Source organism: Actinoplanes auranticolor (assembly GCF_018332655.1).
GTDB lineage: Bacteria > Actinomycetota > Actinomycetes > Mycobacteriales > Micromonosporaceae > Actinoplanes > Actinoplanes auranticolor.
In genome coordinates this window covers 1-113,200 of sequence record NZ_BOQL01000006.1, presented here as the reverse complement: position 1 = coordinate 113,200, position 113,200 = coordinate 1, and the positions used below count along the sequence as shown (strand labels likewise).

Annotated in this window: 100 protein-coding genes, 1 tRNA gene and 1 pseudogene (1 of these 102 cut by a window edge); 47 read left to right on the top strand and 55 right to left on the bottom strand. The window is 73.2% G+C overall.

The genetic code is table 11. The features are described from left to right. Window positions 1–294, bottom strand: the beginning of a protein-coding gene (locus tag Aau02nite_RS03510; protein ID WP_212986837.1) for a S1C family serine protease. Its footprint begins 567 nt before the window's first position; the window shows 294 of its 861 coding nt (coding positions 1–294); the start codon lies at window positions 292–294; its stop codon lies off the left edge, out of view. Between the two features lie 131 nt (window positions 295–425). Here Aau02nite_RS03510 and Aau02nite_RS03505 point away from each other — a divergent pair, with 131 nt between their 5' ends. Beyond that, window positions 426–1,661: a low temperature requirement protein A gene (locus tag Aau02nite_RS03505; protein WP_212986836.1), complete on the top strand. Its 1,236-nt coding sequence runs from the start codon at window positions 426–428 to the stop codon at window positions 1,659–1,661. Window positions 1,662–1,665: 4 nt separating this feature from the next. Here the strand turns inward: Aau02nite_RS03505 and Aau02nite_RS03500 are convergent, their stop codons facing one another. Further along, window positions 1,666–2,031, bottom strand: coding sequence for a hypothetical protein (locus Aau02nite_RS03500; RefSeq protein ID WP_212986835.1), 366 nt, complete (start codon window positions 2,029–2,031; stop codon window positions 1,666–1,668). A gap of 136 nt (window positions 2,032–2,167) precedes the next feature. Between Aau02nite_RS03500 and Aau02nite_RS03495 the strand changes: the two genes are divergently transcribed. The 3 genes from Aau02nite_RS03495 to Aau02nite_RS03485 are packed head-to-tail and all read left to right on the top strand — an operon-like array spanning window position 2,168 to window position 5,803. Continuing rightward, a complete protein-coding gene (locus Aau02nite_RS03495; protein ID WP_212986834.1) occupies window positions 2,168–4,150 on the top strand; it encodes a sensor histidine kinase in 1,983 nt (660 codons plus the stop codon). Then, window positions 4,138–4,779: a response regulator transcription factor gene (locus tag Aau02nite_RS03490; protein WP_212986833.1), complete on the top strand. Its 642-nt coding sequence runs from the start codon at window positions 4,138–4,140 to the stop codon at window positions 4,777–4,779. Before Aau02nite_RS03495 ends, Aau02nite_RS03490 begins: the two co-directional genes overlap by 13 nt. A gap of 22 nt (window positions 4,780–4,801) precedes the next feature. After that, window positions 4,802–5,803 carry a nitronate monooxygenase gene (locus Aau02nite_RS03485; protein ID WP_212986832.1) on the top strand — a complete coding sequence of 334 codons (1,002 nt, stop codon included), beginning with the start codon at window positions 4,802–4,804 and terminating at the stop codon, window positions 5,801–5,803. Window positions 5,804–5,810: 7 nt separating this feature from the next. On the opposite strand, the gene Aau02nite_RS03480 is transcribed toward Aau02nite_RS03485, so the two are convergent. Next, window positions 5,811–6,410, bottom strand: a complete 600-nt coding sequence (locus Aau02nite_RS03480) for a mycothiol-dependent nitroreductase Rv2466c family protein (protein ID WP_281420951.1) — start codon at window positions 6,408–6,410, stop codon at window positions 5,811–5,813. A 100-nt stretch (window positions 6,411–6,510) separates the two neighbouring features. Between Aau02nite_RS03480 and pdxR the strand changes: the two genes are divergently transcribed. From pdxR to Aau02nite_RS46150, 6 genes are all read left to right on the top strand, one after another. Beyond that, on the top strand, window positions 6,511–7,932 hold the full coding sequence (gene pdxR, locus Aau02nite_RS03475; RefSeq protein ID WP_212986830.1) for a MocR-like pyridoxine biosynthesis transcription factor PdxR: 1,422 nt from the start codon (window positions 6,511–6,513) through the stop codon (window positions 7,930–7,932). Window positions 7,933–8,092: 160 nt separating this feature from the next. Further along, window positions 8,093–8,680 (top strand): helix-turn-helix domain-containing protein, encoded by a 588-nt coding sequence (locus Aau02nite_RS03470; protein ID WP_212986829.1) that lies wholly within the window; start codon window positions 8,093–8,095, stop codon window positions 8,678–8,680. Beyond that, window positions 8,677–9,939, top strand: coding sequence for an MFS transporter (locus tag Aau02nite_RS03465; RefSeq protein ID WP_212986828.1), 1,263 nt, complete (start codon window positions 8,677–8,679; stop codon window positions 9,937–9,939). The genes Aau02nite_RS03470 and Aau02nite_RS03465 overlap by 4 nt, the downstream gene beginning before the upstream one ends. Window positions 9,940–9,975: 36 nt before the next feature. Next, window positions 9,976–10,827: an SDR family NAD(P)-dependent oxidoreductase gene (locus Aau02nite_RS03460; RefSeq protein ID WP_212986827.1), complete on the top strand. Its 852-nt coding sequence runs from the start codon at window positions 9,976–9,978 to the stop codon at window positions 10,825–10,827. A gap of 9 nt (window positions 10,828–10,836) precedes the next feature. Beyond that, a complete protein-coding gene (locus Aau02nite_RS03455) occupies window positions 10,837–11,628 on the top strand; it encodes a hypothetical protein (protein ID WP_246594862.1) in 792 nt (263 codons plus the stop codon). Continuing rightward, entirely contained in the window at window positions 11,625–11,891 is a 267-nt protein-coding gene (locus Aau02nite_RS46150) for a hypothetical protein (RefSeq protein ID WP_246594861.1), read from the top strand. Before Aau02nite_RS03455 ends, Aau02nite_RS46150 begins: the two co-directional genes overlap by 4 nt. Here Aau02nite_RS46150 and Aau02nite_RS03450 read toward each other — a convergent pair. Beyond that, window positions 11,888–13,333 carry a pyridoxal phosphate-dependent decarboxylase family protein gene (locus Aau02nite_RS03450; protein ID WP_212986826.1) on the bottom strand — a complete coding sequence of 482 codons (1,446 nt, stop codon included), beginning with the start codon at window positions 13,331–13,333 and terminating at the stop codon, window positions 11,888–11,890. The two genes, Aau02nite_RS46150 and Aau02nite_RS03450, sit on opposite strands and share 4 nt — an antisense overlap. Window positions 13,334–13,537: 204 nt before the next feature. Between Aau02nite_RS03450 and Aau02nite_RS03445 the strand changes: the two genes are divergently transcribed. From Aau02nite_RS03445 to Aau02nite_RS03435, 3 genes are all read left to right on the top strand, one after another. Continuing rightward, window positions 13,538–15,016, top strand: coding sequence for a GGDEF domain-containing protein (locus Aau02nite_RS03445; protein ID WP_212986825.1), 1,479 nt, complete (start codon window positions 13,538–13,540; stop codon window positions 15,014–15,016). A 324-nt stretch (window positions 15,017–15,340) separates the two neighbouring features. Then, window positions 15,341–16,093 carry an SDR family oxidoreductase gene (locus tag Aau02nite_RS03440; protein ID WP_246594860.1) on the top strand — a complete coding sequence of 251 codons (753 nt, stop codon included), beginning with the start codon at window positions 15,341–15,343 and terminating at the stop codon, window positions 16,091–16,093. 99 nt (window positions 16,094–16,192) lie between these two features. Next, on the top strand, window positions 16,193–17,353 hold the full coding sequence (locus Aau02nite_RS03435; protein ID WP_212986824.1) for an alkaline phosphatase PhoX: 1,161 nt from the start codon (window positions 16,193–16,195) through the stop codon (window positions 17,351–17,353). Here the strand turns inward: Aau02nite_RS03435 and Aau02nite_RS03430 are convergent. After that, on the bottom strand, window positions 17,331–18,167 hold the full coding sequence (locus Aau02nite_RS03430; RefSeq protein WP_212986823.1) for an alpha/beta fold hydrolase: 837 nt from the start codon (window positions 18,165–18,167) through the stop codon (window positions 17,331–17,333). The genes Aau02nite_RS03435 and Aau02nite_RS03430 overlap by 23 nt on opposite strands. A 68-nt stretch (window positions 18,168–18,235) precedes the next feature. On the opposite strand from Aau02nite_RS03430, the gene Aau02nite_RS03425 reads away from it, so the two are divergent. Continuing rightward, the gene (locus Aau02nite_RS03425; RefSeq protein ID WP_212986822.1) at window positions 18,236–21,280 is read left to right on the top strand and encodes an AfsR/SARP family transcriptional regulator; all 3,045 of its coding nucleotides are present in this window, start codon (window positions 18,236–18,238) and stop codon (window positions 21,278–21,280) included. Here Aau02nite_RS03425 and Aau02nite_RS03420 read toward each other — a convergent pair whose 3' ends face one another. From Aau02nite_RS03420 to Aau02nite_RS03410, 3 genes are all read right to left on the bottom strand, one after another. Further along, window positions 21,281–21,832: a dihydrofolate reductase family protein gene (locus tag Aau02nite_RS03420; RefSeq protein WP_212986821.1), complete on the bottom strand. Its 552-nt coding sequence runs from the start codon at window positions 21,830–21,832 to the stop codon at window positions 21,281–21,283. A gap of 80 nt (window positions 21,833–21,912) precedes the next feature. After that, window positions 21,913–23,085, bottom strand: a complete 1,173-nt coding sequence (locus Aau02nite_RS03415; protein ID WP_212986820.1) for a cytochrome P450 — start codon at window positions 23,083–23,085, stop codon at window positions 21,913–21,915. A 37-nt stretch (window positions 23,086–23,122) separates the two neighbouring features. Further along, window positions 23,123–25,300, bottom strand: coding sequence for an MMPL family transporter (locus tag Aau02nite_RS03410; protein WP_212986819.1), 2,178 nt, complete (start codon window positions 25,298–25,300; stop codon window positions 23,123–23,125). 214 nt (window positions 25,301–25,514) lie between these two features. Between Aau02nite_RS03410 and Aau02nite_RS03405 the strand changes: the two genes are divergently transcribed. The 3 genes from Aau02nite_RS03405 (at window position 25,515) to Aau02nite_RS03395 (ending at window position 27,557) form a co-directional block, all read left to right on the top strand. Next, entirely contained in the window at window positions 25,515–26,624 is a 1,110-nt protein-coding gene (locus Aau02nite_RS03405; protein WP_212986818.1) for a sensor histidine kinase, read from the top strand. After that, window positions 26,621–27,283, top strand: a complete 663-nt coding sequence (locus tag Aau02nite_RS03400; protein ID WP_212986817.1) for a response regulator — start codon at window positions 26,621–26,623, stop codon at window positions 27,281–27,283. The genes Aau02nite_RS03405 and Aau02nite_RS03400 overlap by 4 nt, the downstream gene beginning before the upstream one ends. A 70-nt stretch (window positions 27,284–27,353) precedes the next feature. Beyond that, complete coding sequence (locus Aau02nite_RS03395; RefSeq protein ID WP_212986816.1) at window positions 27,354–27,557, top strand: hypothetical protein; 204 nt, start codon at window positions 27,354–27,356, stop codon at window positions 27,555–27,557. A gap of 96 nt (window positions 27,558–27,653) precedes the next feature. Here the strand turns inward: Aau02nite_RS03395 and Aau02nite_RS03390 are convergent. After that, window positions 27,654–28,670, bottom strand: a pseudogene (locus tag Aau02nite_RS03390) (YlbL family protein). A gap of 25 nt (window positions 28,671–28,695) precedes the next feature. Further along, window positions 28,696–30,051, bottom strand: a complete 1,356-nt coding sequence (locus tag Aau02nite_RS03385; protein ID WP_212986815.1) for an MFS transporter — start codon at window positions 30,049–30,051, stop codon at window positions 28,696–28,698. A 187-nt stretch (window positions 30,052–30,238) separates the two neighbouring features. Here Aau02nite_RS03385 and Aau02nite_RS03380 point away from each other — a divergent pair, with 187 nt between their 5' ends. After that, on the top strand, window positions 30,239–30,715 hold the full coding sequence (locus tag Aau02nite_RS03380; protein WP_212986814.1) for a sigma factor-like helix-turn-helix DNA-binding protein: 477 nt from the start codon (window positions 30,239–30,241) through the stop codon (window positions 30,713–30,715). Beyond that, on the top strand, window positions 30,712–31,401 hold the full coding sequence (locus Aau02nite_RS03375; protein WP_212986813.1) for a hypothetical protein: 690 nt from the start codon (window positions 30,712–30,714) through the stop codon (window positions 31,399–31,401). Before Aau02nite_RS03380 ends, Aau02nite_RS03375 begins: the two co-directional genes overlap by 4 nt. A gap of 4 nt (window positions 31,402–31,405) precedes the next feature. Here Aau02nite_RS03375 and Aau02nite_RS03370 read toward each other — a convergent pair whose 3' ends face one another. Genes Aau02nite_RS03370 through Aau02nite_RS03355 form a run of 4 tightly spaced genes read right to left on the bottom strand, consistent with a single transcriptional unit; the run spans window position 31,406 to window position 35,866 of the window. Then, window positions 31,406–32,539 carry an AI-2E family transporter gene (locus Aau02nite_RS03370; RefSeq protein ID WP_212986812.1) on the bottom strand — a complete coding sequence of 378 codons (1,134 nt, stop codon included), beginning with the start codon at window positions 32,537–32,539 and terminating at the stop codon, window positions 31,406–31,408. A gap of 56 nt (window positions 32,540–32,595) precedes the next feature. Next, complete coding sequence (locus Aau02nite_RS03365) at window positions 32,596–33,462, bottom strand: carbohydrate ABC transporter permease (protein WP_212986811.1); 867 nt, start codon at window positions 33,460–33,462, stop codon at window positions 32,596–32,598. Further along, complete coding sequence (locus Aau02nite_RS03360) at window positions 33,462–34,466, bottom strand: carbohydrate ABC transporter permease (protein ID WP_212986810.1); 1,005 nt, start codon at window positions 34,464–34,466, stop codon at window positions 33,462–33,464. The genes Aau02nite_RS03365 and Aau02nite_RS03360 overlap by 1 nt, the downstream gene beginning before the upstream one ends. Continuing rightward, a complete protein-coding gene (locus Aau02nite_RS03355) occupies window positions 34,466–35,866 on the bottom strand; it encodes an ABC transporter substrate-binding protein (protein WP_246594859.1) in 1,401 nt (466 codons plus the stop codon). Before Aau02nite_RS03355 ends, Aau02nite_RS03360 begins: the two co-directional genes overlap by 1 nt. A 195-nt stretch (window positions 35,867–36,061) precedes the next feature. Between Aau02nite_RS03355 and Aau02nite_RS03350 the strand changes: the two genes are divergently transcribed. Both Aau02nite_RS03350 and Aau02nite_RS03345 read left to right on the top strand, forming a co-directional pair. Next, complete coding sequence (locus tag Aau02nite_RS03350; RefSeq protein ID WP_246594858.1) at window positions 36,062–39,217, top strand: glycoside hydrolase; 3,156 nt, start codon at window positions 36,062–36,064, stop codon at window positions 39,215–39,217. 46 nt (window positions 39,218–39,263) lie between these two features. Beyond that, complete coding sequence (locus Aau02nite_RS03345; RefSeq protein WP_212986809.1) at window positions 39,264–40,394, top strand: hypothetical protein; 1,131 nt, start codon at window positions 39,264–39,266, stop codon at window positions 40,392–40,394. On the opposite strand, the gene Aau02nite_RS03340 is transcribed toward Aau02nite_RS03345, so the two are convergent. Together Aau02nite_RS03340 and Aau02nite_RS03335 are read right to left on the bottom strand one after the other, a co-directional pair. Continuing rightward, entirely contained in the window at window positions 40,348–41,643 is a 1,296-nt protein-coding gene (locus tag Aau02nite_RS03340) for an alpha/beta hydrolase (protein ID WP_212986808.1), read from the bottom strand. The two genes, Aau02nite_RS03345 and Aau02nite_RS03340, sit on opposite strands and share 47 nt — an antisense overlap. 88 nt (window positions 41,644–41,731) lie before the next feature. Next, the gene (locus Aau02nite_RS03335) at window positions 41,732–44,119 is read right to left on the bottom strand and encodes a PEP/pyruvate-binding domain-containing protein (protein ID WP_212986807.1); all 2,388 of its coding nucleotides are present in this window, start codon (window positions 44,117–44,119) and stop codon (window positions 41,732–41,734) included. Window positions 44,120–44,324: 205 nt separating this feature from the next. On the opposite strand from Aau02nite_RS03335, the gene Aau02nite_RS03330 reads away from it, so the two are divergent. After that, window positions 44,325–46,643 (top strand): glycoside hydrolase family 9 protein, encoded by a 2,319-nt coding sequence (locus tag Aau02nite_RS03330; protein ID WP_212986806.1) that lies wholly within the window; start codon window positions 44,325–44,327, stop codon window positions 46,641–46,643. Window positions 46,644–46,757: 114 nt separating this feature from the next. Beyond that, complete coding sequence (locus tag Aau02nite_RS03325; RefSeq protein WP_246594857.1) at window positions 46,758–49,178, top strand: glycoside hydrolase family 3 N-terminal domain-containing protein; 2,421 nt, start codon at window positions 46,758–46,760, stop codon at window positions 49,176–49,178. Window positions 49,179–49,242: 64 nt separating this feature from the next. Here Aau02nite_RS03325 and Aau02nite_RS03320 read toward each other — a convergent pair whose 3' ends face one another. From Aau02nite_RS03320 to pepN, 3 genes are all read right to left on the bottom strand, one after another. After that, a complete protein-coding gene (locus Aau02nite_RS03320; RefSeq protein WP_212986804.1) occupies window positions 49,243–49,572 on the bottom strand; it encodes a hypothetical protein in 330 nt (109 codons plus the stop codon). 17 nt (window positions 49,573–49,589) lie between these two features. Continuing rightward, window positions 49,590–50,915, bottom strand: coding sequence for an extracellular solute-binding protein (locus Aau02nite_RS03315; RefSeq protein ID WP_212986803.1), 1,326 nt, complete (start codon window positions 50,913–50,915; stop codon window positions 49,590–49,592). 212 nt (window positions 50,916–51,127) lie between these two features. Further along, complete coding sequence (gene pepN / locus Aau02nite_RS03310) at window positions 51,128–53,578, bottom strand: aminopeptidase N (protein ID WP_212986802.1); 2,451 nt, start codon at window positions 53,576–53,578, stop codon at window positions 51,128–51,130. Between the two features lie 86 nt (window positions 53,579–53,664). On the opposite strand from pepN, the gene Aau02nite_RS03305 reads away from it, so the two are divergent. Beyond that, window positions 53,665–54,159: a hypothetical protein gene (locus Aau02nite_RS03305; protein WP_212986801.1), complete on the top strand. Its 495-nt coding sequence runs from the start codon at window positions 53,665–53,667 to the stop codon at window positions 54,157–54,159. Here the strand turns inward: Aau02nite_RS03305 and Aau02nite_RS03300 are convergent. The 4 genes from Aau02nite_RS03300 to Aau02nite_RS03290 all read right to left on the bottom strand — a co-directional run bounded on the left by Aau02nite_RS03300 (window position 54,143) and on the right by Aau02nite_RS03290 (window position 57,209). Beyond that, window positions 54,143–55,570: an amino acid permease gene (locus Aau02nite_RS03300; RefSeq protein ID WP_212986800.1), complete on the bottom strand. Its 1,428-nt coding sequence runs from the start codon at window positions 55,568–55,570 to the stop codon at window positions 54,143–54,145. The two genes, Aau02nite_RS03305 and Aau02nite_RS03300, sit on opposite strands and share 17 nt — an antisense overlap. Before the next feature lie 101 nt (window positions 55,571–55,671). Further along, entirely contained in the window at window positions 55,672–56,097 is a 426-nt protein-coding gene (locus Aau02nite_RS03295) for a hypothetical protein (protein WP_246594856.1), read from the bottom strand. Further along, entirely contained in the window at window positions 56,073–56,417 is a 345-nt protein-coding gene (locus tag Aau02nite_RS46145) for a hypothetical protein (RefSeq protein WP_246594855.1), read from the bottom strand. The genes Aau02nite_RS03295 and Aau02nite_RS46145 overlap by 25 nt, the downstream gene beginning before the upstream one ends. A 21-nt stretch (window positions 56,418–56,438) precedes the next feature. Next, window positions 56,439–57,209: a siderophore-interacting protein gene (locus tag Aau02nite_RS03290; RefSeq protein ID WP_212986799.1), complete on the bottom strand. Its 771-nt coding sequence runs from the start codon at window positions 57,207–57,209 to the stop codon at window positions 56,439–56,441. A gap of 63 nt (window positions 57,210–57,272) precedes the next feature. On the opposite strand from Aau02nite_RS03290, the gene Aau02nite_RS03285 reads away from it, so the two are divergent. From Aau02nite_RS03285 to Aau02nite_RS03250, 8 genes are all read left to right on the top strand, one after another. After that, window positions 57,273–58,100, top strand: a complete 828-nt coding sequence (locus Aau02nite_RS03285) for an ABC transporter ATP-binding protein (protein WP_212986798.1) — start codon at window positions 57,273–57,275, stop codon at window positions 58,098–58,100. 28 nt (window positions 58,101–58,128) lie between these two features. Continuing rightward, window positions 58,129–59,136, top strand: a complete 1,008-nt coding sequence (locus Aau02nite_RS03280) for an ABC transporter substrate-binding protein (RefSeq protein ID WP_212986797.1) — start codon at window positions 58,129–58,131, stop codon at window positions 59,134–59,136. An 11-nt stretch (window positions 59,137–59,147) separates the two neighbouring features. After that, window positions 59,148–61,262 carry an iron ABC transporter permease gene (locus Aau02nite_RS03275; protein WP_212986796.1) on the top strand — a complete coding sequence of 705 codons (2,115 nt, stop codon included), beginning with the start codon at window positions 59,148–59,150 and terminating at the stop codon, window positions 61,260–61,262. A 129-nt stretch (window positions 61,263–61,391) separates the two neighbouring features. Beyond that, a complete protein-coding gene (locus tag Aau02nite_RS03270; RefSeq protein WP_212986795.1) occupies window positions 61,392–62,012 on the top strand; it encodes a hypothetical protein in 621 nt (206 codons plus the stop codon). Between the two features lie 91 nt (window positions 62,013–62,103). After that, entirely contained in the window at window positions 62,104–63,174 is a 1,071-nt protein-coding gene (locus Aau02nite_RS03265; protein WP_212986794.1) for a DUF3616 domain-containing protein, read from the top strand. A 69-nt stretch (window positions 63,175–63,243) separates the two neighbouring features. After that, window positions 63,244–64,713 (top strand): FAD-dependent monooxygenase, encoded by a 1,470-nt coding sequence (locus tag Aau02nite_RS03260; RefSeq protein ID WP_212986793.1) that lies wholly within the window; start codon window positions 63,244–63,246, stop codon window positions 64,711–64,713. Between the two features lie 64 nt (window positions 64,714–64,777). Then, a complete protein-coding gene (locus Aau02nite_RS03255) occupies window positions 64,778–66,661 on the top strand; it encodes an AMP-dependent synthetase/ligase (protein ID WP_281420950.1) in 1,884 nt (627 codons plus the stop codon). Window positions 66,662–66,846: 185 nt separating this feature from the next. Beyond that, the gene (locus Aau02nite_RS03250) at window positions 66,847–67,899 is read left to right on the top strand and encodes a glycoside hydrolase family 43 protein (RefSeq protein WP_212986792.1); all 1,053 of its coding nucleotides are present in this window, start codon (window positions 66,847–66,849) and stop codon (window positions 67,897–67,899) included. Window positions 67,900–67,946: 47 nt separating this feature from the next. On the opposite strand, the gene Aau02nite_RS03245 is transcribed toward Aau02nite_RS03250, so the two are convergent. Both Aau02nite_RS03245 and Aau02nite_RS03240 read right to left on the bottom strand, forming a co-directional pair. Next, window positions 67,947–68,390: an acyl-CoA thioesterase gene (locus Aau02nite_RS03245; RefSeq protein WP_212986791.1), complete on the bottom strand. Its 444-nt coding sequence runs from the start codon at window positions 68,388–68,390 to the stop codon at window positions 67,947–67,949. Then, on the bottom strand, window positions 68,387–69,022 hold the full coding sequence (locus Aau02nite_RS03240) for a TetR/AcrR family transcriptional regulator (RefSeq protein ID WP_212986790.1): 636 nt from the start codon (window positions 69,020–69,022) through the stop codon (window positions 68,387–68,389). The genes Aau02nite_RS03245 and Aau02nite_RS03240 overlap by 4 nt, the downstream gene beginning before the upstream one ends. Before the next feature lie 109 nt (window positions 69,023–69,131). On the opposite strand from Aau02nite_RS03240, the gene Aau02nite_RS03235 reads away from it, so the two are divergent. After that, a complete protein-coding gene (locus Aau02nite_RS03235; protein WP_246594854.1) occupies window positions 69,132–69,965 on the top strand; it encodes a helix-turn-helix transcriptional regulator in 834 nt (277 codons plus the stop codon). 7 nt (window positions 69,966–69,972) lie between these two features. On the opposite strand, the gene Aau02nite_RS03230 is transcribed toward Aau02nite_RS03235, so the two are convergent. From Aau02nite_RS03230 to Aau02nite_RS03215, 4 genes are all read right to left on the bottom strand, one after another. Then, on the bottom strand, window positions 69,973–70,251 hold the full coding sequence (locus tag Aau02nite_RS03230) for a hypothetical protein (RefSeq protein WP_212986789.1): 279 nt from the start codon (window positions 70,249–70,251) through the stop codon (window positions 69,973–69,975). Then, window positions 70,248–70,439, bottom strand: coding sequence for a hypothetical protein (locus Aau02nite_RS03225; RefSeq protein WP_212986788.1), 192 nt, complete (start codon window positions 70,437–70,439; stop codon window positions 70,248–70,250). The genes Aau02nite_RS03230 and Aau02nite_RS03225 overlap by 4 nt, the downstream gene beginning before the upstream one ends. A 114-nt stretch (window positions 70,440–70,553) precedes the next feature. Continuing rightward, window positions 70,554–72,146, bottom strand: coding sequence for a methyl-accepting chemotaxis protein (locus Aau02nite_RS03220; RefSeq protein WP_212986787.1), 1,593 nt, complete (start codon window positions 72,144–72,146; stop codon window positions 70,554–70,556). Window positions 72,147–72,316: 170 nt separating this feature from the next. Beyond that, a complete protein-coding gene (locus Aau02nite_RS03215; RefSeq protein ID WP_212986786.1) occupies window positions 72,317–74,161 on the bottom strand; it encodes a substrate-binding and GGDEF domain-containing protein in 1,845 nt (614 codons plus the stop codon). Window positions 74,162–74,371: 210 nt separating this feature from the next. On the opposite strand from Aau02nite_RS03215, the gene Aau02nite_RS03210 reads away from it, so the two are divergent. After that, complete coding sequence (locus Aau02nite_RS03210) at window positions 74,372–74,875, top strand: hypothetical protein (RefSeq protein WP_212986785.1); 504 nt, start codon at window positions 74,372–74,374, stop codon at window positions 74,873–74,875. A 296-nt stretch (window positions 74,876–75,171) separates the two neighbouring features. Here Aau02nite_RS03210 and Aau02nite_RS03205 read toward each other — a convergent pair whose 3' ends face one another. From Aau02nite_RS03205 to Aau02nite_RS03195, 3 genes are read right to left on the bottom strand one after another with little or no spacing between them, the layout of a single operon-like run. Next, window positions 75,172–76,275 carry a sugar kinase gene (locus Aau02nite_RS03205; protein WP_212986784.1) on the bottom strand — a complete coding sequence of 368 codons (1,104 nt, stop codon included), beginning with the start codon at window positions 76,273–76,275 and terminating at the stop codon, window positions 75,172–75,174. Between the two features lie 12 nt (window positions 76,276–76,287). Then, the gene (locus Aau02nite_RS03200; protein ID WP_212986783.1) at window positions 76,288–76,923 is read right to left on the bottom strand and encodes a bifunctional 4-hydroxy-2-oxoglutarate aldolase/2-dehydro-3-deoxy-phosphogluconate aldolase; all 636 of its coding nucleotides are present in this window, start codon (window positions 76,921–76,923) and stop codon (window positions 76,288–76,290) included. A gap of 5 nt (window positions 76,924–76,928) precedes the next feature. After that, window positions 76,929–78,395, bottom strand: coding sequence for a tagaturonate reductase (locus tag Aau02nite_RS03195; RefSeq protein ID WP_212986782.1), 1,467 nt, complete (start codon window positions 78,393–78,395; stop codon window positions 76,929–76,931). 121 nt (window positions 78,396–78,516) lie between these two features. Here Aau02nite_RS03195 and Aau02nite_RS03190 point away from each other — a divergent pair, with 121 nt between their 5' ends. Then, window positions 78,517–80,058, top strand: a complete 1,542-nt coding sequence (locus tag Aau02nite_RS03190) for a UxaA family hydrolase (protein WP_212986781.1) — start codon at window positions 78,517–78,519, stop codon at window positions 80,056–80,058. Between the two features lie 8 nt (window positions 80,059–80,066). Here the strand turns inward: Aau02nite_RS03190 and Aau02nite_RS03185 are convergent, their stop codons facing one another. The 3 genes from Aau02nite_RS03185 to Aau02nite_RS03175 form a co-directional block, all read right to left on the bottom strand. Continuing rightward, a complete protein-coding gene (locus Aau02nite_RS03185; protein ID WP_212986780.1) occupies window positions 80,067–81,071 on the bottom strand; it encodes a LacI family DNA-binding transcriptional regulator in 1,005 nt (334 codons plus the stop codon). Between the two features lie 68 nt (window positions 81,072–81,139). Next, window positions 81,140–82,591 carry a fibronectin type III domain-containing protein gene (locus Aau02nite_RS03180; protein ID WP_212986779.1) on the bottom strand — a complete coding sequence of 484 codons (1,452 nt, stop codon included), beginning with the start codon at window positions 82,589–82,591 and terminating at the stop codon, window positions 81,140–81,142. A 92-nt stretch (window positions 82,592–82,683) separates the two neighbouring features. Further along, the gene (locus Aau02nite_RS03175) at window positions 82,684–83,859 is read right to left on the bottom strand and encodes a monooxygenase (RefSeq protein WP_212986778.1); all 1,176 of its coding nucleotides are present in this window, start codon (window positions 83,857–83,859) and stop codon (window positions 82,684–82,686) included. 129 nt (window positions 83,860–83,988) lie between these two features. Here Aau02nite_RS03175 and Aau02nite_RS03170 point away from each other — a divergent pair, with 129 nt between their 5' ends. Continuing rightward, entirely contained in the window at window positions 83,989–84,930 is a 942-nt protein-coding gene (locus Aau02nite_RS03170) for a cellulose binding domain-containing protein (protein WP_212986777.1), read from the top strand. Window position 84,931: 1 nt separating this feature from the next. Here the strand turns inward: Aau02nite_RS03170 and Aau02nite_RS03165 are convergent, their stop codons facing one another. Continuing rightward, window positions 84,932–85,291: an MmcQ/YjbR family DNA-binding protein gene (locus tag Aau02nite_RS03165; protein WP_212986776.1), complete on the bottom strand. Its 360-nt coding sequence runs from the start codon at window positions 85,289–85,291 to the stop codon at window positions 84,932–84,934. Between the two features lie 235 nt (window positions 85,292–85,526). Between Aau02nite_RS03165 and Aau02nite_RS03160 the strand changes: the two genes are divergently transcribed. After that, window positions 85,527–87,191: a glucuronyl esterase domain-containing protein gene (locus Aau02nite_RS03160; protein ID WP_212986775.1), complete on the top strand. Its 1,665-nt coding sequence runs from the start codon at window positions 85,527–85,529 to the stop codon at window positions 87,189–87,191. 72 nt (window positions 87,192–87,263) lie between these two features. Here the strand turns inward: Aau02nite_RS03160 and Aau02nite_RS03155 are convergent. Beyond that, window positions 87,264–87,336, bottom strand: a tRNA-Gly gene (locus Aau02nite_RS03155). Window positions 87,337–87,462: 126 nt separating this feature from the next. On the opposite strand from Aau02nite_RS03155, the gene Aau02nite_RS03150 reads away from it, so the two are divergent. Continuing rightward, entirely contained in the window at window positions 87,463–88,218 is a 756-nt protein-coding gene (locus Aau02nite_RS03150) for a formylglycine-generating enzyme family protein (RefSeq protein WP_212986774.1), read from the top strand. A gap of 10 nt (window positions 88,219–88,228) precedes the next feature. Here Aau02nite_RS03150 and Aau02nite_RS03145 read toward each other — a convergent pair whose 3' ends face one another. Next, complete coding sequence (locus Aau02nite_RS03145; protein ID WP_246594852.1) at window positions 88,229–89,191, bottom strand: Bug family tripartite tricarboxylate transporter substrate binding protein; 963 nt, start codon at window positions 89,189–89,191, stop codon at window positions 88,229–88,231. A gap of 47 nt (window positions 89,192–89,238) precedes the next feature. Between Aau02nite_RS03145 and Aau02nite_RS03140 the strand changes: the two genes are divergently transcribed. Continuing rightward, window positions 89,239–90,801: a sensor histidine kinase gene (locus Aau02nite_RS03140; RefSeq protein ID WP_212986773.1), complete on the top strand. Its 1,563-nt coding sequence runs from the start codon at window positions 89,239–89,241 to the stop codon at window positions 90,799–90,801. After that, the gene (locus Aau02nite_RS03135; protein ID WP_212986772.1) at window positions 90,798–91,469 is read left to right on the top strand and encodes a response regulator; all 672 of its coding nucleotides are present in this window, start codon (window positions 90,798–90,800) and stop codon (window positions 91,467–91,469) included. Before Aau02nite_RS03140 ends, Aau02nite_RS03135 begins: the two co-directional genes overlap by 4 nt. On the opposite strand, the gene Aau02nite_RS03130 is transcribed toward Aau02nite_RS03135, so the two are convergent. Then, complete coding sequence (locus Aau02nite_RS03130; RefSeq protein WP_212986771.1) at window positions 91,470–92,177, bottom strand: lytic polysaccharide monooxygenase auxiliary activity family 9 protein; 708 nt, start codon at window positions 92,175–92,177, stop codon at window positions 91,470–91,472. Between the two features lie 176 nt (window positions 92,178–92,353). Further along, complete coding sequence (locus Aau02nite_RS03125) at window positions 92,354–93,355, bottom strand: LacI family DNA-binding transcriptional regulator (RefSeq protein WP_212986770.1); 1,002 nt, start codon at window positions 93,353–93,355, stop codon at window positions 92,354–92,356. 81 nt (window positions 93,356–93,436) lie between these two features. Between Aau02nite_RS03125 and Aau02nite_RS03120 the strand changes: the two genes are divergently transcribed. After that, on the top strand, window positions 93,437–94,462 hold the full coding sequence (locus Aau02nite_RS03120; protein ID WP_212986769.1) for a Gfo/Idh/MocA family oxidoreductase: 1,026 nt from the start codon (window positions 93,437–93,439) through the stop codon (window positions 94,460–94,462). Continuing rightward, entirely contained in the window at window positions 94,459–94,974 is a 516-nt protein-coding gene (locus Aau02nite_RS03115; RefSeq protein ID WP_212986768.1) for a hypothetical protein, read from the top strand. Before Aau02nite_RS03120 ends, Aau02nite_RS03115 begins: the two co-directional genes overlap by 4 nt. A 1-nt stretch (window position 94,975) precedes the next feature. Here Aau02nite_RS03115 and Aau02nite_RS03110 read toward each other — a convergent pair whose 3' ends face one another. From Aau02nite_RS03110 to Aau02nite_RS03085, 6 genes are all read right to left on the bottom strand, one after another. Next, window positions 94,976–95,788: an NAD(P)H-dependent oxidoreductase gene (locus Aau02nite_RS03110; RefSeq protein ID WP_212986767.1), complete on the bottom strand. Its 813-nt coding sequence runs from the start codon at window positions 95,786–95,788 to the stop codon at window positions 94,976–94,978. Further along, the gene (locus tag Aau02nite_RS03105; RefSeq protein ID WP_212986766.1) at window positions 95,785–96,330 is read right to left on the bottom strand and encodes a TetR/AcrR family transcriptional regulator; all 546 of its coding nucleotides are present in this window, start codon (window positions 96,328–96,330) and stop codon (window positions 95,785–95,787) included. The genes Aau02nite_RS03110 and Aau02nite_RS03105 overlap by 4 nt, the downstream gene beginning before the upstream one ends. Window positions 96,331–96,466: 136 nt before the next feature. After that, window positions 96,467–98,020 (bottom strand): tripartite tricarboxylate transporter permease, encoded by a 1,554-nt coding sequence (locus tag Aau02nite_RS03100; protein ID WP_212986765.1) that lies wholly within the window; start codon window positions 98,018–98,020, stop codon window positions 96,467–96,469. Next, window positions 98,017–98,502 (bottom strand): tripartite tricarboxylate transporter TctB family protein, encoded by a 486-nt coding sequence (locus Aau02nite_RS03095; protein ID WP_212986764.1) that lies wholly within the window; start codon window positions 98,500–98,502, stop codon window positions 98,017–98,019. The genes Aau02nite_RS03100 and Aau02nite_RS03095 overlap by 4 nt, the downstream gene beginning before the upstream one ends. Further along, window positions 98,503–99,537: a Bug family tripartite tricarboxylate transporter substrate binding protein gene (locus Aau02nite_RS03090; RefSeq protein WP_246594851.1), complete on the bottom strand. Its 1,035-nt coding sequence runs from the start codon at window positions 99,535–99,537 to the stop codon at window positions 98,503–98,505. A 136-nt stretch (window positions 99,538–99,673) separates the two neighbouring features. Further along, the gene (locus tag Aau02nite_RS03085) at window positions 99,674–100,462 is read right to left on the bottom strand and encodes an endonuclease/exonuclease/phosphatase family protein (RefSeq protein WP_212986763.1); all 789 of its coding nucleotides are present in this window, start codon (window positions 100,460–100,462) and stop codon (window positions 99,674–99,676) included. Between the two features lie 133 nt (window positions 100,463–100,595). On the opposite strand from Aau02nite_RS03085, the gene Aau02nite_RS03080 reads away from it, so the two are divergent. From Aau02nite_RS03080 to Aau02nite_RS03065, 4 genes are read left to right on the top strand one after another with little or no spacing between them, the layout of a single operon-like run. Beyond that, window positions 100,596–101,327, top strand: a complete 732-nt coding sequence (locus tag Aau02nite_RS03080) for a prolipoprotein diacylglyceryl transferase (protein ID WP_212986762.1) — start codon at window positions 100,596–100,598, stop codon at window positions 101,325–101,327. After that, window positions 101,324–101,653, top strand: a complete 330-nt coding sequence (locus Aau02nite_RS03075; protein WP_212986761.1) for a hypothetical protein — start codon at window positions 101,324–101,326, stop codon at window positions 101,651–101,653. The genes Aau02nite_RS03080 and Aau02nite_RS03075 overlap by 4 nt, the downstream gene beginning before the upstream one ends. Before the next feature lie 24 nt (window positions 101,654–101,677). After that, a complete protein-coding gene (locus Aau02nite_RS03070; protein WP_212986760.1) occupies window positions 101,678–103,228 on the top strand; it encodes a radical SAM protein in 1,551 nt (516 codons plus the stop codon). Continuing rightward, window positions 103,225–103,482: a hypothetical protein gene (locus Aau02nite_RS03065; RefSeq protein WP_212986759.1), complete on the top strand. Its 258-nt coding sequence runs from the start codon at window positions 103,225–103,227 to the stop codon at window positions 103,480–103,482. Before Aau02nite_RS03070 ends, Aau02nite_RS03065 begins: the two co-directional genes overlap by 4 nt. Before the next feature lie 39 nt (window positions 103,483–103,521). Here the strand turns inward: Aau02nite_RS03065 and Aau02nite_RS03060 are convergent, their stop codons facing one another. The 6 genes from Aau02nite_RS03060 to Aau02nite_RS03035 are packed head-to-tail and all read right to left on the bottom strand — an operon-like array spanning window position 103,522 to window position 109,629. Continuing rightward, window positions 103,522–104,688 (bottom strand): glycoside hydrolase family 16 protein, encoded by a 1,167-nt coding sequence (locus tag Aau02nite_RS03060; RefSeq protein ID WP_212986758.1) that lies wholly within the window; start codon window positions 104,686–104,688, stop codon window positions 103,522–103,524. Window positions 104,689–104,719: 31 nt separating this feature from the next. Continuing rightward, window positions 104,720–105,604, bottom strand: coding sequence for a carbohydrate ABC transporter permease (locus tag Aau02nite_RS03055; RefSeq protein ID WP_212986757.1), 885 nt, complete (start codon window positions 105,602–105,604; stop codon window positions 104,720–104,722). After that, window positions 105,601–106,509, bottom strand: coding sequence for a carbohydrate ABC transporter permease (locus Aau02nite_RS03050; protein ID WP_212986756.1), 909 nt, complete (start codon window positions 106,507–106,509; stop codon window positions 105,601–105,603). Before Aau02nite_RS03050 ends, Aau02nite_RS03055 begins: the two co-directional genes overlap by 4 nt. Next, on the bottom strand, window positions 106,509–107,933 hold the full coding sequence (ngcE, locus tag Aau02nite_RS03045; RefSeq protein WP_212986755.1) for an N-acetylglucosamine/diacetylchitobiose ABC transporter substrate-binding protein: 1,425 nt from the start codon (window positions 107,931–107,933) through the stop codon (window positions 106,509–106,511). Before ngcE ends, Aau02nite_RS03050 begins: the two co-directional genes overlap by 1 nt. A 17-nt stretch (window positions 107,934–107,950) precedes the next feature. Further along, the gene (locus Aau02nite_RS03040) at window positions 107,951–108,715 is read right to left on the bottom strand and encodes a sugar isomerase domain-containing protein (RefSeq protein WP_212986754.1); all 765 of its coding nucleotides are present in this window, start codon (window positions 108,713–108,715) and stop codon (window positions 107,951–107,953) included. After that, complete coding sequence (locus tag Aau02nite_RS03035) at window positions 108,712–109,629, bottom strand: MurR/RpiR family transcriptional regulator (protein ID WP_212986753.1); 918 nt, start codon at window positions 109,627–109,629, stop codon at window positions 108,712–108,714. The genes Aau02nite_RS03040 and Aau02nite_RS03035 overlap by 4 nt, the downstream gene beginning before the upstream one ends. Before the next feature lie 109 nt (window positions 109,630–109,738). Here Aau02nite_RS03035 and Aau02nite_RS03030 point away from each other — a divergent pair, with 109 nt between their 5' ends. Continuing rightward, complete coding sequence (locus Aau02nite_RS03030) at window positions 109,739–110,716, top strand: N-acetylglucosamine kinase (protein WP_212986752.1); 978 nt, start codon at window positions 109,739–109,741, stop codon at window positions 110,714–110,716. 159 nt (window positions 110,717–110,875) lie between these two features. Here Aau02nite_RS03030 and Aau02nite_RS03025 read toward each other — a convergent pair whose 3' ends face one another. Genes Aau02nite_RS03025 through Aau02nite_RS03015 form a run of 3 tightly spaced genes read right to left on the bottom strand, consistent with a single transcriptional unit; the run spans window position 110,876 to window position 113,109 of the window. Continuing rightward, window positions 110,876–111,595 carry a hypothetical protein gene (locus Aau02nite_RS03025; RefSeq protein ID WP_212986751.1) on the bottom strand — a complete coding sequence of 240 codons (720 nt, stop codon included), beginning with the start codon at window positions 111,593–111,595 and terminating at the stop codon, window positions 110,876–110,878. 9 nt (window positions 111,596–111,604) lie between these two features. Beyond that, a complete protein-coding gene (locus Aau02nite_RS03020; RefSeq protein WP_212986750.1) occupies window positions 111,605–112,315 on the bottom strand; it encodes a hypothetical protein in 711 nt (236 codons plus the stop codon). Further along, complete coding sequence (locus Aau02nite_RS03015; RefSeq protein ID WP_212986749.1) at window positions 112,312–113,109, bottom strand: hypothetical protein; 798 nt, start codon at window positions 113,107–113,109, stop codon at window positions 112,312–112,314. Before Aau02nite_RS03015 ends, Aau02nite_RS03020 begins: the two co-directional genes overlap by 4 nt. Window positions 113,110–113,200 lie beyond the last annotated feature (91 nt).

The window sequence follows — 113,200 nt, the reverse complement described above, 5'->3', positions numbered from 1 at the left end:
GACGCCGCGGGCGACGGTGGAGGAACCCCCGGTGGCCTGGATGAACACCACCGACGGCAGCAGCGTCTCGTAGACCTGCGGGATGCTCAGAGCGGTGGCCGAGGCCGAGGGCGCGGGCGGCGCGGCGACCGGGGCCGGGTCGCCGGCGGAACCCCAGCGGAAGAAGAGTGCGGCGGTGAGCGCCAGCGCTGCCGCGATCGCCGCCCACGGCAGCAACCGGCGGCTCCCGGACGGGCGCCAGGATCGCCCGCCGCTGCGTGGCGGTTCGCTGCCGGCCGTGAGGTCGATGACCATCACCCCAGGCTAGGCCGCCCACCGCAAAGATCCATGTGAGTCGCCCGAGCGTGCCGACCGTGCACATACGGGTATGACCGGGCAGGTCCGGGGGTAGTTCGAGCGCACGGCGACACGGCGCAGGAGGCCCAGTGACACACGCGGAGGACCAGCTCGACAGCGACGAGCGGCAGCGCCTCGACGGGGAGGAGGCTGAGCAGGTCGATCCTGTCCGGCCCCCCGACCTCAACCAGGAGTCGGACCGCTCGGCGACCCGCCTGGAGCTCTTCTTCGATCTGGCCTTCGTGCTGTTCGTGGCCCGCTGCGCCGACCTGCTGGCCAAGAACGAGACATGGTCCGGTGCCGCGGTGTTCGCCGCGGTGCTCACCATCGGCTGGTGGGCGTGGGCCAGCACCACCCTCTACGCCAACCGGTTCGACACCGACGACGCGGTGTTCCGGCTGATCACCCTCACCGCCATGGCGGGCGTGGTGGCGATGGCCGCCTCGGTCGACAAGCTCGACGAGCCCACCGGTCGCTGGTTCGTCATCGGCTACGTCATCATCCGCCTGGCGTTGATCGCCGGATACGTACGGGCCTGGCGGCACGTGCCCGAAGCCCGCTCGACGGCCCGGCTGTACCTGATGGGACACGGGCTCGGCGCGGCGATCTGGCTGGTCTCGCTGGCGGTGCCGGCCCCCGCGCGGTACGTGCTGTGGGGCGTCGGCGTGCTCGCGGACCTGGTGTGGCCGACCGCCGCGGCCCGGTTGAAGGACGCCGTCCCGCTGCACCTTCAGCACCTGCCGGAACGGTTCGGGCTCTTCGTGATCCTGGTGCTCGGCGAGTCCGTGGCCGGGGTGGTGACCGGTCTGCACGACGGCGAGTGGAAGCCGGCCGTGGTGGTCACGGCGGCGGCGGCGTTCGTGGTGGCGGTGGCGCTGTGGTGGATCTACTTCGACCTGTCCGGCGGTGCGGCGAAGCGACGGCTGGCCGCCGAGGGCGACCACGCGACCAAGCACGGCGTGCACGACTTCTACGTGTACGTGCACCTGCCGCTCGCGGTCTCCCTGGCGGCGGTGGCGGTCGGGCTCGAACACGCGGTGCTGCACGGGGCCGACGACCACCTCACCGCCGGCACGAGGTGGGTGCTGGGCATCGCCACCGCCGGCTACCTGTTCAGCGCGGCGGTGATGCAGGGCCAGCTGGGCCAGCGGATCCGCGGGGCCGTGATCTGGCCCGGTGCCGGCGTACCGCTGGCCCTGCTGATCGCTTTGCTCGATCTCTCCCCCGTCGTCACCGTCGGCCTGTTCGCGGCGCTCACCGTGGCGGGCGTGCTCACCGGTTTCCTGCTGCACCGTTCCGGTGAGGTCCGCACCGCCAAGGTGTGACGGGTCAGGTCGCCGGCACGGTCGCGGGACGTCGCAGTCGGGTGGCGAGCAGCGCCACCGCGGCCAGGGCCGCCACGACGCCGACCGCGGCGGCGGCCACCGCGACGCCGGGCACGTCGTCGACGAAGAAGGCCGGCAGCGCGGTCACGGCGGACAGCAGCCGGGTCACGATGATCGCGGTGATCGCGCCGCGGCTGCCCCGCCAGGCGGGATACAGAGCGACGACGGTGATCAGGCCGAGTGCGGCCCCGACGGCGGCGACCTCCACCGGCGGGGTCTCGCCGTTGCCGGCCAGCAGGGTGATGATCTCGCCCAGGCCGAGCAGGCCGGCGATGACGAGTCCGGTGATGAAGCCTTTCGAACGGTGCATGGTGTCCTCCGAGTGTGCGGAATGCGATGCCGGCAGTCTCCGGCCGGGCCGCGCCGCGCCGGATCCGTGCTGCCGCCGGTCGTATCTCCGTGCTGGCACGTATCCGTTGCCGCCCTCCCGGCCCTACGGTGAGGACATGCAGGTCAGACCGCTCATCGCGTACGGCATCGCCGGCGTCGCCGTCGTCGTGGCCGCGGCCGGCGCGGTGTTCGCCCACCTGAGCGGCGATCCCGGCGACCTGGCGTACCTCATCGTCGCGACGGTCCTCGGCCTGCTCTCGGTGGGCCTCGGTGTGGTGGTGGCGGTCCGCCGGCCGGACAACATCGTGGGTGCCCTGCTCGCCTGGGTGGGGCTGCTGCCGATCGGGGTCGCCGCCAGTGACGTCTACGTCGAGGCGGTGGCGCAGCGCCCGGACGTGGTCCCGGTCTCGGCGCTGCTCGTCGCGCTGCACGCCGGCGACTGGATGTTCCTCTACGTGCCGCCCGCCCTGCTCGCCCTGACCTTCCCGGACGGCCGGGTGCCCGGCCGCCGGTGGCGGTGGGTGGGGATCGGGCTGATCGCCGTACCCGTCGCCTTCACCGTGCTGGTGGCGTTCGACCCGGCGCCGTTCCCGGCGCCCTTCACCGGCCTGCCGCACGTGCTGCGCGCCGGCGGTCTCGAGCCGGTGCTGATGGTCGCGGCCCTGGCGTTGCTGCCGGTCTTCCTCGGTTTGCTGGTCGCCACCGCCGTGTCGGTGGTGACGCGCCACCGCCGCGAGACCGATCCGGTACGCCGGGCCCAGATCAAGTGGTTCGCGCTGGGAGCCCTGTTCATCCCGGCCACCCTGGTGCTGTGCTGGGTCAGCTACCTGTTCCTGGACGGCCCGGACCTGGTGCTGCTCGGGCTGGCGGCCACCTACGTCGCCATCCCGGCGGCCACGGCGATCGCGGTGCTGCGCCACGATCTCTACGACGTGGACCGGGCGTTGAGCGCCACCGTCACGTACGGCATCGTCACGACCGCGCTGATCGCCTTCTACACCGCCGCGACGTTCCTGGCCGGGGTCGCCCTGGGCCGGGAGTCGGCGGTGGCCGCGGCCGCGGCCACCGCCGTGTGCGCCGTCGCCCTCGCGCCACTGCGGTCCCGGCTGCAACGGCAGGTGGACCGGCGGCTCTACCCGGTGCGGCGGGCGGCGCTGACGGCGATCGAGGACCTGCGCCGGCGCACCCACGACGGCACGGCGCAGCCCGAGCAGCTCGAGGCCGAGCTGCGGGTCGCCCTGCGGGATCCGGACCTGCGCATCGGCTACCGGCTGCCGGGTACGCCCGGACTGGTCGACGCCCGCGGCGAACCCCTGCGGGGCTCCGGCACCCCGGTGGTGCTCGGCGGTACGGACATCGGCGAACTCATCCACCGGCGCGGCTCGCGGGAGCTGACCCGGGAGATCGCCACGGCCTGCGCCCTGCTGGTGGAGGTGGTCCGGCTCCGGATCGAGCTCTCCGGGGCACTGCGCGACGTCGAGTCCAGCCGGGCCCGCCTGCTCACGGTCTCGTACGAGGAGCGCCGCCGCCTCGAGCGGGACCTGCACGACGGCGCCCAGCAGCGGCTGGTGGCACTGGGCATGGCCCTGCGCGTGGGTCAGCGCCATCTGGACGACGGCGGCACCGACGTCACCGGCCTGCTCGACACCGCGGTGGCGGAGCTCGGCACCGCCGTCGCCGAGCTGCGCCGCATCGCCCACGGCCTGCGTCCCAGCAGCCTGGACGACGGCCTGGTCAACGCCCTGACCATGCTGGTCGGCCGGGTGCCCGTGCCGATCACCCTGGACGTGCAGCCGGAGCTGCGCAACGACACCCTGCCCGACGTCGTGGCGACCACCGCCTACTACGTGGCCAGCGAGGCGGTTGTCAACGCGATGCGGCACGCCCGCGCGGCCAGCATCGGCCTGCGGCTGACCCTGGAGGCGGACGCGCTGACCGTACGGGTGCACGACGACGGCCCGGGCGGCGCGATCCTGCGGGCCGGGGCCGGGCTGGCCGGGTTGTCCGACCGGGTGGCCGCCGCCGGTGGCGGTCTGCGGCTGACGAGCCCGCTGGGCAACGGCACTGTGGTGGAGGCGGTGCTGCCGTGCGGATCGTGATCGGCGAGGATTCCGCGCTGTTCCGGGAAGGGCTGGCCAGCCTGCTGATCGACAGCGGCCACGACGTCGTGGCCAAGGCCGCCGACGCGCCCTCGCTGGTGGCCGCCGTGGACGCCACCGAGCCGGACCTCGCGGTCATCGACATCCGGATGCCACCGGACCACACCGACGACGGCGCCCGGGCCGCCCGCACGGTCCGGGCCGGGCATCCGCGGACCGGGATCGTGCTGCTGTCCCAGCACGTCGAGACCCGGCACTCCGTCGAGCTGGTCAGCAGCGGCGGCTTCGGCTACCTGCTCAAGGACCGGGTGCTGGACGTGGACGACTTCCTGGACGCGCTGCGCCGGGTCGCGGCGGGCGGGTCGGCGCTGGATCCGGAGGTGGTGACCCGGCTGCTCGCCGGGCGCGGCGCCGGCGATCCGCTGGCCGCCCTCACGCCCCGCGAGCGTGAGGTGCTGGCCGCGATGGCGGAGGGACGCACCAACGTCGGCATCGCCCGCCGGCTGTGGCTCACCGAACGCACCGTGGAGACCCACATCGGTTCCATCATGGCCAAACTCGGTCTGGCCGCCGACGAGGAGAACCACCGCCGCGTCCAGGCGGTGCTGGTCTTCCTCAACCGCGCCTGAGCCGGCGTCCTACAGTGGCGGGATGCTGGACGGTTGCGAACGGTCCGTCGTCGTCGCGCCCATGGCCGGCGGGGTCTCCACGATCGCATTGGTGCGCGCCGCCGCCGCGGCCGGGACGGCGGGGTTCCTGCCCGCCGGCTACCTGACGCCGGAGGTCGTCGAGGCTCAGCTGCGGGAGCTGGGCGAGGACGGCCACCCGTACGGGCTCAACATCTTCGTGCCGTCGCGGACCGCCCCCGACTCCGCGGCGGTGGCGGCCTACCGCGCCCGGCTGGCGCCCGAGGCCGACCGGTACGGCGTCGAACTGCCCCCGCTGCGCCTGCACGACGACGACCACTTCGCGGCCAAGGTCGAGCTGGCCGTGGCGGCGGCACCGGCGTGGGTCAGCTTCACCTTCGGCATCCCGGACGCGGCCGTGGTCGAGGCGCTGCGCCGGGCGGGATCGACGGTGCTGATCACCGTGACCGACGCGGACGAAGCGAGAGCCGCCGTGGCGGCGGGCGCCGACGCGGTGGTGGCCCAGGGCGGCAATGCCGGTGGGCACTCCGCGACGACCCGTCCCGCGAGTTACCTCGGGGACCGGGGCACAGGGGATCTCGTCCGCGAGGTGCGGGCGGCGGTGTCCGTACCCGTGGTGGCAGCCGGCGGGGTCGGCAGCGCGGCCGACGTCGCCGGGTTGCTCGCCGCCGGGGCGACGGCCGTCCAGGTGGGCACGATGTTCCTGCTCGCCGCCGAGGCCGGGACCCGCGAGGCCCATCGAGCGGCGCTGGGCGGCGACGGCGCCTCGACCGTGGTGACCCGGGCGTTCACCGGGCAGCCGGCCCGGGGGCTGCGCAACCGGTTCACCGACACGTACTCCGCGGACGCGCCGATCGGCTATCCGGCCGTGCACCATCTGACCGCGCCGATCCGGGCCGCCGCGGCCCGGGCCGGCGACGGCGGGGCGCTCCACCTGTGGGCCGGGACGGCGTTCGGCCAGGCCCGGCCCGGGACCTGCCGGGAGATCCTCGACCGGCTGAGCTGACCGCGGCTCAGTCGAACGACAGCTCGCCGGTCCGGGTGCGCTTGAGCTCGAAGAAGTCCGGGAAGGAGGCCAGCGCCAGGGCGCCGTCGAAGATCCTGGCCGCCTGCTCGCCGCGCGGGATGCTGGACAGCACCGGGCCGAAGAACGCCACCCCGTCGATGTGCATGGTGGGTGTGCCGACGTCCTCGCCGACCGGGTCCATGCCCTCGTGGTGGCTCTTGCGCAGCGCCTCGTCGTAGTCGGTGCTGCGGGCGGTCGCGGCCAGGGTCGCCGGTAGTCCCACCTCGGCCAGGGCCTGCGGGACCACCGCGTCGAAGTCCTTCTGGTCGTGCTGGTGGATGCGGGTGCCCAGCGCGGTGTAGAGCTCACCCAGCACCTGCTCACCGTGCTGCTGGGCGGCGGCCGTCACCACCCGGGCCGGGCCCAGCGACCGGTCGACGAGCTCGCGGTACCACTCCGGGAGCTCGCGGTGCTCGTTGAGGACGTACAGGCTCATCGGCCGGAAGTGCAGCTCCAGCTCGCGCAGCCGCTGGACCTCGAGGATCCAGCGGGAGGTGATCCAGGCGAACGGGCAGGCCGCGTCGAAGTAGAAATCCACCCTGGTCAAGTCTGCTCCTTCGGTCATGTGCCGGCCGAGCCTACGACGGTAGAGTGGCACCACCCAAGGGCCGATCCGGCGTCCTCCGAGCAGACCAATCGCGGGTCCGATGAGCTTCCAGGTGCACCTGACCGGTTCAGGTGATCTTGTCGTCCAGGTCTACCGGCAGCTGCGGGAGGCCATCCTGGACGGCCGGCTGCGACCCGGCGAGCGGCTGCCGGCCACCCGCGAGCTGGCCCGCAGCGCGGCGGTGTCCCGCACCACCGTCTCGACGGCGTACGAGCGGCTGCTGGCGGAGGGTTTCGTCACGGCGCGGGTCGGCTCCGGCACCTTCGTCGACGGCACCGGCGCCCTCGACCGGCCCGCCGGCTCCGCTCCCGGCGGCCGCCTGCAGCCCCGCGGGATCTGGCCGGAGCTCGCCACGACCGCGCCGCAGCGCCCGGAGCCCCGGTACGACCTGCGGGTCGGCACCCCGGACCCGGCGCTGTTCCCGCTGCCGTCGTGGCGGCGCCTGCTCAACCGCGAGCTGCGCACCGGCACCCTGGCCGCGGGCAGCTACGCCGACCCGGCCGGTCATCCCGCGTTGCGCGCCGCGGTGGCCCGCCGGCTGGGCATCTCCCGGTCGGTGCGCACCGGGCCCGGCGACGTGCTGGTCACCGACGGCGCCCAGCAGGCGCTCGACCTCATCGCCCGGGTGCTGGTGGAGCCCGGTGACGTCGTGGCGGTGGAGGAGCCCGGCTATCCGCCCGCCCGCCGGTTGTTCCGGTCCCACGGCGCCACCGTGGTGGGTGTGCCGGTGGACGACGAGGGGCTGGTCGTCGACGCGCTGCCGCCCCGGGCGCGGATCGTCTACACGACCCCGTCGCACCAGTTCCCGCTGGGCGTGCCGATGTCGCACGCCCGGCGCCGGGAGCTGCTGTCCTGGGCGCAGCGGCACGGCAGCGCCGTCGTCGAGGACGACTACGACAGCGAGTTCCGCTTCGGGAAGAGGCCGCTGGAGCCGTTGCAGAGCCTCGACCGCGACGGCCACGTCGTCTACGTCGGCTCCTTCTCCAAGACCATGCTGCCGGCGCTGCGGCTGGGCTTCCTGGTCGCGCCGGTCACGCTGCTCCCGGCTCTGCGGCTGGCCCGGCAGGTGGCCGACCGGCACGGCGACACCAGTGCCGAGGCGGCCCTGGCCGCCTTCATCGAGGAGGGCCTGTTCGGCCGGCACCTGCGTAATGCCAGCAAGGTGTACGGCGCCCGCCGCGCCCTGCTGCTCTCCGCGCTGGACGGCGACCTGGGCCGGTGGCTGGCTCCGGTGGCCTCGGCGGCCGGCCTGCACCTGACGGCCCACCTGCGCCCGGACGCCGGGGTGGACGCCGCCACCGTGGTCACGCGGGCCGAGCGCAGGGGGGTCGGCGTGCAGAGCCTGGCGGACTTCTGCGCGGTGCCGCCGGTCCGCGACGGGCTGGTGATCGGGTACGGCAGCATCCCCACCGACCACCTCCCCGAAGCGCTGCGCCGGCTGGCCCGCTGCTTCACCGCGTGAGCCGGATCGGCCCGAACGGCCGGCGGGTCCCGGCGTCCTGATCGCGCGGGCCGGGCCGGCCACCGTTCCGGTGCCGCCGTGGGCAGCCTGGCACCGCCCTGTCGCCATCCTTGCAGAATAATCTCTGCATAAAACTCTCTGCATGGTCTACCGTGAGCCCATGACCGATCCTCAGCAGGACCGCCACGTCACCGATCCCGCCGACCTCAAGGCCGTCGCCCACCCGCTGCGGGTGCGCATGCTCGCGCTGCTGCGCCGGCACGGCCCCGCGACCGCCACCGAGCTGGCCCGCCGGCTCGACACCGAGACCGGCTCGACCAGCTACCACCTGCGCATCCTGGCCAAACACGGCTTCGTCGCCGAGGCCCCGGCCGACCCGCAGGAGCGCCGACATCCCCGCGAACGCCGCTGGGCGGCCGTGCACCGCACGACCGGCTGGAGCAACACCCAGCTCGCGGCCACCGACGCCGGCCGGGAAGCGGCCGCGATGATGCGCCGCCGGCAGGTCGAGGTCCTGATCGGCGACGTCGAACGCTTCGAGGCCGAGCAGGACCGGCTGACCCCGGCCTGGGTCGAGGCCGCGGGCATCGGCGACCTTCAGGTACGGCTGACCGAGACGTCCCTGAGCGAGCTGTGGGACCGCTTCTACGCCCACCTCGACGAGCTGCGCGCCCGTGACACCGACGACCCGGCCACCGCCGTGGTCTCCATCGTGGTGGCCGGGTTCCCCCGCGCCGCGGACCGATGACCGGCGTCGCGGCCGCGCGCCGCTACGCGTTGCTGAACGCCCTGCTCTGGTTGCCGGCCGGGCTCTACCTGGTCCCGCTGGTCCTGCTCATGCTCGACCGCGGCCTGACGGTGCCGGTGATCGCGGTCGTCGGCGTCGTCTACGGCCTCACCATCGCCGTGCTGGAGCTGCCCACCGGCGGGCTGGCCGACGTGCTCGGGCGCCGGCCGGTGCTGATCGCCTCGGCCGTCGCGGGCGCCGCCGGCCTGCTGCTGCTGGGCCTGGCCGCCACGGTCGCCCTGTTCGTGGCCTCCGCCGTGCTGCGCGGCGCCGCCCGGGCCCTGTCCACCGGCCCGCTCGAGGCGTGGTACGTCGACACCGTCCACGCCGATCAGGGACGCGACACCGACCTGACCGCCGGCCTGGCCCGCGGCGAGGTCGCCGCCTCGCTGTCGCTGGGTGCCGGCACTCTCGTCGGCGGGCTTCTGCCCCTGGTCGTGGGCGATGTCGGCCCGCTGCCGGCGCTGGCCGTGCCGGTGCTGATGGCAGCCGCGGTGGAGGTGCTGCGGGCGGTGCTCACGGCCGGGCTGCCCGAGCCGCCCCACCCGCGCCCGGCGATCGGTGCCGTGCTGCGCGGCGTGCCCGCCACCGTGGCCGCCGGGCTGCGGGTGGCCGGCCGCGACCGCGCGCTGACCCGGGTCATGCTGGCCGCGGGCGGAGCGGGTGTCGCGCTGGGCACGATCGAGCTGCTCACGCCGGCCTGGCTGGCCGGCCTCTCCACCGGCCCCCGGGCCGCCGCCACCTACGCGGTGGTCGCGGCGGCCGGCTTCGGCGCGGACGCGGTCGGCGGGATGCTCGCCGCGTGGACGGTACGCCGCTTCGCCTCGCACGCCCGGGCTGCGACGGCCGGCTGGACCGTGTCGGCGCTGGCTCTGGCCGGGCTGGCGGGCTGCGCGATGCTGTCCGGGACCGTGGCCATGGTGCTGGCCGGGATCGCGTACTGCCTGCTCTTCATCGGGCTCGGTGCCGCCTTCCCGGCGCAGGCCCACCTGCTGCACGAGCGGGTCGAGCCGGGCGAGCGCGCCACGGTGCTGTCCGTGCAGTCGCTGCTGATGCAGGCGGTGGGCGCGGTGGTCATCCCGGTGATCGGCTGGCAGGCCACCCGCAACGGCATCGAGGCCGGCTACGCCGTCAGCGCGGTGGTCCTGCTCGCCTCGGCCGGGCTCTTCCTGCGCCTGCGCAGCGGCACCCGGCCGGCTGTCCCCGAGCCCGTCGGATAGCGCGTTCTTGTCGTACCCCTGCGGCAGGATCCCGGCATGACTGATGAGCGCATCGCGTTGGTGACCGGGGCCAGCCGCGGGGTCGGCAAGGGCATCGCGCTGGCCCTCGGCGCGGCCGGCCACACCGTGTACGTCACCGGCCGGTCGACCGACGGCAGCATCACCTACCCCCGCGTCGGGGGCAGTGTCGAGCAGACCGCGCGGGAGGTCACGGCCGCCGGGGGCCGGGGCGTCCCGATGGTGTGCGACCACACCGACGACAGCCGGGTCGCGGCCGTGATCGACGCCATCCGGGACCGCAGCGGCGGCCTCGACCTGCTGGTCAACAACGTCTGGGCCGGCTACCGGCCGTACCACGAGGGCAGGCACACCGACATGGAGGGCGCGTTCTGGGAGCAGCCGCTGTCGGTCTGGGACGACATGTTCACCGGCGGCGTCCGCGCCCACTACGCCACCACCGTGCTGGCCGTGCCGGTGCTGCGCCCGGGCGCCCTGGTCGTCACGGTGTCCTTCTTCCCCGGCAGCTACCTCAGCGGCGAGGACCAGGTGGCGTACAGCGTGGCCAAGGCCGCGGACGACCGCATGATCGCGGTGATGGCCGAGCAGCTGCGGCCGCGGCAGGTCACCGCCGTGAGCCTCTATCCCGGCCTGGTCCGCACCGAGGGCGTCATGAACGCGGCCGAGTTCATGGACCTGTCCAACTCGGAGTCGCCGGAGTTCGTCGGGCGCGCGGTGGTGGCCCTGGCCGGCGATCCCGCGGTGGCCCGCCACACCGGGCGGTGCCTGGTGGCGGCCGAGCTCGCCGAGGAGTACGGCTTCACCGACCTGGACGGGAGCCGCCCGGCCAGCGCCCGCGACCACTTCCGGGAGCGCGCCGCCGGCAGTTGACACAGATCGATGGATGGACTGGTCTGGGCGTCCACCGGCAGCTACCCGCTCTACCGCTTCGAGGATGCCGGCGAGTACCAGTACCACGTGGAGGTCCCGCAGCGGCTGCCCGCGAAGCCGGTCAAGGTCAGCGCCACCTCCAGCCTCGGCGGCCAGTCCCGTGCGATCACGCCGACGGCCTGGCCGAACGCGACCCCGCCGCCGCGGCCGACGGGATACCAGAAGGACTTCATCGACGCGTACCTGACGCCCACGGACATCCGGGCGCGGATCCAGCGGCTGGGCCGGCAGTACGACGACCTGGTCGACGTGATCGACCTGCCGCGCCGCACCCAGGGCTACCGGCGCACGGCCGCGGCGTACCTCGGTGACCCGGCCGCGGCGGCGGTCGTGGTTGAGTCGGTCAAGTTCGGCGACCAGGCCATGAACGGCGTGCAGGTGCGCACGGTCGATCCCGGACGGGCGAACAGGCCGCTCGGGGCGACGTACCGGGACCGGGTGCTGACCGTGTCACTGGCCACCGACGCCGGCGGCAACGACTTCAACTTCCAGCGTAAGAACCTGGTCAACCACTGCACGGGCGCGGCCCGCGACCCCGCCCTGCGCAACTCGTGGGGTGTCGACATCAACCGCAACTACACGGTGGGCTCCTACTTCGACGGTTACGTGGGCGGCAGCCCGAACTGCCTGAGGCCGAGGGCCGGGTCACGCTCCCCCGCCCGTCGATCGACGAGTCGAAGTACTTCCTGGACAGCGCCCGCCGCATCGTCGGGGCCATCTCCGCCGAACGCGGCACGGTGACCTGGCCCGCGTACACCGGCCCGGTCGCCGACGTCCTGTACTCGGCGGCGGGCAACTCGGCCGACCAGCTCTACTACGAACTGGGCATCGTGGCCTGGAACTTCGAGGTCGGCAACGACATCTGGAACGAGGAGACCCGGCAGTGGGAGGGCGTGGGCTTCCAGCCCCCGTTCACCGAAGCCCACGCCGAATCCCAGGAGTACGCGGACGGCCTGCTGGAACTGGTCCGCATCGCCCGCGACAGCACCGCAGCCACGCGTTAGGGGGAAGTCACGTCCGGCCCGGTACGGGCGGCCAGCTCCCGGACCACGTCGACGAACAGGTCGATGTCGGCCGGGGTGGTGCGCCAGTTGACGATCGCCGGACGCAGCGCCACCCGGCCGCCGTAGACGGTGGTGCCGCAGAAGACCCGGCCGTCGGCGATCAGGGCCTCGCCGACGGCCCGGTTCCACCGGTCCAGGTCCGCCTCCGCCAGGCCGGGGCGGGCGACCCGGAAGCACACGATGCACAGGGGCACGTCGGCGAGGCGCTCCAGCTCGGGCGCCTCGTCGACCCGCCGGGCCAGGTGCTGGGCCAGGTCCAGGTGGCGCTCCACCATGGCGCGGTGGCCCTGCCGCCCGTACGCGGCCAGCGTCGCCCAGATCGGCAGCGACCGCGCCCGCCGCGACGACTCGGGACCGTAGAGGCCGTAGCCGCCGCCCGGGTCCTGCGGCCCGGGCAGGTACGCGGCCCCCGGCATCCCGAACGCGGTGCCGAGCCGCTGCGGTTCCCGGATCAGCGCGAACCCGCTCTCGTACGGCACGTTGAGCCACTTGTGCCCGTCGGCGGCGATGGAGTGGGCCCGGTCGATCCCCCGCATGAGGTGCTCGGTGCGCGGCGACAGGGCGGCGAACAGCCCGAACGCGCCGTCGACGTGCAGCCAGGCGCCGTACCGCTCGGCCAGGCCGGCCAGCGCGTCCACCGGGTCGAAGTCGCCGGCGTTGACCTCCCCGGCGTTGGCGATGAGCACCGCCGGGGCACCGCCGAGCCCGGCCAGTCGCTGCTCGATGCCGTCGAGGTCGGCCCGGCCCACGTCGTCCCGGGCGAAGACCTCGACCGTGTCCCGGCCGTGGCCGAGCATCTGCAGCGCCTTGCGGGCGGAGGCGTGCACGTAGCCGCCGGAGAGCACCGGCATCCGCGGCAGGCCGGAGAGCCCGTCGCGGACGGTGTCGGCGCCCTGCCGCTCACCCCACCACTGGGTGGCGCAGCCCAGCGAGGTGAAGTTGGCGAAGGTCGCGCTGCCGACCAGCGCGCCGCCCCAGCCGGCTCCGAGCCCGAACAGCTGCCGCAGCCAGTCCAGCACGACGGTCTCCACCTCGTGCGCGAAGGGCGACGACACCCGGGCGAACGCGTTCTGGTCGAGCAGGGCGGCGGTCCAGTCCGCGGCCAGCGCGGCCGGGGTGGTGCCGCCGGTGACGAAGTGGAAGAACCGCGGCCCGGACGACGCCGTGGCGGTGGCCGTGCCGATCTCGAGGAGCCGCTCGACGGCCGCGGCGGTGCCGTCGCCGTGCTCCGGCAGCGGACCGGCCAGGCCGGCGAGCAGCTTCGCGGCGGCGGGGTCGTGCACCGGCCGTGCGGCCAGGGAGTCCAGGTAGGGCCCGGCGGCCGCGGAGACCCGGGCGAGCGCCGCGGTCGCCGCGTCGCGGTCCAGCAGAGGATCAGCCATACCGGAAGCCTCACGCATCCCGACCGGCGGCGACAGCGATCGACGCGAAGCCGACCGTGATCGGCCGAAGGGGTGCCCGGAGTAAGACTCTTCGTCCGGATCCGCCCGCGCAGGGTATCGCTCACCCCGGGTGACATGTTCTGCTCAGATCCGCATGCGCGAGACCGATGGGGTTGGCGACACATCGAGAAGGAGGACCTGCCGATGCGCTGGCCGCGAGCCACAGCACCGGCGTGGCCCGTGCACGCCGCGACCGCGGCCGCCGTGGTGGGCGCCGGAGCGGCGTACGCCCTGGCCGGGCCGGAGTGGCGCCCGGCGGTGTACACCCTCGTCTCGGTGCTGCCGATCGTCACTCTCCTCGCGGCGCTGGCCAGCGGGCACCTGCCGGACCGCCGGCCGTGGCTGCTCGCCGTCGTCGGCCTGGGCCTGCTCTTCGCCGGTCAGCTGATCTTCCCCGGCTGGGTCAACGAACCGCACCTGGGCCGGGCGCAGGGCTCGGCGCTCGATCTGACCCAGTCCACCGCCCACATGTTCTTCCTGGTCGGCGTGGCCGCGGCAGTGCGCCGGCGGGCCAGCGCCGACCCGGGCGGCATCATCGACGCGACCCTGTTCGGGCTGTGCGCGGGCGGACCGCTGTGGGAGTGGGTCATCCAGCCGCACCTGCCCGCGGCGGCCCAGCCTTTCGGCCAGGTGCTGCTGCTGGCCGACCTGCTGGTGCTGTGCGGCGTCATCGGCTGTGTCGTGCGGATCGGCATGATGGCCCGGCCGGGCCGCGGCACCCTGGGATATCTGCTCGTCACCGGCGTCGTCACGCTGGCCGCCACGGCCACGGGCACGCTGGCCAGCGGCTCGGGCACCGTGTGGAGCACCGGGCTGATGATGGTGGCGTACCTGACGATCGCGGCGGCGCCGCTGCATCCGGACGCGCCGGCGATCACCCTGCCGGTGGGCGCCGGACCGGGTGCCGGGCGCCAGCGGCTGGGCTGGCTCGCGGCCGCGCTGAGCGCCAATCCGCTGATCGCGGCGGTGCAGGTGCTGCGCGGCACCGAGTCGGCGAGTCTGCTGCTGCCGGTCGGGACGCTGCTGGTCGTACCGCTGGTGCTGCTGCGCATCCGGCACCTGTCCGGCCAGCGTGACCGCGCCGAGCAGACGCTGGCGTACCACGCGACCCACGACGAGCTGACCGGCCTGTACAACCGCCGGCACATCGCGGCCGAGATCGACCGGGCGCTCGCCGAGGTGGACCGGGGCACCCTGGACGAGGTGACGATCCTGCTCTGCGACCTCGACGGCTTCAAACCCGTCAACGACCGGTACGGGCACCCGGCCGGCGACGCGGTCCTGCGAGCGGTGGCGTCCCGGCTGACCGCCGCGGTCCGCCGGGAGGACCTGGTCGGGCGCCTGGGCGGCGACGAGTTCCTGATCCTGTGCCGGGGTGCGCTGGGCCCGGAGTCGGCCGAGCTCACCGCCCGCATCACCGAGGCCGTCCGGGCGCCGTTCCCGCTGGCGGCCGGCGTGGTCTCGGTCGGCGTGACCACCGGCATGGCGCAGGCCGGGCCCGGCCGCACGGTCGACCGGGACGTGCTGATCGGGCTGGCCGACGCGGCCATGTACGCCGGCAAGGCCGCCCGCGGCCGCGACGCCCGGCCGCACCGCGACGACGCGGCCCCGGCCAGCCGCTGAACCGCCGGCCAGCCGATACCGCACCGGCCAGCCGCTGAGTCGCCGGCAGCAGCACGGCCGGCGCCGCGGCCAGGCCCGGAGCAGTCCGCTCTGGATCAGCTCGGCCAGGATCGATCCGGCCGGGACCAGCCCGGTCCGGACCGGGCCGGTTCCGGCCGGCCTGGTTCGGGTCGGGCCGCGCCGGATCGGGCCGGCCGGGATCCGGCGCGGCGCTCGGCGCTGAACAGCCGCGACACACCCCTGCTCGATCGGCCGTCGGCCCCGGTCACGGGCGCGGAACCGGCAGGCTGGAGACTGGGCCCAGGGCGAGGAGAGGTCGGGCGCGTGGGCGTGCGGAAGAACATCCTGATCACCGGGGCGAGTGCGGGGCTGGGCGAGCAGATGGCCCGCGACTTCGCCGCGCGGGGCCGCGATCTCGCGCTCTGCGCGCGCCGACTGGACCGGCTGCAGGCCCTGCGGGAGGAGCTGGTGGCCGCCCATCCCGGCATCACGGTCACGGTACGGCAGCTCGACGTCACCGAGCACGCCCGGGTGTTCGAGGTGTTCGACGCCGTCCGCGCCGAGTTCGGCACCCTGGACCGGGTGATCGTCAACGCCGGTGGCGGCAAGGGCCGGGCGATCGGCACCGGCGGCTTCGACACCAACCTGCACAGTGCGCAGACCAACTTCGTCGCCGCGCTGGCGCAGTGCGAGGCGGCCGTGCAGATCTTCCGCGACCAGGGGCACGGCCACCTCGTGGTGATCTCCTCGATGAGCGCGATGCGGGGCCTGCCCCGGGGCATGACCACCTACGCCGCCACCAAGGCCGGCGTGGCCGCGCTCGCCGAGGGCATCCGCGCCGACCTGCTGGGCACCGCGGTCAAGGTCACCACGGTCTTTCCCGGCTACATCGTCTCGGAGGCCAACCCCGCGGCGAAGCCCAAGCCGATGATGGTCTCCACCGAGCAGGGCGTCCGGGCCATGGTGCGGGCCATCGAACGCGAGCGCCCGCAGGCCAAGGTGCCGGCCTGGCCGTGGGTGCCGATGGGCTTCGTGATGCGCCACGCGCCGCTGCGGGCGGTCGCCCGGTTCAGCTGAGCCCAAGTCGCGGTCCAGAATCCACCGCGGGTTCACGCGACGCACCGTGACCGGCAACGCACCGCCCGCAGGCTGCCAGGAACCCATCGAGGAGGTTCCATGGATCGGCGAACGATGCTGCGAGCGACAGTGGTCGGTGCGGGGGCGGTGGCGCTGCCCTTCACCGCGTGGTCCGCGGCGTACGGCGCACCGGCACAGAACGCCACCGGGCCGTACGGACCGCTGCAGGCCGCCGACGCGCGCGGCATCCAGCTGCCGGCCGGCTTCACCAGTACGATCGTGGCCCGGTCCCGGCAGGTCGTCAGCGGCACGTCCTACGTCTGGCACGACGCCCCGGACGGCGGCGCGGTCATCGCCAACGGCACCGGCTGGGTCTACGTCTCCAATTCCGAGGTCAGCTCCTCCTCCGGCGGCGGCGCCTCACGGATCCTGTTCAACTCCGCCGGGGCGATCGTCGGCGCCTCGCGGATCCTGTCCGGCACCAACCAGAACTGCGCGGGCGGCAGGACGCCGTGGAACACCTGGCTATCCTGCGAGGAGGTGAGCCTGGGCCGGGTCTTCGAGACGTATCCCCTGGGCGGCACGGCCGTCTTCCGCCCGGCCCTGGGCCGGTTCAAGCACGAGGCCGCGGCGGCCGATCCGGTACGCCGGGTCGTCTACCTCACCGAGGACGAGAGCGACGGCAAGTTCTACCGCTTCGTCCCGGCGGCCTGGGGTGACTTGTCCGCCGGCACCCTGCAGGTCTTCCGGGCCGGCACCACTACCTCGGGCAGCTTCACCTGGGCGACCGTGCCGGACCCGGACGGCTCCCCCACCGCCACCCGCTACCAGGTGTCCGGGGCCAAGACCTTCAACGGCGGCGAGGGCTGCCACTACGCCGACGACACCGTCTGGTTCACCACCAAGGGCGACAACCGCGTCTGGCAGGTGAACCTCGCGTCCGGCACCTACGAGCTCGCGTACGACGACAACCTGGTCAGTCCCGGCACCGCGCCACTGTCCGGGGTGGACAACATCACCGGCACCACCGCCGGTGACCTGTACGTCGCCGAGGACGGCGGCAGCATGGACATCTGCCTGATCACCCCGGACGACAAGGTCTCCCCGTTCCTGCGGATCACCGGCCAGGGCGGCTCCGAGATCACCGGCCCGGCCTTCACCCCGGCCGGCGACCGCCTCTACTTCTCCTCCCAGCGCGGCACCAGCGGATCGTCGTCCGGCGGTATCACCTACTGCGTCACCGGGCCTTTCCGCCGCTGACCGAGGCAGGCCCGCGGTCGCGCGCCCGGTCAGGCAGCCGGGGCGCGGCCCGGGCCGGTACCCCCTCGTCGAGGAACTCGTCGATCATCGCGGCCAGCCACTCGGCGCGCTGCGGGACGCCGGTGTGGGTGGTGCCCGGCAGCACCGCCAGCCGGCAGGCCGGCAGTCCGGTCAGGTCGCCGGCGACGCCGCCGCCGAGCAGCCGGAACATCTCCACCGCGTGCTCCGGGCGCACGATGTCCGAGTCCCCCAGCACCAGCAGGACCGGGGCGGCCAGCGCCCGGATCTGCGCGGCGGTCCACCGGGGCAGGTTCGCGTCCAGCACCTTCATCTTGGTGACCAGGGTGGCGAAGCCCGCCGGGTCCGGCGCGGTCCGCAGGTACTCGTCGTGCAGCTCCGAGCCGTACAGGTGCTCGGGACGCAGGTCCTGGATGCCGTCCAGCAGGCCGGGATGCAGGCCGGCGTCGTCGAAGCTGACCGAGGCCAGGACCAGCCGGCCGACGCGCCCGGCGTGGTCGGTGCCCAGGCGCAGCGCCACCGCCGCGCCCATGCTCCAGCCGAAGACGTCGGCGGTGGCGATACCCAGCCGGTCGAGCAGCTCGACCACGTCGGCGGCGAAGTCCTCCACCGTGAACGGGCGGTCGATGTCCGGGGTCCGGCCGTGGGCCTGCAGCTCGACCGCGATGACCCGGCGGGTCCGGGCCAGCAGCGGCAGGATCGCGCCGAACGAGGTGCCGATACCGGAGAGCGCGCCGTGGATCAGCAGCACCGGACGGCCTTGCGCGCTGCCGTGTTCCTCGTGGTAGATGTCCATGCCCCCACGATGTCCGGCCGCCCTTACGGTTCCCTTCCGGTCCGCTGCGCGCTTGTAGGGTGTGCGCCATGCGATTCGGCATCCTCGGCCCGCTGGCGGTCACCACCGACACCGGTGAGCCGGTCGTCGTGCCCGGCGCCAAGGTGCGCGTCCTGCTGGCCGACCTGCTGGCCAACCGCAACCAGGTGGTGTCGGCCGACCGGCTGATCGACGACCTGTGGGCCACCGACGTGCCCGCGAACCCGCTCGGCGCCCTCCAGGTGCGCATCTCGCAGCTGCGCAAGGCGCTCAACGACGCCGAGCCCGGCGCCCGCGACCTGATCGAGTCCCGCTCCCCCGGGTACGTGCTGCGGACCACCGCGGTGGACGCGGACGACTTCGCCGAGCTGGCCGGCGCCGGCGACGTCGAGACGCTGACCTCCGCGCTGAAGCTGTGGCGCGGCGACGCCTACGCCGACATGGCCGACGAGGAGTTCGTCCGGGCCGAGGCGACCCGGCTGACCGAGCAGCGCCTCACCGTCCGGGAGCGGCTCGCCGACGCGCGGCTGGCCCGCGGCGAACACGATCTGGTCGCCGCCGAGCTGGCCGAGCTCATCGCCCGGCATCCGCTGCGCGAGAGCCTGCGGGCCCTGCACCTGCGGGCGCTGTACGCGGCCGGCCGCCAGACCGAGGCCCTGGACAGCTACGCCGACCTGCGCGAGCGCCTCGCCGACGAGCTGGGCCTGGACCCCGGCCCCGAGGTGGCCGCCCTGCACCGCAAGATCCTGGAGCAGGACTCCGCGCTGAGCCCGCCCCCGAAGGCCGCCATCATCCGCAACAGCCTGCCGGCCCGGCTCGACGAGCTGGTCGGGCGGGCGGAGGCGCTCGCCGAGCTGCGCACGCTCGTCCCGGGGCAGCGGCTGGTCACGCTGGTCGGGCCGGGCGGCGTCGGCAAGACCCGGCTGGCCACCGAGGCGGCCCGGGAGCAGGTGTTCCCCGACGGTGTGCACCTGGTCGAGCTGGCGCCGCTGCCGGCCGGTGACCCGGGCATCGCCGAGCGGGTGCTCAGCACGCTGGGCGTGCACGAGGCGGCCGGTGCCGGGGTCGCCCCGGACGACCGGCTGACCACCGCGCTCCGGGGGCGGGAGCTGCTGATCGTGCTGGACAACTGCGAGCACGTGATCGAGCCGGCCGCTGCCCTGGTCGCCCGGCTGCTGCGGGAGGCGCCCGGGGTCACGGTGCTGGCCACCAGCCGCGAGCCGCTCGGGCTCAGCGGGGAGGTGCTCTGGGAGGTGCCGCTGCTGGCCGTACCGGATGACGAGCGGGACCTCGACGCGGTCCGCCGGTCCGCCGCGGCCCGCCTCTTCACCGCGCGCGCCGCCGCCCAGCAGCGCAACTTCCGGCTCGACGAGCGCACCGCGCCCGCGGTCGCGCGGCTCTGCCGGCGCCTGGACGGGCTGCCGCTGGCCCTGGAGCTGGCCGCCACCCGGGTGCGCTCGCTCGGGGTGACCGGCGTGGTGGACCGGCTGGACGACCGGTTCCGGCTGCTCAGCACCGCCCAGCGCGACGTGCCCGACCGGCAGCGCACGCTGACCGCGGTGATCGGCTGGAGCTGGGACCTGCTCGACGCCGCGGATCAGCGGGTGCTGGCCTGGCTCGCGGTCTTCGCCGACGGCTGCCCGCCGGAGGCGGCCGAACAGGTCTGCGGGGCGGACCTGGATGCCATGGCCCGGCTGGTGGACCGGTCCCTGGTGGTGCCCGACGACAGCGGCGGGCAGCCGCGCTACCGCTTGCTCGAATCCATCGCGGCATTCGGCCTGGAGCGGCTGGCCGACCCCGCGGCGGTACGGGCCCAGCACGCGGCCTACTACACCGCGCTGGCCGAACGCGCCGACCGGCACCTGCGCGGCGCCGACCAGCAGCAGTGGCTGGCCCGGCTGGACGCGGAGACGGCCAACCTGCGCGTAGCCCTGGCCCACGGTGGCGGGTTGCGCCTGGCCAACGCGCTGACCTGGTACTGGATCCTGCGTGGCCGGCTCACCGAGGCCCGGCGGGGCCTGGCTCACGACGGCAGCGCGGCCGAGCAGGCCCGGGCGGCGGCCTGGCGGACCGGGTTCGCGCTGCTGCAGGGCGCCCCGGTCGTACCGGAGGAGATCCGCGCCGCGCTGGCCGCGCACCCCGGCGACCGGGCGGCGTGGTTCGTGGCGAACGCGGTGCTCGACCGCGGCGAGGTCACGCTGGCGGCGGAGCTGCTGCCCACGGAGTTCGAGGACCGCTGGACCGAGGCGGCCGTGCTCAGCACCCGGGCCAAGCTGGCCCACATCCACGGCGATCTGGCCGAGCTGGAGCGCACCGGGACCCGCAGCGACGCACTCTTCGCCGAGCTGGGCGACCGCTGGGGCCGGCTGCAGGCCAACGACTGGCTGGGCGGGCTGCTCGAGATGCGGGGCGACCACGAGGGGGCGGCGGCCCTGCACGAGCAGGGTCTCGGCTGGGCCGAGGAGCTGGCACTGTGGCCGGACGTGGGCGGCAAGCTGTCCTGGCTGGCCTGGCTGGCGGTGCAGACCCGCGACTATTCGCGGGCCCGGGAGCTGGGCGAACGCGCGTACCGGCTGGCGGCGGAGCAGGACGCGCCGGCCGCGATGGTCTTCGCCGGCATGAGCCTCGGCATGGCCGCCCGCCGCAGCGGCGACGTGGAGCCGGCGCTGCGCCACCTCGGCGCCATCGCCGAGCAGGGCCGGGCCGAGGCGCAGCCCGCCCTGTACCTGCCGATGATCCTGGTCGAGCTCGGCTACGCGGCCGAGCAGAGCGGTGATCCCGATGCCGGGCTGGCGCTGCACCTGGAGGCCTTCGCGGCCGCGCGGGCGATCGACGCGCCGCGCGACGCCGTCATGGCCCTGGAGGGGATGGCCTCGGCCGCGCCGGCGCCGGAGGTCGCCGCCCGGTTGCTCGGTGCCGCGGCCGCCGCGCGGGTGGCGTTGCAGGCCCCCGCGGCCCCGGCCGAACGCGACGAGACGGACCGGGTCACCGCCCGCGTCTCCACCGCGCTGGGCCCGGAACGCTTCGCGGCGCTGCTCGCCGAGGGCGGCCGGCTGGGCCCGGACGACGCCCGGGCCCTGCTGCCACCCCGCTGATCAGGCGGCCTTCGGCCGGTACGACGCGATGATCACGCCGCTCTTCATGACCTTGGTGTCGATCAGCTCGAAGGAGGTCTTGACGTCCTTCAGCGGCGTGCTCAGCGAGTCGCCGCCCTCCAGCACCGGGTGGATCCAGAAGCGCACCTCGTCGACCAGGCCGGCCGCGAGCAGCTGGGCGGTGACCGAGCCGTAGCCGTACTGCAGGATGTCCTTGCCGTCCTGGGCCTTGAGCGCGGTCACCGCCTCGATCAGATCGCCCTGCAGCACCTCGGTGTTGTTCCAGGTGGGGTCGGTCAGGGTGGTCGACGCGACGTACTTCTTGACGTTGTTGAAGTAGGCCGCACCGGTGTTCGGGTCGCTCTCGTCCATGGCCGGCCACGCCACCGACATGCCGTCGTAGGTGGCCCGGCCCATCAGCAACGCGTCGGCGTTGTCCGTCTGCGACCCGGCGAAGGCGCCGGCCTCGTCGTCGAAGTACGGCATGGTCCACATCGGGTTGTCGATGACGCCGTCGAGGGTGATGTAGGTCGAGTTGATGAGCTTGCGCATCGTGGATCTCCTTGATCGGGGCGTGCCGTGCTGACCACCGGATCATGTCCGGCCGCACTTACGGTTCTCTTCAGGTGCGGCTACGGCCGGGTGGTCAGCTGGACGGCGGTGTAGCCGCGCAGGACGAAAGTCGGGCGGTGGACCGGCTCGGCGGCCAGGGCCAGGCGGGGCGCGTGGTCCAGCAGCGCGGTCAGGGCCGTACGCAGCTCGAGCCGGGCCAGCGGCGCGCCGAGGCAGAAGTGCAGGCCCGCGCCGAAGCCGACGTGCGGATTGGGATCGCGGCCCACGTCGAACGAGTCCGGGTCGGCGAACGCGGCCGGGTCGCGGTTGGCCGCGCCGAGCAGGGCGGCCACCTCGGCGCCGGCCGGGATGGTGACTCCGGCCAGCTCGACGTCGGCAGCGGCGGTGCGGACGAACATGTGCAGCGGCGGGTCGTACCGGATCATCTCCTCGGCCGCGGTGGGGACGAGCCCGCGGTCGGCGCGCAGCCGCGCGTGCTGGGCGGGATGCCGCAGCAGGGCCACCACGCCGCCGCCGAGCGCGTTCACCGAGGCCTCGTAGCCGGCGTTGAGCAGCAGGATGGCCGAGGCCACCAGTTCGTCGGCGGAGAGCCGGTCGGTGCCGTCGCGGACCGCCACCAGCCGGCTGACGAGGTCGTCGCGCGGCTCGGCCCGGCGGCGCTCGGCCAGGTCGCGCAGGTAGTCGGCGAACTCCCGGCTCGCGGCCAGGGCGTCGGCCTCGGTCTGCGGAGTGCGGGTGACCTCGTACATCCGCACGATCGCGGCCGACCACGGGCGCAGCCGGTGCCAGTCGGCGGCGGGCACGCCCAGCAGCTCGGCGATCACCGTGACGGCCAGCGGCTCGGCCACCTCGGCCAGCAGGTCGAACTCCGGGCCGGTGGCGGCCAGCAGCGCGGCGGCCTCGGCCGCGACGGCGGGGCCCAGCCGTTCCACGTGCCCGCGGGTGAAGGCCCGGGCGACCAGCGACCGCAGCCGGGTGTGCACCGGCGGCTCGTTCTCCATCATCTGGTGGCGGTGCAGCAGGTTGAACGGCTCGTAGACCGCGGCGGGCTCGCGGTCGCGCCAGAACCGGCCGAGGCGGCGGTCGCGCAGCACCCCCTCGACGGCGGCGTGCCCGGCCGCCAGCCACCGGCCGGTCGGGGCGTGCCAGCTCACCGGCGCCCGTACCCGCAGCTCGGCCAGCTGCGGGTACGGGTCGCGCAGGAACCCGGGATCGGCGAAGTCGACGTCCACCCCCGCACGGTAACGGGGTCCGGCGCCGGCACCACGGTCAGACCCTGGCGTCCTCACGGATCCCGGCCGGTGCCGGCGGGGCCGCCCGCGGTACCCGGCGCCCGGGCATCCACCAGTTGGCCTTGCCGCACAGCTCCATCACCGCGGGGACGAGCACCATCCGGACGATGGTCGCGTCGATGAGCACGGCGACGGCCATGCCCAGGCCGATCTGCTTGACCGAGACGTCCGGGCCGAGCAGGGCGGTGGTGAAGACGGCGATCATGATGGCCGCCGCGGCCGTGATGACCTTGGCCGTCCGGGCCAGGCCCAGGGTGACGGCCCGGCGGGTGTCACCGGTGCGCTCGTACTCCTCACGGATCCTCGAGATCAGGAACACCTCGTAGTCCATCGACAGGCCGAACAGCAGCGGGAACATCATCATCGGCACCCACGTCGTGATCGGCATGGCGGTGGGGAACCCGAGCGCCGGGCCGAGCCAGCCCCACTGCACGACCGCGACCAGCACGCCGTAGGCGGCGCCGATCGACAGCAGGTTCATGACCGCGCCCTGCAGGGCGATCGTCACCGACCGGACCAGGGCGATGAGCAGCACCAGGGACAGCACGATGACGACGCCGATCATCAGCGGCAGGCGCGAGCTCACCTCCTCGGCGAAGTCGATGGTGGCGGCGTTCGGGCCGCCGACGTAGACCTCGCCACCGTCGGCGACCCCGGGCAGCACGTCGTCACGCAGCTCGTGCACCAGCTCGGTGGTCGCCTCCTCCTGATATCCGGTCCGCGGGAACGCCATGAAGGTCGCGGCCCGCCCGTCCTCGCTGACCCGCGGCGGCGTGGCCGAGGCGATGCCCTCGGTCGCGCGGACCGCGGCGATCACGGGACCCAGGTCGGCGTCCGGCGAGCCGATCCGGGTGGCGAAGATCAGGGGGGCGCCGTAGCCCGGGCCGAAGCCCTCGGAGAGGATCTCGTAGGAGGTGTAGCTGCTCCGGTCGTGCGGCTGGACGCTGGCGTCGGGCAGGCTCAGCCGCATCGACAGCGCCGGCCCGGCGAGCACCAGCAGCAGCGCGCCGGCCAGCAACGCGGCGACCAGCGGCCGGCGCTGCACGACCCCGGCCCAGCGCTCGGCGGGGGCCCGCCGCTCCCGGGGCGGGGCACCGGCGGCGCCACTCGTACGGAGGGTGCGACGCGGCAGTCGCAGAGAATTGATCTTGTGGCCGGTGAAGCCCAGGAACGCCGGCAGCAGCGTCACCGCGGCGACCATGGTCACCAGGACGGTCACCGACGCGCCGATGGCCACGCCGGTCATCATCCGCTGCCCCATGGCGATCAGGCCGAGCAGGGCGATCAGGACGGTCGTGCCGGCGAACAGCACCGCGTGCCCCGCGGTGGTGATGGCCGTGACCGTGGCCCGCTCGGGATCGTCGCCGGCCCGCAGGCCGTCCTTGTAGCGGGTCAGGATGAACAGCGCGTAGTCGATGCCGACGCCGAGGCCGATCAGGACGGCGACGAGCACGGTGAAGTCCGGGGCCGGCACCACGTGCCCGACGATCTTCATCAGGGCGACGCCGCCGACCACGGCCATCAGCCCCGTCACGATCGGCAGGCCCATCGCCACCAGCGATCCGAACGCGATGAACAGGATCACCGCCGCGGCCAGCAGACCCACGCCCTCGGCCGGGCCCTGCGCGGGTGTCTCGGCCTTCTCCGCCGCCTCCCCGCCCAGCCCCAGCGTCAGGCCGTCCCCGGAGGCCGCCTTGACCGCGTCCACCAGCGGCACCACCTCCGCCTTGGGCAGTTCCAGGCCGGTCAGCGGGACGGTCGTGCGGGCGATCCGGCGGTCCGGCGTGACCAGCGCCGGATCCGCGTACGGCGAGACCACCGGCCCCGTGACCGCCGCGGCGTCCAGCTCGGCGAGGACCTTCTCGATCCGCTGCCGGACGGACGGGTCGTCGATCCCCCGGTCCGCCTTGACGGCCAGGGTGAGGGTGTCGCCCTGCTGCTGGGGGAAGTGCTGCTCGATCAGCACCTGGGCCCGGGCGGAATCGGACTCGCCCCCGGAGTAGGCGTTGTCGGCGGCGGCCCCGAAGCCGAAGCCGAGGACCGACACGGCGAGCACGCCGAGGATCCAGCTCAGCAGCACCAGGCGGCGGCGCCGGTAACAGAAGCGGGCCAGCCGGGCCAGGGCGCCGTCCGCGGGTGGAGTCTCGGTGGGCATGGTCGCTCTCCTCGGGTTCTGCGGATGTCGCCTGATCCTGTCGCCGGGAACGGCACGGATCGTCCGGCAGCCGCAGACACTTGCCGGTGCCACCGATGACGCATCCGGCTGCCGCGGACGCAGCAGAAACGGCGCGGATACCGCGGGCGCGGTAGTCACTCGCTCGTCCCCGGGCAGGACTCGCTCGCGCGGCCTTTGCGGCTAGGGTGCGGCCATGAGCAGGAGACGGGCCGCTGTCACCGACTGGACGATCGCCGTCGGCATCGCGGCGGCGCTGCTGACCGGCGGGCTGTCCGGCCGCGCCGCCACGGACCTCGACCCGCTGGGCTACGTGCTGCTGGTCGCCGCCGGCCTGGCGCTGGCCGCCCGGCGGCGGGCCCCCGTACCGGTGCTGGTCGTCACCGGACTGTGCGCGGTGGGCTGGCAGGCGGCCGGATTCGACGTGCCCGCCGTGGCGTACCTGTTCGCCGTGTACGCCGCCGTCCGGGCCGGACATCGCAGGCTCACCATCGTGGTGTCGGTGGCCATGCTGGCCGCGCTGCCGTTCGCGGCCCTGGTGTCCCTGCACGACCTGGGCGAGGCGTTCACCCGGGCGCGCAGTGCTCTGGAGCTGGCCTGGCTGATCGCGGCCGGCGCCGCGGGTGAGGCTCTGCGGCAGGCCGAGCGGCGCGCGGACGAGGCCGAACGCACCCGGGAGGAGACCGCACGGCGCCGCGCCGACGAGGAACGGCTGCACATCGCCCGGGAGCTGCACGACTCGCTCACCCACCAGATCTCGGTCATCAAGGTGCAGGCCGAGGCCGCCGTGCACGTGGCCCGCAAGCGGGGCGAGGAGGTGCCGGAGTCGCTGCTGGCCATCCGCGAGGCCGGCCGGGAGGCGACCCGGGAACTGCGGGCCACCCTGGAGGCGCTGCGCGACGACGGCACCGCCCCGCCGCAGGGCGTCGGCCACGTCCCGGAGCTGGTGGAACGGGCCCGGGCGTCCGGGCTGGACGCGACGCTGACGATCGAGGGAGCCCGGCAGGACGTGCCCGCGGCGGTGGACCGCACCGCGTACCGGATCGTGCAGGAATCTCTCACCAACATCGCCCGGCACGCCGCCGCGGCCACCGCGTCGGTCCGGATCCACTACCGCCCGGACGGCCTCGCCATCCAGGTCGACGACGACGGCCGGGCCACGCCGGGCGCCGCCCCGACGCCCGGCGTCGGACTGCTCGGGATGCGGGAGAGAGTCACCGCCCTGGGCGGCCGCCTGCGGGCCGAACCACGCACCGAGGGCGGCTTCACCGTGCAGGCCGAGCTCCCCGTGGACCGGACCGCGTGATCCGGGTCCTGCTGGTCGACGACCAGCCGCTGCTGCGCAGCGGGTTCCGCGCGCTGCTCGACGTGGAGGACGACATCGAGGTGGTGGCCGAGGCCGCCGACGGCGCGCAGGGACTGGCCCTGGCCCGCGAGCACCGGCCGGACATCGCCCTGGTCGACATCCAGATGCCGGTGATGGACGGCATCGAGACGACCCGGCGCATCGCCGCCGACCCCGACCTGGCCGGCGTGCACGTGGTCATCCTGACCAACTACGGCCTGGACGAGTACGTCTTCGACGCGCTGCGCGCCGGCGCCGCCGGATTCCTGGTCAAGGACATGGTGCCGGAGGACTTCCTGCACGCGGTCCGGGTCGCCGCGCGCGGGGACGCACTGCTCGCGCCGTCGATCACCCGCAAGCTCATCAGCCGGTACGTCACCGAGCCACGCCGCACCGGCGCCGGCCCGCAGCTGAAGGAGCTGACCAACCGCGAACGCGAGGCCGTCGCCCTGGTGGCGCAGGGCCTGTCCAACGACCAGATCGCCGAGCGCCTGGTGATCAGCCCGCTGACCGCCAAGACGCACATCAACCGGGCGATGGCCAAGCTGCACGCCCGCGACCGGGCCCAGCTCGTGGTCCTGGCCTACGAGTCCGGCCTGGTCACTCCCCGCACCGGCTGACCCCGCAGGCCTGACCGGTGCAAATCTCCGTCCCGGGCCGCGGGCGAGCAGATGCTTGTACATTGCAGGGATGGACGCCGTCGGGCCGGAGCTCAGTTCGTTGTGCCGCGCCGTACGCGACCTGCTGGAGGCTCAGGAGAGGCTGATCGCGACGCTCAACGCGCGAGGCATGCTCGACTCCCGGGCCAGCGGGGTGCTCGCGGCTCTCGACCAGCTCAAGGCCGAGGCGGACGAGACACGGCGGCTCGCCGACACCCATCCGGTCGGGTGCTGAGCTCGAGGACCGCACTCCGACGATCCACAAAGGGCGGCCGTGATGGCGCTCGGCGGTCCACCCGCCCAGCCGCGCCCCCGTCACGAGAACGGGCGATCAGGCGGCCTCGCAGGGGGTGGGCGTCCCGCCCGCCGTGAACGTCCGCAGCGCGCCCAGCGCCTCCCCCACCGTCGCCACCTTGGCCATGGGAAGCCTCGGCACCGCGTTACGAACCGCCTAGGCGCAGTTCCCCTCCGGCACCAGGAACAACTGGGCACCGGCCGCCCGCGCGCCGACCAGCTTCTGCGGGATGCCGCTGATCAGCCCGACAGCCCCGGTTTCGTCGATGCTCCCCGTCCCGGCGATGATCCGCCCGCCGGTGAGGTCGGCCGGGGTCAGCTTGTCGATGATGCCCAGGGTGAACATCAGTCCCGCGCTGGGCCCGCCGATCTCGTCCACGTCGATCGCGACGGTGAACGGCGCCTGCTGTTTCTGCTCGACCGTCAGTCCGGTGCCCGCCGGTCCGCCTGCGCTGGTCACCGTCGCGGTGCCGGCCCGCCCGGCCCGGGTGAAGGCGATGGACACCGACGCCCCGGCGGTGACCGCACCGGTCAGGTCCGTGAAGGCCTGCGCGGTGCCCACGCTCTTACCGCCGACTCCCGTGATGACGTCGCCCACCCGCAGCGCACCGGCGGAAGGACCGTCGGCCGCCACGGCGGTCACCTGTGGCCGCGCCGGATAGCCCAGCTCGCGCAGGGCGACCGTCTCGGCGCTGCGCAGCGAGGACGTGAACAGCTCGGCGTTGCGCCGGTCGACCTCTTCGTCGCTCTGCCCGGGCGGGAAGACCCGGGCGCGCGGGGTCAGCGCCCGGTCGCCGTCGAACCAGGTCTCGACCGCCTCCCGCAGCCCGACCCCGGTCTCCACCTGGACGGTGGACAGCCGCAGCTGTCCCGCGGAGGTGGCGACCTTCCCGCCGGTCACGGCGATCACCTGGCGGCCGTCGTGGCTGCCCAGCGTGTCGACAGTGGGCCCCGGACCCAGCACCACGTACGGCAGCGGCCAGAACCCGATCCCGGCACTGAGCAGCGCCGTGACCACAGCGCCCGCGATGACCACGGCACCCCGACGTCTCATGACCGCGAGCGTAACGACCGGCCGGTCATTCCTGTCGCGCCGCCACGGTGTCGGCGCCCGTCCGGGTCAGCAGGGCCACCCCGGTGAGGCCGGCCAGCGCCGCGGCGACGGCCCAGGCCACCGCGGTGCCGGAGCCCGTTTCGCCGATCGTCGCGGCCAGCAGCAGCAGCGCGGCGACGCCGAGGGCCGTGCCCAGCTGCGCTCCGGTGTTGAGCACACCGCTGGCCGTACCGCTGAGGGTGTCCGCCACGTCGGTGCCGATGGCCGTGCCCGCGACCGAGGCGATCCCGAGGCCGATGCCCGCCACCGCTACGCCGGCCACCACGCCGGCGATGCTGCCGTAGGTCACGACCAGCAGCAGGTTGCCCGCGGCGATCCCGGCCAGGCCGGTGGCGGCCATTCGGCGCACGCGCAGCCGGGCCCCGAGCGGCCTGGTCAGCGCCGAGCCCACCACCACACCCAGGCTGAACGGCACCAGCGCGAATCCGGCACCGACCGCGGACACGCCGAACTCCTGCTGCAGCGACAGGGTGGCGAGCACCCCGGTCGAGCTCGTCGTCGCGGTGTTGACGAACGAGACCACCGTCCCGGTACGCAGGTTGGCCGAGGCGAACGCCGCGCGGGGTACGAGCGGCGCCCGCACCCGGCGCTGGTGGGCGACGAACACCGCCCCGGCGGCCAGGCCCGCGACGACCAGCAGCCCTCCGGCCACCCGGGCGTGCGGGTTCTCCAGCGCCGACGCTCCCACGATCAGCGCCATCACCGCGCCGGTCAGCAGGGCAGCCCCGGTCAGGTCCAGCCGCACCGCCTCGCGGTCGCCCGCCGACCGGGTGATGACCAGCCGGACCGCGACGATCAGGGCGATGCCGACGGGCACGTTCACCCAGAAGACGGCACGCCAGTCGAGCACGTCGGTCAGGACGCCGCCGACCAGCAGCCCCAGCGCGCCCGCGGCGGCCCCGCTGGCACTCCACGCCGCCAGCGCGCCGCGGCGCTCGTCGGGATCGGGGCTCGCGTCCAGCAGCAGCCGCAACGCCGAGGGGACGCTGATCGCGGCGGCCGCGCCCTGCAGCCCGCGGGCCGCGACGAGCTGGATCACCTCCTGTGCGCTCGCTCCGATCAAGCTGACCAGCGCAAAGGCGGTGCAGCCGAGCAGCAGCACCCGGCGGTGCCCGTACCGGTCCCCCAGCCGGGCGCCCAGCACGAGCAGGCCGCCGAAGAACATCGCGTAGACCGTCGCCAGCACCGGGGTGGCCGCGGCGGGCGCCGACACCCCGGCCAGCATGGCCGGCAGCGCGGTGATGCCGCTGGTCACCCCGAGCACGTCGACGAACTGGATGCCGCAGAGTACGGCCACAGCGCGGCGCGAGCCTCCTGCCATGACCGCACGCTACCGGGACGCCGGTCCCGCTGCCCGGCACGGCCCGCGTGGCCCGGGCCGGCGGAAACGTTGCCCGCCGTCCGGGAGATTCTTCGAGATCCCGATCGCATTGCCCGGGTACGGCCACGGGCTCTACGGTCATCGCGGCGGACCGGGCAGATCGCTCGGGCGGGGGAAGGCGGTGCCGATGGCCGACGACGGCTCCGGCTTCGCCGCGTTCTTCGAGCGTCATCATGCCGAGCTGTCCCGGCTGGCGTACCTGCTGACCGGTGACGCGGCGGCCGCCGACGACCTGGCCGCCGACGCTCTCGGCCGGATGCGGCGGGCCTGGCCCCGGGTGGGCGACGACCCGGCGGCCCACGCCCGGGGCCTGGTCGCCACGCTGACCCGGGACCGCGGGCGGCGCCGGCTGACCGGCACCGGCCGGCGCGAGGCGGCCGGGACGATCGGCCTGAGTGACGCGCTGCGCCGGTTGCCGCACCGGCGCCGGGTCTGCGTCGTGCTGCGGTACGCGTCCGGCCTCACCGAGGATGAGGTGGCGCGCGCCCTGCGCGTCTCCCCGGGCACCGTGCGGAGCCGGACGGCCAAGGGCGTGCGACAGCTCGGCGAGCTGCTCGGCGGCCCGCTCGTCGTCACCGGCCTCGGCGGGCGGGAGGCGCGGTGAGGAGCTACCCGGAGCTGTCCGAGCACGAGCTGCGTACCCGGCTGTGCGCGATCGCGGCCGAGCACCAGCCGGACCGCACGGCCATGCTGCACCGGATCGCGGAGTACCGGGTGGGTCCGCCGGTCGCCGAGCGGCGGCCCGGCGGCCGGGCCGTGCGCCTGGCCGGATCGGCCCTGGCCGTGTCGATCATTCTCGGGGTCGGCGGGATGGCCCGCTGGGCCCTGGCCGACGGCCCGGAACCCGGCGTCACGCTCGCCGAGACCGTCGCGGCGCCCCGGCCGACCCCTTCCCAGGAGACGCCGGCAGCACTCTGGGCCGACGGCTCGATCGACCCGGACAGCGACGACGCGGACAGCCGCAGCGACATCACGGTCAAGGTCCGCGAGCCGCTGCGCGCGCTGGAGGTCACCGTCCGGGTCGCGCCGACCGCCGGCCTGGCCGGGCACGGCGGCACCCACGACGTCACGGGCGCAACCATAGAGACCACGGTGGTCCGCGAGCGGAACGCCCTGGTGTACCGCTTCCGGCTGGCCGCGGGCACGCTGGCCGCGGGCACGTACGTCTTCACCGCGAGGTACACCTACGCCGATGAGGACGGCCGGGACGCCGGCGACGACAGTTACGCGGTGACCGCCACGACCGCGGCGGATGCCACCGAGCTGCGCCTGCGAGGCGACTTCTACTGAGAGGTCACTGCGCGAGCGGGGCCGCCCCGGGATCGGGTCCGGGCACGGGGTCCGGCTCCGGCTCGGGCTCGGGCTCGGGATCACTGAGCTGCTCGCGCAGGTAGTTCCAGAACACGGCGATCAGGGCGGCGACCGGCACGGCCAGCAGGGCGCCGACGATCCCGGCCAGGCTGCCGCCCAGCGTCACCGCGAGCAGCACCACCGCCGCGTGCAGTCCCAGCCCGCGGCTCTGCACCATCGGCTGGAACACGTTGCCCTCGAGCTGCTGCACCGCCACGATGATGGCCAGCACGATCAGCGCGTCGGTCGGCCCGTTGAACACCAGCGTGATCAGCACGGCGACCAGACCCGCGAAGAGGGCGCCGACGATCGGCACGAACGCCGTCACGAAGGTCAGCACCGCCAGCGGGAGGACGAGAGGCACCCCCACGATCCACAGGCCGACGCCGATGAAGACCGCGTCGAGCAGGCCGACGAACGCCTGGGAACGGACGAACGCGCCGAGGGTGTCCCAGCTGCGCGCGGCGACGGTGGGCACGTCGGTGGCGAGCCGGCCGGGCAGCTGCCGGGTCAGCCAGGGCAGGAAGCGCGGCCCGTCCTTGAGGAAGAAGAACATCAGGAAGATGGCCAGCACGGTGGTGACGATGCCGTTGACCACGGTGCCCACGCCGGTGACCGTCGCGGTGACGATGCTGCCGACGCTGTCCTGGATCCGGTCGATCGCCGCGTCGAAGGCGGTGGTGACCTGGTCGTCGCCGATGTTCAGCGGCGGGCCGGCGGCCCACTCGCGGATCTGCTGGATGCCGTCGACCACGCCCTTGGCCAGCTCACTGGACTGCGACGCCACCGGCACCACGATCAGGACGATGACACCGACGGCGACCAGCAGTGACACCAGGGTCACGGTGGTCGCGGCCAGCGCGGGATGCCAGCCGTGCCGGCGCAGGAAGCGGGCCAGCGGCCAGGTCAGCGTGGTCAGCAGCAGGGCCACCACCAGTGGCCAGATCACCGACCACATCCTGCCGAGCAGCCACAGCGCCACCCCGGTCATCACCAGGAGCACCAGCACCTGCAGGGATATCCGCGCGGACGTGCTCAGGGCAGCCCGGGTCTTCCGGGAACTCAATGTTGCTGGCATGCGATCACCCTAGGGATCTACCCCCCGCGCGCGCATGGTGAAACGCCCGCCGGGGCTCAGCCCTTGTCGGCGCCGGCGGTCAGGCCCTCGGTCAGCAGGCGTTCGGCGGCGAAGAAGAGGATCACGATGGGCAGGGTCAGCACCACCGAACCCGCCATCAGGACCGTCTTGCTGACCTCGATTCCGCCGGAGAGCTGAGCCAGGCCCAGCGACACGGTCCAGTCGTTGCGGTCCTCGACCAGGAACAGCAGGGCGAACAGGAACTCGTTCCAGGCGATCATGAAGACGTACAGGGCGTTGGCCATCACCGCGGGGGCCGCCAGCGGCAGGATCACCTTGCGGATCGTCTGCAGGCGCGAGTACCCGTCGACCGCCGCGGCCTCCTCCAGGCTCACCGGGATCGTGGCCAGGTAGTTGCGCAGCATGTAGATCGACACGGGCACCGTCTGGGCGATGTAGACGATGGTCAGCCCGGCCAGCGAGCCGCGCAGGCCGAGCCGGGTGAACAGCACGAACAGCGGGATCGCCAGCAGGATCGAGGGGAACAGGTAGACCGACAGGAACAGGAAGTGCACCTGGCGCCGGCCGACGAAGCGCAGGCGGCTGACCGCGTACGCGCCCGGGATGGACACCAGCAGGGTCAGCGCCGTGGCGGCGATCGAGACCAGCGCCGAGTTGGCGAGGAAGCGCAGGAACCCCTGACCGCCGCCGCCCGCCGGGGTCAGCACCTCCCGGTACGTCGAGATGGTCCACTCCGCCGGCCCGACCCACAGCTTGCCCGGATTCTGCAGCACCTCCTCGATCGGGCGCAGCGACAGCAGCAGCATGTAGAGGAACGGGAACAGGGTCACCACGACGAGCACGGCGATGACGACCCGGCGCAGGACCCCGAACACCCGGGTCTCGACGGCAGCGCGGTCCATCAGTTCTCCTCCTCGCCTTCCACTCGTGGCGCCATGAACTTGAGGTAGACGACGAGCAGGACGACGAGGCCGGCCGCCAGCACCAGCGCCTGGGCCGAGGCGGCGCCGATGTCGAAGCGCGCGGTGAGGAACTGGTAGACCCGGACGCTGACCACTTCGGTGCCGGCCCCGCCGCCGGTCAGCAGGTAGACGTCGTCGAACTTGTTGAACGTCATGATGAAGCGCAGCACGGTCAGCAGCGCGATGACCGGGCCCAGCTGCGGCAGCAGGATGTGGCGGAAGATCTGGGTCGGGGCGGCCCCGTCGACCAGCGCCGCCTCCTCCAGGTCGTGCGGGACGGCCTGCAACCGGGCGAGCAGGAACAGGAAGGCGAACGGGAAGTACCGCCACGCCTCGAAGGCGATGACCGTCAGCAGGGCCAGGGGGACGTCGAACTGCCAGCCGAACAGCGACACCTCGTACTCGCGCTGGCTCAGGAAGGCGATCGGGCGGTCCCAGCCCAGGAAGCGCGTGCCCCAGTTGTTGGCGATGCCGAACTGCGGGCTGAGCATGATCTCCCAGACGAAGGTCACCGCCACGACCGGCGCCACGTAGGGCAGCAGCACGGAGGCGCGGACCATCGTGCGACCGCGGAAGCGCCCGCGCAGGGCCAGCGCGGCGATCAGGCCGAACAGGATCGAGAAGAACGTCGACCCGATCGTGTACGCCAGCGTGGTCCACAGCGACGACCAGAAGCCGGGCGAGGTCAGCACCAGCTCGAGGTTGGCCAGCGTGTACTCGCCGAAGAAGCCGGCCCGGCGCAGGTTGATCAGCCGGATCCGCTGGAAGGCCAGCATGACCGTCCACAGGATCGGCAGCACGACGACGACCAGCACCACGATCAGGGTCGGCGACAGGTAGATCAGTCCGGCGCGGTTCTCCTGCTGCCGCCGGGTCAGCGGTCGTCTCCCCTTCGGCTTGTCCTCCGCCGGGGAGACGGCCGCGGGCGGCCGGGTGGTGACCATTACTCGAGCGACTTCTGGATGCTCTTCACGTCGTCGGCGGCCCGCTTGGCCGCTCCCGCCGCGTCCAGCTCACCACCGGCCAGGGCGTTGACCGCCTTGGGTACGGGCAGCTCCCCCAGCGTCGCCCCGACCAGAGCGCCCTGTTTCTGCGGGAAGCCCCAGCGCTGGAACGTGTCCGGGCTGTTCTGCAGCGCGGTGATGACGTCCTTGGCGTAGACGTCGCCGAGCGGCTTCTTGGTGTCCACCCCGGCCGGCAGGTCGTTCCACGCGGCGGTGAACTTGGTGGCCTCCTGCTGGGTGCCCTTGCGGACCGGGAACTTGCCCTCCGGCGCGATGCCCAGCCAGTCGGTGTAGCCCTCGTTCATCATGTACTGGACGAACTTCTTGGCGGACTCGGTGTTCTCGCCGTCCCTGGTGATGGTCCAGCTGGTGATCTCGCCGAACTGCGACGGCTTGCCCGCGGGCCCGGCGATCGCGGTGACGATGCCGCTGTTCTTGGCCAGGAACTCCGGATCGGACCGGCACTGCGCGCAGGTGGGCAGCGCGTCCTTGCGCAGGCCGGCCATCTCGTCGAGCAGGAACGAGGACCAGACCACCATGGCGGCCTTGCCGGAGAAGTACGTCGCGCGGGTGGTGTCCACGTCCTGCGCGCCGGGCACCGAGAAGTTCTTGACCAGGTCGCCGTACAGCTGGAAGGTCTGCACGCACTGCGGCGAGTCGAGGGTGACGGTCTTGTTCGCGTCGACCAGCTCGCAGCCGTTGCCCAGCGCCAGGTTCTCGAAGGTCTGCTCGGTGAAGGCGTCGTTCCCGATGGTGGCCAGGCTGATGCCGGCCACGTCCTTGGAGTTGAGCCTCTGCGCCGCCTGGCGGATCTTGTCGTAGGTGTCGGGCGCGGCCAGGCCGGCCGCGTCGAACAGGTCCTTGCGGTAGAAGAGCAGTTGGGCCCAGCCGTCGGACGGGATGGCGAGCTGCTTGCCGTCCTGGCCGGTCAGCTCCAGCGCGCGGGGCGAGAAGGTGCCCGGGCCGAGCGCGTCCACGACGGCTTTGCCGGCCTCGGTGTCGATGAGGTCGTTGGTGGACATCTGCGCGACCGCGCCCAGCGGCAGCGCGCCGACCACGTCGGGCAGGGTGCCGGCGGCCGCGGCGGAGGTGATCAGGCTGCTGAACTGGTTCTCGTCGGTCGCGACGATCTTGACCTTGACGCCACTGGCGGCGGTGAATTTGTCGGCGATGGCCTGGGTCGCCTGCACCCGGTCGGTCTGGTTCTCCAGGCTCCACACGGTCAGGGTGCCGCCGCCGTCGCTGTCGCCGCCGCCGTCGTCGCCGCAACCGGTCAGCGCCGCGGTGACGAGGAGTGCGGCCGCGGGCAGCCGCCAGAACCGTCCATGATCGATCTTCACGAGATGTCCTCTCGATGACGCATCGATGTCAGTTGTTACCGACGCATCACATCAAGGACTTGACCTCGGTGCAACCGCTGGCCCCGGCAGTGCCGAGATCGGACACCTTGACGCCCTCCGGGACGGCTGAGACCATCACGGCGCCTGATGTTTACGTAAACATAGCGATCGCTGCCGCGAAGGAGACCCGCCCGCGTGAGATTCCGGAGTCTGGCTGCCGCCTGCACGGCAGCGGCCGTCACCCTGAGCGTGCTGACCGGCGGCAATGCCCGCGCCGCCGAGCCGGACGCCGGCGGACCGGCCGTCACCGTGCGGCCCGATCCGTCGTACCAGGGTCAGGCGTTCGAGGGGTGGGGCACCAGCCTGGCCTGGTTCGCCAACGCCACCGGCGACTACCCCGCCGAGGTCCGCGAGAAGCTGGCCGACCTGGTCTTCGGTGAGCGGGGGCTGAACCTCAACATCGCCCGCTACAACATCGGCGGCGGCAACGCCCCGGACGTGCCCGGCTACCTGCGTCCCGGCGGCGCCGTCGAGGGCTGGTGGCAGGCGCCCGCCGGCACCACCCGCACCGACGTCGACTGGTGGGACCCGGAGAATCCGGCCCACTGGAATCTGGACGCCGACCGGACCCAGCGCTGGTGGATCGACCGGATCAAGCGGGACATCACCGGATGGGAGACCTTCAGCAACTCGCCGCCCTGGTTCCAGACCGTGAGCGGGTACGTGTCCGGCGGCTTCGACGCCGGCCAGGACCAGATCCGCCCCGGCACCGTCGACGACTTCGCCACCTACCTGACCCGGGTGACCGCGGAGCTGGAACGGGCGCACGGCATCACCGTGGACACCATCGACCCGCTCAACGAGCCGAACACGCCGTACTGGAGCACCCGGCTGGGCCCCGGCGGCAACCCGGTCGGCGGACGCCAGGAGGGCGCGCACGCCGGACCCGCCCTGCAGCAGCAGGTGATCCGGGCGCTGGCCGCGAAACTGGCCGCGGCGGGCAGCGACACCCGGATCTCGGCCATGGACGAGACCAACCCCGGCACCTTCGCGACCGACTGGAACGCTTACCCGCAGGACGTCCGGGACCTGGTGGCCCAGCTCAATGTGCACACGTACGGGACCGGGCAGCGCACCACTGTGCGCGACATCGCCAAGGGCGAGCGCAAGCCGCTGTGGATGAGCGAGGTCGAGGGCTCCTGGGGCGACGGGCAGAGCTTCACCAGCATGGCGCCGGGCCTGGGCATGGCCCAGCGGATCGTCGACGATCTGCGGGAGCTGGAGCCCTCCGCCTGGGTGTTCTGGCAGCCGGTCGAGGACTACGACAACATGAAGCCGGGCGGGGAGAGCGCCGCAGGTGCCAACTGGGGCAGCATCCAGCTGCCGTTCGGCTGCACGGCCGCCGACACGCTGCGGACCTGCCCGATCCATACCAACACCAAGTTCGACACGGTCCGCAACTTCACCCACCACATCCGCCCCGGCGACCGGCTGATCAAGGTGGGCGACACCGCCAGCGTGGCCGCGGTCTCCAGCGGCGGGCGGGCGACCGTCGTGCACGTCAACGACACCGAGCAGGCTCGCACCGTACGGCTGGATCTGTCGGCTTTCGGAACGGTCGCCCGCAACGCCACCGTGACCCCTGTCGTGACCAGCGCAAACGGCGCCCTGCGCCGAGGCGCACCCGTCGCGGTCCGCGACCGCGCGGCGTCGATCCCGGTTCCGGCCGAGTCGGTGACCACCCTGCTGGTCCGCGGCGTCTCCGGGGTCGCCTCCGACGCGGCCCTGGTGCAGGACGGCCACGTCTACCGCCTGGACGGCGTGCAGAGCGGCAGGTCGCTCGCCCCGGCCGGCACCGGCGCCGTGATCCGCACCGGCGATCCGCACAGCGCCGAGCAGCTCTGGCGCTTCACCCAGCTGTCCCCCGGCGTCGGCAACCGCGCCCGCTACGCCCTGGGCACCGCCACGGGTGACCGGCAGCTCGCCGTCGTCGACGACGCCGTGACCCTGGTGCCGGCTGCCCGCCGGCCCGGCCCCGCGGCCCGGTGGATCCTGTCGACCACCGGCGACGGCACGTACACGCTGGTCAACGTGGCCACCAAGCGACTGCTGGAGGTCGGCGGCCAGGCCACCCAGGACGGCGCCGCGGTGTCGACCTGGCTGGCCAACTCCGGGGTCAACCAGCGCTGGCGGGTCATCGACGAGACGGTGCTCGGGATCGAGCCGACCGAGGCGTTCACCGTGCCCGGGGTGGCGCCTACTCTGCCGCGGACTGTCGTGCCCAGCTACCGCGACGGTGCCCGGGGGACGCTGCCGGTCACCTGGAAGCTGCCGCCGGCGTCGGCGTGGAAGCGGCCGGGCACCGTACCCGTCAAGGGAGTGGCCACCGACGCGCTCGGCCGCACCCACCGGGCCCTGGCCACGGTCGCGGTCGACACGCTGGGGTCCACGGTGCCGGCCCGGGCCAAGACCTTCACGGGCGGCCGGCCGGCGCTGCCGGCCACCGTCACCGCTCTGGGCCGGCACGGCGCGCGGGTCGAGCGCCCGGTGGTGTGGCCGGACGCGCCGGCCGGAGCGTTCGACGCGGTGGGAGTCGCGACGGTGGCGGGCCGGGCCGACGCGGGCGACGGGCGCACGCTGGCGGCCACCGTCCGCGTGCAGGTCACCCGGCCGGTCGAGGGGGACGCGGCGTCCACCGGGGTCACTGCGACCTTCACCGAGCCCGGCTACTCCCCCGACGGCCTGCGTAACGGCGTGCTGACCGACAAGGCGTGGTCGAACTGGCGGTCGGGCCCGAAGAACGCCGCCGACACGCTCACCGTCGCCCTGGCCGGACAGCAGGCCGTCACCCGCGTCGTCACCCACTTCTACCGCGACGGCTCGGACAGCTACGCCGACACCCTGCAGATCCAGGTACGCGACCCGCAAGGCGGCTGGACCGACGCCGGCAGCCCGGCGACCGTCCCCACCGGCACCACGAGCGCCCCGGTGGTGGACCTCGCGACGCCGGCCACGACGGACGCGATCCGGGTCGTCCTCACCGCCCGCCCGGACCAGCACATGACCGTCAGCGAGATCGAGGTCTTCGCCGCCGCACCCGGCACCTCGCCGGATGCGGCCGCGGCGGGCATCGCCCTCGACGGCACCGCCCTGGCCGGCTTCGACCCCACGCGCACGTCGTACTCGGTCCGCGCCCGGGGCAGGCTCCCGGCGGTCACGGCGGTGGCCGCCGACCCGTACGCCACTGTGGACGTCCGCGGGCCGGCCGCCGGCAACCGTACGGCGACCGTCACGGTCACCAGCGAGGACAAGTCGCGGACGCGCAGCTACACGATCACCTTCCGGATATAGGCGACCGGACAGCGGCACGGTGCATCGATCGGCCATGATCTCCGGCATGGAGATCAACGCGCAGCCGGTCACCGCGGTGTCGTTGCCCGCCGCCTGCGACGGCCCCCTGGCGCCGGGCGTGCCGGGCCGGCGGCTGGTGACCACCCGCACCGACACCACGCTGGCGGTGTACGACCTCGGCCGTCCGGCCGCGGCCGCTCCGCTGGTGACTTTCCCGGCGCCCTGGCCGCGCGGCGCGAGCGGCGTCGACGCCGTGGCACCCGGCCTCGACCTGGCCGTCTTCGCCGGGCTGCACGCGGTGCGCGGCGTGACACCGGACGGCGTGACCCGGTGGGAGGTCCCGCACGGCTGCTGGGGGTGCGAGGAGTTCCACGAGACGGCCGACGAGTACGCCGGCGACCCGGACCACAAGTATCCCGACCAGGGCTCGGCCTGCTTCGGCACCGACGGCCGGACGGTGTGGGCGCACGTCCGCGAGCAGCTCGACGAGGACGACGACCCGCGCGGTGAGTCCAGTCCCGAGGCGTGGCTGGTGATCGACCCCGCGGACGGCACCGTCGTGGCGCGGGCCGGCACCGGGACGTACGCCGCCGGATCGCACCACCTCCCGAACCCGGACCCGGCGGTCATGGGCCTGGCCGTGGGCGAGGGCCAGGACGGCTCACCGGCACTGTGGGGCCGGCTCACCGGCGGCGTCCTGCACGTCGAACGGCTCGCCGGTGACGACCGGGTCCTGGTCGCCGTCGGGCCGGGCGGCCGCACGTTCCTGACCCGCGGGCACGAGCGGGGTCAGGAGCTGACCGTGCACCGCGCGTCCGGCCACGCCGTGCTGGGCACCGTCCTGGCCGACGTGCTGGAGCCGGCGGATCCCGCGGCCCGCTGGGGTTTCCGCTGCGGGCTGGTCGACGACCGCACGCTGGTGGCGGGTACGAGCGAGCACGGGTACGGCACCGCCGACGTGCGGCACTGGCTCATCGACGTCGAGACGCTGGAGGTGCGCGGCCCGATCCGCTATCCCGCCGTTGCCGATCCGGGCCCGCACCCGATCGGGCTGGGTGACGGCACGTGGCTGACGATGAGCCCCGGCGGCGAGGACGTCCACGTCTGGCGGCTGCCTCCCGCCGGCCGCGTCAGCGGGCCAGGCGGACCGCCGGGTGCGATGCGCTCGGCCGGCTGAACAGGCGGGTCGGCCGGCCCTTCAGGTGCAGGTCGAAGAAGGCCGCCTGGTAGGCCCGGGTCGCCGCGACGGCCGCCGCCGGTGCGACCGTGCCGATCATCGCGGCGTGAGCGTCCGCGGGCAGCCCGAGGCCGCGCCGCACCTGCGGCAGCACGGTCTGCAGGTCGCTGCACCAGCCCATGCCGCCGCCGGCCAGCTCCAGCTCCCGCCGCCAGCCCCGCAGCGCCGACCACTGCCGGTCCCACATCGGGTTGGCCGCGCCGTACGCGCTGCCCGGCCGGATCGCCAGCACCGCGCGCGACAGTCCCTGCTCGACGACCGGAGCCAGCGGCAGCCAGCCCCCGTCCGCGGTCGGGAAGCCGACGTCGGTGTCACCGATCGCGCCGGCCCGGACCCGCTCGTCGGCCGCCATCAGGGTCAGCGTCATCAGACCGGCGCCGGTGATGCCGCTGAACGCGCCGATCCGGCCCAGGTCGAGACCGGCGCGCAGGCCGCCGGGCAGCTCCCGGGCGTTCAGCGCCGCCAGCCGGTCGAGCACGAAGCGGGCGTCGGCGGTGCGGCTCGCGTAGATGTGGCGCACGTAGGCCAGGAACTCGGGGCTGTAACGGTCGTCGTTGGGCGGGTTCGCCGCCGGGTGCTGCGGGACGAGCCGCCCGCCGGGGAACACGACCGGCGTCTCGTGGGTCGGTTCGAACGTCACGACCACGTACCCGCGGCTGGCCAGGTCCTCGATCTCGGACCGGTTGGTGCTGTGCGAACCCCAGTGGCCCAGCTGGTACATCAGCACCGGCCAGCCGTCGCCCGGCTCGCGGGCCGCCGCCCCGGCCACCGCGTGCGAGGGGGTGCCGGCCCAGTCCACGAGGTTCGCCGGTTGCGGCGCCGTGGCGAACGCGAAGATCTCGTCGGCCGCCGCGGCCCAGCCCGGCGTCAGCCACGGCGCGACCGGCCCGCCGCGGTGCCGGGCCGGATAGGTCAGATTGACCATGAGCTCGCGGTACGGCTGCCCGGCTACGTACGGATCCGGGCGCGACCGGTCCACGAAGTGCAGATCCACGGTCCCCACCGGGTACGGCCCTCCCGGCCCCGGCAGACGCAGCCGCACCTTGCCGAGCGTCCCGGCCGTGCCGCGCCCCGATCCGCCGGCCGGGCTCGCCGCGCCGGCGGCCGTGGGCAGCAGCGCCGCCGCCGTCACGCCTGTCGCCCCGGCCAGCACCAGCCGGCGACTGACTCGTTCCCCGTCGCACCGCATGACTTTCCCCGTTCGTCGTCGCTGTCCTTGCTCGACAGACAGACTGCGCGGGGTTTCCTGTGGGCCGGCTGAGCCGCTGAGAGACCGCTCAGGTGACCTTGACCGGCGTCACGGTACCGGTGGCACCGTCCACAGTGATCAGCTGACCGGTGGTGATCTTCCCGGTGGCGCCGGGCACGGAGATCACCGCGGGGATGCCGTACTCGCGGGCCACCGTCGGGCCGTGGGCCATGATCGCGCCGGTCTCGGTGACCAGGGCGGCGGCGGTGAGGAACAGCGGGGTCCAGCCGGGGTCCGTGGTCGCCGCGACCAGGACGTCGCCGGGCTCGATACGGGCGGTGGCCGGGTCGTGCACGACCCGGGCCGGTCCGGTGACCCGGCCCGCCGAGGCGCCCACGCCCTGCAGAGCACCGTCGGGCGCGGGCGGCACGGGCAGGACCGCCTCGACGTCGGTGCCGTCGGAGAGCAGGGCGACCGGAACCGCCCGGCGCCGCGATTCCCGCTGGTGCACCAGCTTGCGGGCAGCGGCGACCGCGCGCAGGTCGGCGTCGGTGCCGGCCTCGTCGAGGGTGACGAACATGATGTCGTCCGGCTGGTCGAGGCGGCCGGCGGCGGTCAGGTCGGCCCCGAGCAGCAGCAGCTGCCGGCGCATCTCCCGCAGCGGGTACAGACCGGCGAACTTGCCCGTCTCGCGCAGACCGGCCAGCAACCGGGCCCGGCGCAGCAGGAAGCCGGCGAGGCGGCCCCGCACCGGGCGGCGCCGGCGGGCCCGCGCGACGAGCTCGGTCAGCCTGGCCTCGGCGGTGACGGCGGCCCGGGCGAAACGGCGGTCGGGGGCCTGCTCGAGGTCGGTCACCCGCAGGTAGTTGGCGATCATCGCGAAGACCGGGGCCGGATCCTCGGACCAGCGGGGGACGCCGAGATCGACCTCGGCGACGCCGCGGTGGCCGTACCGGTCGAGGAACCCCGCCAGGCCGAACTCCGGCAGCTCGCCCGCCCGGTAGCGGGTGGCGAGCTCGTCCGGCGGTGTGCCGAGCAGCAGCTCGCGGTGCGGCCGGGCATCCTGGGCCAGCCGCCAGAGGGCGAGGTCCATCTCGATGGTGACGTTGTGCGGCATGCCGGCCAGCACGGCGTGGATCTCGTCGGGGGTGGCGATGCCTTTGAGCAGTTGCTGCGGCACGGTGGCGGCCAGCATGCCGGCCACGATCGGCCAGGTGATGGCGTCGGCGCCGTCGGCCGAGCCCTGGTCGCCGAGGTAGCGCAGCCGGTCGGCGGCGGTGCGCAGCTCGGTGGAGGGGACGGCGGCGAGCCGCAGCTGCTCGACGGCCCGGCCCATCCGGGCACGGGCCGCTTCGGGGCGGGCCAGGGCGCCGACGATCCCGGTGATCGCGCGTCCGGCCGTACGCAGCGACGGGGTGGCGGCGCGGGGTGCGGCACCCATGCGGGGCGCGAACCGCGGGTCGGCGAGGACGTACGCCATGGCCGCCTGGGCGCGGGGGCCGAAGTCGACCGCCATGAGTTTGATCAGGCGCTTGCGGGCGGACGGGTGACGGGCCTGGTCGGTGAGGTCGCCGTAGAGGCGCCCGCCGATGTCGACGATCTCCGCCCGGACGCCGAGGGCGGCCAGCATGCCGGCGATCTGTGCCTTCAGGGTGGACAGGCCCATCGGGGTCACCGGCTGCAGCATGCCCTGCACGTGACCGAACTCGACGTACACCCGCGGCTCCGGGCCGGTGTCCGGCGGCATCGGGAACAGGGTCGTGATCGGACGCGACTGCAGCAGCCACAGCGTGCCGGAGCGGTCCACCGACCACTCCACGTCCTGGGGGCCGCCGGCCCGTTCCTGCAGCCGCTCTCCCACCGCCCGCAGCCGCTCGAGCAGCTCGGGCGGCACGCAGCCCGTGGCCGCCCGCGTGGCTGGGCCGAGCACGTAGTGGTCGACCGGCGCAGTCCCGTCGACCACTGCGGTGCCGGGACCGGGCGCGGCGTCGACCATCATCTCCGTGCGGTTGCCGGTCAGCGGGTTCGCGGTGAACAGCACGCCGGACACCTCGGCGTCGACCATCCGCTGCACGACCACCGCCATCCGGACCGTGTCGTGGGCGATCGCGTGGGCGTTGCGGTAGGCGACCGCCCGGGCGCTGTGCAGCGACGCCCAGCACGTCTGGACCGCGGCGAGCAGGTCGTCGGCGCCGGTGACGCCCAGGATGGTGTCGTGCTGGCCGGCGAAGCTGGCGTCCGGCAGATCCTCGGCGGTCGCGCTGGAGCGCACCGCCACCGGGCCTTCGCCGAGCTTCTCGTACGCGGCCACGATCTCCGCCGCCAGCAGGACGCCCCGGCGGTGGGCCTCGGTCGTGACGCAGAAGCCCGGCGGCACCCGCTCGCCGTCCCGGATCAGCTCGGCCAGGCCGGCCGCCTTGCCGCCGACCAGCTCCTGCATCCCGGCCCGTACCTCGGACAACGCGATCACGGACATCCGGCCTCCTGCCATCGCCATACGACTGCAACGCGACCACCGTACCATCTTTGCAATACGACTGCATCGCCAAGAATGTGCCGCTCTGAAATCAGGGCTTCACACATTCGTCATCTGCGGGTTAAATCGAGGCACAGCGATATGGGAGCGCTCCCATACCCCGGACAGGAGCCCACCGTTGTCCCCCTCACGCCGTTATCTCCTGATGTCTCTTGTCGGCCTGCTGCTCGCCTCGGTCGGGATCGCGCTGGCCGCCCCCTCCGGCGCGGCCGCCGCCCCCGCCTACAGCTACGGCGAGGCCCTGCAGAAGTCCCTGTTCTTCTACGAGGCCCAGGTCGCCGGGCGCAAACCCGCCTGGAACCGGGTCTCCTGGCGCGGCGACTCCGCCCTGCGCGACGGCTCGGACGTCGGCCTGGACCTGACCGGCGGCTGGTTCGACGCCGGTGACCACGTCAAGTTCGGCCTGCCCATGGCCTTCACCACCACCATGCTGGCCTGGGGCGCGGTGGAGAACCGGGACGCCTACGCCGCCTCGGGGCAGCTCACCCACCTGCTGAACAACCTGCGGGTGCCCAACGACTACTTCATCAAGGCCCACCCCGCCCCGAACGTGCTCTACGGACAGGTCGGCAACGGCGACGCCGACCACAAGTGGTGGGGACCGGCCGAGGTGCTGCCGATGGCGCGGCCCGCGTACAAGATCGACGCCAGCTGCGGCGGCACCGAGCTGGCCGCGGAGACCGCGGCCGCGATGGCGGCCAGCTCGATGGTCTTCCGCGCGACCGATCCGGGGTACGCCGACACGCTGCTCACCCACGCCAAGCAGCTCTACACCTTCGCCGACACCGTGCGGAAGAACTACCACGAGTGCATCACCGATGCGACGTCGTTCTACCGCTCGTGGAGCGGTTACGCCGACGAGCTGGTGTGGGGCGCGGTCTGGTTGCACCGCGCCACCGGCGACGCCGCCTACCTGGCCAAGGCCGAGGCGGGCTACGACGCGCAGGGCAACGAGAACCAGACCAGCACCAAGATGTACAAGTGGACGATCTCCTGGGACAACAAGCAGTACGGCAACTACGTGCTGCTGGCCCGGCTGACCGGCAAGCAGAAGTACCTCGACGACGCCAACCGGTGGCTGGACTGGTTCACCGTCGGGGTCAACGGCGAGAAGGTCCGCACCTCCCCCGGCGGCATGGTCGTCGTGGACACCTGGGGCGCCCTGCGGTACGCGGCCAACACGGCCTTCGTCGCGCTGGTGCACAGCGACCACCTGGCCGACGCGACCCGTAGGACGCGCTACCACGACTTCGCCGTCAAGCAGATCGACTACGCGCTGGGCGCCAACCCGCGCAAGTCGAGCTACGTCATCGGGTTCGGGGCCAACTCGCCGAAGAACCCGCACCACCGCACCGCGCACGGGTCCTGGTGGGACAGCCAGCAGGTGCCCGAGCAGACCCGGCACGTGCTGTACGGCGCTCTGGTGGGCGGGCCCTCGGCGCCGGACGACGCGTACACCGACAGCCGCGGCGACTACGTGATGAACGAGGTCGCCACCGACTACAACGCCGGCTTCACCTCGGCGGTGGCCCGGCTCTACGGCGAGTACGGCGGCGCCCCGGCGGCCGACTTCCCGCAGCCCGAGCAGCCGGATCTGGCCGAACTGTCCGTCGAGACCACGGTCATGCAGAACGAGGCCCGCTCGACCGGCGTCAAGGTGATCGTCTACAACAAGTCCGCCTTCCCGGCGCGCGCCCTGACCGCCGCGAAGTTCCGCTACTACTTCACCCGGGACAGCGACGCCGCGCTGACCGTCAGCACGCCGTACACCCAGGGGTGCCCGGGGCCGGCCGCGGCCCAGCAGTACGCCGGCGACGTCTGGTACGTCGAGGTGGACTGCACCGGCTACACCATCGCGCCGGCCGGGCAGTCGGCGCACCGGATGGAGGTGCAGCTCAAGATCGGTGTGGTCGAGGGCGGCACCTGGGACCCGGCCGACGACCCGTCGTACCGGGCGGTCGCCGGAGCCAACCCCGGCGTCCCGCTCTACGAGGGTGCGACCCGGGTGTGGGGCAACGAGCCCGGCACCGGACCGTCACCGTCCCCTTCGGTCACCCCCTCCGTCACGCCGTCGGTCACCCCGTCCGCGACGCCGTCCGTCACGCCGTCGGTGACTCCGTCCGTCACGCCCAGCACCGGGCCGAGCGGGCCGTGCCGGGTCACCTACGGCACCACCGACTGGAGTGCCGGCTTCACGGCGAACGTCACCGTGACCAACACCGGCACGGCGCCGCTCAACGGCTGGTCGCTGACCTACGCCTACACCGCCGGACAGAAGGTCACCCAGGCCTGGTCGGCCTCCGCGACCCAGACCGGGACGCAGGTGACCGTCACCAACGCCGGCTGGAACGGCGCGGTGGCCCCGGGTGCCTCGGTGAGCTTCGGTCTGAACGGCACCCACACCGGCGCCAACCCGAAGCCTGCCGCCTTCGCCGTCAACGGCTCCGCCTGCACCGTCGGCTGAGCCCACCCGCGGCGGAAAACCCAGGCAAGTTCTTTACATGAGCCCCGTTCCCCCGCTTCCCACCAGCAGAGACAGGATCCCATGCGAACTGCCCTCCGAGCGGCCTTGTGTGCCGTGACCACCGTGACCGCCCTGGCGGCCTTCGGGCCACCGGCCGCGGCCGCCGCCGTCCTGCCCTACCAGGATCCGGCCCTGCCCGTCGCGCAGCGGGTGACCGACCTGCTCGCCCGGATGACCCTGGACGACAAGATCGGCCAGATGACCCAGGCCGAGCGGGCCGTCATCACCCCGGCCCAGCTCACCCAGTACCGGGTCGGCTCGGTGCTCTCCGGCGGCGGCTCCGGCCCCGCGCAGAACACCCCGGCCGCCTGGGCCGACATGTACGACAGTTACCAGCGCGGCGCGCTGGCCGCCCCGCTGCAGATCCCGATGATCTACGGGATCGACGCCGTGCACGGCAACAACAACGTGCTCGGGTCGACGATCTTCCCGCACAACATCGGCCTGGGCGCCACCCGCGACCCCGGCCTGGCCGAGCGGATCGGCCGGGCCACCGCCGAGGAGGTCACCGGGGCCGGCCAGGACTGGACGTTCGCGCCGTGCGTGTGCGTGGCCCGCAACGACCGGTGGGGCCGCACGTACGAGTCGTTCGGCGAGAAGCCGGAGATCGCCACGGCGATGACCACCGTCATCGACGGGTTGCAGGGCACCGCCCTGAACGGACCGGCGTCGGTGCTGGCCACGGCCAAGCACTACATCGGTGACGGCGGCACCACCGGCGGCACCGACCAGGGCAACACCCAGCTCACCGAGGCCGAGCTGCGGGCCGTGCACCTGCCGCCGTTCGCCGCCGCGGTCGACCGGGGCGTCGGCTCGGTGATGATCTCGTTCAGCAGCTGGAACGGCACCAAGCTGCACGGCTCGAAGTACCTGATCACCGACCTGCTCAAGGGGGAGCTCGGCTTCACCGGCTTCACCGTCTCCGACTGGGCGGCGATCGACCAGATCGACGGCCGGGTCGGCTTCACCCAGGCCGAGGTGGTCGCCTCGATCAACGCCGGCCTCGACATGATCATGGTGCCGAACGACTGGCAGCTGTTCCTCGGCTACCTGCGCGCGGCGGTGCAGGCCGGGGAGATCCCGATGACCCGCATCGACGACGCCAACCGGCGCATCCTGACCAAGAAGTTCGAACTGGGACTCTTCGAGAAGCCGTACGCCGACCGCACGTACGCGTCCACGATCGGCAGCGCCGCGCACCGCGCCCTGGCCCGCGAGGCGGTGCGTGAGTCGCAGGTGCTGCTGAAGAACGCGGGCGGGGTGCTGCCGCTGGCCAAGTCCGGCGGCAAGATCTTCGTGGCCGGCAAGAGCGCCGACGACCTGGGCAACCAGGCCGGCGGCTGGACCACCACCTGGCAGGGCGCGAGCGGGTCGACCTACCCCGGCACGTCGATCCTGCAGGGCATCCGCAGCGCGGTGGGCAGCGGTGCCACGGTGACCTACCAGCGCGACGGCACCGGCATCGACAGCTCGTACCGGGCGGCCGTCGCGGTGGTGGGCGAGACCCCGTACGCCGAGGGTGAGGGTGACCGGCCCGGCTCGCTGAGCCTGGACGCCACCGACCTGGCCACGCTGTCCCGGCTGCGGGCCGCGGGCGTACCGGTGATCGTGGTGCTGGTCTCCGGCCGCCCGCTCGACATCGCCGCCGAGCTGCCCAACTGGAACGCCCTGGTGGCCGCGTGGCTGCCCGGCAGCGAGGGCGCCGGAGTGGCGGACGTCCTGTTCGGTGACTACGCGCCGACCGGCAAGCTCCCGGTGACCTGGATGCAGTCGGCGAGCCAGCAGCCGATCAACGACGGTGACGGCAAGACGCCGCTGTTCCCGTACGGCTTCGGCCTGAGCTACACCTCCACCCCGGCCGACACCGCCGCACCGAGCGTGCCCGGCACCCCGGCCGCGACCGCGGTGACCGCCACCGGGCTGTCGCTGAGCTGGCCGGCCGCGACCGACACCGGCGGCAGCGGCCTGGCCGGCTACGACGTCTACCGCGACGGCACCCTGATCGGCTCCCCCACCGCGGCCTCCTACGCGGTCACCGGCCTGACCGCGGCGACCCGCTACGAGTTCACGGTGGCCGCCCGGGACGCGGCGGGCAACCGCTCGGCCCGCTCGGCGGCGCTGGCCGTGACCACCGCGGCCGGCGAGACGCCCCCCGGCGGCTCGTGCCGGGTGGCCTACTCCACCAGCGACTGGAGCGCCGGCTTCACCGGCTCGGTCTCGGTCACCAACACCGGTACGGCCGCGATCGCCGCGTGGAACCTGCAGTGGTCGTACACCGCGGGCCAGCTGGTCACCCAGGGCTGGTCGGCGCGGGTCTCCCAGACCGGCACCGTGGTGACGGCCACCGGCGAGAGCTGGAGCCCGTCGCTGGCCCCGGGCGCAACGGTGACCTTCGGCTTCAACGCGAACCGCGGAGCCACCAACCCCCGCCCGGCGTCCTTCACCCTCAACGGCACCACGTGCACGGTCGCGTGAGGCGGTAAGCACCCTCCCTCACCGCAGGGGCCGGCCGGGTCTCGACCCGGCCGGCCTCCGGCACCTAGTCGGCCACCGTGCCGTCAACGCTTCCCGCGGACCGGGCCCGGGCGACGAGGAGATACTGCGCCCCGTTGCCCACAGTGGCAACAATGACCGAAACGATGAGTGAGCCGGTCGAAGCGATGTTCCCGGCGAATTCCTCCCCCTTCCAGAAGACCACCGTCAACATCCCGATCGTCGTTGCCGCGGGGATCGCCCAGGCGGTCACCGTTCTCCAGGCCCACCGCCCGGACTCGGACACAGCAAGCCAGTGCGCGAACATGGTTGCGACGACGGCGGCCATTGCCATCAGCGGCCCGGCGATGTGCGGCGCCAGCACGGCGTCTTTCATGCTTCTCCTCGGATCGGTCAACGGGTCGGGAAGTAGCTCCGCCACGTCTCGACATGGTCCCGCGTGATCGCCATCGGACGTTCCGGCGCGAGCGCCTTGACGGCGTCGTCGGATACCTTCGCCGAGAATTCCGAGTAACGGGGAATGCGGGGACGATGCCTCCCCCCGGACAACGCGCGTTTGATGATCGGTAGGTGCGGAAGAATGGTTTCGACTGCGCTGCGGGGGTCATACAACGGACTGTAGGTCGGAAGGTAGCCGTGCAGCGCCAGGATCTTCTGGGCCTCTTCGCCGGTCAGGAAGTTCACGAGCCGGAGGGCGTCGACATGGCGCTTGCTCTTCTTGTTGAGCGCCAGGTTCTGTCCACCGATGGTGGCGCCCTGGAACGGGATCATCTCTGCCGGGACCGGGGTCGTGTTGGCGCTCGTCCGGGACGACGGCCAGTTCCGCATGAAATCGGCCCCCAGCGTGTTGAACGTCTCGGCCGACCCTTCCTCGTCGAGAGCGCGCTTGAGCCGGCCTTCTGCTGCCAGTGCACGGAGTCCTCCGAACAACCGATTCCAGCGCTCATGGTCGGCGTGCGGCCGGCCGTCGGGTTCGATGATGCCGTCGTCGAAGGCCGAGGCGTGCTCGAACAAGTTGCACATCATCGCCTCCGAACCGTTCCCGTCGAGTTCCAAGGGGATTCGCTCGGGGAACTGAGCGGTCCAGGTGAGAACCTTGTCCGTGTTGAGCTGGCGCAGGGTCGCAATGTCGGATCCCGGCGTGGACGAAGCATTGCGGAACAGAACACCCACGTTCGCCGTCAGGGGCACCGCATAATGGGTATCGGAAGAGTCGCCAGGATTACGACAGGTCGTCAGGGCCGGGCCGATGAATCTGTCGAAGCGCAACGGCTCGCCCGCGCCACGACTGCGGTTCGCCGCAGCAATGAGGTCCTTGTCCATCTTGACGATGTGCTTGTTCTCGATGAATTCCGGCACGTGCACGACATCCAGTCCGAAGAGGTCGGCGACGTAGTCGCGGTCATCGGTGACGTCTGTCCACTTGACCATCTTTTCCCGCTGCTCCGGGGCGTGCGAGCCGGCCGGTTCATATACCACGTCGATTCCGCTGCGCCGGGACCACGACGCAAAAAGAAACTTGAACGCGCCGGTGTTGTCGTCGCCCAGCATCACGCGAAGCGGGTCCGGCTTCCGGAGGTTCAGCACGGTGGAGGCCGATAGCGACAAAATCGCGGTAGCCACCGAGCCCTTGACGACGTCGCGACGGCTGATCCGACCGGGAGGAGCCGGCGGGACCTCTGCCGGGGATTCTCGGGTATCGGCATCGGCAGTTGTCATGTTGCGTCCAACGACACGATCACACATCGGTGTCGGCCCGACCCCGCCGCCTTTCGGATAAGGGGGGTCGGCCGGATGACTGATGGTCGGCGGATGACAATTGCGCTATCGCCACAGCGAATCCGTCGCAGACGGCGCTATGCGCGAATGCAGAAGCGGATCGCCCCGGGCACCGTGCCGGCCCGGGGCGATCCGCTGCTGCTGGCCGCCGGTCAGCGGCTCCCGTTCGCGCGGGAGCGCAGCATCCGGCGGACCAGGTCGGACCGCTCCCGCAGCGTCTTGCCGACCACCGGGGCGACCCGCGCGGCCGCCTCCTCCGCCCGGTCCAGGAATGCCTCGTCGACACCGAAGCGGGGGAACAGCCGGCCGGTGTAGGCCATCGCCAGGATCATGCCGCCCCGGTCCAGGCCGGGCAGCAGCTCCAGGTACTTCTCCGCGTACGGCGCCAGCACCTCGTCCTGGCCGGGCAGCCAGAACGCCGCGGCGACCGGGCCGAACGAGCCGACCGGCACCGAACGGTCGACGGCCAGCGTCTGCCACACCGCCGCCTTCTCACCCGGGTCCGGGGCGGCGGCCCGCACGGCCAGGGCGCGCCGCTGCGCGTCCGGGTCCGGGTCCCGCTTGAGCAGGTCGTCGACCTCGTCGGCGGTCGGCGCGCCCAGTTCGGCCTTGCGCACCAGCGCGTGCCACCGCAGGTCCACATCGTCACCGGCCTGCTCCTGCAGCCACGCCACGTCGTCCAGGTCGCCGGCCGACCGGGCGAACGCCCGCAGCGCCACCTGGCGGCGGCCACCCTGTCCGGCCAGCTCGCGGCAGACGGCGGCGACCGCGGCCGTGAGCTCGGCCCGCTCGGCCTCCGGCGCCCACAGCTCCGCGATGTTCCCGGCCATCGTCAGGTAAGGCTCGATCACGGCGTCCGACGTCTCGACGCGCAGCACGTCCAGCACGCAGTGGGCCGCCGCACGCGCGGGGAGCTCGCCCGTGATCAGCATGTCCCAGACCGTGGCCACGGCGACGCCGCGCGAGACGGCGGTCGGCAGGGCCGGCGCCGCGGCCAGCAGCCCGGCGGTGTCCCCGGCGGCCGGCCGGGTCGTCGCGAACGTCAGGTCGTCGTCGTTGACCAGCAGGAAGTCGGCCCCGGCGGGCACCGCCACCGGGGTGCGCGGACCCCGCACTTCGACCCGGACCAGCGCCGTCCGCGCCAGCCGGTCACCGTCGCGGCGGTACGCGCCCACGCCCAGCACCTGCGGCCGTGGGTCACCCGCGGGCCCGCGGCCCACCAGCACCACGTCCTCGCCGTCCGTCTCCAGGGTGAGCCGGTCGGTCCCGGCCGTCTCGAGCCAGCCGCGGCGCCAGGCGTTCAGGTCGCGCCCACCGGCCGCGCCCAGCGCGTCGATCAGGTCCTGCAGGGTGGTGTTGCCCCAGGCGTGCTGCGCGAAGTAGGCGGTCATACCCGCGGCGAAGTTGTCCTCGCCGACGTAGGTCATGAGCTGCTGCAGGACCGAGGCACCCTTCGGGTACGTGATCGCGTCGAAGATCGACGCCGCCTCGGCGACGTCGCGGATCGGCACGCTGATCGGGTGCGAGGTCGGGCCCTGGTCCGCGACGTACGCGGTGAGCTTCTCCGCCGCGAGATGCCCCGCCCAGGCGTCGGTGTACGCCGTGGCGCTCACCGCGGCCCAGTGGCACGCGAACTCGGCGAACGCCTCGTTGAGCCAGAGGTCGTCCCACCAGCGCATGGTGACGATGTTGCCGAACCACATGTGCGCCATCTCGTGCAGCAGCACCCGGGCGAGCAGGGCCCGCTCGGCCGGCGTGGGCGTGCTGCGGCGCAGGAAGACGTCCGACCAGGTGACGCAGCCGTAGTTCTCCATCGCGCCGCCGAACTCGGGCATGAAGACCTGGTCGTAGGTGCGCTGCGGGAACGGCATCCCGAAGACCTCGCCGTAGAAGGCCAGGCCCTGGCTGGTCAGTGTGAACATCTCGTCGGCGTCGCGGTCCAGCACCGCGGCGAGTGACCGCCGGGTGAACAGGCCCAGATCATGGCCGTCGGCCTCGCGGCGGATCTCGTACAGCGGGCCAGCGTTGATGACGGTGTTGTACGGCGAGAGCGCCGGGGTGTCGGGGAACGTCCAGGTGCGGGCGTCGCCCAGCTCCTGCACCCGGGCGTTGCCGGAGCCGGAGTTGCTGGTCACGGTCCAGCCGGCCGGGGCGGTGACGGTGAACGCGTGCGGCGCCTTGAGGTCCGGCTGGTCGAAGCACGCCCACACGTGCCGCGCCTGGTCCGGCTCGAAGGACATCCAGACGTACACCTCACCGTCGGCGGGATCGACGGCTCTGTGCACGCCTGCGCCCTCGGCGGTGTCGGCCTGCAAGCTCTCCACCCGCAGGACGTTGCGGGCGGCGAGCCCGTCCAGCACGATCCGGCCGTCGGCGGCGGGGCCGAGCGGCCGGTCGTTGAGGGTGGCGGTGACCACCTCGGCGGCGCAGTCGACGAAGGTCTCCGCGCCGGGCTCACGGCAGGTGAAGGTCACCGTGGACACGGACCGCACGTGCGGCCCGGTCGGCAGGTCGGTCAGGTCGACGGCGATGTCGTAGCGGTCGACCGAGATCAGCGAGGCGCGTGTCTCGGCCTCGGTCTGGGTCAGGCTGCGGGTCGGCAATGGTCCTCCTCCAGGATCCCCCCGATGGTAGGAGCACCCCGCCGCCCCATCCGCCCCGTCAAGCCGGATGGGGCAGGATCGGGACGGTGGACGACCCTGAAGAGCTGCCGCCGCTGCGGCCGGGCAGCGAGTTCATCGGCCCGGCCCGCGCGATCCTCACCCAGGAGCGGGCCCGCCTGGCCGGCCTGCTGGGTGAGCACGAGCTGGTCCTGCTCGGCGGCAGCTCCCTGCCCGCCGCCCTGACCAAAGGCGACGTCGACCTGCACCTGCGGGTGCCCGCCGCGGGGTTCGGGCCGGCCGTCGCCGCCCTGCGGGAGATCTATGCGGTGGTGCACCCGGAGATCTGGCAGGAGACGCTGGCGACGTTCGAGGTCCCGGCCGCGCCGTTGCCGACCGGCGTCGCGGTGACGCCGGTCGGTTCGGAGCACGATGTACGGTTCGGCCGCGCCTGGCAGCTCCTGGCGGCCGATCCGGCCCTGGTCGACGCCTACAACGCCGGGAAGCTGCGGTACCGGGACCGCCCCGGCGAGTACGAGCGGCACAAGTCCGCCTTCTTCGATCAGCTCATCGCGCGTCGGTGACGTCCTCGTTCAGCTTGGAGTGGCGGCGGCTGTAGGCGAAGTAGACGATCAGGCCCAGCAGGAACCACGCCCCGAAGCGCAGCCAGGTCGTCGGGGTCAGGAAGGTGATCAGCCAGATGGAGAAGATCACGCCCAGCGCGGGGATCACCGGCATGCCGGGCAGCCGGAACGAGCGCGGCAGGTCCGGGCGCCGGTAGCGCAGCACGATCACCGCCACGCAGACCACGACGAAGGCCAGCAGGATGCCGATGTTGGTCAGCTCCGCCGCCTCCCGGATGGGCAGCAGCCCGGCGATGATCGCCGAGGCCACGCCGGCGATCCAGGTGACCCGGCTGGGGACCCGGCGCACCGGGTGCACCTTGGCGAACCAGGCCGGCAGCAGGCCGTCGCGGCTCATGGCGTACCAGACCCGGGTCACGCCGAGCATGAAGGTGAACATCACGGTCAGGATGCCGATGATCGCGCCCACCGCGATGACCTCGGCCAGCCCGGACAGCCCGACCGACGCGAACGCGGTGGAGAAGCCGCTCTCCGGGTCGATCTCGCGGTAGTTCTGCATGCCCGTGAGCACCAGGGTGGCCAGCACGTACAGGACCATCGAGATGGCCAGCGAGTAGATGATGGCCTTGGGCAGGTGCCGCTTGGCGTCGCGGGACTCCTCGGCCGCCGTGCTCATCGCGTCGTAGCCGAAGACGGCGAAGAAGACGGTGGCGGCGCCGGTGATCGCGCCGCTGATGCCGAACGGGAAGAAGGGCTGGTAGTTCTCGGATCGGACGTAGAAGAAGCCGACCACGATGACCAGCAGCACCACGGCCACCTTGAGCACGACCACGCCGGTCTCGAACCGCGCCGCCGCCTTGATCCCCCGGTTCAGCAGGAACGCGATCAGCAGGCACAGCACCACGGCGAACAGGTCCACCACGTGCCCGTCGCCGGTGCCGGGCGCCCCCAGCATCCAGGCGGGCAGATCCACACCGAGCTGCCCCATCAGGAACGCGAAGTAGCCCGAGATGCCGATCGCCACCACCGCCACGATCGCGATGTACTCCAGCAACAGGTCCCAGCCGATGAACCAGCCGACGATCTCGCCGAGCACGACGTAGCCGTACGTGTAGGCGGAGCCGGCTTTCGGGATCATGCCGGCGAACTCCGCGTACGACAGTGCGGCGGCGGCGCTGGCGATGCCCGCGATCAGGAACGAGATCAGCACGGCGGGCCCGGCCGTCTCGTTCGCCACCGCACCGGCCAGCGCGAAGATGCCGGCGCCGATGATGCCGCCGACCCCGATGGCGGTCAGCTGCCACAGTCCGAGCGTGCGGGACAGGCCGGTCTCCCGCTCGTCGGCGATCTCCTCGACCGGCTTGCGGCGGAAGATTCCCGATCCGCGGCCGAACTCCGGTGTCGCTGTCATGGCCCCCTCCTCGTGGAGTACGCCACGGCGTCCCGCCGATGGGCCGCCTCTGCAACCGGAGTACCACGTCGGCGATCAAAAAGCATCCACAGGGGTGGATGTCATTCGGCGCGGACGTGGGCGATGTGGACCACTCCCCCGGTGTTGAGGAAGACCCACACCACCCGGATCCGGCTGACGTCGAGGTTGACGCCGGAGGGGCACTCGATGTCGTCGAAGGACTCGGTGACCGTGCGGCTGGAGTGCGGGTTCGTCCACGCCCGCCCGGAGCGCCGCGCAGGTCCAGCGACGCGGGCACCGGGGCGCCGAACCAGTTGCCCGGCACCGGGGTCTCGACCCGCAGGCCGGGCGTCCCGTCGGTGGGGAACGCGGGCGACTGCGCCACGGTGCCACCGGTCCCGGGGTTGGCGGGTGGTGAAGCCGTCGGTGCCGTCCTCGAAGGAGAAGATGGCCTGTCGCACCGGCAGCACCGGATCCTCGGGGCCGACGGAACTTAACCGGATCAGGAACCAGTCGGCCGTCCGCATCCCGGGGTCTTGGCCGACCAGCAGTCGTCGATGTTGACGTAGGAGTACTCGGCCGCCGCCAGCCCGGCGGCGACCATCGCGTCGGCGGTCTCCCGGATCAGTTCCTCGCCGACCTCGCAGCCGAAGGCGTTCCCGTCGTTGAACCCCATGGGCGGAGTCGGGACCAGGGTTTCGGCCTGGAGACCGGCCACGGCCGGGGCCGCCGCACCGGCCACCGGCGTGACCGCCACGACAGCGGCGGGAACGGCCAGGACAAGGACCGCCGCGAGGGTACGCAGGGAGCGGAACCGGCGGTGCATGGCGACCTCCAGGGTTTCCACTGAACCGCTACAGCGTCCCCCTCAGGCATCTTCGGCCACGCCCGCCCGCCAGTAGCCGCCGAAATAGTGCGCCCGGGCGTCCAGGCCCCGGTCCCCCACGAGGTGGCGGCGCAGTGCCCGCACCATCGCGGCCTCGCCCGCCACCCACGCGTACGGCTTGCCGGCGGGCAGCTCCGCGTCGCGTACCGCCTCGGCCGGAGCGACCCCGGTCAACCAGGTGATCTGCACGTCGGTGGCGGGCGTGGCCAGCTCCCGGATGTCCTGCGGTGACGGCACCTGGACGAAGACCCGCGCGCACGCGCCGGGATCCAGCTGCTCGAGGATGGAGGCGATGGCCGGCAGCGCGGTCGCGTCCCCCACCAGCAGCTGCCAGTCGGCGTCGCCGGGCGCGTACGGGCGGGCCTGGGCACCGTCGTCCTCGGCGGTGGCCGCGATGATGCCCAGCAGGTCACCGGGCCGGGCCGCCGAGGCCCACGCCGAGGCCGGGCCGGTGTCGCCGTGCAGGATGAACTCGACGTCGACCCGGCCGCTGCGGGGATCCTGTGACCGCACCGTGTACGTGCGCATGACCGGGCGCACCTCGGCCGGCATGGCCTGGTACGAGCCGTACCAGTCGTCGGCGGCCGGCAGCAGCGGCGCCCGCTGGCCGTCCCGGGCGAACAACAGCTTGATGCGCTGGTCGGCGCCGCTGTAGGCGATCCGGGACACGTCCGGTCCGTCGAACGTGACGGCCACGGCGTGCGGGCTCAGCGGGCGGACGGCCACCACTTCGGCCAGGAGGACAGCGGGCATCGGGAGCCTTTCGTCGGGGGTCCGGCTTTGCCTTCAAGATCAGCGTTAGGCTAGCCTAACCTTATGACGAGCCCCTCAACCGTGTCCGTCGCCCTGGCCGGCGCCGACCTCACGCTCGCCTACGACGGCCGCACGGTCGTGCACGACGCGGGCATCGAGCTGCGCGCCGGCACGGTGGTCGCCCTGGTCGGACCCAACGGCTCCGGCAAGTCGACGCTGCTGCGCTCCCTCGCCCGGCTGCACAAGCCGCACCGCGGCACGGTCCGGCTCGACGCGGACCTGGACGCCCTCGCCCTGCGCCCGCGCGACTTCGCCCGCCGGGTCACACTGCTCACCCAGTCCCACCCGACTCCGGGCGGCGTGCTGGTGCGGGACGTGGTCGCCTACGGGCGGCATCCGTACCGGGGGCGGTTCGGCGCCGGGGACGCCGAGGGGCCGGGCATCGTCGCCCGGGTCATGGGCCTGACCGGCGTCGCCGCCATGGCGGACCGCCCGGTGGACGAGCTCTCCGGCGGCGAGCTGCAGCGGGTCTGGCTCGCCACCTGCCTGGCCCAGGACACCGGCGTGCTCCTGCTCGACGAGCCCACCACGTTCCTCGACCTGCGTTACCAGGTGGAGATTCTGGACATCGTCCGTGAGCTCGCCGACGACCACGGCGTGGCCGTCGGCGTGGTGCTGCACGACCTCGACCAGGCCGCGGCCGTCGCCGACCACGTCGTGCTGCTGCACGGCGGGGTCGTGCGGGCCACCGGGCGCCCGGCCGACGTGCTCACCGCGGAGCTGCTCACCGAGGTCTACGGCCTGCGCATCGACGTGCACGTGGACGACGCCGGCCGGGTCCGCACCCAGCCCGTCGGCCGGCACACCCACCGCCCCGCCCGCCCGATCTGACCATCCCATCCGATCAGAAGGAACACCCATGCCCACCATCCCCCGCCGCCGCGCCCTCGCCACGGCCGCCACCGCGATGACCGCCCTTCTCCTCGCCGCGTGCGGCACCACGGAGGACGCCGCCGACGCCGCCGGCAGCCCCGGCCCGGCCACCTCGTCCGGTCCGGTGGACCTCACCGACGAGCGCGGGCCGGTGCACCTCGACGCCCCCGCCCGCAGCATCGTGTCGCTCGAGTGGGGCCTGTCGGAGAACCTCGTCGCCCTGGGCGTCAAGCCGATCGGCCAGGCCGACGTCAAGGGTTACAACAACTACAACACCATCGCGCCGATCGACGCCTCGACGCCCGACGTCGGCACCCGCGGGGAGCCCAGTCTCGACGCCATCGCCGCGCTGCGCCCCGACCTGGTGGTGACGACGACCGACCTGCCCGAGAACGTCATCGCGCAGATCGCCGAGCAGTCACCCGTGCTCACCCTGCGCGGCTCCGACGGCACCGACCCGATCGGCTACATGCGGCGGACCGTGACCGTGCTGGCCCAGGCCACCGGCACCCAGGCCCGCGGCGCGCAGTTGCTGCAGGAGTTCGACGCGTACGTCGCCGCCGGCAAGGCGAAGCTGGCGCAGGCGGGCAAGGCCGGGGCGCCGTTCACCATGGCCGACGGCTGGATCGACTCGGGCACCGTCTCCCTGCGGCTGTTCACCCCGACGTCGTTCTTCGGCGGAGTCGCCGCCGAGCTCGGGCTGAAGAACCAGTGGACCACCGGCGGTGACAAGGACTACGGCCTCGCGCAGACCGACATCGAGGGCCTGACGAAGATCAAGGACCCGGCCACCTCCTTCGTGTACGTGGCCAACAAGGCCGACGGTGGTGACGAGTTCGTCGCCGCGCTCACCGGCAACGCCGTGTGGAAGCAGCTGCCCTTCGTCAAGGACAGCAACCTGCACCGCCTCCCGGACGGCATCTGGATGTTCGGCGGGCCGCCGTCCGCCCAGGCCTACATCGACGCGCTCGTCGCCGCGCTGACCGGCGCCTGACCGGTACCGCCGTGACCGACACGACGCACGCGCCGTCCTCCCCCGCGGTCACCACCGCGCCGGAGGGCGGCGCGCCCGCCCGCTTCCCGCTCCGCGCGGCCGGCGTCTTCGCCCTCGCCGGCGTGGTGCTGGCCATGCTGTCCACTGTGCACCTCGCGCAGGGCACGGCCGAGCTGAGCATCGGGGAGCTCCTGCGCGCCGTGCTGCCCTGGGCCCACGAGGACGGCACCCGCAACGAGGCCGTGGCGGTGCTGCTCGCCAGCCGGTTCCCCCGGCTGGTGGCGGCGCTGCTCGCCGGGGTGGCGATCGGGATGGCCGGCGCCACGCTGCAGTCGGTGGCCCGCAACCCGCTGGCGGCCCCGGACACGCTCGGCGTCAACGCGGGCGCGTACGTGTCGGTGGTGGCGGTCGCGGCGTTCGGCGTCTCGCTGCCGTTCGTGGTCAGCGGGCTGGTCGCGTTCCTCGGCGGTCTCGCGGCGGCCGGGCTGGTGCTGCTCGTGTCGCGCGGCGGGGCGGGCGGTCCCGCGCGGCTGGTCCTGGCCGGATCCGCGATCGCGCTCGCCCTCAACGCGCTCACCTCCGTGCTGCTCATGCTGTTCCAGCAGAACACCGTCGGCCTGTTCGCCTGGGGCAGCGGCACCACCGTGCAGTCCGGCGCCCACCAGGTCACCACGGCGGCGCCCATCGTGGCGGCCGGGGTGCTGGGCACGCTCCTGCTGGCGCACCGCCTGGACGTACTCGGGCTCGGCGACGACCCGGCGCGGGTGCTGGGCGTCGACGTGCGCCGCACCCGGTTGGTCGCGGTCGTGCTGGCGGTGCTGCTCGCGGCGATCGCCGTGACGGTCACCGGGCCGATCGGCTTCGTCGGCCTGTCCGCGCCGGTGATCGCCCGCCTGGTGGCCCGCCGGGTGCCGGGTCTGGGCCGGCACCTGCTGCTGCTGCCGCTGGCGGCGACGGTCGGCGCCCTGGTCATCGTGGCCGCCGACGTACTCATCCGGGCCTTCGTATCCGCGGATGTGGCCATCTCCGTGCCGACCGGCGTGGTGACCACGCTGGCCGGAGCGGTGCTGCTGGTCTGGCTGGCCCGGCGGTTGCGCGACGGCGGACCGGCCGCCACGCAGGCGCGCGGCGCCCGCAGCACCGTGCGGTCGCGGCGCTGGGTCATCGGCGTCACGACGGTTCTCGGGGCCGCCCTGGTCGCCGCGGCCGTCGGCGCGCTGCTGCTCGGTGACCGGCTGGTCCTGCTGGGCGACGTCATGAACTGGTGGCGCGGCACGGCGGGCCGCGAGGTGTCCTTCGTGCTCGACCAGCGCTGGCCGCGCGTGGGCGCCGCGCTGCTCGGCGGCGCGGCCCTGGCGCTCGCGGGCACGATCGTGCAGGCGGTGTGCCGCAACCCCCTGGCCGAGCCGAGCCTGCTCGGCGTCACCCCGGGCGCGAGCGTCGGCGCCATCCTCGTCGTGATGGTGCTGCCCGGCATCGGCGTCTGGCCGATCATGGGCGCCGCGACGGTGGCCGCGCTGGCCACCTTCGCCCTGGTCTACCGGCTCGCAGCCGGGCGCGGGCCGTCGTCGGACCGGATCGTGCTGATCGGCGTCGGGGTGAGCGCGGGCGCCGCGGCGATCACCACGCTGGTGGTCGTGCTCGTGTCCCCGTGGAACGTCAACCTGGCCCTGATGTGGCTCGCCGGCTCCACCTACGGCCGCGACGCCGACCAGCTCCTGCCGGTGGCGCTGGCCCTGCTGGTGGCCCTCCCGCCGGCGCTGGCCGGGGCCCGGACGCTCGACCTGGTGGCGCTCGACGAGGACGTGCCGCGGGTGCTCGGCATCCCGCTGAGCCGGGCCCGGCCGGCCTACCTGACGCTCGCGGCCGTCCTCACCGCGGCCGCGGCGTGCGCGGTCGGGGCGCTGGCGTTCGTCGGCCTCGTCGCGCCGCACGCCGCCCGGGCGCTGGTCGGGGCCCGGCACTCTCGGGTGCTGCCGGTGGCGGTGCTGCTCGGTGCGCTGCTGGTGAGCGTGGCCGACACGCTGGGCCGTACCCTGATCGCCCCGGCGCAGCTGGCCGCCGGCCTGGTGACCGCCCTGATCGGCGCGCCGTACTTCGTCTGGCTGCTCTGGCGCAGCCGCTGAATTCTGCCGCGAACCGGTCGCCCGCGCATGCAACCCCGCCGCGGGCGCATCCGTCTGGGGGGTGCGACTCGATCGCCTGTGCGGACCGGCCCGGTCCGCGCAGCCATTCCCTCCAGGAGTGACCTCACCATGGATCTGCACCCCCAGTCCGACCAGCCGGCCCCGCGCCACCGCCGCACCGTCCTGGCCGTCGGTGGCTCCGCCTTCGCCGTCGCCGCGATCGTGGCCGCGTTCTCCTTCGCCGGCGGCGGTACGGGCCCCGCCGGGCCGGCCCAGCCGCCCGCCGACCGCCCGGCCGTGGCCGCCGCGGCGACGCAGCTCGTCTCCTATACCGGCAAGCAGCCCAAGGGCTTCAGCCTGGACAAGGTGCCGGACGGCTGGTTCGTGCAGGCCGACGACGCCTCCAGCATCGTGCTCGCGCCCCGCAGCGCGGCCGACGGGCCCAAGGTCGACCCGTCCACGAACCCGCTGCAGGACCCGCGCAGCTTCGTCGGCAAGATCGCCGTGATGCTGCAGTCCAAGGACCAGCAGGGCGTACCGGCGGGCGAGGCCGTCACGGTCGGCGATCGCAAGGGTGTGCTGGTCAAGGGCACGGACAACACCGACGGCCGGACGCTGTGGGTGGAGCAGCCCTCCGGCACGTACCTGCTGATCCAGTTCTGGGACGGCATCGGGCTGAGCCGCGACGCCATGGTCGACTTCGGTGCCGGTGTGCACGTGGAGAAGGGCGCTCAGCAGGGCGTCGGCTGACCGGCTGAATGCGGGCCGATGCCGTCCCGTACCGGGGCGGTGTCGGCCGTCTGCCGCACCGGGCGGGACCACGGGTGCCACGATGGTCGCCATGACACTGGTACACACGGTCCGGTTGCGCTTCGGGGACCTCTCGCGGGCCGCCGCCACGCACACGAACCTGTCCGCGGTGCGGGTCGACGGCCGGGTGCTCTGGATCGCCGGCGACGAGACGGCGACGGTGGAACGCCTGGTGGCCGACGACCCGGCCCAGCCGGCTGAGTACACCGACGAGCGGACGTTCCGGCTCGCCGACTTCGTCGACCTGCCCGGTGCCGACGCCGACGAGGAAGCCGACATCGAGGGGCTGGCCCGGACCGGGCCCTTCCTGTGGGCGGTCGGCTCGCACAGCCTGCGCCGCAAGCAGATCAAGACCCGCCACACGGGTGACAAGGCGCTGCGGCGGCTGGCCCGGGTCGAGGGCCAGGAGAACCGCCAGATCCTGGTGCGGCTGCCGATCGCCGACATCGACGGGCTGCCCACCCCGGTGCGCGAGATCGTCGTCGACGGTCGGCACCACCGGGCCGCGCAGCTCGACAAGCGGGACGGGCTGCGCACCCTGCTGCGCCACGACCCCCACCTCGCGCCCTTCCTGGCCATTCCCGGCAAGGACAACGGGCTGGACATCGAGGGCATCGCGGTCAGCGGGGACCGGGTCTACCTCGGCCTGCGCGGCCCGGTGCTGCGCGGGTGGGCGTTCGTGCTGGAGCTGCGGCCGTACGTGGATCCCGCCGAGCCCGGCCGGCTGCGGCTGCGGCCCTTCGACGACGGCCTGATGTACCGCAAACACGTCCTGGACCTGGACGGCCTGGGCGTGCGCGACCTCTGCCCGGACGGCGACGACCTGCTCGTGCTGGCCGGCCCGACCATGGATCTGGACGGCCCGGTGCGGATCTACCGCTGGCGCGATGCCTACCGGGTGGAGATGCCGGCGGTCGTGCGCGGCGGGATGCTGACCCGCGAGCTGGAGATCACGTACGGCGAGGGCGACGACCACGCCGAGGGCATGGGCCTGATCGGGCACCCGGAGGACAAGCTCGCCATGATCGTCTTCGACAGCCCGGCCGCGATCCGGCTGACCGACGACGGAGCGGTGATCGCCGACGTGGTCCGGCTGCCCTGACCCTGACTCTTTCGCGGCCCTGACTCTTTCGCGGCCCTGACTCTTTCGCGGCCCTGACATGATGCCCCGGTGACACGGGATGCGGCGGTGGTGGTGGCCGGGCTCGGACCGGTCGGTGGGGTGCTCGCCGCGTTGCTCGGGGCGCAGGGTGTGCGGACCGTGGTGGTCGAGCCGAACGTCCGGCCGTACCCGAAGCCCCGGGCCGCCGTGCTGGAGACCGAGTCCATCCGGCTGCTGTCGCTGATCCCCGGGATGGCGCCGCACACCGCCTGGTCCGTGCCGATGACCCGCAACGGGGCCGTCGGCGCCGACCGGCGACCGCTGTTCCTGATGGCGCAGCGGGCGCAGGCGTTCGGGCACCCGCAGATCGTGCGCATCGACCAGCCCGCTCTGGAGGCCGCGTTGCGCGCCGCCCTCGCCGAGCTGCCCTCGGTCGAGGTACTCGCCGGACGGTCCGTCCAGGGCGTCGAGCAGTCCGCCGATCACGTCGTCGCGGTCCTCGACGAAGGGCAACGCATCACCGCACAGTGGCTCGTGGGCTGCGACGGCACCTCCGGCACCGTACGCACCCAGGCCGGGATCGCCTTCAACGGCGACACCTTCGCGCAGCCCTGGCTGGTGGTGGACGCGGCGAGCACCGCCACGGACGACACCGGCGTGGACGGCACCGCCGACGGCAACCCGACGGTGGCGTTCGTGCTCGACCCCGCGCGCCCGGCGGTGGCCATGTCGAGCCCCGGCCGCTGGCGCTGGGAGTGGATGCTGCTGCCCGGCGAGCAGCCCGCGGCCATGGTGCGGCCGGAGACGGTCCGCGAGCTGGTCGCGCCGTGGACCGATCCGGACCGGCTGGAGGTCGAACGGGCGGCCGTCTTCACCTTCCACGCGCGGATGGCCCAGCGGTGGCGCGCCGGGCGGGTGCTGCTGGCCGGGGACGCGGCGCACGCGATGCCACCGTTCGCCGGCGCGGGGCTGGGCATGGGGATCAGGGACGCCGGGGCGCTGGCCTGGCGGTTGCGCGAGGGGGGCGATCTGGACGCGTACGAGCGGGAGCGCCGCCCGGACGTCGCCGCGACCACCGCCCTGGCGTTGCGGATCGGCCGGGTGCTGCAGACCCGCAACCGGGCCGCCGCGCTGGTGTTCCGCGGGCTGGCCCGCAGCCTCAACGCCGTGCCGGGCCTCAGACGCCGCCTCGGCGACCGCCCGCTCCCGCCGCGCCGGCTGCCCCGCGCCGTGGCCGGGCCGCTGCCTCGGGCGGGCCACGTGCTGCCCAATCCGTGGGTCCGGGTGGCCGGCGGCCCAGCGGTCCGGCTCGACGACGTGATCGGCTACCGCTGGGCCTTCCTCGGCCACGGCTGCGACCCCCGCCGGGTGCCCGAGGCGGAGCGCCCGGGCGCGGTCCACCTGGCGCTGGACCTGGCCGATCCGGCGCCCGGCTGCCTGGCGGTGGAGGATCTCGACGGCCTGCTGCGCGGCCAGGCCGGCACGGTCACCGCCGTACGTCCGGACCGTTTCCTGCTCGGTGTCCTGCGTCCCGGCTGAGCGGGTCCGCTGCCGCCGCCGTTCGCGCTGACGGATGATGAAGGGGTCGACGGAGAGGGAGGCCATGCCGACGAGCACCGTGACGGCGTCCACGAGTTGCCGCGCGAGCACCGCCGAGGAGGCTCTGCTGGCGGAGCTGCGGCGCACCGAGCCGGCGTCGTTCGGCGCGATGTTCCTCGACCGGGTTTCCCGTACGCCGGACGCCGAGGCCTACCGGCGCCCGGACAGCCAGGGCGCGTGGCGGTCGCAGAGCTGGGCCGAGACCGGTACGGCGGTCACCGAGATCGCCGCCGGCCTGCTCGGCCTCGGGTTGCGGGCGCAGGAACGCGTGGCCATCCTCGCCGGCACCCGCACCGCGTGGATCGAGGCCGACTTCGGCGTCATGTGCGCCGGCGGCGCCACGACCACGGTCTATCCCAGCAGCTCCGCCGCGGAGGTCACGCACATCCTCACCGACTCGGCGAGCCGCTTCGCGGTGGTCGAGCACGCCGGCCAGCTGGCCAAGGTCTTCGCCGCGGGCTCGCCGGTCGAGTACGCCGTCCTCATCGACGGCGCCCCGGACGACGGCGACACCCGGGTGCTGACCCTGGGCGACCTACGCGCCCGGGGCCGCGAGCTGCTGGCCGCGGAACCGGCGGTGGTACGCGAGGCGTGCGCCGCGATCCGGGCCGGCGACCTGGCGACGCTGATCTACACCTCCGGCACCACCGGGCTGCCCAAGGGCGTGCGCGTCACCCACCACAGCTGGATCTACCAGGGCCTGGCCATCCAGGCCATGGGCTTCCTGGACCCGGACGACCTGGGCTACCTCTGGCTGCCGCTCGCGCACGCCTTCGGCAAGGCCCTGCTCTCCTGCCAGCTGTCGGTGGGCTTCGCGTTCGCCGTGGACGGTGACGTGGGCCGGCTCGTCGAGCGCCTGCCGGTGGTCCGGCCGACGATCATCCCGGCAGTGCCGCGGATCTTCGAGAAGGTGTACGCCGGCGTCCTGGCCACCGTGCAGAACGGCAATCCGGCGACCGCCCGCCTGTTCACCTGGGGCATCGGCGTCGGGCTCCGCGTGTCCCGGCTGCGCCGGCAGGGCGAGCGGCCGGGCCGGGTCCTCGCCGTCCAGCACCGCATCGCCGACCGGCTGGTGCTCGCCCGTATCCGGAGCCGGTTCGGTGGCCGGCTGCGCTTCTTCATCTCCGGGGCGGCCGCGTTGTCGACGGAGATCGGCGAGTGGTTCGACGCCGTCGGTCTGCCTGTGCTGGAGGGCTACGGCCTCACCGAGACCTGCGCCACCACGTTCTTCAACCGGCCGGGCAGCCCGGAGTACGGCACCGTGGGACTCCCGCTGCCGGGGACCGCCGTCGCCCTCGCCGAGGACGGGGAGATCCTGGTCCGCGGCCCCGGCGTGATGCAGGGCTACCACGACGCGCCCGGGGCCACCGCCGAGACGCTGGCCGGCGGCTGGCTGCACACCGGCGACATCGGCGAGATCACCGCGGCCGGCTCGTTGCGGATCACCGACCGCAAGAAGGACCTGATCAAGACCTCGAACGGCAAGTACGTCGCCCCGCAGACCATCGAGGCGCGGTTCAAGGGGATCTGCCCGCTGGCGAGCCAGATCGTCGTGCACGGCGACGGCCGCAAGTACATCACCGCCCTGATCGACCTCGACCCGGACGCCGTACGCGGCTGGGCCGCCCGGCACGGGCTCGGCGGCGCCGACTACGCCCGGATCACCCGCTCGCCGCAGCTGACCGAGGCCGTGGGCGGCTACGTCGAGCAGCTCAACGCGACGCTGGCGCCGTGGGAGACGATCAAGAAATTCCTGGTCCTGGACCACCATCTGGCCGTCGAGGGCGGCGACCTCACCCCGTCGCTGAAAGTACGGCGCCGTGCGGTCGAGACCCGGTACGCCGGCCTGCTCGACTCCCTCTACCCCGCCGGCTCGCCCAACCAGTGACCAGCGTCGATGCATTGACTTCCCGGGCCGGAGGGGAAATCCTCAGGGAGCGCTCTCCGGCACCGGCGTAGGGCGCGACGGTCCGGGATGTCCCCCGGCGCCTCCGGCGCATCCCCACCGGACGCCATCCCCGTGCGGCCCCCACCGCAGCGGCGTCGAAGCGGAGGCAGAAGCGGGAAACGACCATGCGAAAGTCACGAATCGCCACCGCCCTGGCGCTGGCCCTGACCGCCACATTCGCCCTCTCCCCGGCGCGCACAGCCGACGCAGCGCAGAGCATCCGGGCCGCCGATCCCAGCGTGATCCGCGTCGGCGGCACCTACCTCTCGGTCCAGTCGCTGAACGGCGGCATCGCGGTCCGGCAGGCCTCGTCCCCGCAGGGACTCGCGGCCGCGCCGGCCCGGCAGGTGTGGTCGGACAGCCGCGGCCGGGGTGAGGTGTGGGCGCCGGAGATCGTCGTGGACGGCGGCCGCTACTACATCTACTTCTCCGCCGGGACCGGCGCCGCCCACCGCATGTACGCGATCAGCTCGGCCGCCCCGGACACCGGCTACACCGCGGAGACCCGACTCGCGTTACCGGACGACAAATGGGCGATCGACGGCGCTCTGTTCACGTTCAACGGCCAGCGCTGGTTCGTCTGGTCCGGCTGGGCCGGTGACACCAACGTCGAGCAGAACATCTACCTGGCCCGGATGAGCAGCCCGACCACCGCCACCGGCGGCCGGTACGTCATCTCCCAGCCCCGCGAACCGTGGGAGCGGGTCGTCGGCAACCCCTTCATCAATGAGAGCCCGGAGCCGATCCGCGACCCCAACGGGCAGCTGCACATCGTCTACTCCGCCAATGGCAGCTGGAGCAACCAGTACTGCCTCGCCGACCTTCGGCTGCGCGCCGGCGGCGACCCGGCCCACGTCTGGGACTGGTACAAGTCCAACGGCTGCCTCTTCGGCTCGCACCGCGCCACCATGATGGCCGGCTGGGACCCCACCGTCTCCGTCGACGGCCCCGGCCACCACAGCTTCGTGCTGCTCAACGGTGACATCGCCACCAGCCCGCCGGCCGGCCCGCGCTTCCCGCTGATGTTCCACGCCGTTCCCAAAGGCACGCCGTACTCGTGGAGCAACCGGTTCTGGTACACCGGCACCTTCGCCTGGTGGGGCAACACCGTCTACAGCAGAGCCAACGTGCCGGGCGCCACCAGCGACACCGGCTGGGGTCTCAAGTTCTTCGAATAGGAGAGCTTTGATCCGTTCCAGGGTGGTGGCGGGTGGTCGGACGGGCGTCAGACGCGCAGCAGCTTGGCGCCGAGGGTGCGGCCGTGCTCGGTCCACGGGGACGGGCGCATGGTGGCCGGGTCCAGGTGGACGTTCACCCGGCGGCCCTCGGCGTAGACCGTGGCGCCGTCGGTGGAGGTCACCCGGAAACGGTAGTCGGCGCTGGTCGTGCCCATGCTCTCCAGCCAGAAGTGCACGCTGATCTCGCCGGTGCCGCGGACCGGCCGGTGGAAGGTCACGGCGTACTCGCGGACCACGTTGAAAGCGTCCGGTGTGGTGGGCCGGCCGCCCGAGAAGGAGACGCCGCGCTCGGCCCACCAGAGCACGATGGCCCGTTCGACCAGCACCGCGTACCGGGAGTTGTGCAGCATCCCCATGGCGTCGAGGTCGTCGAAGTGCACGGGCATGGGCACGGCGCCGCCGTACGGCGGGGCCTCGGTCACAGTGGTCATGTCGGCTCCGGGAGGATCGTCGGGTCGGTGGCGAGTGCGCGCAGGTGCTCGAGCTGGGCTCGGCGGGCGCGCCGGAAGGTGACGTCGCGTCCCAGCACGGGCGCCTGCATCACGGCGCAGACGCCCAGGGACTCGGTCTCGTAGGCGACGCCCCCGGGCTCGGCGCCGGGCCGCAGCTCGCCGAGCGCGACCGCGTCGGCGGCCAGCGTGGTCAGGAAGGTCATCCAGTCGGTCAGCTCGACGGCCAGCCGGTCACGGATCACCCCGGGGCGGGCGTTGTACTCGAAGTGGGCGTTGGCGAAGAAGCACCCGCCGGGCAGCACCTCGGCCTCGTAGAAGGCCAGCCGGGTGTCGTGCACCGCCCACAACCGGCGGATCCCGCGCGGCGCGGCCAGGGCGGGCCGGATGATCCGCTCGGTCCACTGGGCCCGGGCGTGCTCGATCACCGCGAGCTGCAAAGCCTCCTTGGACCGCCAGTGCGCGAACAGGCCCGACTTGCTGACGCCGAGCGCGTCCGCGACCTGGCTCAGCGACAGGCCGTCGAGGCCGGCCACGGTGGCCAGCACCAGGGCCTGATCGAGCACGGCGGTGCGGGTGCGCTCACCGCGGATCAGCCGGCCGTCCTGGGTCATGCCGTGACCGTACAATAAGACCGACCGTTCGTAAACATAGTGCGACCCACGTCGCAGAGTGGGTGTGACGCACCCTCCCGGCGCCGCCGGACCCGGGAGACAATCGGTCATGACCAGAGACGGGATGCTGGGCGACTTCCTGCGGGCGCGGCGGGCCGAGGTGACACCGCAGCAGGTCGGCCTGCCCGCCGCGACCGGACGGCGGGTCACCGGGCTGCGCCGCGAGGAGGTGGCCGCCCTGGCCGGCATGAGCGTGGACTACTACGTCCGCCTCGAACAGGACCGGGAACGGCACCCGTCGCCGCAGATCCTCGACGCGCTCGCCCGGGTGCTGCGGTGGAGCCACGACCAGCGGATGCACGCGTACCGACTGGCCGGGCTGCTGCCGGTGGCCACGCTGCCGGCCTCGTCCGAGATTGCCGATCCGGCCCTGGTCGAACTGCTCGGCACCTGGCGGGACAGCCCGGCCGTCGTGTTCGGCCGCGCGTACGACATCCTCGCCCGCAACCCGCTCGGCGAGGCCCTGTTCGCCGACCTCGAGGAGCGTGGCAACCTGATCCACGCCGTCTTTCTCGAGCCGTCGGCCCGCTCGTTCTACGCCGACTGGGAAGCCGTGGCCCGCACCAGCGTGGGCGCCCTGCGGCTGGCCGCCGGGGCGGCACCGGCGGACGACCGGGTCGCCACGGTGGTGCGCACCCTGTCCGAGCACAGCGAGGAGTTCCGCCGCCTGTGGTCACGCCACGACGTGGTGGGCAAGACCCTCGAGACCAAGCGGATCGTCCACCGTGACGTCGGCGAACTGACCCTGGCCGTGCACACGTTCGACGTGCGGTCCGCGCCCGGGCAGCAGCTCGTCGTCTACCACGCGGCGCCGGGCAGCCCGTCGGCCGACGCGCTGGCCGTGCTCGGCTCCCTCGCTGCCACCCGGACCGGGCCGAGCTGAGGCCCGCTCAGAACGCGGCGTCGTACAGCGCCTGCAGCTCCGGGGTCGCCGCCCCGCTGTAGCCGCAGACCAGGGCCTGGCCGTCGGTGGCCGCGACGAGGTACTGCCGGCCGGGCTCGAAGACCGTCGCCCCGATCAGCGCCTCGCTGTTGCCGTCGCTCGGCGCGAGTTCGACGACGTCCGTGGGCGGGCCTGCGTCCAGCCGGGTGACCCGCACGAAAGCGGTGCCGCGGACGGGGCGCGGACGCGGCGGCGCGACGGTGGGTGAGCCGAATTCGGTGATCATGGAATCCTCCAGCAGCCGGGCGGTACGGTCCGGGGACAGCGGCGCCAGGTCCGCCGCCGGGTCAGCGTCTCCGACAGCGCGTCCTGGGCGGTGTCCGGATCCGTACGACGGGCCGGGAACCGGCGCAGCGGCTCCATCAGCAGGACCGCGAGCTCCTCGAAGCGGGCCCGGCGCGCCTGCGTGTTCACCCCGTTCACCCTGGCCCGTGTCCGGCACCGGGCCCGGTCTTTCACCGGCGCGCCGCGGACGGCAGACGTCCCGGCGTGTGGTGCTCACGCCGGGACGCCGTGCGTCAGGTGCCGCTAGATCCGGAAGCCACCCACCAGGGCCTGCAGCTTACGGCTCACCTCGTCGAGCTCGTCGGCGGCGCGACGGGACTCGTCGACCGAGGCGGTGGTGTTGCGGGCGACGTCGGCCACGTTGTTGATGTTGGCGGCGATCTGGCCGGAGGCGGACGCGGCGTCGTTGACACTGCGGTTCATCTCGTTGGTCGTCGCGGTCTGCTCCTCGACCGCCGAGGCGATCGTGGTCTGGTAGTCGCTGATCTGGGTGATCACGGCGGTGACCTCGGCGATCGCGGCGACCGCGCTGGTGGTGTCGGCCTGGATGGCCTCGACCCGGCGGGAGATGTCCTCGGTGGCCCGGGCGGTCTCCTGGGACAGCTCCTTGACCTCGCCGGCCACCACCGCGAAGCCCTTGCCGGCCTCGCCGGCCCGGGCGGCCTCGATGGTCGCGTTGAGGGCCAGCAGGTTGGTCTGCTGGGCGATGGTGGTGATCGCCTTGACCACGTCGCCGATCATGCGACTGGAGTCGCCGAGGCGGGACACGGTCTCGGTGGTGACCCGCACGGTGTCCACGGCCCGGGCCGCGACGGTGGCGGCCTCGTTGGCGTTGTGCGAGATCTCGCGGATCGAGGCGCCCATCTCCGCCGAGCCGGCCGCGACGGTCTGCACGTTGCGGGAGACCTCCTGCGCCGCGTCGGCCACGACGTTCGCCTGCAGCGAGGACTCCTCCGCACCCTTGGCGATCTGGCCGGACAGCGCGCCGATGCGGTGACTGGTCTGCGCCAGGCCCTGGGCACTGCGGCCGAACTCGGTGATGACGGTGCCGATCGCGTTCAGCGCCGTGTTGACCGAGCGGCCCATCTGGCCGACCTCGTCGGTGGAGCGCACGTCCACCCGGCGGGTCAGGTCGCCGTCGGCCACCGCGACGAGCACGTCCGCCGCCTCGGCCAGCGGCCCGGTGATGCCCCGGGTGATCCGCCAGGCGACCAGGGCCGCGATCAGGGCGGCCAGCAACAGGCCGATCGCCATGATGGTCATGAACCCGTCGGCGGTCTCGCGGGCCTGGGCCGTCTCGGCCTTGTTCATCGCCTCCTCGAGGTCGATGAAGACGTTGATGGCGGCGAGCCACTCGATGAAGGCGGGCTTGGCCTGCGTGGTGAGCACGACCAGCGCCTGCTCGTTGCTGCCGGCCTTGCGCAGGTCGACGACCTGGCTGATCAGCGGCAGCGTCTTCGCCTGAATACGGTTGATCTCGGCGAGCGCCTGCTTCTCCTCGGCGCTGACGCCGGTCCCGCCGGCGAACATGGCCTTCATCCTGACCGCGGACTCGTCGTACCTGGTGGTCAGCTCGGCGATGGTGTCGATCTCGGTCTGCAGCTCGGCCTCGGTACGGGCCAGCACCACGTCCCGGACGGCGATCGCCCGGTCGTGCACGCTGCCCCGGAAGTTGATGGCATACCGCTGCTTCACGCCGTTGAGGTCGTTGACGACGGTCAGCCGGTCGCTGATCTGGTTGACCTCGTTGACGCCGATGACCGTCAGCACCACCATGCCGACGATCACCACGAGAAAGCCGGCGCCGAGCCGGAGCCCGACCTTGAGGTTCGACATCTTCACACCTGTTCGCCCTGGAAGCCCTCCGATGGGCTCGCCCTGACTGATCGACCGGCCTGCGGCGAAAGTGAGGATTCCGCCGCCGGGGCCACGGTCGGTTCGTCGGCGTCCACAGCGGACCGAACGTCCTGCCCGGTGCGCCACCGGCTGAGCCGCTCCCCCGGCGGTCAGCGGCGCCGGGCGGTCGACTTCTCGCGGTACATCGCCGCGTCGGCCTCCCGGAGCAGGTGGTCGGGGTCGGCCGAGCCGTCGGTGGACAGCGCGACACCGATGCTCAGCCCGACCTCGACCGGGCACCCGTCGATGACGAACGGCTCCGTGATCGCGGCCGTGATGGCGTCGCGGACCCGCTCGTGACCGTCGCGGGTGGCGAAGCCGTCGAGCAGCACGACGAACTCGTCACCGCCGAGGCGGGCGACCGTGTCGGACTGGCGCACCAGCCCGGTCAGCCGGCGGGCCACCTCCACCAGCAGGATGTCGCCCGCCGCGTGACCCAGGGAGTCGTTGACGGCCTTGAACCCGTCCAGGTCGAGCAGCAGGACGGCGAAGCGGTGGCCGGGCTGCCGGGCGGCACGCAGGCCGGCCTGCTGCAGGCGGTCGGCCAGCAGCACCCTGTTCGGCAGGCCGGTGAGGTGGTCGTGCAGGGCGGCGTTGCGCAGCCGCTCCTCCTGATCGCGCAGGGACGCCACCATCGCGTCCCGGTCCAGGGCCGCGGCCAGCAGGGCACCGGCCTGGTTCATCATCTCGCGGCCCGGCGGCGTGCTGGCCTGGATCCGGCCGACCGCCGCCAGCGCACCCCAGTCACGTGACGCGCTGCGCACCGGCACGACGAACACGATGTCGCCGGCCGGCCCGTCCGCCAGCGTGAAAAGCCCGGGCGGCGGGAACGCGCTCACCGGCACCGACCGCGGACCGTCGCCGGCCCGGAACTCCCCCACCACGTCGAGCAGCGGGTCGGCGCCGCGCGGCTCACCGTCGCCGCGCCACAGGCCGAGGCACCCGCCGACCGCCGGGGTGCTCTCCATCCAGGCCAGGCCCCGCGGGTCGTTCTCGTGCGCGCCCAGCAGCTCGATGCCGAGCTCGTACTGCACGTTCAGCGTGGCCTGCAGATAGCGGACGTCCGAGAAGAGCTCCCTGGTCCGCGCCTCCGACACCGGCAACCCGCGGCTCGGGCAGCCGCAGGAGTCACGCTGCACGAAGGTGGTGGGCACCAGCCGTACGGCCGCCGGCCGCCCCGGATCCGCCGCCAGCTCGCGGGCCAGGGCGTGCACCGCCGCGCCGAGGGCGTCCAGCGGCTGACGCACTGTGGACAGGCTCGGCCGCAGGTAGGTCCCGTCGGCGATGTCGTCGAAGCCCACCACCGCCAGGTCGCCGGGCACCTCGTAGCCGGCCTGGGCCAGCCGGCGGATGAGGCCGATGGCGTTGCGGTCGGTGCCGGTCACCACGGCCGTCGCCGGCATGCCGGCCCGGATCAGGGCGTCGGCGACGGACTCGCCGCCGGTCTCGTGATTGTCGTTCAGGTCGAACAGCAGGTCGGGGCGGGGCGTGAGCTGCCGGGCCAGCAGTTCCTCGCGGTAGCCCTCGTGCCGTTCCCGCACGTCGAAATGGGCGAGGTTGCCGGCGAAGGCGATCCGTTCGTGGCCGTGCCCGGCCAGGTCCGCGACGGCCTCGCGGACCCCGCTGCGGCTGTCGGCCAGCACGGACGAGCAGTCGCTGTCCGGCACCTCGTGCCCGACCAGGACCACCGGCCGGCCGGCCAGCCGGGCGGACCGGGCGTAGGCGGCGTCCACCGCGCCGGGCAGCACGATCAGGCCCGCCAGGTGCTGCCAGGCCACCGGCCGGCGGAAGTCCGGCAGGCCGCTGCGGTCCGCGCTGTACGATCCCGGGTCCAGCGTCTGGACCGCCATGACCCGGTCACCGGCAGCCACCGCCGCGCCGTTGACGCCGGCGATGATCGCCCCGTAGTAGTCGCCCCCGACGAAGGGCGACAGGATCCCGAAGGTACGGCTCACCACGGCAACGGCACGCCCTGTGCTGTCTGCATGCCGCCATCGTCTCCCGATCGGGCCCCGCAGGAGGGGACATCCGACGATTCTCACCCGGCATACTGTCCCCACGGGAATCGAAAGGCGTCTCTAGACGAGGACAGCGCCGCGACGTATGGTGCAGAGCGCTATGGGAGCGCTCCCACGTTCCTCATCCCCGATCAGCAGGAGGTTCCGATGCGCCAGGCCGTGCAGGCGTTCTTTCTCACCGGCGTACTGCTCTCGGCGGCCGCCTGCGGCACCGCGACCAATCCCGCACCCGGCGAGGCCGGGGTGGGGATCGGCACGGCCTCGGCGCCGCCCCCGGCCCAGCGCAGCGCGGAGGCCTCGACCCGGTCCGCGTGCGAGGCGCTCGGCCAGGTCTACAGCCGGCACATGGCGCCGTTCGCCCAGGCCCTGACCGAGCTGGCCGACGCGCGCAAGAGCGCCGGCGACGACAAGAAGAACGAGCAGGAGGTCAAGCAGGCGCTGACCGCCTTCGCGACAGCCATCGGCAGCGCGACCGCGGAGAGCACCGATCCGGAGCTGCGCACCGCCGGCAAGCAGACCGCCGACAAGCTGAAGGCCAAGGCCGCCGACGCCAAGAGCTTCAGCGCGGTGAAGAGCACAGAGGACGTCAACACGACGCTCGGCTCCACACTCAAGGGCTGGCTCTCGCCGCTCGACCAGAAGTGCTCCTGACCGCGGCCGGGCGCCGTCGAGGCGCCCGGCCCGGTACTGGTCAGCTCGCGGAGCGGGTCACGGCCGGCACGTCGTTGGCGCCGGTCCGACGATCCGAGGAAGCCGGAGCTCGTCGCCCGCCCCGGGGTTCAGCGCGTTCCGGCGCCCGGTGGCGGGCCGAGGGGGGTGCGCGAGATCGCCGATGCGGCCGAGGTCAACGTCGCCCTGATCAACCGCTACTTCACGTCCGAGGACAGGACCTGATCGCCGGGCTGCTGGTGGAGCGCTGACCGCAGCCGTCAAGGAGGCAAGCCGGCTCAGCGCTGGACGCGGGCGCCTCCGCCGGCGGCCAGGGCCAGGACCTCCGCCTTGGCGGCCATCGACGTGTCGCCCGGGGTCGTCATGGCCAGGGCGCCGTGCGCGGCACCGTACTCGACCGCCTCCTCCAGCGACGCGCCGTCCAGGATGCCGTAGATCAGGCCGGCCGCGAAGGAGTCGCCGCCGCCGACCCGGTCCAGGATCTCGAGGTCGGGGCGGTGCGTCGAGGCGATCACGCCGGTCGGGCCGGACCAGGCCAGGGCACCCCAGTCGTTGCGGGTCGCCGTGCGGACGCCGCGCAGGGTCGTCGCGATGATCCGCAGGCGGGGGTACTCGGCCGCCACCTTGCTGATCATCTGGGCGAACGACGCTGTGTGCAGGTCCTGCAGGTCGTCGTCGACGCCTTCGACCTGGAATCCGAGGCAGGCGGTGAAGTCCTCCTCGTTGCCGATCATCACGTCGACGTGCGGGGCGATGCCGGCGTTGACCTCGCGGGCCCGGGCGGTGCCGCCGACCGCCTTCCACAGGCTGGGGCGGTAGTTGAGGTCGTAGGAGACCACGGTGCCGTGGCGGCGGGCGGCGTGCACCGCGGCCAGGGTCGTCTCGGCGGCGGTGTCGGACAGGGCGGCGAAGATGCCGCCGGTGTGCAGCCAGCGGACGCCCACCTCGCCGAACAGGTGATCCCAGTCGACGTCCTGCGCCCGCAGCTGCGAGGCGGCCGTGTGCCCGCGGTCCGAGACGCCGACGGCCCCGCGTACGCCGAAGCCCCGCTCGGTGAAGTTGAGCCCGTTGCGCACGGCCCGGCCGACCCCGTCGTACGGGATCCACCGCACGAAGCTGGTGTCGACCCCGCCGGTCAGCATGCAGTCCTCGACGAGCCGGCCCACCTCGTTGTCGGCGAGCGCGGTGACGATCGCGGTGCGCAGCCCGAAGACGCGGCGCAGCCCCCGGGCGACGTTGTACTCACCGCCGCCCTCCGAGGCGCGGAACGAACGGGCCGTGCGCACGCGGCCCTCGCCCGGGTCGAGGCGCAGCATCACCTCGCCGAGGCTGACGGCGTCGAAACGGCAGGACCCGGCGGGCCTGAGCGGGAGAACCGGCATGGTGGACCTCTCTCAACGTCCGCGGGTGGCGGCGACGGCCTGGCTGGTCAGCTCGCGCACCCGGGCGAAGTCACCGGCGCGGATCGCGGCCCGTGGCACCATCCAGGAGCCACCGACGGCCAGCACGGCGGGCAGCGCGAGGTAGTCGGCGACGTTGCCGGCGTCGATGCCGCCGGTGGGCACGAACCGCATCCCGGCGAAGGGCGCGGCCAGTGCGGACACAGCCGCCGGACCGCCCGAGGTGGCGGCCGGGAAGAACTTGACGGCCTCCAGGCCGAGCTCGACGGCCGCCTGGACCTCGGTCGCGGTCACCGCGCCGGGCAGCACCGGTACGCCGATCGCCTGGCAACGCTCGACCACGGCCCTGGACAGCCCGGGCGAGACGACGTACCGGGCGCCGGCCTCGACGGCCAGGTCCACCTGCTGCGGGGTCAGCACCGTGCCCGCGCCGACCAGCAGGCCGCCGTACCCGGCCAGCTCCCGGATGCCCGCGAGCGCCTCGGGGGTCCGCAACGTGACCTCGGCGACGGGCAGCCCCCCGTCGACCAGCGCCTGGCCCAGCGGCAGGGCGGCGGCCGGGTCGTCGAGCACCACCACCGGTACGAGCGCGTGGTCGGCCAGCTGTTGCCAGGTCTCGTGCACGGTCATCACTCCTAGTCGGACACGGGGGCAGACGTCAGCAGTCCGGTCAGCACCCGCGCGGGGTCACCGGCGAGCAGCGCGCGCAGCGGTACGGCGGTCCCGGCGGCCAGCCGCGTCACCTGCGGCTGGTCCAGGGAACCGCGCCAGCCCAGCGCCGGGAACAGCTCGGCCAGCCAGGGCTCTGGATCGCCGGCCGGGAAGCTGTCCCGGATCCGCGCCGGCACCGCCTGATCATCGTCGCGGACCGGCAGGTCACCCAGCGCCCCGGCGTAGCCGGCCAGCAGGCACGCCAGCGCGAAGAGGGTGAGCGGCGCCTCGCGCCCGGCGCGCCAGGCGTCGAGGACCACGGGCAGGTTGCGGGTACGCCACTTGGCGATCGCGTTGAGCGCAATGTCGGCCAGCTCGTGCCGGAGCACGGGATTGCCGAAGCGGTCCAGGATCGCGGCGGCGAAACGGCTCAGCTCGGCGCGGTCACCGGGCAGGGTCGGCAGCACCTCGTCCTCGACCAGCTGCCGGACGTACGCCCCGGCGAGCGGGTGCGCGACGGCCTCCCGCACGGTCCGGCAGCCCAGCAGCGGGCCCACCGCGGCCATCGCGGTGTGCGCGCCGTTGAGCACGCGGACCTTCTTCTCCCGGTACGGCCGGATGTCGGGGAGGAACTCGACGGGCTGGCCGGCCCGGTCCAGCGGGAACTCGTCGCGGATGGCGGGGTCGCCGGCGATCGCCCAGTGCCCGTAGGACTCGCCGCGGACGATGAGCCGGTCGTCGTACCCCAGGCTCTGCCGCAGCTCCGCGGCCTCGTCCTCGGGCAGTCCCGGCACGATCCGGTCGACGATCGTGTCGTAGAACCGGCAGTGCTCGGCGACCCAGTGCAAGAAGCCGGGATCGGTGCTCGCGCGAGCGGCGTGCCGGAGCACCATCGCCCGCAGGGTGGTGCCGTTGTCCTCGTTGAGCTCGCAGGGCAGGAACGACAGCCCCCGGGCCGGGTCGCCGCCGAAGTGCCGCCAGCGCTCGTGCAGCAGCGCGGTCATCTTCGCCGGGAACGAGACCGGCGGCGACGCGGTGAGGTCGTCGCCGTCGACGAACACGATGCCCGCCTCGGTGGTGTTGGAGACGACGAACCGCAGCTCCTCGCCGCGGGCCAGCGCGCGGCAGCGGTCCCAGTCGGCGTACGCGTGGACGACCTCGCGGACCGCGGTGACCAGGGTCGTCTCGGTGGTGCCCGCGCCCTCGAGGACGACGTGGAACAGGCCGTCCTGCTCGGCCAGGCGCGGGGTCACGTGCTCGGGCCGGGGCGTCACCTTCAGGACCGCGATCCCGTGCCGGAGCACGCCGGCCTCGTTCGCCCGGTGCACCATCAGGTCGACGAACGCGCGGATGAAGTTGCCGGCCCCGATCTGCAGGATCCGGACGGGGAGCTCCGCGCGGGTCACGCCGGCGCTGCTCAGGGGGCGCAGATCTGGCCTCGCCTGGGTCACGTGGCTCCTCTCCGGGGGACCGGCACCGACGTCGCCGCCCGTGGACGACCCATCGACTGCGTGCGATGATACAGAGTGAAAACGTTCCCGCAACTTTCCATTCGCGGCGAGGATGCACCTCATGGCTGACCCGGAACCCGCCCCGCTCACCGAGCACGCCCTGCTGCTGGGGCCCGACGACGACGTCGCGGTGGCGTTGCGTGACCTCTCGCCCGGCCTGGTGCTGCGGCACGGCGACCTGCTGCTGACCGTCGCGGCGGAGGTGCCGCAGGGTCACAAGGTCGCGCTGCGCGAGCTGCCGCCGGGCACCCGGGTGCACAAGTACGGTCAGACGATCGGCCGCACCACCGGCGGGGTACGCCCCGGCGACCACGTGCACGCCCACAACCTGGCCATGGACTCCGTCGACCACACGTACGAGTTCGGCACGGCCCGCGTGGCGATCCCCCCGGCCACCGAGCGGCTCACGTTCGACGGTTACGTCCGCGCGGACGGCTCGGTCGGCACCCGCAACTACGTCGGCATCCTCACCTCGGTGAACTGCGCCGCGTCGACGGCCCGGATGATCGCCGACCAGTTCCGCGGCCTGGCGATGGACGCGTTCCCGGGGGTGGACGGCGTCGTCGCGCTGACCCACGACTCCGGCTGCGGCCTGGTGCCCGTCAGCGACGGCGGCCGGCTGCTGCAGCGCACCCTGCGCGGGTACGCCGCCCATCCCAACATCGGCGCGATCCTGGTGCTGGGCCTGGGCTGCGAGATGATCGCCGTGGACAGCGTGACCGGCGGTGCGTTCCCGGCCGACACGCTGGTCGAGCAGCTGGTCATCCAGGAGCAGGGCGGTATCCGGGCCACGGTCCGGGCCGGGGTCACCGCGGTGCGGGGCCTGCTGGAGCAGGTTGCGCAACGGCGGCGGCAGACCGTACCGGCGTCGGCGCTGGTGCTCGGGCTCAACTGCGGTGGCTCGGACGGGTATTCGGGGATCACCGCGAACCCGGCTCTGGGCCGTACCTCCGATCTGCTGGTCGCGCAGGGAGCGACCACCGTCCTGGCCGAGACCCCCGAGGTCTTCGGCGCGGAGCACCTGCTGACCCGGCGGGCGGTCAGCCGGGAGGTCGGGCAGCGGCTGCTGGACCGGATCGCCTGGTGGCACGGGTACGTGCAGGCCGGCGGGGGCACGCTGGACAACAACCCGTCGCCGGGCAACAAGGCCGGCGGGCTCACCACGATCCTGGAGAAGTCGCTGGGCGCGGTCGCGAAGGGCGGCACCGCCGAGCTCGCGGCGGTCTACGAGTACGCCGAGCGGGTGACCGCGTCCGGCTTCACCTTCATGGACACTCCCGGCTACGACCCGGTGTCGGTCACCGGCCTGGTCGCCGGGGGCGCGAACGTCGTCTGCTTCACCACCGGCCGGGGCTCGGTGCTGGGCACCAAGCCGGTGCCGTGCATCAAGATCGCGACCAACACCACCATGTTCGAGCGCATGCGCGACGACATGGATCTCAACGCGGGCGGCATCGCCGACGGCACCGCGACCATCGAGGGCCTCGGTGACGAGATCCTGCGGACCGTGCTCGACGTGGCGTCCGGCCGTCCCACCGTCAGCGAGGAGCTGGACCTCGGCCGCGACGAGTTCGTGCCGTGGCAGCTCGGCGCGGTGACCTGACGCGATCGTCAGGCCGGGGCCACCCCGGAGGAGTCCCGCACGGCCAGGCTGGTGGCCAGGGTGATCTCCGGCTCGCGCGCGGAACCGGCCGGCCGGCCCGATCCGTCGGCGCCACCGATCCGGCGCAGCAGCAGCTCCAGGGCGGCCACCCCGGCCCGGCCCTTGGGGACCGTCACCGTGGTCAGCGGCGGGTGGCTCATCATGGCCATGCTGATGTCGTCGTAGCCGACCACGCTCATCCGCTGCGGCACCGCGACCCCGCGGGCGGCGAGGCGGTGCAACAGGCCCATGGCGACCAGGTCGTTGTAGGCCAGGACGGCGGTGGCCGGACCGGCGAGCACCAGGTCACCGGCGAGCACCCCGCCCTGGAACGTGGGCGCCACCGAACCGACCCGCAGGATCTCGGTGTCGTCGCCGGCGGTGATCCCGGCCAGCGCCGACAGCCGCTGCTGGCCGGCCCACGAGTCCTCCGGCCCGGCGACGAAGGCGATGCACCGGTGCCCGAGGGCGCGGAGATGGCCGATGGCCTGCCGGGTGCCGTCGGCGATGTCGGCCACCACGGACAGCATCCCGGGCACCCGGCGGTGCACCAGCACCGTCGTCTCCGGGTCGGCCACCTCCAGCAGCTCGGCGTCGCCGGCCCGCGGCGAGCAGAGCAGCACCCCGTCGGTGTTGCGGCCCAGGGTCGCGATCGCCTCCAGCTCGGCCGCGACGTCCTCGTCGGTGTCGCTGATGAACACGCCGCAGTTGACCGACCGGGCCCGGGCCGTCACACCCTTGGCGACGTCGGCGAAGAACGGGTTGCGAAGGTCCGGCACGATCAGGCCGAGGTTGCCGGTGCGGCCGGTGATGAGCCCCTGGGCCGCCCGGTTGGGCCGGTAGCCGAGGCGTTCGGCCGCCTGCAGCACCGCCTCGCGGGTCGCCGGGCTGACCCGGCCGCCGGTGAGGGCCCGCGAGACCGTGGAGACCGAGACACCGGCCGCGCTCGCGACGTCATGCACGGTGGTGCGCACGCGTGCCTCTCCCTCGCTGCCGGCCGTTGCTGGCGCCAGCATAGCGAGAGGCCGGTCCGCGACCGCGGTTACGGCGGCGGCATGTACATGGCCTGCACGGCCAGCGGTGCGCTCGGCACCGACTCGGTGCCGGCGGCGTCCACGGCGACCACCGTGTAGGTGTGCCGGGTGCCCGCGCCGACCGTCAGGGACAGCTGAGTGCCGGTGGCCGCGCCGGCGAGCGTCGCGCCTTCGTAGATCCGGTAGCCGGTGACGGGCTCACCGCCGGGGGACGCGGTCCAGCTGAGCGTGAGCGCGGTGGTGTCCACGCCCAGGGGTGCGTTGCCGGTCAGGGTCAGGTCGCCGGGCCGGGCGGGACGGCCGGTCGGACCGGCCGGCGTGGTCACCGCGACGGCGGTGCTGCGCGGGGTCTCGCCGCAGCCGTCCGGCAGGGTGGCGGTCACCCGCAGGTTGTGCCGCGAGGCGGACGCCAGCCCGGTCACCATGGCCTCCGGCCCGGCCGGTACGGCAACCGGGCGGTCGCCGTCGTAGACGGTGTAGGACGTCGCCGCGGACCGGAAGACCCAGCGCAGCCGCACCGAGGACGGGGACACCGCGGTGGCGGTGAGCCCGGTCGGCCGGGGTGGGTCGGCCTGGCACGGCTCGGTGTTCGCCGGCACCGGCCGGGTGTGAGCGGACTCGTCACCGGCGGCGTTCACGGCCGCGACGGTGAAGGTGTGCCACGAGGCGTGGTAGAGCCGGCCGACCGTCACGGCCGTGCCGCTGGTCCGGGCCACGAGCGTGTCGCCGTCGTACACCGCGTACCGGGCCGGGGCGGGCCCCTCGGGTGCCGTCCAGGAGAGCCGGATCGTCGTGTCCGTCCGGCCGGCGACGGTCAGCGCGGAGGGCGCGGCCGGGCGTTCCGTGCCGCCGGCGGTGGTCGTCAGCGAGCCCCAGCCCATCGGCACGGTCCGCTGCAGGCAGCCGTTGTAGCGGTAGAGCCCCACGCTGTAGGTCGTCTCCGGGGCCAGCCCGCCGATCCGGACGCTGGTCCGCGTGGTCCGGCCCAGGCTGACCCCGCCGACCCGCAGCTCCAGGTCCTGCCACAGCGGATGCCGCGGCCACGACAGCGAGGCGGTTGAGGCGGTGATCGCGGTGGCCGTCATGGTCAGCGGCTCGGGGCTCAGGCACTCCGGGTTCATGCCGTACGCCCACGCGTGCCCGCTGACCGCGGCGGTCGGGGCCGACTCGTGGCCCTGACCGTCGACGGCGGTGACCGTGTACGTGTGGGTGGAGTTGAAGGCCACCGCCATCGTCGCGGAGGTGGTGGTGGACCGGGCGACCACCTGGCCGCCCTCGTACACCTGGAACCAACGGGCCCGGGGGCCGGTGCGCGGCTGCTCCCAGGACAGGCTCATCGAGGTCGTCGCGGTGCCCAGCGCCAGCCGTTGCGGCGTGGCGGGCGCTGGGCTGTCCGCCCGCGCGGGTGCCCCCGGCGTCAGGACGGCGATCATGAGCGGGAGCACGAGCCAGCGGCGCATGGGAACCTCTCCGGCGCGGGACAGACCATCCGTGGCCGTCGATGCGTTCAGCAAAGGGCCTGTCCCGCGCGGTGTCAAGGACCGCTCACCGTTCAGGACTTCGGGGCCATCACCATGACTCCGAGGCACATCTCGTCGCTCGTGCCCTCACCCCACACCACGTACCGCGAGGGCAGCGACTCGAGCTGCGGCAACTGCTTGCGCAGCGTCGCGTCGTGGGTGCAGGTGACGCGCAGGGTGTCGCCGCGGTCGACGGCGACGGGCTCGGGCAGCGGGACCAGGGCCTGGTTGTCGAAGTCGTAGCGCGGCACGTCGATGACGGTGCGGGCCTTGGGCGTACCGGGATTGAGCTCGACCTTGATCGCCCGCCCGAGCAGGTGCATGTGCCCGGCGGCCAGGTAGATCGTGCCGGGCTCGCGGACCGGATGGTCGCAGTGCTGGGTGTTGCCGGCGACCGGCGCGGCGCCGCCGTTGCACATCTGGTTGAGGCCCTGGACGGTCCCGGCCGAATCGGCCCCGAAGCGCTTCGCGACGTCCGCGACGGCGGCGTCGCGATCGCAGAGCGGGCCGGTGGCGCCCGGCTCGCAGGGCAGCTCGATCGGCGCGGTCACCAGGGCGGTCTGCAGGCCCTGCAGGCGCGCCGTACCGTCGGCGATCCGCATCTGGATGCCGGACCGGTCGGAGGCGGCGTCGCCGGTGACGCCGAGCAGGTTGTAGTGCACCTGCATGACGAGCTTGCTGCCCGGCGGCATCTCGAAGCCGAAGCCGGCCGGCATGAGCGTCTCGCCGGCGCCGGGGGCCCAGTGCGCGACCCAGGCGGTCTCCCCCTGCACGCCGGCGTCGCCGAAGCAGGTCCAGCCCTCGCCGGGCGCCTTGGCGTCCACGTCCGCGGCGGCGCGCGCCTGCTCCGGGCTGAGCCGGTAGAAGATCGCGTGGTGCACGATGGCGGCGTTCTGCGGCAGGAAGCGGCTGCCGGTCAGGAACGCGGGCTCGGTCAGCTTCGGGTCGACGACGAAGCACCGGTATTCGTCCGTGCCGCCGTTGGGCGCTGCCGGCGTGTAGGGCCGCGGCAGGGCCAGGTCGACGAACCGCTCCCCCTCGCGCAGCGCTGCGGGTGGCGCCGCAGCCGCAGCACTGTGTGAGCCGTGCGGGCCGGCGCTCGCCGGGGCGGGCTCGGCCGCGCCTCCGGTGTCGGAGCCACACGCCGCGGCGAGCAGCAGTGTGGCGAGCGCGGCGCCGATTCCGATCGTGGATCGCCTGGCGTGCATGGCTTCCTCCCCGTGGCCGAATGCGCAGTCCGTCCAGCATGCCCGCAATAGAGCGCCGAGTCCTATCCGGGATGACCCGGATAATCGCCCTCTTCCGGGGACGGCTCCGGCACATATAGCGTCGTCGATGTGAATCCCCTCGCCGTGCTGCTCGTGCTGACCACAGGCGCCGTCCTCGCCCCGGCGACCGCCGCGCAGGCGGCGCCGGCCGCACCCGTCGCCAGTTTCGCGCGACTCGGCCACTGGCCGGCGGGTTACGTCGGCAGCATCACGATCCGCAACGACTCCGCGGCCGCCGTCGAGGGCTGGCGGGTCGAGTTCGACCTCGCCGGCACCAGCGTCACCAGCTCCTACAGCGGGGTGTTCACCCGCACCGGGGACCACTACGTGGTCACCAACGAGACCTGGAACGCCCGGCTGGCGCCGGGATCGTCGACGACCTTCGGCTGGGTGGCGAGCGGGCAGGGCACGCCGGTGAACTGCACCCTGAACGGTGCCGACTGCGCCGGGGCCCCGGCCGATCACACGGCACCCGGCCGTCCCGGACCCCTCGCCTTCGACGTCAGCAGCGGCCTGACCATCACCTGGGCGCCGTCGGCCGACGACCGGGGCCCGGTCGAGTACGAGGTGCACGAGAGCGGGCAGCCGCGAGCCACGGTCATTGAGCCGCGGTACGTCTACTCGACCGGCGGAACGCTGCCGCCGCGGATCTACATCTTCTCCGTGCGCGCCGTGGACGCGGCCGGCAACGTCTCGCCGTGGGCGTTCCGGTCCGTCGGGCAGATCTGGCGCGGCGACGAGATCCCCGCCGCACCCACCGCCCCACGGGTCGACACTCCCACCGCCGGGCTGCTCCGCCTGTCCTGGACGGCACCGGAGGCGCAGTCACCGTTCGTCACGGCGCCGGTCGCCGGCTACGAGGTCCTGCTCGACGGCACCCCGGTGGGACAGGTCGGCGGCACGTCGATGACCATCCCGGCACCCGCGCCCGGCCCGCACACTTTCCGGGTCCGCACCCTGAACGCGGTCGACAACTTCTCGGCCGTGGTGGAGCTGGCCCACCCCGGTTAGCTCACGCGGCGCCGGCCACCTCCTCCGGCGCGCGCATCCGCCACGCGTCGGTCACCAGCTCACTCAGCCGGTCCACCGTCACCTCCGGCAGACGCAGCATCACCAGGGGCAGGCCCTCGTAGCCGGGCGTGGTGAAGAACAGCTCCGGCTCGCCCAGCAGCAGCGCCTGCTTCTCGGCCTCGTCGCCGACGTACAGCACCGCGATGTCGGTGCGGATCACCCGTGGCCGGCCCGGCCGGCGCTCGGGATAGGACCAGACGAAGCCTTTGCCCGCCACCCGGAAGTCGAAGCCGTCGCTGTCGATCTCCTCGGTCTGCGGCAGGGCCAGCGCCAGGCGCCGGACATCCTCAGCATCAGCCATGGGCAGAGGCTACGCGCCGGCGGGCGGACCGCGGTGCCCCGGCGGCGGGCCGGAAGTTTCGGAAGTCCGCCGGAACAAGCGGCCCGTGCGCGACTTCTCCCGCTCCTGCTCGATTGACACACCTCGATGCGTCAATCAACACTGGAGCGGTCCACCATGGGAGCGCCTCCAGGCTTGCGCGACCGGAAGTTTCGGCTTCCGGTGCTCCCCCATCCCCCTCGGAAGGAGGGCCCCTGTGACCACCAGCCCGGGCCGCTCTGACATCCGCTCGACCCTCGTCGCGTTGCTGACAGCGGCGGTGACAGTCGCCGCGGCGGCGACACTGGTTACGACAACCCCCGCCGCGGAGGCCGCCGTCCTGGCCGCCGCGGTGGAGGACGAGGGCGCTGGCTGCGCCGTACCGGCCCTGCCGGAGGCCGGCGCGCTGCCGACCATCGCCAGACTCCCCGACCCCTTCACCAAACTGAACGGCCAGCGGATCACCAGCACCGCCGAGTGGCAGTGCCGCCGGGCGGAGATCAAGAAGCTGGCGGAGAAGTTCGTGTACGGCGAGAAGCCCGCCAAACCGGCCAGTGTCACCGGCACCGTCTCCAGCACCGGCATCACCGTGAACGTGAGCCACAACGGCAGGAGCTCCAGCTTCTCGGCCAAGGTGGAACTGCCCGGCGGCTCCGGCCCGTTCCCGGCCGTCGTCGTGCTGGGCGGGTTCGGTGCCGACACGGCCGCCATCAAGGCCGCCGGTGCGGCTGTCATCAACTACGACCCGTACGTGGTCGGCCGCGAAGGCACCCCGCGCACCAACAAGCAGGGCGCGTTCTACAGCATCTACGGCGCGTCCAGCAGCACCGGCCTGCTCGTGGCCTGGGCCTGGGGGGTCAGCCGGATCATCGACGTGATCGAGCAGTCCAACGGCGGCATCCTGCGCGCCGACGCCACCGGTGTCACCGGGTGCTCCCGCTTCGGCAAGGGGGCCATCGTCACCGGCGCCTTCGACCAGCGCATCGCGCTGACCATGCCGATCGAGTCGGGCAGTGCCGGCGCACCGATCTTCCGTGGCATCCCGGGTGAGGGCGCGCAGAGCCTGAGCAGTGCGTACGGCGAGCAGCCGTGGCTGGGCGACGCGTTCGGCTCCTTCACCAGCAGCCCGACCCGACTGCCGGTGGACACCCACGAGCTGGTGGCGATGGTCGCGCCGCGGGGCCTGTTCATCATGGACAACCCGCACATCGCGAACCTGGGCCCGAGGTCCGCGAGCGTGGCGGCCCTGGGCGGCGCGGAGGTCTACAAGGCGCTGGGCGCGGGTGCGAACATCACGTACTGGTCGGACGTGCAGGACGGCAGCCACTGCGCGAACCGGGCGGAGTGGCGTACCCCGCTGCAGCAGCACATCCAGAAGTTCCTGCTGGGTACCGGCAGCGCACCGGGCGCGATGCGGATCTCGAGCCGCGCCGCGGGCAACCTGGCGGAGTGGCGGGACTGGTCGACCCCGACCCTGACCTCCACGCCGCCGACCACCGGCTCACCGACCCCGAGCGCCCCGTCGCCCAGCGCGCCGTCGCCCAGCGCGCCGTCGTCCGGGTCCCCGTCGCCCAGCAACCCGGTGCCGGGTGCCGGCTGCACGGCGACGGTGTCGGTCAACGCCTGGACCGGCGGATTCGTGGCCACCGTCAAGGTGACGGCGGGAGCCGCGGGCACCACCGGCTGGAACGTGGGCCTGACGGTGCCGGCGGGGGCCACGGTGACCAACAGCTGGAACGCGAACCGGACCGGGACCAGCGGAGCCGTCCAGTTCTCGAACGTGACCCACAACGGCCGGATCGCCGCGGGTCAGGCCACGGAGTTCGGCTTCCAGGCCAGTGGCTCGGCGGGCGCGATGACGCCGACCTGCAGCGCGAGCTGAATGCGGATCTCCGGGGTGCGGCGGCGAACCAGCTGCCGTGCCCCGGCGGCCCGCTTGCGGCTTCGAGGTCGGAGCGGACGACGGGATTCGAACCCGCGACCCTCACCTTGGCAAGGTGATGCGCTACCAGCTGCGCTACGTCCGCTTGTCGCTCCGGCACGGTGCCCGGCGACGGAGGAAACACTAGCAAATCCCCCACCGGCCGGGCATCCGGGGACGGTGGGCGCAGCCCGGCCCGGCCGCCGGAGCCGGGTTGCTATCGTGCGCCGGCATGTGGGCAACGGAGATCGTGAATGGACGACCGGCCTGGCGGCACACCGGCTCGGGCGTTCTCTTCCGCGAGGTGCCGGCCGGGACGTTCCGGATGGGCCTGTCGGATGACGAGCTGGACGCGGTACGCGCCATCGCCGAGCGCGGTGAGTTCGAGGACGACCCCGACCCGTTCCTCGAGGAGACCGCGCAGTGGCAACCGGTCCGCGAGGTGCGGGTCGAGCCGTTCCTGATCGCCCGGCACCCGCTCACGGTCGAGCAGGTACGCCACTGGCTGCCCGACTACGAGGACGACTACGCCAAGAGCGACTCCACCGCGGCCCGCCTCGAGGACGATCTCGACGAGCTGCTCGCGGCCCTGCCGTTCCGGCTGCCCAGTGAGGCCGAATGGGAGTACGCGGCCCGCGCCGGCACCACCACCCTGACCTTCCACGGCGACGCCCGCCCCGGCGCGGACCAGCTGCTCGACGACTTCGGCGACGAGCAGCGGACCGCCGCCGCGGAGAACGGGTTCGGTCTGGCCGGGTTCGGCTCGGCCACCGAGCTCTGCGCCGACGTGTGGCTCCCCGGCTACGCGCAGGCTCCGGCGGACGCCCGCCCGCGCACCGGCGACGGGCCGCGGGCCGTACGCGGTGGCGCCGCCGACATGTACCCGTGGCAGGGCTGCGACGAGTGGCTGTCGCTGCTGAGCGCGAGCCGCTACGAGCACGACGGCTTCGCCTCGATCCGGCCGGTGGGCGGCCTGCCGGCCCGGTGAGGCGTACCGGTCAGGGGCGGTGCAGGCCGAGCCGGCGCAGCACCCCGGCCACCCGGGCGCTCTCCTCGGCCATGAAGGCGCCGAAGGCGTCGCCGCTCAGATGGGCCGCCGTCCAGCCGAAGCGGCTGCGCGCCGCGGCCCAGGGCGCCGAGGCGTCCAGTGCCGCCACGGTCGCCCGCAGCTCTGCCGCAGCGGCGGGGGCCAGGCCCGGTGGGGCGACGATGCCGCGCCAGTTGTTGAAGACGACGTCGAGGCCGGCGGACCGTACCGTCGGTGCCGGCACCTGGTCGACGGTCTGCTCGCTGGTCACCGCCAGGGCCCGCAGCTGACCCGAGGTGATCTGGTCGGCGTACTCGCTCAGGCCGGACATGGCGAAGGCGACCTCGCGGCCGAGGACGGCGGCGAGCAGGTCGCCGCCGCCGTCGTTGCGCCGGTACGCGACCCGGGCCGGCGCCAGACCGGCGGCCTCGGCCAGCAGCATGGTGGCCAGGTGATCGGGGCCGCCGACCGAGGAGCCGCCGCCGGCGGGCACCCCGGCCGGATCGGCGCGCCACGCCTCGATCAGCTCGTCGAGCGAGCCGTACGGCGAGTCCCGGCGCACCACCACGATCGACGGCTCCTGCACCAGCCGCGCGATCGGCGTGGTGCCGGCCAGCGTCACCTCGGCGTCCGCGGCGATCTCGGCCCCGATCAGCCCCAGCCCCATGAGCATGACCAGCAGGTCGTTGCCCTTCTCGTAGGCCAGCCGGCGCAACCCGACCACTCCCCCGGCACCGGGCAGGTTGAACACCTCGACGCCGCGGGCGATGCCGGCGTCGCCGAGCGCAGTGGCCAGGACCCGGGCGGTGATGTCGTAGCCGCTGCCCGGCGGGTTCGGCACCATGATCCGCAGGTCGTGCTCCGGGTCACCCGGCGCGGCGCACCCCGCCAGGGCGGCCGCCAGCGCGCCGCCGAGCAGGGAGCGTCTTCGCATGCCGACAGTCTGGCGCAGCGCGGCCGATCGGCGCAGGATGCTGTTCCATGAGACACCGGCTCTCCCTGGCCGGCCAGTTGCTCGCCCTGCAACTGGCCATCGTGCTGCTCGTCGTCGGGGCGGTCGCCGCCGTCTCCATCGCAGAGGCCGACGCCGCGTTCCGCCGGGTCGAGGGTGAGCGGCTGCGCTCGGTCGGCGAGAACGCGGCCATCAACCGGACCGTGCGGCTGGGGCTGGGCAATCCCCTGGCCCGCGACGCGCTGGAGACGGTGGCGGAGAGCGCCCGGGCGGTGTCCGGTGCCTCGTACGTGGTGGTGGCCGACGCGGCCGGCACCGTCGTCACCGGCCCGGACGCCGGGCGGCCGGCGCCGATGGCCGGCAGTCCGGCGCTCAGCGGCCGGTCGTGGGTCGGTGTCCTCGACAACGGCAGCAAGGCCCTGGTCGCCCACGTTCCCGTGCTGGACGAGCGGGACGGTCACTTCATCGGGCTGATCATCGTGGGCCGGGCCTATCCCACCCTGGCCGACCTGCTCGCCAGCGCGCTGACGAACCTGCTCACCTACCTGGTGCTGGGCGCGGCGCTCGGCGTCGGCGGTTCGCTGCTGCTGGCGCGGCGGGTGAAGCGCCAGACCCTGGGCCTGGAACCGCGCGAGATCACCGGCCTGGTCGAGCACCGCGAGGCGATGCTGCACGGCATCAAGGAGGGCGTGATCGGCACCGACGCCGCGCACCGGGTGACCCTGGTCAACGACGAGGCGATCCGGCTGCTCGGGCTGCGCCCGGACGCGGTCGGCCGGTCGCTGCTGGAGCAGGGTTTCGAGCCGGCGCTGCTGGACGTGCTCACCGGCCGGTCGGAGGGCGTCGACCAGGTGGTGCTCAGCGACGACCGGGTGGTGGTGCTGAACCGGCAGCCGGTGGTCATGCGGGGCCGCGCCGCGGGCTCGGTGACGACCCTGCGTGACCGTACCGAGCTGACCGCCCTGCGCCGGGAGCTCGACGTCAGCCGGCACACGACCGACACCCTGCGGGCGCAGGCGCACGAGTTCGTGAACCGGCTGCACACCATCTCCGGCCTGGTCGAGCTGGGCGAGCACGAGGAGGTGGTCCGCTACATCAACCGGACGAGCGAGCTGCACGAGACGCTCAACCGCGAGGTGACCCAGGCGATCCGGGATCCCGCACTGGCCGCGCTGCTGATCGCCAAGGCCAGCCTGGCCGCCGAGCAGGGGGTGACGCTGAGGATCGCCGACGGCACCGACCTGGCGCCGGTGGACGACCACCTGTCGGCCGACCTGGTGACGGTGGTCGGCAACCTGGTGGACAACGCGCTCGACGCGGTGGGACCCGGCGGGTCCATCACGGTACGGGTGACGACCGGGCCGGACGGCGAGGTGGTGGTGACCGTGACCGACTCCGGGCCGGGCGTCGAGCCTGCGCTGGCCGAGCGGGTCTTCCAGCAGGGCTGGAGCACCAAGGACCAGGCCGACGGCCACCACGGGCTCGGCCTGGCGATGATCCGGCTGATCAGCGCGCACCGCGGCGGCGGCGTCGAGGTGCAGGGCTCGACCTTCACCGCGCGGCTGCCGCCGGTCCGGGAGGTGGCGGCGTGATCCGGGTGCTGGTGGTGGACGACGACTTCATGGTGGCGAAGGTGCACCGCGGTTTCGTGGACCGGGTGCCCGGCTTCACCACGGTCGGGGTCGCGCACACCGGGGCGGACGCGCTGGCCCAGATCGCCGCGGTGCGCCCGGATCTGGTGCTGCTGGACATCTACCTGCCGGACATCACCGGGCTGGACGTGCTGCGGCGGCTGCGGGAGAGCGGCGACGGCGGACCGGACGTGCTGGCGGTGACCGCGGCGCGGGACGTGTCGACCGTACGCTCGGCGCTGCGCGGGGGCGTCGTGCACTACGTGCTCAAGCCGTTCGGTTTCGACGTGCTGCGCGACCGGCTGGAGCGCTACGCCGCCGTGCACGACCGCCTCGCGCTCAGCGCCGACGTGGGCCAGCCCGACGTGGATCAGCTGTTCGTGACGCTGCGGATGGCCAGCGCGCCGATGCCCAAGGGGCTGACCGCGGACACCTCCCGGCTGATCGCGGACGCGATGCGGGACTGCCCGGGTGACCTGTCCGCCGAGGAGTGCGCCGAGCGGATCGGCCTCTCCCGGGTGAGCACCCGCCGCTATCTCGAGCACTTCGTCACCGCGGGAAAGGCCGAGGTCCGGCTCCGTTACGGCTCAGCGGGCCGGCCGCAACGCCGGTACCGCTGGATCGCCTAGCTACCCGAAGTTCACGTCCGCGCACCAGTAGTAGACCTGGTCGGCGTGCCCGGCCTCCCACACCGTGTAGACGATGTGCCGGCCGGTCAGCCCCGGCGCGCTCACCGGGATCTTCACCGACACGCCACCCAGCGACGGGTCGGTGGAGGTGTCGCCGACGCCGGGCGCGATCGGCCCGGTGTCCTTGAGCAGGGCGAGGTCGCTCCAGGCCAGGCGCTGGGTCAACGGGTTGAAGCCCTGCCGGCTCACGTAGACCCGGAAGTACTTCGCGCCGTGCCGGGCCTGGTCCTGGGCCACCACGGTGAACGCCGACGAACTGGGGATCCGGGTGGCGGTCCAGTTGCCCGGCGTGTCCAGCGCCGAGTAGCGGGTGCCACCGGTGTTGCCGGCGCTGCACAGTGTGCCGTTCGGGACGGCGGCCTGGTGGTTGCCCTGGACGTTCTCCCGGTAGAGACCGTTCCAGTTCCACATCGCGGTGGTGTCGGCCTGCCAGGCCTGCCAGCACATCGGGTCGGCGGTGGCCATGGCCGGGTTCTGGAAGTCGCTGCCCCAGCGCTTCCAGCAGCCGTAGTTGCGGGATGCGGGGTCGATGGTCGAGCCGTGGGCGAACGCGCCGTCGGCCAGTGCGGTGGTGAGCAGCAGGACGGCTGCCACCAGCACGGTGAAGGTGCGGGCCACGGGTCGGGGCAGACTGATGGTCGAGGACATGGTGCCTCCAGCACTCGAGGAAGGATCGAGATGCCCGGGCACGGCTCACCGGGGGGACGATCGGCGGACGCGCGCAGGCATCGGTGGACAGTGGGCCGGAAGTTTCGCCCTCTTCCGGCCGGCCCGATCTCCCGCGGTGGTCCCGCACCGAGAGTTCCAGATTCCATCCATGTCTGTCAATGTAAGGGCGGCGCGGTGGTGCCCCGGACGACCAGGCGGGGCGGGACCACGACCTCGCGCCGGGCCACCGCCGCCCCTTCGATCCGGTCGATCGCCCGGCCCACCGCGAGCCGGGTCATCGTGACGGCGTCCTGGGCGACCGTGGTGAGGTCGACGTGGGCCAGCCGGGCGAGCCGGCTGTCGTCGTAGCCCACCACGCTGACGTCACCGGGCACCGCGCGGCCGTGCCGGGCGAGCACGTCCAGGACGCCGGTGGCACAGCGGTCGTTGAAGACCGTGACGGCGGTCGGCACGTCGTCGAGGAGCACCCGCGCCGCCGCCGCGCCCTCCTCCTCGGTCAGGCCACCGGGGATGATCCGCGCGTAGCCGTCGAGGCCGTGGCTCCTCATGGCGTCGCGATAGCCGCGGCGGCGCTCCGCAGCGCCGGGCGCGCGTCCGCCGTCGATGTGCACGATCGCGCGGTGGCCGAGCCGGACCAGATGGTCGACGGCCTGGCGCAGCCCCTCGGCGTCGGCGGTGCGGACGACGTCCACCGCCGGGTCCCGGACGCTCCGGGCCAGGACGACGACGGGCAGCCGGGTGGCCAGCCGGGCCAGGCTCGCGGTGGGCTCCTGCGGCCCGAGCAGGATCAGCGCCTCGCAGCGGTCCTGGAGCAGGCCGGCCGTCGCCTCCCGCTCGTCGCGGCCCGGGGTGACGGCGCTCAACGCCACCTCGTAGCCGGTCTCCCGGGCGGCGGTGTAGAGGTCGGTCACCAGGTCGCCGTGGAAATCGTGCTGGATGCCGAACACGACGCCCAGCAGCCGGCTGCGGCCGCTGCGCAGCAGCCGGGCCCGGCTGTCCGGGTGATAACCCAGCTCGTCGGCCGCCTCCAGGATCCGTCGCCGCGTCGCGACACCGGCGCCGGGTTCGTCCCGCATCACCAGGGACACCAGCGACTTCGACACCCCGGCCCGGGCCGCCACGTCGGCCAGGGTCGCTCTCCGCTCCGCGCTGCGCACCGGCCCAGACTAGTCGCACAGTCTGGAACGTTCCAGGTTCACCCCTTGACGACGGCCGGGGCAGCGGCTCACTCTCGGGGCATGGAACGTTCCAGTAAGGAAGTCGGAGTCGCGCTGATCGGGTCGGGCCGGATGGGGTCGTTCCACGGCGGGACGGTGAGCCGCCGCCTGCGGGGCACCCGGCTGGTGGCGGTGGCCGATCCCGCGCCGGGCGCGGCCGAGGCGCTGGCCGGGGCCCTCGACGCCGACCGGGCGTACACCGACGCGGCGCAGGTGTGGGCCGACCCGGAGGTCGACGCGGTCGTGATCGCCGCGCCCGCCCGCTTCCACGCCGGCCTGGTCGTCGCGGCGGCCGAGGCGGGCAAGCACGTGTTCTGCGAGAAGCCGATGGCGCTCAGCCTCCCGGATGCCGACCGGGCCGTCGCCGCCGCCCGCGCCGCGGGGGTGGCGCTGCAGGTCGGGTTCAACCGGCGGTTCGCCCCCGACTGGCAGGCGGCGCGGGCGCTGCTGGACGCGGGCACGATCGGGACGCCGCGGCTGCTGCGGTCGCTGACCCGGGACCCGGGCGGTTTCGATCCGGCGCACGTACCGCCGGGCACGATCTTCCTGGAGACGCTGATCCACGACTTCGACACGCTGCGGTTCCTCAATCCGGGCGCCGAGGCCGTCGAGGTCTACGCGGTCGCCGACGCCCTGGTCGAGCCGGCGTGGCGGGACCGGGGTCTGCTCGACACGGCCGTGGTGACGGTCCGGTTCGACAACGGCGCGGTCGGCACGGCCGAGGCCTGCTTCGAGGCCGCCTACGGCTACGACGTGCGCGGCGAGGTGTTCGGCCCGGGCGGCACGGCCACGCTGGGCGACGGCCGCCGTACCACGATGGTCTTCTCCGGCGCCGGGGGCCGGACGGCCGAGACCGTCGGCAGCGACCAGGAGTTGTTCGCCGGCGCCTACACCGCCGAGCTCGCCGCGTTCGCCGACGCCGTCCGGACCGGCGCGCCGGCCCCGGTGACCGGGCAGGACGCCCGGGCCGCGCTGGCCATCGCCCTGGCCGCCGCCGCGTCGGTGGCCGGCAACCGCCCGGTACGCCTCGACGAGGTGACCGGGTGAGCGGCTACCGGCTGGCGGTCTGCGCCGAGATGGTCTTCCTCGACCTGCCGTTCGCCGAGCGGGTCCGGCGCATCGCCGCGCTCGGGTTCGAGGTGGAGATGTGGGGCTGGGCCACCAAGGACATCGCCGCGCTGTCCGGCACCGGAGCGACGTTCTCGTCCATGACCGGCTACCTGCGCGGCACCCTGGCCGACCCGGCCGGCGCCGAGGAACTGCTGGCCACCGCCCGGCAGTCCCTGGAGGTCGCCGAGCGACTGGACTGCCCGCGGCTGAACGTGCAGATCGGCGAGGGGAGTCTCGTCCGGCTCGTCGAGCGGGCCCTGCCGTGGGTCGGCGAGATCCAGGTCGCCGACGTGCCGGGCCGGTGCGAGCCGGGCACCGGCGAGATCCACTATCCCGCCGTCGCCGCGGCCCTGCACCGGCTCGGCTACCAGGGCGTCGTCGGCCTGGAAGGCTGGGCGGCGGGCGAGGAGGAGACGGCGCTCGCGAGCTTCCGCCGCGCGTTCAGCTAGATCAACGAGCGGCGTTCGCGCTGGGATCGAGGTGGATGGCGAGATCGGTACGGCCGGGCAGGAGGTCTTCGCGCAGCGCCCGCGTGCCGTGATAGTCGCCGTCGCGTAGGCGCCGATAGGGCCGGGCCGGTTCCGAGCCGGCCGTGCGCACCCGTCGGCGCAACCGTTCGATCTCGTCAGCGACCCCGGCGCTGTCCAGACCGTCGGCGTCGTGGATCACGTGCAGGTCCAGGGTCTCGATACCCACGTACCAGAAGACGCCGTGGGTCAGCGGAAACAGCAGGGAGTCGAGATCGCCGCTGATGCCGCGTGGGCCGATCGACTTCGCGTCCTCGCCGGCGGTCACCACGATCAGCGCCTTGCGCCCGGCGAGTCCACCGTCGCCGTAACGCCGGGGCAAGCCGAGGTCCGGGTCGGTGTCGCCGTAGGCGAACCCGCTGGTGAGTACCCGGTCGAACCAGCCCTTCAGGATCGCCGGCGGCCCGTACCACCACAGGGGGAACTGCACGACCAGCAGCTCGGCGGCGGCGAGCTTGGCCTGCTCCGCGCGTACATCGTCGCTCAGCTGGCCCCGGGCATACGCCTCGCCCGCCAGTTCGGCGATGTTGCCCGGCCGGCCGGCGAGATCGCCGAGGTCACGGTCGCCGAGAACGGGATCGAAGCCCTGTGCGTGCAGGTCGGAGGTCAGAACCTCGTAGCGTTCCGACAGCGCCTCGACCCCGGCGGTGAAGAGCCGGTCGTTGAAGGACCCGCGGCGCGGATGCGCGTACACCCAGAGGGCGGTGCCGGGCTTCGAGGAATGGCTGATGGTCATGGTCTCGTCTCCGTCGTGCCGGGCTCGCCGTCGACGGCGAGGGCGGTGATGACGCGGGTGAGGACGCCGCGCGCGCGCTCGGGGCTGATCCGGCCGGCGAGCGCGTTGCGGGCCAGAGCGTCACCGGCGCCGATCAGCGCGTGCAGGCCGGCGGCGTCGATGGGCCCGCAGAAGGGTTCGAGGGCCGTACGGCATCGGGCGAGGTAGGCGGCTTCCGCTTCCTGGCGCACCTGGCTGAGGGTGGCGGAGCCGGCGAGGGCGGCCACCACGTCGGCCAGCTCGCGGCCCTCCACGAGGCAGCAGTCGATGTAGGCCCCCGCGACGATGCCGGCCACCGCCGGAAGGGAGGGTGCGGCCTCGCGCAGCGCGACGTCCAAGGTCTCGCGCTGGCGCGCCTCGAACTCGCGGTACAGCTCGGCGAGGATGCCGGCCCGGTCGCCGAAGTGGTCGTAGACCAGCGGTTTGGTCACCCCGGCCCGCTCGGCGAGCCGCCCGAGGGTGAGTTCGTCCGTGCCCTCCTCCCGAATGAACCGGCGTGCCACTTCCAGAAGCTGGGCATGGCGATCCGGTTTGGACAGGCGTCGACGCGAGGTGGCGCCCTCCCCGACATGCATGTGACCTCCCGATTGCAGTTACCATTGGTAACTTACCATAGGTAACTTCGCCGGGAGAGGCGCCCTAGTCGTCCTCGGCGAACACCAGCTTCTTCGGCTCGTCGCGCGAATCGCGGCCGCGCAGCCGGGCCACGATCCGCGGCAGGTACGGCACCACGAACGCCAGCACCGCACACGCGAGCAGCACCGCGGTCAGCGGCCGGGTCACGAACGTGCTCAGGTCACCGTTGGCCACCAGCAGCGCCCGGCGGAACTGCACCTCCATCATCGGGCCCAGGATCAGGCCGAGGATCACCGGCGCGATCGGGAAGTCGAAGTGGCGCATCCCGAAGCCCACCACCCCGACGGCGTAGGCCATGAACACCTGGTTGACGCTGCCCGTGGCGGCGTAGACCCCGAGCGTGGCGAAGACCAGGATGCCGGCGTACAGGATGGGTCGCGGGATCTGCAGCACTTTGACCCAGACCCGGATCAGCGGCAGGTTGAGCAGCAACAGCAGCACGTTGCCGACGTAGAGCGAGGCGATCAGCGCCCAGACCAGCTCGGGCGAGGTGTCGAACAGCTGCGGGCCGGGCTGCAGGTTGAAGATCTGGAAGGCGGCCAGCATGACCGCGGCGGTCGCGGAGGTGGGGATGCCGAGGGTCAGCAGCGGTACGAGCACACCCGAGAACGCCGCGTTGTTGGCCGCCTCCGGACCGGCAACCCCCTCGATCGCACCCTTGCCGAACTCGGCCCGGTCCCGCGCCCGGTGCTTCTCGTAGGTGTACGACAGGAACGTCGGCACGTCCGCCCCGCCCGACGGCAGCGCCCCGAACGGGAAGCCGACCGCCGTCCCGCGCAGCCAGGGACCCCAGGAGCGCCGCCAGTCGTCGCGGGTGAGCCAGCCGTGCCGGGCCGAGCCCGGCTCCAGCGGATGCACGTGCTCGGGCAGGTGCCGCAGCCGGCTCGCGACGTACAGGGTCTCGCCGATCGCGAACAGACCGACGATCACCACCACGATGTCCACGCCCTCCAGCAGCTCCATCGTGCCGAAGGTGAACCGGGCCTGCCCGGTCAGCGCGTCGATCCCGACCAGGCCCAGGAACAGGCCGAAGACCAGCGACATCAGGCCGCGGACGACCGACCGGCCGACCAGCGCGGTGACCGCGACCATCGCCAGCAGCGCCAGCGCGAAGTAGTCGGCCGCCCGGAACGTGCTCGCCAGCCTGGCCACCGGCTGGGCCAGCAGGCTCAGCAGCAGCGTGGAGATGGTGCCGGCCACGAACGAGCCGATCGCCGCCGTGGCCAGCGCGGCTTTGGCCCGTCCCCGGCGGGCCATCTGATAGCCCTCGATCGCGGTGGCCACCGAGGCCGACTCGCCGGGGGTGTTGAGCAGGATCGAGGTGGTGGACCCGCCGTACATGGCGCCGTAGTAGATGCCGGCGAACATGATGAACGTGCCGATCGGGTCGTCCAGGCTGAACGTGACCGGCAGCAGCAGCGCGATGGTCAGGGCCGGGCCGATGCCGGGCAGGACGCCGACGAAGGTGCCCAGGGTGACGCCGATCGCCGCGTACAGCAGGTACTCCGGGCTCAGCACGGTGCCGAAGCCGGAGAGCAGGTCGCCGAAGACGTTCACAGTGGAAACACCCCCGCGGGCAGAAAGATGTCGAGCAGCCGGGTGAAGGCCAGGTAGACCGCGGTCGGCAGGACCACCGCCACGACGGCGTCCCGGACGAGGTGGCGGCTGCCGAGCACGCGGGAGACCACGACGACGAAAACCGCGGCGGAGACGACGAAGCCGGCGTACTCCAGGGCGACGGCGAAGCCGACCAGGCACGCCACCACCCCGGCCGGGCTCAACCAGCCGGGCTTCTCCTCCGGCGGCGTCTCCCGGGTCCGCAGCTGCGCGATCAGGTACGCCACGGCGATGGCCACCCAGGCCACGGACACCACCACCGGCGCGAGCCGCGGGCTGCGCAGACCGAGATCACCATCGGCTTCCCGCACCGCCGTCCACAGCAGGAACGCGCCGACGAGCACCAGCACGGCGGCGAGGACCACCCCGCCGGTACGGCGGCTCGTCTCCGAGGGCCGTACCGGTACCGCTTCGGTCGTCATCTAGCCGAGCCCGATGTCGGTGAGGACCGTGGTGATGCGCTGGTTCTCGCTGGTGAAGAACGTCGACGCGGCGTCACCGCTCTTGTAGAAGTCCTCCCAGCCCTGCTTCTGCAGCGCGGACTTCCACGACTCCGAGGAGTGCAGCCGGTCCACGAGCGCGGTCACGGCCTCCTTGGTCGGGGCGTCGATCCCGGGCGGGGCGACGACTCCGCGCCAGTTCATCAGCTCGACGTCGTACCCCTGCTCCTTGATGGTCGGCGCCGGCGACCCGCCGCCGACGTCGACGCCGGTCGCGCCGGAGACCGCGAGCGCGCGGACCTTGCCCGACGCGACCAGGTCCTTGAACTCGCTCTGGCCCGAGACGGCGGCGGTCAGGTCACCGGAGAGCAGCGCCGCCTTGGCCTCGCCGCCGCCGGAGTACGCGACGTACTTCATCGCCCTGGGGTCGGCGCCGGCCGCCTTGGCGAGCAGGCCGACCAGGATCTGGTCGGTGCCGCCGGCCGAGCCGCCACCCCAGTTGATCGACGCCGGCGCGGCCCTGGCGTCGTCCATGAGCTGCTTGAGGTTCTTGTACTTGGAGGCGGCCGGGACGACGATGACCTCCTGCTCGGCGGTCAGCGTGGCGATCGGGGTGACCTGGTCCAGCTTGACCGGTGACTTGTTGGCCACCACGCCGCCGACCATCACCAGGCCCATGACCATCAGGTGGTGCGCGTCGCCGCGGTTCTTGGAGACGAGCTGGGCCAGCCCGATGGTGCCGGCCGCGCCGGTCACGTTGTAGACCTCGACACTCTGGTCGACGAGCTTGCCGTCGGTCATCGCCTTCTGCATGGTGCGCGCGGTGAGGTCCCAGCCGCCGCCGGGCGCGGCGGGCACCATGAGCTGCACCGTCTTGGTCGGATAGCGCACCTCGCCGGTGCCGGTCTGCCCGCCGGCGGTGTCCTTCTCACACCCGGCCGCGGTGGCGGCCAGCAGCGCCGCGGCCATCCCCGCGGCGACGACGCGACCCGGGCGCCGCACAACTGTGTCCTTCACGACCGCTCCTCTGTGTTGCCTACGTGTTTCAGAGATGCTGCATCGCGGGACCATCGGCGGTCATCGTTACGGACACGGTGGTCGTTGTGGTCTTTGTGGTCACGGCGGCCTCAGGGCGGCGTGACCTCGCGGTGGCTCAGCCGGCACCCAGGGACAGCAGCGCTTCGACACCGTAGTGATCGGACAGATATCCCCGCCGGCCACCCGGCAGGGTCACCGCGTCCCGCAGGACGATCCGCGCCTCGGCGGACAGCTCCCGCCCGGGCGCCGGCCGGATCAGCACGTGGTCGAAGGCGGGCGGGGCCGGCCAGCGCGGAGTCGGCCGGTACGTCGGCGCGGTGTCGCCGGCCAGCACGTCGGTGAGCCCGGTCCGGGCCAGGAAGCCGGTGAGCGCGGCGGCGTCGCGCGGGACGTTGAAGTCGCCCACGGCCACGACCGGCAGCGCCGGGTCGAGCCCGGCCAGCTCACCGGCGAGGTGATCCAGCTCGGCGCGGGCGACCCGGGTGTAGCGGTTCGCCGGTGACCAGTCGCCGTCGCGGTTGGCGGACAGGTGGGTGTTCGTGATGGCGAGCGGGCCGGCCGGCGTGTCCACGACCGCGAGCTGGACGCCCTTGCGCATGAGGTATTCGGGACGGGGCGGGCCGGTGCGCGGGTACCGCACGAAGCGGGCGGTCCGGATCGGCCGGCGCGAGAGCAGCACCAGGCCGCCCTCCAGCAACAGGGAGCCGGACCAGGCGTGGTGGCCGTAGTGGCGGGCGAGGCGGCGTACCAGGGCGGCCTGGCGACGCACCAGCACCTCCTGGAGGCAGACCACGTCGTAGGAGGACTGCTCCAGGACGACGCCCAGGGCCCGCAGCCGCGCCCGGACGTCACCGCGCATCAGCGCGTTGAAGGTCAGCAGCCGCACCTCGGTCGTCCGGGTCACGCCGGCAGACGCTACCCGGTGGGATCGGTCGCAGCCCGGTCAGGAGAGTCGCCGCGTGCTCTTGGGGACGACAGCCGCCAGTTGGTGGGTCGTCGTCGGCGGTTCCACCCTCCGGATGCTATATCGTCATTTCGTGCATATCGGGCAAATGCCAGCGGGCACGCACGACCTCTTCGTCGCGCTCGGCCTGGCGGTCGCCGGGCTGGTCTTCGCCGCCGAGGTACGCCGGCGTGGCCGTCGCGACGAGCGGCTCTGGTACCTCGTGGCCGGGGTGCTCGTCGGCGGCGCCCTGTTCGGCCGGCTCGGCACCTGGCTGCAGCACCTGGACCTGCGGCAGAACGCGACCCTGGCCGAACAGTGGGCGTACGGCAACCGCAGCATCCTCTCCGGCCTGGCCGGCGCGTACCTGGGTGTGCTGGTCGCGAAACGGCTGTGCGGGTACACCGCCCGCAGCGGCGACCTGTTCGCGCCCGCGATCGCCGCCGGCATGGCGGTCGGCCGGATCGGGTGCCTGCTCACCGAGCTGCCCGGAACGCCCACCGGCGCCGGCTGGGGCATCACCGTCGACGGCGTGCCACGGCATCCCTCTTTCGCGTACGAGATCGCGTTCCATCTCCTCGCCCTGGCCGTGCTGATCAGGGCCCGCGACCGGATCACCCAGCCGGACGCCCTGTTCACCGGCTACCTCGCGGCCTACGCGGCGTTCCGGTTCCTGGTCGAGTTCGTCCGCGGCAACGAGGTGGTGGCCGCCGGCCTCACCCGCCCGCAGCTGTTCCTGCCGGCCTGCGCTCCCCTGCTGGCCTGGCGGATCGTCGTCCTGCTCCGGCGGCACCGGGCCACCCGGGTGCACGAGGTGCCGGCATGATGCCGCCACCACCGCCCCAGCGACCCATCCGGGCCGGCGCCGTCTGGGCCGGGATCGGGTTCGCCGTCCTCGGCCACCTGCTGCTCGCCGGGCTGCTCGCCGCTGCCCTGTGGGGCACCCGGTCCGCGTTCGATCAGGAGATCATCGGCGGCGGCCTGCTCGGCCAGCTGGTGCTGTTCGTCGCGGTCGTCACGGCCGGCACGGTGCTGATCGTCAAGGGCGACCGCGGCATCGGCATCGGGCTGTTCATCGGCTGGGCCGCCGGCCTGATCGTGCTGCCGCTGATCGGGTTCGGGCTGTGCGTGGCCATGATCTCGGCCCAATGAAACGCGCCACCGGAGGAATCACTGATGGGCACCGGCATGCCGCTGCGCGGCGACCGTATCCACCGCTACGTCAACGCGTTCTGCCCGCACTGCCACGAGGAGGACCCGCAGCGCCCGCTGGCCGACGTGGCCCGGCTCTCCGGGCGGCTCGTGGTCCGCGACGAGCAGGTCTGGCTCGAGCGCGGCTGCGCCCGGCACGGCCTCGTCCGCACCCTGTACGACGAGCACCCGCACATCCTGACCTACCTGGAGCGGTGGACCGCGCCGACCAAGCAGCACGAGCCCGACCTGGCCGGCAACTTCGCCCCGGTGCCGGCCGCGTACCTCGACGGGCTCCCGGAGATGCAGACCCAGCACACCTGCATCCTGCTGACCGACCTCACCGACACCTGCAACCTGCGCTGCCCCACCTGCTTCGCCGACTCCTCGCCGGCGCTGGACAGCGTCGTCCCGCTGGCCGACGTGCTGGCCAATCTGGACGCCAGGCTGGTCCGGGAGCGGCAGCGCCTCGACGTGCTCATGCTCTCCGGCGGCGAGCCGACGCTGTACCCGTACCTGGCCGAGCTGCTCGACGCGGTCGCCGCGCGGGACGTCGTCCGGATCCTGCTCAACACCAACGGGCTGCGGATCGCCCGGGACGACGCCCTGCTGGACCTGCTGGCCGCACACCGCGAGCGGGTCGAGGTCTACCTGCAGTACGACGGCGTCAGTGAGCGCGCGCACCGGCAGCACCGCGGCGCCGACCTGCGACGGGCCAAGGAACAGGCGATCGACCGGCTGGCCGGGCGCGGCATCTTCACCACGCTGACCATGACGGCCGCGCTGGGCGTCAACGACGACGAGATCGGCGCGGTGGTCAAGCGGGCGCTGGACACGCCGTACGTGGGCGGGGTGTCGATCCAGCCGCAGTTCGGTTCCGGCCGGTCCGCGGCGATCGACGCCGGCCGCCGGCTCACCCACACCGGGGTGCTGGCCCGCCTCGGCCCGCAGACCGGCGACCTGGTCACCTGGCGGGACCTGACCGCGCTGCCCTGCTCGCACCCGCACTGCTGCTCGGTCGGCTATCTGCTGCGCGACGACACCGGCGAGTGGCGTTCACTGACGGCCCTGGTCGGTCACGACCGGCTGCTGTCCTTCCTGGAGCTGGCGCCCGACGCCGTCGCCAACCGGATCGCCGACACCGAGCTGCCCGCCCAGTTGCGCGGGGTGGTCCGCGACTCGCTGCTCGGCCTGCTCTCGGAGCAGTCGTCGCTGTCGCATCCCCGGGTCGGTGACCTGTGGCGCGACATCTGCGCCAACTGCGACCTGGGGATCGGCACGCTGGCCGCGATGGCGTCGTCGAGCCTGCCCGGCGGCCGGGCCCGGCTGCGCCGGATGCTGGCCGAACGGGTCAAGCGGATCACCGTCAAGCCGTTCATGGACATGGCGACGATGGTGGAGGAACGGCTGCTGCAGTGCTGCGTGCACGTCGGCACCCGCAAGGACGACCGGGACCAGTGTGCGCCGTTCTGCGCCGTGCAGGCCTGGCCGCAGCTGGCGGCCCAGCGCCTCCCGCAAGCAGTGGTGCGGCGGTGACCAGCGCTCCGGCCGATCCGCTGCGGTTGTGTGTCTACGCCACCGTGGCGGCGCTGACCTGGCTGGCCGGGCCGCTGGCGGTCACCGTCTTCGCCGCGCTGGGCCTGGCCGGCTACCTGCGGGCCCGGCGGGCCGGGCTGCAACGGTCGAAATGCGTGCTGCGGGACGTCCGGCTCGTGATGGCGTACCTGGCCGCGCTGACCACGGCCGGGCTGGCCGGGATCGGCTGGCAGTGCTGGACCTGGCTGACGTGACCGGGGGCGCCGCCGGCGGCGACGCCCCCGTGCCGCGGATCAGCAGCGACCGAGATCCTGCCACTGCTGCGTCCAGCCGGGCTCCGAGCCCTGCGTCCAGTACCGGGCCTTCCACAGGTGCTTGCCCTCACCCGAGGGCGGGCCGCCCGGGTCGCCGTTCCGGCTCTTCTCGTGCTTGACGGTCTGACCACCCTGGTACGCCGTCCCGAAAGCCCAGTCCGGGGCCGACGTGCAGTCGCCCTGAGAAGGCGGCGTGGTCGGCGGGCTGGTCGGCGGGGTCGTCGGTGGCGTGGTCGGCGGGGTGCAGCCGCCGGTGGTGTCCACGGTGTCGGCGAACGTGGCGCCGGCCGAGCGGTAGCCCGCGGTCCGCGCGGTCACCTCGGCCGGCGTCAGCGCTTGGTTCTTGGCGAACAGCACCCAGTCCACCTGCTGGATGTACGTGCTGCGCCCGCCCGTGTGCGCCGCCGTGTCGATGAACCACAGATTCCAGTTGATCGTCATGGTCTGCCGCGGGTAGTACTTGCCCGAGTGGTCGCCCACCAGCACACCGTCGATGTAGTACCGGATGTGCCCGTCGGCCACCGTGGCCACCAGGTCGTGCCAGCCGTTGAGGCTGGAACGCTGCTCGGTGTGCATGTTGTCGGCGAACCACGGCTCGGCCCGGTAGGTGTACCAGCTGGTCTGGTAGTTGATCGGGCCGGTCTCGCCCCACCCGCCGTTGGGCAGGTACTCGGAGATGTCCAGCTCGCTGTACGTCGGGTCCATGTCGCCGTTGAGCGGGCTGATCGTGAAGAACGTCTGGTTGATGTGGTCGCCGTCGTTGCCGGCCGTGGGGGTGTCGGTGAAGCGGACCCGGCTGGCGTACGTGCCCTCCAGGTAGCGCTTCTGGGTGCTGTAGAGCTCGGCGTGGTTGGTGCCGGCGCCGGTGCCGTCCGTCGAGGCGGTGAGCTGCATGACCTTCTGCCCGCCCTCGGTGGGGAAGGTGATGCTGCTCGGCGACCACGTCGCCCCCGGCACGCCCGGTCCGCCGGCGTAGCTGCGCGGGGTCCAGCCGTTCGCGGTCAGCGAGCTGTCACCGGCCGAGCTGTAGGAGAAGTCGTCGAACAGGTAACCGCAGTCGGCGGCGGAGGCGCCGGCGGCGTGGGTGAAGACGGCCAGGGAGCTCAGCAGCGTCGTCACACCCAGCAGCCCTAGGAATCTGGACATGGGGGTCCTCCGAAATGGGGGGTGAGGGGACCTACTTGACCGCGCCGGCGGTCATACCGGCGCGGATGTGCCGTTGGAACGCGACGTAGGCGATCAGTACCGGCAGCATGGCGATGGTCAGGCCGGCGAACAGACCGCTCCAGTCACTGCGGTACCCCTGGCTGACCGACAGGGCGGCCAGACCCTGCGCCAGGACGTACCGGTCCGGGTCGGGATTGAGGACCAGCGGGAGCAGGTACTGGTTCCAGAGCCCGAGGAAATTGAAGATGCCGACGGCGACCAGGCCCGGCCGGGCCATCGGCAGCATGACGCGGAAGAAGACCGCGCCGTGCGAGCAGCCGTCGATGAACGCCGCCTCCGCCACCTCACCGGGCAGCGTGCGGAAGAACGAGTGCAGGAAGAAGACCGTGAAAGGCACGGCGTACGCCGCATAGACCAGGATCAGACCGGGGTACGTGCCCAGCAGTCCCAGCCGCTGCACCACGAAGAACAGCGGCACCAGGGCCAGGAACACCGGGAAGAACATGGCCGCGACGAAGGTGTAGTAGATGAACCGGTTGCCCCGGAACTCGTACCGGGCCAGCGCGTAGGCGACCAGCGAGCCGAGCAGCATGGTCAGCAGCAGCGCCCCGCCCACCACGATCAGACTGTTGAGGAAGTAGCGGCCGATGTTGGCCTCGGTCCAGGCCCGCACCCAGTTGCCCGGCTGCGGGGAGGCCGGCAGCGACCACGGTTCGTTGAGGATCTCGGTGTCGGTCTTGAACGAGCTGACCACCGCCCACAGCAGCGGCAGCGCGGTGACCACCGCCCAGGCGAGCATGGCCAGGTGCACCGGGAACACCGCGTAGGAACGCCTCGGCCGGCGCGCGGCAGCCGGCGGTACGGACACAGCGGGCCGTTCGTCCACGAGCGTCATGCCAGCTCCAGCCTCTCCTTGCGACCGGCCCGCAACGCCAGCACGGCCAGCGTCAGGGTGGCGAAGAACAGCGCGACGCCCATGGCCGAGGCGTAGCCGAACTTGCCGTAGGTGAACGCGTTGCGGTAGAGCGAGAGCCCGATGACCTCGGTGGCGCCGTCCGGCCCGCCCGGCCCGACCGTCATCACCTGCACGACCGCGAAGGCGTCCAGCGCGGCGATACCGAGGTACACGAACGCCACCTGCACGGTCTCGCGGACCAGCGGCAACGTCACCTTCCGGAACGTCGCCCAGCCGCCGGCCCCGTCCAGCAGCGCCGCCTCGAACAGCTCCCGCGGGATGCCGTCGATCGCCGCGCTGAACAGCACCACGTAGAAACCGACCGACGACCAGACCAGGACCGCCATCACGGCGATCAGGGCCAGTGCCGGCGACGCCAGCCAGCTCTGGGCCAGGCCGCCGAGCCCGATCGCACGCAATCCCCCGTTCAGCAGTCCGGTGTTCGGGTTGTAGACGAAACCCCACAGCACCGCGATGACCACGAGCGACAACAACTGCGGGAAGAAGTACACGATCTGGTACGCGCCCGAGCCCGCGATGCCGCGCCGCCCGCCCCGCCCGCCGAGGTGCATCATGCTGGCCAGGAACAGTCCGATCCCGATGGTGACCAGCGGGACCACCACCAGCATCACCGCGTTGTTGCGCACCGCGTCCAGGAACAGCGAGTCCCCGCCGAGGCGGGCGTAGTTGCGCGCCCCGACGAAGTGCGCCTCGCCGGCCACGCCGGTCCAGTCGGTCAGCGACAGGTAGAAGGCCTGCGCGTACGGCGACAGCACGAAGACCACGTGCAGCACCAGCGCGGGCACCAGCGCGCCGGCCAGGAACCGCCACCGACCGTGCCGCATCAGCGGGTGTACTTCTGCACCGAGGAGTCCTTGGCGATCGCGTCCGCCGCCTTCTGCACCCGCTGCGCCCACTCCGCCGCCGTGATGCGCTTGTTCACCAGCTCACCGGTGGCGTCGTCGAGGGCCTTGGCCAGCGGGGCGTACCAGGTGCGGAAGCGGTAGGTGAAGGTCTCGGCGCCGGCCGCGGTGACCGCGTCGCGGACCGAGCCCAGCCCGCTGCTCAGGGTCAGCCCGTCGGTCGCCCCGGCCACCGCGGGCAGCGTGCCGGCCGTGGACGCGAACGCCTTGGCGGACTGCTTGGAGAACAGGATCCGCAGGTACTCCATGCCACCGGCGGGGTTCTTCGCCTTGGCCGGCACCAGGAACGACTCGCTGCTGGCGGCCTGCACCGCGGTCGCCTTGAGCTGGTCGCCCGCCGTGCGCGACGGCACCGTCCCCATCACCATGTCGAAGCCCGGCGGAGTGACGTCCTTCTGCTCGCTCTCCAGCCAGGAGCCGCACGGGATGAACGCGGCCTTGCCGTTGGACCAGGCGGCCTGCGCCTCGGTGTGGGTCAGCGCCTCCGAGCCGGCCATGAGATAGCCCTTGCCGGCCAGCTCGGCGAACGCCTCGGCGGCACTGATCAGCCCGGGCGCCTTCCAGGCGTTGGGCTCCAGGTTGTCCACGGCCCTGACCAGCGCGAGCCCGCCGGTCTTGGCGGCCATGCTGAGCAGCGGGTCGTTGATGTACTCCGGGTACTTGCCCTGGTACGTCCAAGGCGCGATGCCCGCCGCCTTGATGGTCGCGCACAGCGCCAGCATCTCGTCCCACGTCTTCGGGTACGCCCACCCCTTCGCCGCGAACAGCGACTTGGAGTACCAGAGCCCCCAGACGGTGTAGGTGAAGTTCAGGGTCAGTGGCGTCTGCCCGAACGTGCCGTCCTCGATCACACCGGGCAGCAGGGTGTCGCGCACCTTCACGGCCGGATCGTCGAAGGACGGCGCGTCGAGCAACGCACTCAGGTCGGTGACCTGCTTCGCGGCCACCAGCGTCGCGATGTCCAGCCGGCTGGCGCCGGTGTTGTCGACGACGTCCGGCGGGGTGTTGGCCACGAACCGGGGCTGCAGGGCCTCACCGATCTTCTGCAGGCCCTGGTGGTCGATCTTCGCGCCCGGGTACTTGCGGGTGTAGAGGGTGCCGGCGTGTTTGGCGTACTCGTCGCCGTACCCGCCCTTGAAGATCACCACCTCGAGCGGGGTCTCGGCCTTGACCCCGAGGGGATTGTCGGCGCTCTTGGCGCCGGTGTTGCCGGCGGCCGGGTCGGCGTCGTCGCCGCCACCGGTCACGCAGCCGCTGAGCAGCGGCGCCGCGACGCCGGCGGCCAGCGCCGTGCGCAGCAGCGTGCGTCTGGTGGGGTACGGTTCGGCCAGGGGTGGGCGGTTCATCAGCTGGGCCTTCTTCCCTAAGCGGTACGCCGGATGCGCCCGGCGTACCGCGCTTCGAGCTCCTTGTTGTGCTCCCGCCCGCCCGGCACGTTGTCGGAGAGGTAGACCGGCGGGGTGATGCCGAGCGCCAGCAGGCGGGCCACGACCTCGGTGACCATCTGCTGGGCCAGCAGGGCGGCGGTGATCGAGGAGACGGCACCCACCGCCCCGGCGATGCCGGCGCCCGCGCTGTAGGGCAGCGCCGCGTCGCCGTAGGGGGCGCCGTTGTCGAGCACGACGTCGGCGAGGTCGGCGAGCTTGAGCCCGCTGTCGTGCCGGGAGTCCACCCGGGCCGAGTGCTCGCGCGAGGTGATCGCGATCAACGCGTGCCCGCGCTGCTTGACCAGCTGCGCCATCTCCACCACGGCGCCGTTGACGCCGGAGTTGCTGGCGATGACGAAGGTGTCGTCGGGCTTGATCGGGGCCAGGTCGTAGAGCCGGTGGGCGACGCTGGGCGTGCGCTCCAGCTGCGGGTCGGTGAGCACGCCGGCGGGCTCGCCGCCGTACAGGACGATGTCGCGCAGCGCGATCTTGTTGGTCGGCACCAGGCCGCCGGCGCGCCCGGCGATCTCCATGGCGAGCGCCTCGGAGTGCCCGCACCCGAAGGCCTGGATCACCCCGCCGGAGCGCAGGGTCGCGGTCAGCAGGTCGGCGGCCCGGGCCACCGCGTCGCGCTGGCTGCTCCCGACCCGGGTGATGGCCTCGGCGATGACCTCGGCGTAGGCGGCGCTTGTGATCGTCACAGCGGCTTGTCCCTCCGTGCTCGCTTGCGGTTGGTGTGGGGCTCGGGCACCCGGTGGGCGTCGACGGCCCGCACGGTGAGCTCGAGGGCCTCGGCGGTGCGCTCGTAGGTGCGCTGGGCCACGGCGACGTAGATCAGGTCGAGGATCAGCAGCTGGGAGTGCAGGGCGGACAGCGCCGCGAGCCGGAAGGTGGTCTCGTGCACCGAGGTCACGAACGCGACGTCGGCCACCTCGGCCAGCGGCGACCGGGCGAACGAGGTCACCGCGACGGTCAGCGCGCCGTGGTCGGCCGCCTCGGCCAGCGTCTCGATGGCCTCGCGGGTGCGGCCGGAGTGCGACAGCGCGATCGCCACGTCACCGGGGCCGAGCAGGGCGGCGTTGGTCAGAGCGGTGTGCGTGTCGGCCCGGTAGCGCACCGGGACCCGGATGCGCTCCAGCCGGAAGGCCATCTCGCTGCCCGCCGTACCGCTGCTGCCCAGCCCGAAGATCTCCACCCGCCCGGCGGTGGCGATCGCCGCCGCGACCCGCTCGACGGCCGCGGTGTCCAGACCGGACGCGGTCGCCTGGATGGCCCGGGTGTCGGCCGCGGTGATCATGTCCAGCACCTTGTCGAGCTGGTCGTCGGGGGTGATGTCCCCGCTGATGTCGGTCTCCCAGCGGGCCTGCTCGGCCCGGCCGGTCTCGGTGGCCACGGCGACCCGCAGGTTCGCGTAGCCCTTGAAGCCGAGCGCCCGGCTGAACCGGGTGACCGTGGCGGTCGAGGTGCCGGACCGCTCGGCCAGGTCCACGATGCTCGCGTGCGCGGCCGTCTCCGGATCGGCCAGGATGGTCTCGGCGATCCTCGCCAGCGCCTCCGGCATGCTGGGCCCCTCGATGCGCAGCCGCACCAGCAGCCCGCCGCTCTCGCCCGTCACCCGATCCCCATTGTGTCGATCCTCGTTTTCATCGATGTCCTGTGTCGATGAAAATTACGACCACTGTGGCTTCTGGTCAACAAAAACTTTCTATGTTTCGATCTGATGCGTGAAGCTGGTGCTGGGAGTCGACGCCGGCGGGACGGCGTCGCGCGCCGTCGTCGCCACCACGGAAGGCGCCGTGCTGGGCCGCGGGTCGGCCGGCCCGGGCAACCCCGCGGCGTCCGGCGCAGCCGCCGCCCGGGCCATCGGTACGGCGGTCCGGGCCGCCCTGCGCGGCCACGATCCGGACGCCGTGATCGCGGGTGCCGTAGGCGTCGCCGGAGTGAGCGCTCTGGACGACCCCCGGGTGTCCGAGACGTTCGCCGACCAGTGGCGGTCGAGCGGCCTGAGCTGCCCGGTCTCCGTCGTCGGCGACGCGGTCACCGCCTTCGCCGCGGGCACGGCGGCACCCTCGGGCGCGGTGCTCATCGCGGGCACCGGCGCGGTCGCGGCCCGCCTGGAGCACCGGCGGATCACCGGCACCGCGGACGGGCTGGGCTGGCTGCTCGGCGACGAGGGCTCGGGCCTGTGGCTGGGCCTGCAGGCCGTCCGCGCGGCGGCACGCGACTGGGCCGGATCAACCCCGGCCGGGCTCGCCGCCGTCGTGGCGGCTCACGCCGGCGTGAACTCTCGGGATGCCCTGGTGCACTGGGCCGGGCGGCAGCCGCCTCCGGCGTTCGCCCGGCTCGCTCCGCTGGTCTGCGCCGCGGCCCGGGCCGGTGACACCCTGGCCGGGCGGCTGACCGCCGAGGCCGGCATCCGGCTCGTCACCACCCTGGGCGAGCTGGGACCCCTGGACGGTCCGGTCGTGCTGGCCGGCGGCCTGCTCACCGGGGACACGCCCGTCCGGGAGGCCGTGCTCGCGGCCCTGCCCGGCCCGGTGGCCACCGCCTACGACCCGGCCCTGGGGGCCGCCTGGCTGGCTCTGTGCAACGTGTCCGGAGTGGACGGCCGACTCGCGGCCCGCCTGCACGACAGCATGCTCCCGGGCTTTTCGGGCAGCGGAGCCTCTCGCCAGGTCTGGACGATCAGTGCCGAATCTTGATCAGTATGGGTCAGTCGTTGGGCCCGGCCAGGAGCGCATCGAGTTTTTCGCTGGCCCGGCGGGCATGGATGGCACCCGGGTCGGCCGGACCGCCGTAGCTGATCGCGATCTGGTGGTCGGTGGAAGGTCTCCGGCATATACCGGCCATCGCCGGGTCGTTCAGGGGACCACCACGGAATCGAACGACTCCCCCGCCTGCAGGCGGCGGACGAGATCGAGCACGGCCTCGGCCCCGCCGTGCGCGGCGGTCCACCGGTCCACCACGCAGGCACTGTCACGGTAGAAGTCCGTCGAGGGCGCCGCACCCGCGCGGACGGCTGCCAGCGCCCGGGCGTAGTCGATCGGGCAGCGCTCACCCGGCGGCTTCGCGGTCAGGTAACGCGGGTCGTTGGAGACCAGGACCGCGATCCCCTCGTGGAACCAGCGGGGCACCTCGTCGTAGCGGCCGCCCAGCCGCCGGTACAGCTCCGCGTGGGTCAGCTCGTGAGTGGCGATCACCACGTCGGCGCCGCCCGGGGACAGCGCGAGAGCCCGGTCCCGCAGGGCCTGCCCCTTCTCGCCACCACCACCGATGCGCTGATAGCAGCCGGCGCTGAGACAGACCAGGACCCGGGGACGGCTGCGCGTCGCACCGAGGTAGTCGCTGACGCGCTGTCTCGCCGCGGCGATCATGCCCACCACCTGACGCCGCTGCTCCGGCGTCGCATCGCCGTCGACGTACACGTCCGGTCCGGCCCGGCGCAGCCCGTGGCAGCCGGGGCAGGCTGCCGCGACGGCGATCGGGTACAGCACCACGAGCGCTGCCACGGCCGCGACCAGGATGACGGCGAGCGCGGCGGCTGTGCGCCACAACCACCGCCGCCGCTTGGTTTCCGGCATCACCGTCTCCTAAGCGTCGCGACGGACGAAGACCAGCCCGGCCGCCGCGACGCACGCGGCGGCCCAGGACAGGAGCACGAGCAGGCCGCCGGCGCGGCCCAGGGCTTCCGGACCGCCCGGCAGGCCGGCCAGGCTGAGGGCCGCGTCGTGCGGCAGGTACCTCACCAGGTCCGGGAGCACGCCGCGGAGCATCGGGGCGACCAGCAGGGCCGCGGCGGACAGCACGGCGAGCGGGATCACCACGGTCCTCGCGATGACAGCGAAGCCGTAGCCGACCAGCGCCAGCAGCAGATACGCGGTCACGAGCGCGGGGAAGGCCGTACCCGTCGCGGCGTGCGGGAACGGGACCGCGACGAGGACGGCGGCGAGGACGCTGACCAGCGCGCACACCGTGGACTTGGCGGCGAACAGCCGGGCCCGGCGTGGCACGGCGAGCAGGCTCACCCGGACCTGCCCGCCCCGGAACTCGCTGCCGGCGGCGAAGACGGCGATCGCGACGAAGACGTAGACCGGGGCCAGCAGCGGGCCCCCGAGCCGGGTGATCGGGACCGGGCCGTCCGGACCGGCGACGCGGACGGCATCCGTCGCGGCCAGGATGCCGAGCACACCGTTGGCGAGCAGCGTGCCGGCCAGCGCGATCCGGATCGCCGGCAGCGTACGGATCTTGATGAGCTCGGCGGCGAGCAGGTCACCGAACCCGATCGGGGCGGCGCCGGTCACCGGGCGTCCCGCTGTACGAGGGTGAGGCCGGCGAGCAGCGAGGTCACCACCGCCCAGCCCACCAGGACGAGGACGGCCTGCCCTGGACCCGACGTGAGATCGCTGGTCTCCGGGTTGAGCAGCAGGTTCCGGCCAGCGCTGACCGGGAACAGCGCGTCCAGGCCCGGCGCGCCGGCCAGCACCTGCGTCATCGTCACGGTGATCAGCGCGAGGCTGACCCCGATGGCCGCCAGGGTGCTGCGGGCGATGACGGCGATCGCGTACGTGCTCACGCCGAGCAGGACCGCGTACAGGATGAACCCGGCCTGGCCCAGCAGCGCGTCGCCGCTGACCGGCAGCCCCGGATCCCACTCCCGGACGCCCAGATGGCTGAACCCGGTGCTGATCGCGGCGATCAGCACCGCCGCCAGGGTGAGGTACCCGGCCGCCGCCACCAGCTTGGCCGCGAGCAGCCGGCCCCGCCGGGGCACCGCGAGCAGGCTCGCCCTCAGCTGCCCGCCGCGGAACTCCTGTCCGGCGATGACCGCCGCCAGGACCGGCAGGAACACGCTCATCTGCAGCGAGGACGCGCGGATGAACTCGAGCAGGGCCGCCCGCGCCGGTTCCGGCCGGCCCAGGAAGATCTCGATGGTCCCGTCCGGCGTGATCTTCGCGACCGCGTCGGCGGTGAGCCCCACCACCTGGGCCTCCACCAGGACCTGCAGGGCCAGGATGGCCCCCAGCACCAGCCAGCCGGCGCGGAGCGTGGTGATCTTCGTCAGCTCCGCCCGGGTGACCGCCCGCAGGGCGCTCATGCCATCGCCTCCGCTGGCGCTCCGGCGATGACATTCGTCGGGCGCAGAGTTGATGATTCGCTCGCGAGCTCGCTCATTGGTGCACCCTTGT

Excerpts from the sequence above, each read along its gene's own strand:
- Aau02nite_RS03230 (WP_212986789.1), bottom strand. The coding sequence starts at position 70,251 with ATGATCACCGAATTCGGCTCACCCACCGTCGCGCCGCCGCGTCCGCGC.
- Aau02nite_RS03290 (WP_212986799.1), bottom strand. The coding sequence starts at position 57,209 with ATGCCCGCTGTCCTCCTGGCCGAAGTGGTGGCCGTCCGCCCGCTGAGC.
- Aau02nite_RS03380 (WP_212986814.1), top strand. The coding sequence starts at position 30,239 with ATGGCCGACGACGGCTCCGGCTTCGCCGCGTTCTTCGAGCGTCATCAT.
- Aau02nite_RS03345 (WP_212986809.1), top strand. The coding sequence starts at position 39,264 with ATGGAGATCAACGCGCAGCCGGTCACCGCGGTGTCGTTGCCCGCCGCC.
- Aau02nite_RS03495 (WP_212986834.1), top strand. The coding sequence starts at position 2,168 with ATGCAGGTCAGACCGCTCATCGCGTACGGCATCGCCGGCGTCGCCGTC.
- Aau02nite_RS03405 (WP_212986818.1), top strand. The coding sequence starts at position 25,515 with ATGAGCAGGAGACGGGCCGCTGTCACCGACTGGACGATCGCCGTCGGC.
- Aau02nite_RS03370 (WP_212986812.1), bottom strand. The coding sequence starts at position 32,539 with ATGCCAGCAACATTGAGTTCCCGGAAGACCCGGGCTGCCCTGAGCACG.
- Aau02nite_RS03025 (WP_212986751.1), bottom strand. The coding sequence starts at position 111,595 with ATGCCGGAAACCAAGCGGCGGCGGTGGTTGTGGCGCACAGCCGCCGCG.
- Aau02nite_RS03460 (WP_212986827.1), top strand. The coding sequence starts at position 9,976 with ATGACTGATGAGCGCATCGCGTTGGTGACCGGGGCCAGCCGCGGGGTC.
- Aau02nite_RS03220 (WP_212986787.1), bottom strand. The coding sequence starts at position 72,146 with ATGTCGAACCTCAAGGTCGGGCTCCGGCTCGGCGCCGGCTTTCTCGTG.
- Aau02nite_RS03410 (WP_212986819.1), bottom strand. The coding sequence starts at position 25,300 with ATGCCCACCGAGACTCCACCCGCGGACGGCGCCCTGGCCCGGCTGGCC.
- Aau02nite_RS03150 (WP_212986774.1), top strand. The coding sequence starts at position 87,463 with ATGTGGGCAACGGAGATCGTGAATGGACGACCGGCCTGGCGGCACACC.
- Aau02nite_RS03075 (WP_212986761.1), top strand. The coding sequence starts at position 101,324 with ATGATGCCGCCACCACCGCCCCAGCGACCCATCCGGGCCGGCGCCGTC.
- Aau02nite_RS03455 (WP_246594862.1), top strand. The coding sequence starts at position 10,837 with ATGGATGGACTGGTCTGGGCGTCCACCGGCAGCTACCCGCTCTACCGC.
- Aau02nite_RS03285 (WP_212986798.1), top strand. The coding sequence starts at position 57,273 with ATGACGAGCCCCTCAACCGTGTCCGTCGCCCTGGCCGGCGCCGACCTC.
- Aau02nite_RS03015 (WP_212986749.1), bottom strand. The coding sequence starts at position 113,109 with ATGAGCGCCCTGCGGGCGGTCACCCGGGCGGAGCTGACGAAGATCACC.
- Aau02nite_RS03485 (WP_212986832.1), top strand. The coding sequence starts at position 4,802 with ATGCTGGACGGTTGCGAACGGTCCGTCGTCGTCGCGCCCATGGCCGGC.
- Aau02nite_RS03300 (WP_212986800.1), bottom strand. The coding sequence starts at position 55,570 with ATGACAGCGACACCGGAGTTCGGCCGCGGATCGGGAATCTTCCGCCGC.
- Aau02nite_RS03330 (WP_212986806.1), top strand. The coding sequence starts at position 44,325 with ATGTCTCTTGTCGGCCTGCTGCTCGCCTCGGTCGGGATCGCGCTGGCC.
- Aau02nite_RS03360 (WP_212986810.1), bottom strand. The coding sequence starts at position 34,466 with ATGGTCACCACCCGGCCGCCCGCGGCCGTCTCCCCGGCGGAGGACAAG.
- Aau02nite_RS03500 (WP_212986835.1), bottom strand. The coding sequence starts at position 2,031 with ATGCACCGTTCGAAAGGCTTCATCACCGGACTCGTCATCGCCGGCCTG.
- Aau02nite_RS03165 (WP_212986776.1), bottom strand. The coding sequence starts at position 85,291 with ATGGCTGATGCTGAGGATGTCCGGCGCCTGGCGCTGGCCCTGCCGCAG.
- Aau02nite_RS03210 (WP_212986785.1), top strand. The coding sequence starts at position 74,372 with ATGCGCCAGGCCGTGCAGGCGTTCTTTCTCACCGGCGTACTGCTCTCG.
- Aau02nite_RS03450 (WP_212986826.1), bottom strand. The coding sequence starts at position 13,333 with ATGGCTGATCCTCTGCTGGACCGCGACGCGGCGACCGCGGCGCTCGCC.
- Aau02nite_RS03430 (WP_212986823.1), bottom strand. The coding sequence starts at position 18,167 with ATGGACATCTACCACGAGGAACACGGCAGCGCGCAAGGCCGTCCGGTG.
- Aau02nite_RS03120 (WP_212986769.1), top strand. The coding sequence starts at position 93,437 with ATGGAACGTTCCAGTAAGGAAGTCGGAGTCGCGCTGATCGGGTCGGGC.
- pdxR (WP_212986830.1), top strand. The coding sequence starts at position 6,511 with ATGAGCTTCCAGGTGCACCTGACCGGTTCAGGTGATCTTGTCGTCCAG.
- Aau02nite_RS03245 (WP_212986791.1), bottom strand. The coding sequence starts at position 68,390 with ATGACCACTGTGACCGAGGCCCCGCCGTACGGCGGCGCCGTGCCCATG.
- Aau02nite_RS03240 (WP_212986790.1), bottom strand. The coding sequence starts at position 69,022 with ATGACCCAGGACGGCCGGCTGATCCGCGGTGAGCGCACCCGCACCGCC.
- Aau02nite_RS03425 (WP_212986822.1), top strand. The coding sequence starts at position 18,236 with ATGCGATTCGGCATCCTCGGCCCGCTGGCGGTCACCACCGACACCGGT.
- Aau02nite_RS03140 (WP_212986773.1), top strand. The coding sequence starts at position 89,239 with ATGAGACACCGGCTCTCCCTGGCCGGCCAGTTGCTCGCCCTGCAACTG.
- Aau02nite_RS03265 (WP_212986794.1), top strand. The coding sequence starts at position 62,104 with ATGACACTGGTACACACGGTCCGGTTGCGCTTCGGGGACCTCTCGCGG.
- Aau02nite_RS03050 (WP_212986756.1), bottom strand. The coding sequence starts at position 106,509 with ATGCGGCACGGTCGGTGGCGGTTCCTGGCCGGCGCGCTGGTGCCCGCG.
- Aau02nite_RS03270 (WP_212986795.1), top strand. The coding sequence starts at position 61,392 with ATGGATCTGCACCCCCAGTCCGACCAGCCGGCCCCGCGCCACCGCCGC.
- Aau02nite_RS03190 (WP_212986781.1), top strand. The coding sequence starts at position 78,517 with ATGGCTGACCCGGAACCCGCCCCGCTCACCGAGCACGCCCTGCTGCTG.
- Aau02nite_RS03320 (WP_212986804.1), bottom strand. The coding sequence starts at position 49,572 with ATGAAAGACGCCGTGCTGGCGCCGCACATCGCCGGGCCGCTGATGGCA.
- Aau02nite_RS03315 (WP_212986803.1), bottom strand. The coding sequence starts at position 50,915 with ATGACAACTGCCGATGCCGATACCCGAGAATCCCCGGCAGAGGTCCCG.
- Aau02nite_RS03145 (WP_246594852.1), bottom strand. The coding sequence starts at position 89,191 with ATGCGAAGACGCTCCCTGCTCGGCGGCGCGCTGGCGGCCGCCCTGGCG.
- ngcE (WP_212986755.1), bottom strand. The coding sequence starts at position 107,933 with ATGAACCGCCCACCCCTGGCCGAACCGTACCCCACCAGACGCACGCTG.
- Aau02nite_RS03130 (WP_212986771.1), bottom strand. The coding sequence starts at position 92,177 with ATGTCCTCGACCATCAGTCTGCCCCGACCCGTGGCCCGCACCTTCACC.
- Aau02nite_RS03365 (WP_212986811.1), bottom strand. The coding sequence starts at position 33,462 with ATGGACCGCGCTGCCGTCGAGACCCGGGTGTTCGGGGTCCTGCGCCGG.
- Aau02nite_RS03385 (WP_212986815.1), bottom strand. The coding sequence starts at position 30,051 with ATGGCAGGAGGCTCGCGCCGCGCTGTGGCCGTACTCTGCGGCATCCAG.
- Aau02nite_RS03340 (WP_212986808.1), bottom strand. The coding sequence starts at position 41,643 with ATGCGGTGCGACGGGGAACGAGTCAGTCGCCGGCTGGTGCTGGCCGGG.
- Aau02nite_RS03470 (WP_212986829.1), top strand. The coding sequence starts at position 8,093 with ATGACCGATCCTCAGCAGGACCGCCACGTCACCGATCCCGCCGACCTC.
- Aau02nite_RS03205 (WP_212986784.1), bottom strand. The coding sequence starts at position 76,275 with ATGCCGGTTCTCCCGCTCAGGCCCGCCGGGTCCTGCCGTTTCGACGCC.
- Aau02nite_RS03395 (WP_212986816.1), top strand. The coding sequence starts at position 27,354 with ATGGACGCCGTCGGGCCGGAGCTCAGTTCGTTGTGCCGCGCCGTACGC.
- Aau02nite_RS03110 (WP_212986767.1), bottom strand. The coding sequence starts at position 95,788 with ATGACCATCAGCCATTCCTCGAAGCCCGGCACCGCCCTCTGGGTGTAC.
- Aau02nite_RS03180 (WP_212986779.1), bottom strand. The coding sequence starts at position 82,591 with ATGCGCCGCTGGCTCGTGCTCCCGCTCATGATCGCCGTCCTGACGCCG.
- Aau02nite_RS03055 (WP_212986757.1), bottom strand. The coding sequence starts at position 105,604 with ATGACGCTCGTGGACGAACGGCCCGCTGTGTCCGTACCGCCGGCTGCC.
- Aau02nite_RS03255 (WP_281420950.1), top strand. The coding sequence starts at position 64,778 with ATGCCGACGAGCACCGTGACGGCGTCCACGAGTTGCCGCGCGAGCACC.
- Aau02nite_RS03435 (WP_212986824.1), top strand. The coding sequence starts at position 16,193 with ATGGATCGGCGAACGATGCTGCGAGCGACAGTGGTCGGTGCGGGGGCG.
- Aau02nite_RS03465 (WP_212986828.1), top strand. The coding sequence starts at position 8,677 with ATGACCGGCGTCGCGGCCGCGCGCCGCTACGCGTTGCTGAACGCCCTG.
- Aau02nite_RS03200 (WP_212986783.1), bottom strand. The coding sequence starts at position 76,923 with ATGACCGTGCACGAGACCTGGCAACAGCTGGCCGACCACGCGCTCGTA.
- Aau02nite_RS03060 (WP_212986758.1), bottom strand. The coding sequence starts at position 104,688 with ATGTCCAGATTCCTAGGGCTGCTGGGTGTGACGACGCTGCTGAGCTCC.
- Aau02nite_RS03420 (WP_212986821.1), bottom strand. The coding sequence starts at position 21,832 with ATGCGCAAGCTCATCAACTCGACCTACATCACCCTCGACGGCGTCATC.
- Aau02nite_RS03280 (WP_212986797.1), top strand. The coding sequence starts at position 58,129 with ATGCCCACCATCCCCCGCCGCCGCGCCCTCGCCACGGCCGCCACCGCG.
- Aau02nite_RS03175 (WP_212986778.1), bottom strand. The coding sequence starts at position 83,859 with ATGCACGCCAGGCGATCCACGATCGGAATCGGCGCCGCGCTCGCCACA.
- Aau02nite_RS03250 (WP_212986792.1), top strand. The coding sequence starts at position 66,847 with ATGCGAAAGTCACGAATCGCCACCGCCCTGGCGCTGGCCCTGACCGCC.
- Aau02nite_RS03445 (WP_212986825.1), top strand. The coding sequence starts at position 13,538 with ATGCGCTGGCCGCGAGCCACAGCACCGGCGTGGCCCGTGCACGCCGCG.
- Aau02nite_RS03335 (WP_212986807.1), bottom strand. The coding sequence starts at position 44,119 with ATGTCCGTGATCGCGTTGTCCGAGGTACGGGCCGGGATGCAGGAGCTG.
- Aau02nite_RS03070 (WP_212986760.1), top strand. The coding sequence starts at position 101,678 with ATGGGCACCGGCATGCCGCTGCGCGGCGACCGTATCCACCGCTACGTC.
- Aau02nite_RS03295 (WP_246594856.1), bottom strand. The coding sequence starts at position 56,097 with ATGCGGACGGCCGACTGGTTCCTGATCCGGTTAAGTTCCGTCGGCCCC.
- Aau02nite_RS03095 (WP_212986764.1), bottom strand. The coding sequence starts at position 98,502 with ATGACGACCGAAGCGGTACCGGTACGGCCCTCGGAGACGAGCCGCCGT.
- Aau02nite_RS03235 (WP_246594854.1), top strand. The coding sequence starts at position 69,132 with ATGACCAGAGACGGGATGCTGGGCGACTTCCTGCGGGCGCGGCGGGCC.